Origin of the sequence: Tenacibaculum sp. SZ-18 (assembly GCF_002813915.1) — a bacterium.
In the GTDB taxonomy this organism is placed as follows: Bacteria; Bacteroidota; Bacteroidia; order Flavobacteriales; family Flavobacteriaceae; genus Polaribacter.
The window spans coordinates 3814663-3930005 of record NZ_CP019335.1 but is presented as its reverse complement, the minus strand read 5'-3'; the positions used below and the strand labels follow the sequence as shown (position 1 = coordinate 3930005).

At 30.9% G+C, this 115343-nt stretch carries 113 protein-coding genes and 1 tRNA gene (2 of these 114 only partly in view); 66 read left to right on the top strand and 48 right to left on the bottom strand.

The window, feature by feature from the left end; genetic code table 11:
* The 7 genes from BTO06_RS17925 to BTO06_RS17895 all read left to right on the top strand — a co-directional run.
* Positions 1–1242, top strand: partial view of a prolyl oligopeptidase family serine peptidase gene (locus BTO06_RS17925; protein ID WP_198517109.1) — the 3' portion only. 861 nt of this gene lie to the left of the window's left edge; 1242 of the gene's 2103 nt are visible here — the last part of the coding sequence; the start codon falls outside the window, past its left edge; its stop codon occupies positions 1240–1242.
* Between the two features lie 101 nt (positions 1243–1343).
* A complete protein-coding gene (locus BTO06_RS17920; protein ID WP_100926609.1) occupies positions 1344–2243 on the top strand; it encodes a DMT family transporter in 900 nt (299 codons plus the stop codon).
* A 30-nt stretch (positions 2244–2273) separates the two neighbouring features.
* A complete protein-coding gene (locus BTO06_RS17915; RefSeq protein WP_232731492.1) occupies positions 2274–3140 on the top strand; it encodes a YicC/YloC family endoribonuclease in 867 nt (288 codons plus the stop codon).
* The gene (gene gmk / locus BTO06_RS17910) at positions 3140–3727 is read left to right on the top strand and encodes a guanylate kinase (protein ID WP_100926607.1); all 588 of its coding nucleotides are present in this window, start codon (positions 3140–3142) and stop codon (positions 3725–3727) included. The genes BTO06_RS17915 and gmk overlap by 1 nt, the downstream gene beginning before the upstream one ends.
* Before the next feature lie 61 nt (positions 3728–3788).
* Entirely contained in the window at positions 3789–4373 is a 585-nt protein-coding gene (gene nadD, locus BTO06_RS17905; RefSeq protein WP_100926606.1) for a nicotinate (nicotinamide) nucleotide adenylyltransferase, read from the top strand.
* 47 nt (positions 4374–4420) lie between these two features.
* Positions 4421–5287: a M23 family metallopeptidase gene (locus BTO06_RS17900; RefSeq protein WP_100926605.1), complete on the top strand. Its 867-nt coding sequence runs from the start codon at positions 4421–4423 to the stop codon at positions 5285–5287.
* A 65-nt stretch (positions 5288–5352) separates the two neighbouring features.
* Positions 5353–6849: a GH3 auxin-responsive promoter family protein gene (locus BTO06_RS17895; RefSeq protein WP_100926604.1), complete on the top strand. Its 1497-nt coding sequence runs from the start codon at positions 5353–5355 to the stop codon at positions 6847–6849.
* Between the two features lie 258 nt (positions 6850–7107).
* Here the strand turns inward: BTO06_RS17895 and BTO06_RS17885 are convergent, their stop codons facing one another.
* Genes BTO06_RS17885 through BTO06_RS17870 form a run of 4 tightly spaced genes read right to left on the bottom strand, consistent with a single transcriptional unit; the run spans position 7108 to position 10222 of the window.
* Positions 7108–8706, bottom strand: a complete 1599-nt coding sequence (locus BTO06_RS17885; RefSeq protein ID WP_100926602.1) for a S41 family peptidase — start codon at positions 8704–8706, stop codon at positions 7108–7110.
* Positions 8693–9127, bottom strand: a complete 435-nt coding sequence (locus BTO06_RS17880; protein ID WP_100926601.1) for a deoxycytidylate deaminase — start codon at positions 9125–9127, stop codon at positions 8693–8695. Before BTO06_RS17880 ends, BTO06_RS17885 begins: the two co-directional genes overlap by 14 nt.
* A gap of 43 nt (positions 9128–9170) precedes the next feature.
* Entirely contained in the window at positions 9171–9752 is a 582-nt protein-coding gene (locus tag BTO06_RS17875; protein WP_100926600.1) for a HupE/UreJ family protein, read from the bottom strand.
* 8 nt (positions 9753–9760) lie between these two features.
* Positions 9761–10222 (bottom strand): Lrp/AsnC ligand binding domain-containing protein, encoded by a 462-nt coding sequence (locus BTO06_RS17870; RefSeq protein WP_198517108.1) that lies wholly within the window; start codon positions 10220–10222, stop codon positions 9761–9763.
* 139 nt (positions 10223–10361) lie between these two features.
* Here BTO06_RS17870 and BTO06_RS17865 point away from each other — a divergent pair, with 139 nt between their 5' ends.
* Genes BTO06_RS17865 through bioA form a run of 5 tightly spaced genes read left to right on the top strand, consistent with a single transcriptional unit; the run spans position 10362 to position 14182 of the window.
* Positions 10362–10790, top strand: coding sequence for a LexA family protein (locus BTO06_RS17865; RefSeq protein ID WP_100926599.1), 429 nt, complete (start codon positions 10362–10364; stop codon positions 10788–10790).
* A gap of 2 nt (positions 10791–10792) precedes the next feature.
* Positions 10793–11920: an aminotransferase class I/II-fold pyridoxal phosphate-dependent enzyme gene (locus tag BTO06_RS17860; RefSeq protein ID WP_100926598.1), complete on the top strand. Its 1128-nt coding sequence runs from the start codon at positions 10793–10795 to the stop codon at positions 11918–11920.
* An 8-nt stretch (positions 11921–11928) separates the two neighbouring features.
* Positions 11929–12309 carry a putative signal transducing protein gene (locus tag BTO06_RS17855; protein WP_100926597.1) on the top strand — a complete coding sequence of 127 codons (381 nt, stop codon included), beginning with the start codon at positions 11929–11931 and terminating at the stop codon, positions 12307–12309.
* Positions 12306–12914, top strand: coding sequence for a dethiobiotin synthase (gene bioD, locus BTO06_RS17850; RefSeq protein ID WP_100926596.1), 609 nt, complete (start codon positions 12306–12308; stop codon positions 12912–12914). The genes BTO06_RS17855 and bioD overlap by 4 nt, the downstream gene beginning before the upstream one ends.
* A 2-nt stretch (positions 12915–12916) precedes the next feature.
* Entirely contained in the window at positions 12917–14182 is a 1266-nt protein-coding gene (gene bioA, locus BTO06_RS17845) for an adenosylmethionine--8-amino-7-oxononanoate transaminase (RefSeq protein ID WP_100926595.1), read from the top strand.
* Here the strand turns inward: bioA and BTO06_RS17840 are convergent.
* Positions 14168–14623 carry a cytochrome c oxidase assembly factor Coa1 family protein gene (locus BTO06_RS17840; RefSeq protein WP_100926594.1) on the bottom strand — a complete coding sequence of 152 codons (456 nt, stop codon included), beginning with the start codon at positions 14621–14623 and terminating at the stop codon, positions 14168–14170. The genes bioA and BTO06_RS17840 overlap by 15 nt on opposite strands.
* Positions 14624–14824: 201 nt before the next feature.
* Between BTO06_RS17840 and BTO06_RS17835 the strand changes: the two genes are divergently transcribed.
* From BTO06_RS17835 to BTO06_RS17825, 3 genes are all read left to right on the top strand, one after another.
* Entirely contained in the window at positions 14825–15922 is a 1098-nt protein-coding gene (locus tag BTO06_RS17835; RefSeq protein WP_232731553.1) for a beta-ketoacyl synthase N-terminal-like domain-containing protein, read from the top strand.
* A 54-nt stretch (positions 15923–15976) separates the two neighbouring features.
* On the top strand, positions 15977–17137 hold the full coding sequence (gene bioB, locus BTO06_RS17830) for a biotin synthase BioB (protein ID WP_232731491.1): 1161 nt from the start codon (positions 15977–15979) through the stop codon (positions 17135–17137).
* Positions 17138–17822: 685 nt separating this feature from the next.
* A complete protein-coding gene (locus tag BTO06_RS17825) occupies positions 17823–18692 on the top strand; it encodes a cupin-like domain-containing protein (RefSeq protein WP_100926592.1) in 870 nt (289 codons plus the stop codon).
* Positions 18693–19006: 314 nt separating this feature from the next.
* Here BTO06_RS17825 and rseP read toward each other — a convergent pair whose 3' ends face one another.
* The gene (gene rseP, locus BTO06_RS17820; RefSeq protein WP_100926591.1) at positions 19007–20353 is read right to left on the bottom strand and encodes an RIP metalloprotease RseP; all 1347 of its coding nucleotides are present in this window, start codon (positions 20351–20353) and stop codon (positions 19007–19009) included.
* 149 nt (positions 20354–20502) lie between these two features.
* On the opposite strand from rseP, the gene BTO06_RS17815 reads away from it, so the two are divergent.
* Entirely contained in the window at positions 20503–21177 is a 675-nt protein-coding gene (locus BTO06_RS17815) for an SCO family protein (protein WP_100926590.1), read from the top strand.
* 3 nt (positions 21178–21180) lie between these two features.
* On the opposite strand, the gene BTO06_RS17810 is transcribed toward BTO06_RS17815, so the two are convergent.
* The 7 genes from BTO06_RS17810 to BTO06_RS17780 form a co-directional block, all read right to left on the bottom strand.
* Positions 21181–21528, bottom strand: a complete 348-nt coding sequence (locus BTO06_RS17810) for an SdpI family protein (RefSeq protein ID WP_198517107.1) — start codon at positions 21526–21528, stop codon at positions 21181–21183.
* A gap of 2 nt (positions 21529–21530) precedes the next feature.
* A complete protein-coding gene (locus BTO06_RS17805; protein WP_100926589.1) occupies positions 21531–22400 on the bottom strand; it encodes an acyl-CoA thioesterase in 870 nt (289 codons plus the stop codon).
* A gap of 32 nt (positions 22401–22432) precedes the next feature.
* A complete protein-coding gene (locus BTO06_RS17800; RefSeq protein WP_100926588.1) occupies positions 22433–23632 on the bottom strand; it encodes a peptidogalycan biosysnthesis protein in 1200 nt (399 codons plus the stop codon).
* A gap of 45 nt (positions 23633–23677) precedes the next feature.
* On the bottom strand, positions 23678–24415 hold the full coding sequence (locus tag BTO06_RS17795) for a hypothetical protein (protein ID WP_100926587.1): 738 nt from the start codon (positions 24413–24415) through the stop codon (positions 23678–23680).
* 256 nt (positions 24416–24671) lie between these two features.
* Positions 24672–27485 (bottom strand): leucine--tRNA ligase, encoded by a 2814-nt coding sequence (leuS, locus tag BTO06_RS17790; protein WP_100926586.1) that lies wholly within the window; start codon positions 27483–27485, stop codon positions 24672–24674.
* Between the two features lie 358 nt (positions 27486–27843).
* Complete coding sequence (locus BTO06_RS17785; RefSeq protein ID WP_100926585.1) at positions 27844–28266, bottom strand: hypothetical protein; 423 nt, start codon at positions 28264–28266, stop codon at positions 27844–27846.
* A gap of 346 nt (positions 28267–28612) precedes the next feature.
* Entirely contained in the window at positions 28613–29791 is a 1179-nt protein-coding gene (locus tag BTO06_RS17780; protein ID WP_100926584.1) for a LytR/AlgR family response regulator transcription factor, read from the bottom strand.
* A gap of 128 nt (positions 29792–29919) precedes the next feature.
* Between BTO06_RS17780 and BTO06_RS17775 the strand changes: the two genes are divergently transcribed.
* Genes BTO06_RS17775 through BTO06_RS17765 form a run of 3 tightly spaced genes read left to right on the top strand, consistent with a single transcriptional unit; the run spans position 29920 to position 31772 of the window.
* Positions 29920–30351 (top strand): OB-fold protein, encoded by a 432-nt coding sequence (locus BTO06_RS17775; RefSeq protein ID WP_100926583.1) that lies wholly within the window; start codon positions 29920–29922, stop codon positions 30349–30351.
* Positions 30344–30889, top strand: a complete 546-nt coding sequence (locus BTO06_RS17770) for a YceI family protein (RefSeq protein WP_100926582.1) — start codon at positions 30344–30346, stop codon at positions 30887–30889. Before BTO06_RS17775 ends, BTO06_RS17770 begins: the two co-directional genes overlap by 8 nt.
* Entirely contained in the window at positions 30876–31772 is an 897-nt protein-coding gene (locus BTO06_RS17765) for a DUF5777 family beta-barrel protein (RefSeq protein ID WP_100926581.1), read from the top strand. The genes BTO06_RS17770 and BTO06_RS17765 overlap by 14 nt, the downstream gene beginning before the upstream one ends.
* Before the next feature lie 65 nt (positions 31773–31837).
* Here BTO06_RS17765 and BTO06_RS17760 read toward each other — a convergent pair whose 3' ends face one another.
* The 5 genes from BTO06_RS17760 to tyrS all read right to left on the bottom strand — a co-directional run bounded on the left by BTO06_RS17760 (position 31838) and on the right by tyrS (position 37171).
* Positions 31838–32380 (bottom strand): DUF2911 domain-containing protein, encoded by a 543-nt coding sequence (locus tag BTO06_RS17760; RefSeq protein WP_100926580.1) that lies wholly within the window; start codon positions 32378–32380, stop codon positions 31838–31840.
* An 866-nt stretch (positions 32381–33246) separates the two neighbouring features.
* On the bottom strand, positions 33247–34278 hold the full coding sequence (locus BTO06_RS17755) for a transporter (protein WP_100926579.1): 1032 nt from the start codon (positions 34276–34278) through the stop codon (positions 33247–33249).
* 181 nt (positions 34279–34459) lie between these two features.
* Positions 34460–34828 (bottom strand): hypothetical protein, encoded by a 369-nt coding sequence (locus BTO06_RS17750; RefSeq protein WP_100926578.1) that lies wholly within the window; start codon positions 34826–34828, stop codon positions 34460–34462.
* A gap of 188 nt (positions 34829–35016) precedes the next feature.
* A complete protein-coding gene (locus BTO06_RS17745; RefSeq protein ID WP_100926577.1) occupies positions 35017–35559 on the bottom strand; it encodes a hypothetical protein in 543 nt (180 codons plus the stop codon).
* Between the two features lie 307 nt (positions 35560–35866).
* Entirely contained in the window at positions 35867–37171 is a 1305-nt protein-coding gene (tyrS, locus tag BTO06_RS17735; protein WP_100926575.1) for a tyrosine--tRNA ligase, read from the bottom strand.
* Between the two features lie 156 nt (positions 37172–37327).
* Between tyrS and BTO06_RS17730 the strand changes: the two genes are divergently transcribed.
* Positions 37328–38332 (top strand): SDR family oxidoreductase, encoded by a 1005-nt coding sequence (locus BTO06_RS17730; RefSeq protein ID WP_100926574.1) that lies wholly within the window; start codon positions 37328–37330, stop codon positions 38330–38332.
* 1 nt (position 38333) lies between these two features.
* On the opposite strand, the gene BTO06_RS17725 is transcribed toward BTO06_RS17730, so the two are convergent.
* The 4 genes from BTO06_RS17725 to BTO06_RS17710 are packed head-to-tail and all read right to left on the bottom strand — an operon-like array spanning position 38334 to position 41328.
* Positions 38334–38792, bottom strand: a complete 459-nt coding sequence (locus BTO06_RS17725) for a DUF4296 domain-containing protein (protein ID WP_100926573.1) — start codon at positions 38790–38792, stop codon at positions 38334–38336.
* Positions 38792–40135, bottom strand: a complete 1344-nt coding sequence (locus tag BTO06_RS17720; protein ID WP_100926572.1) for a dihydroorotase — start codon at positions 40133–40135, stop codon at positions 38792–38794. Before BTO06_RS17720 ends, BTO06_RS17725 begins: the two co-directional genes overlap by 1 nt.
* An 8-nt stretch (positions 40136–40143) precedes the next feature.
* Positions 40144–40605 (bottom strand): GNAT family N-acetyltransferase, encoded by a 462-nt coding sequence (locus BTO06_RS17715; protein ID WP_100926571.1) that lies wholly within the window; start codon positions 40603–40605, stop codon positions 40144–40146.
* A 3-nt stretch (positions 40606–40608) separates the two neighbouring features.
* Positions 40609–41328 carry a polyprenol monophosphomannose synthase gene (locus tag BTO06_RS17710; protein WP_100926570.1) on the bottom strand — a complete coding sequence of 240 codons (720 nt, stop codon included), beginning with the start codon at positions 41326–41328 and terminating at the stop codon, positions 40609–40611.
* Positions 41329–41420: 92 nt separating this feature from the next.
* Between BTO06_RS17710 and BTO06_RS19030 the strand changes: the two genes are divergently transcribed.
* From BTO06_RS19030 to BTO06_RS17690, 4 genes are all read left to right on the top strand, one after another.
* Entirely contained in the window at positions 41421–42056 is a 636-nt protein-coding gene (locus tag BTO06_RS19030) for a DUF4271 domain-containing protein (RefSeq protein ID WP_100926569.1), read from the top strand.
* Between the two features lie 12 nt (positions 42057–42068).
* The gene (locus BTO06_RS17700; RefSeq protein WP_100926568.1) at positions 42069–42815 is read left to right on the top strand and encodes a uroporphyrinogen-III synthase; all 747 of its coding nucleotides are present in this window, start codon (positions 42069–42071) and stop codon (positions 42813–42815) included.
* Between the two features lie 94 nt (positions 42816–42909).
* The gene (locus BTO06_RS17695; RefSeq protein WP_100926567.1) at positions 42910–44283 is read left to right on the top strand and encodes a DUF1800 domain-containing protein; all 1374 of its coding nucleotides are present in this window, start codon (positions 42910–42912) and stop codon (positions 44281–44283) included.
* 10 nt (positions 44284–44293) lie between these two features.
* Positions 44294–45490, top strand: a complete 1197-nt coding sequence (locus BTO06_RS17690) for a DUF1501 domain-containing protein (protein ID WP_100926566.1) — start codon at positions 44294–44296, stop codon at positions 45488–45490.
* Between the two features lie 309 nt (positions 45491–45799).
* On the opposite strand, the gene radA is transcribed toward BTO06_RS17690, so the two are convergent.
* The 5 genes from radA to panC are packed head-to-tail and all read right to left on the bottom strand — an operon-like array spanning position 45800 to position 50484.
* Complete coding sequence (gene radA / locus BTO06_RS17685; RefSeq protein WP_100926565.1) at positions 45800–47161, bottom strand: DNA repair protein RadA; 1362 nt, start codon at positions 47159–47161, stop codon at positions 45800–45802.
* An 8-nt stretch (positions 47162–47169) separates the two neighbouring features.
* Entirely contained in the window at positions 47170–48258 is a 1089-nt protein-coding gene (locus BTO06_RS17680; protein ID WP_100926564.1) for a DUF4369 domain-containing protein, read from the bottom strand.
* A gap of 22 nt (positions 48259–48280) precedes the next feature.
* Positions 48281–49225 (bottom strand): lysylphosphatidylglycerol synthase transmembrane domain-containing protein, encoded by a 945-nt coding sequence (locus BTO06_RS17675; RefSeq protein ID WP_100926563.1) that lies wholly within the window; start codon positions 49223–49225, stop codon positions 48281–48283.
* A gap of 12 nt (positions 49226–49237) precedes the next feature.
* A complete protein-coding gene (panD, locus tag BTO06_RS17670; RefSeq protein WP_100926562.1) occupies positions 49238–49588 on the bottom strand; it encodes an aspartate 1-decarboxylase in 351 nt (116 codons plus the stop codon).
* Positions 49589–49632: 44 nt separating this feature from the next.
* Entirely contained in the window at positions 49633–50484 is an 852-nt protein-coding gene (gene panC, locus BTO06_RS17665) for a pantoate--beta-alanine ligase (protein ID WP_100926561.1), read from the bottom strand.
* Between the two features lie 93 nt (positions 50485–50577).
* Between panC and BTO06_RS17660 the strand changes: the two genes are divergently transcribed.
* From BTO06_RS17660 to glmS, 3 genes are read left to right on the top strand one after another with little or no spacing between them, the layout of a single operon-like run.
* Positions 50578–51399, top strand: coding sequence for a glycogen/starch synthase (locus BTO06_RS17660; protein ID WP_100926560.1), 822 nt, complete (start codon positions 50578–50580; stop codon positions 51397–51399).
* Positions 51400–51413: 14 nt separating this feature from the next.
* Positions 51414–52955 carry a DUF4270 family protein gene (locus tag BTO06_RS17655; RefSeq protein ID WP_100926559.1) on the top strand — a complete coding sequence of 514 codons (1542 nt, stop codon included), beginning with the start codon at positions 51414–51416 and terminating at the stop codon, positions 52953–52955.
* 27 nt (positions 52956–52982) lie between these two features.
* Entirely contained in the window at positions 52983–54839 is a 1857-nt protein-coding gene (gene glmS, locus BTO06_RS17650) for a glutamine--fructose-6-phosphate transaminase (isomerizing) (protein WP_100926558.1), read from the top strand.
* Between the two features lie 56 nt (positions 54840–54895).
* On the opposite strand, the gene BTO06_RS17645 is transcribed toward glmS, so the two are convergent.
* Both BTO06_RS17645 and prfA read right to left on the bottom strand, forming a co-directional pair.
* Positions 54896–55846, bottom strand: coding sequence for an endonuclease/exonuclease/phosphatase family protein (locus BTO06_RS17645; protein ID WP_100926557.1), 951 nt, complete (start codon positions 55844–55846; stop codon positions 54896–54898).
* A gap of 51 nt (positions 55847–55897) precedes the next feature.
* Positions 55898–56974, bottom strand: coding sequence for a peptide chain release factor 1 (prfA, locus tag BTO06_RS17640; RefSeq protein WP_100926556.1), 1077 nt, complete (start codon positions 56972–56974; stop codon positions 55898–55900).
* A gap of 86 nt (positions 56975–57060) precedes the next feature.
* On the opposite strand from prfA, the gene BTO06_RS17635 reads away from it, so the two are divergent.
* Positions 57061–57486: a hypothetical protein gene (locus BTO06_RS17635; protein ID WP_100926555.1), complete on the top strand. Its 426-nt coding sequence runs from the start codon at positions 57061–57063 to the stop codon at positions 57484–57486.
* Positions 57487–57492: 6 nt separating this feature from the next.
* On the opposite strand, the gene BTO06_RS17630 is transcribed toward BTO06_RS17635, so the two are convergent.
* A complete protein-coding gene (locus BTO06_RS17630; RefSeq protein WP_335755676.1) occupies positions 57493–58248 on the bottom strand; it encodes a sulfite exporter TauE/SafE family protein in 756 nt (251 codons plus the stop codon).
* Between the two features lie 98 nt (positions 58249–58346).
* On the opposite strand from BTO06_RS17630, the gene BTO06_RS17625 reads away from it, so the two are divergent.
* From BTO06_RS17625 to BTO06_RS17610, 4 genes are all read left to right on the top strand, one after another.
* Complete coding sequence (locus BTO06_RS17625) at positions 58347–58766, top strand: Lrp/AsnC family transcriptional regulator (RefSeq protein WP_100926553.1); 420 nt, start codon at positions 58347–58349, stop codon at positions 58764–58766.
* 56 nt (positions 58767–58822) lie between these two features.
* Positions 58823–59386, top strand: a complete 564-nt coding sequence (locus BTO06_RS17620; protein WP_100926552.1) for a DUF4082 domain-containing protein — start codon at positions 58823–58825, stop codon at positions 59384–59386.
* Between the two features lie 104 nt (positions 59387–59490).
* Complete coding sequence (locus BTO06_RS17615) at positions 59491–60054, top strand: YceI family protein (protein WP_100926551.1); 564 nt, start codon at positions 59491–59493, stop codon at positions 60052–60054.
* 5 nt (positions 60055–60059) lie between these two features.
* Positions 60060–61133: a hypothetical protein gene (locus BTO06_RS17610; RefSeq protein ID WP_100926550.1), complete on the top strand. Its 1074-nt coding sequence runs from the start codon at positions 60060–60062 to the stop codon at positions 61131–61133.
* Between the two features lie 47 nt (positions 61134–61180).
* Here the strand turns inward: BTO06_RS17610 and BTO06_RS17605 are convergent, their stop codons facing one another.
* The 3 genes from BTO06_RS17605 to BTO06_RS17595 all read right to left on the bottom strand — a co-directional run bounded on the left by BTO06_RS17605 (position 61181) and on the right by BTO06_RS17595 (position 65090).
* A complete protein-coding gene (locus BTO06_RS17605) occupies positions 61181–62359 on the bottom strand; it encodes an AIR synthase related protein (RefSeq protein ID WP_100926549.1) in 1179 nt (392 codons plus the stop codon).
* 76 nt (positions 62360–62435) lie between these two features.
* Entirely contained in the window at positions 62436–62900 is a 465-nt protein-coding gene (locus tag BTO06_RS17600) for a GNAT family N-acetyltransferase (protein ID WP_100926548.1), read from the bottom strand.
* A 6-nt stretch (positions 62901–62906) separates the two neighbouring features.
* A complete protein-coding gene (locus BTO06_RS17595) occupies positions 62907–65090 on the bottom strand; it encodes a glutamine synthetase III family protein (protein WP_100926547.1) in 2184 nt (727 codons plus the stop codon).
* A gap of 156 nt (positions 65091–65246) precedes the next feature.
* On the opposite strand from BTO06_RS17595, the gene BTO06_RS17590 reads away from it, so the two are divergent.
* Positions 65247–66257, top strand: coding sequence for a glutamine synthetase beta-grasp domain-containing protein (locus BTO06_RS17590; protein WP_100926546.1), 1011 nt, complete (start codon positions 65247–65249; stop codon positions 66255–66257).
* A gap of 57 nt (positions 66258–66314) precedes the next feature.
* Here the strand turns inward: BTO06_RS17590 and BTO06_RS17585 are convergent, their stop codons facing one another.
* The gene (locus BTO06_RS17585) at positions 66315–67256 is read right to left on the bottom strand and encodes a calcium/sodium antiporter (protein ID WP_100926545.1); all 942 of its coding nucleotides are present in this window, start codon (positions 67254–67256) and stop codon (positions 66315–66317) included.
* Positions 67257–67939: 683 nt separating this feature from the next.
* Between BTO06_RS17585 and BTO06_RS18635 the strand changes: the two genes are divergently transcribed.
* The 4 genes from BTO06_RS18635 (at position 67940) to BTO06_RS17570 (ending at position 68673) form a co-directional block, all read left to right on the top strand.
* Positions 67940–68089 (top strand): hypothetical protein, encoded by a 150-nt coding sequence (locus BTO06_RS18635; RefSeq protein ID WP_157811915.1) that lies wholly within the window; start codon positions 67940–67942, stop codon positions 68087–68089.
* Positions 68090–68159: 70 nt separating this feature from the next.
* Positions 68160–68312 (top strand): SsrA-binding protein, encoded by a 153-nt coding sequence (locus tag BTO06_RS17580; protein WP_100926544.1) that lies wholly within the window; start codon positions 68160–68162, stop codon positions 68310–68312.
* 15 nt (positions 68313–68327) lie between these two features.
* Complete coding sequence (locus BTO06_RS17575) at positions 68328–68555, top strand: putative signal transducing protein (protein ID WP_232731490.1); 228 nt, start codon at positions 68328–68330, stop codon at positions 68553–68555.
* A 44-nt stretch (positions 68556–68599) separates the two neighbouring features.
* Positions 68600–68673: transfer RNA gene (locus BTO06_RS17570), tRNA-Arg, on the top strand.
* 86 nt (positions 68674–68759) lie between these two features.
* Here the strand turns inward: BTO06_RS17570 and BTO06_RS17565 are convergent.
* Positions 68760–69329 carry a hypothetical protein gene (locus BTO06_RS17565; RefSeq protein ID WP_100926542.1) on the bottom strand — a complete coding sequence of 190 codons (570 nt, stop codon included), beginning with the start codon at positions 69327–69329 and terminating at the stop codon, positions 68760–68762.
* A 69-nt stretch (positions 69330–69398) separates the two neighbouring features.
* Between BTO06_RS17565 and BTO06_RS17560 the strand changes: the two genes are divergently transcribed.
* Positions 69399–69632 (top strand): hypothetical protein, encoded by a 234-nt coding sequence (locus BTO06_RS17560; RefSeq protein ID WP_100926541.1) that lies wholly within the window; start codon positions 69399–69401, stop codon positions 69630–69632.
* A 19-nt stretch (positions 69633–69651) separates the two neighbouring features.
* Here the strand turns inward: BTO06_RS17560 and BTO06_RS17555 are convergent, their stop codons facing one another.
* From BTO06_RS17555 to BTO06_RS17520, 8 genes are all read right to left on the bottom strand, one after another.
* Positions 69652–70545 carry a hypothetical protein gene (locus BTO06_RS17555; RefSeq protein WP_100926540.1) on the bottom strand — a complete coding sequence of 298 codons (894 nt, stop codon included), beginning with the start codon at positions 70543–70545 and terminating at the stop codon, positions 69652–69654.
* 2 nt (positions 70546–70547) lie between these two features.
* The gene (locus tag BTO06_RS17550; protein WP_100926539.1) at positions 70548–70835 is read right to left on the bottom strand and encodes a hypothetical protein; all 288 of its coding nucleotides are present in this window, start codon (positions 70833–70835) and stop codon (positions 70548–70550) included.
* Positions 70825–71187, bottom strand: coding sequence for a helix-turn-helix domain-containing protein (locus tag BTO06_RS17545; protein WP_100926538.1), 363 nt, complete (start codon positions 71185–71187; stop codon positions 70825–70827). Before BTO06_RS17545 ends, BTO06_RS17550 begins: the two co-directional genes overlap by 11 nt.
* Positions 71188–71268: 81 nt before the next feature.
* Entirely contained in the window at positions 71269–72207 is a 939-nt protein-coding gene (locus BTO06_RS17540; protein WP_100926537.1) for a hypothetical protein, read from the bottom strand.
* 37 nt (positions 72208–72244) lie between these two features.
* A complete protein-coding gene (locus tag BTO06_RS17535; RefSeq protein WP_100926536.1) occupies positions 72245–73498 on the bottom strand; it encodes a tyrosine-type recombinase/integrase in 1254 nt (417 codons plus the stop codon).
* 256 nt (positions 73499–73754) lie between these two features.
* A complete protein-coding gene (locus BTO06_RS17530; protein WP_198517106.1) occupies positions 73755–76280 on the bottom strand; it encodes a TonB-dependent receptor in 2526 nt (841 codons plus the stop codon).
* Between the two features lie 60 nt (positions 76281–76340).
* Complete coding sequence (locus BTO06_RS17525; protein WP_100926534.1) at positions 76341–77249, bottom strand: FecR family protein; 909 nt, start codon at positions 77247–77249, stop codon at positions 76341–76343.
* Between the two features lie 55 nt (positions 77250–77304).
* A complete protein-coding gene (locus BTO06_RS17520; protein ID WP_100926533.1) occupies positions 77305–77814 on the bottom strand; it encodes an RNA polymerase sigma factor in 510 nt (169 codons plus the stop codon).
* A gap of 236 nt (positions 77815–78050) precedes the next feature.
* On the opposite strand from BTO06_RS17520, the gene BTO06_RS17515 reads away from it, so the two are divergent.
* The 4 genes from BTO06_RS17515 (at position 78051) to BTO06_RS17500 (ending at position 84058) form a co-directional block, all read left to right on the top strand.
* Positions 78051–80546 (top strand): T9SS type A sorting domain-containing protein, encoded by a 2496-nt coding sequence (locus BTO06_RS17515; RefSeq protein ID WP_100926532.1) that lies wholly within the window; start codon positions 78051–78053, stop codon positions 80544–80546.
* 664 nt (positions 80547–81210) lie between these two features.
* Positions 81211–82116, top strand: coding sequence for a hypothetical protein (locus tag BTO06_RS17510; protein ID WP_100926531.1), 906 nt, complete (start codon positions 81211–81213; stop codon positions 82114–82116).
* A 102-nt stretch (positions 82117–82218) separates the two neighbouring features.
* Positions 82219–83760 carry a glycine--tRNA ligase gene (locus BTO06_RS17505; protein WP_100926530.1) on the top strand — a complete coding sequence of 514 codons (1542 nt, stop codon included), beginning with the start codon at positions 82219–82221 and terminating at the stop codon, positions 83758–83760.
* Between the two features lie 79 nt (positions 83761–83839).
* Positions 83840–84058: a hypothetical protein gene (locus tag BTO06_RS17500; RefSeq protein WP_100926529.1), complete on the top strand. Its 219-nt coding sequence runs from the start codon at positions 83840–83842 to the stop codon at positions 84056–84058.
* Positions 84059–84097: 39 nt separating this feature from the next.
* Here BTO06_RS17500 and BTO06_RS17495 read toward each other — a convergent pair whose 3' ends face one another.
* Positions 84098–85669: a G-D-S-L family lipolytic protein gene (locus tag BTO06_RS17495; protein WP_100926528.1), complete on the bottom strand. Its 1572-nt coding sequence runs from the start codon at positions 85667–85669 to the stop codon at positions 84098–84100.
* A gap of 3 nt (positions 85670–85672) precedes the next feature.
* On the bottom strand, positions 85673–88522 hold the full coding sequence (locus tag BTO06_RS17490) for a TonB-dependent receptor (RefSeq protein WP_100926527.1): 2850 nt from the start codon (positions 88520–88522) through the stop codon (positions 85673–85675).
* Between the two features lie 182 nt (positions 88523–88704).
* Here BTO06_RS17490 and BTO06_RS17485 point away from each other — a divergent pair, with 182 nt between their 5' ends.
* Both BTO06_RS17485 and serS read left to right on the top strand, forming a co-directional pair.
* On the top strand, positions 88705–89637 hold the full coding sequence (locus tag BTO06_RS17485) for a bifunctional riboflavin kinase/FAD synthetase (RefSeq protein WP_100926526.1): 933 nt from the start codon (positions 88705–88707) through the stop codon (positions 89635–89637).
* 60 nt (positions 89638–89697) lie between these two features.
* On the top strand, positions 89698–90972 hold the full coding sequence (gene serS / locus BTO06_RS17480) for a serine--tRNA ligase (protein ID WP_100926525.1): 1275 nt from the start codon (positions 89698–89700) through the stop codon (positions 90970–90972).
* A 66-nt stretch (positions 90973–91038) separates the two neighbouring features.
* On the opposite strand, the gene BTO06_RS18740 is transcribed toward serS, so the two are convergent.
* On the bottom strand, positions 91039–91182 hold the full coding sequence (locus BTO06_RS18740) for a hypothetical protein (RefSeq protein ID WP_198517105.1): 144 nt from the start codon (positions 91180–91182) through the stop codon (positions 91039–91041).
* Positions 91183–91302: 120 nt separating this feature from the next.
* Here BTO06_RS18740 and BTO06_RS17475 point away from each other — a divergent pair, with 120 nt between their 5' ends.
* The 20 genes from BTO06_RS17475 (at position 91303) to BTO06_RS17370 (ending at position 111388) form a co-directional block, all read left to right on the top strand.
* The gene (locus tag BTO06_RS17475) at positions 91303–93078 is read left to right on the top strand and encodes a tetratricopeptide repeat protein (RefSeq protein ID WP_100926524.1); all 1776 of its coding nucleotides are present in this window, start codon (positions 91303–91305) and stop codon (positions 93076–93078) included.
* Between the two features lie 19 nt (positions 93079–93097).
* On the top strand, positions 93098–93427 hold the full coding sequence (locus tag BTO06_RS17470) for a DUF4286 family protein (protein ID WP_100926836.1): 330 nt from the start codon (positions 93098–93100) through the stop codon (positions 93425–93427).
* A gap of 25 nt (positions 93428–93452) precedes the next feature.
* Entirely contained in the window at positions 93453–94028 is a 576-nt protein-coding gene (locus tag BTO06_RS17465; protein ID WP_100926523.1) for an FEKKY domain-containing protein, read from the top strand.
* A 3-nt stretch (positions 94029–94031) separates the two neighbouring features.
* Positions 94032–94769: a subclass B1 metallo-beta-lactamase gene (gene bla / locus BTO06_RS17460; protein ID WP_100926522.1), complete on the top strand. Its 738-nt coding sequence runs from the start codon at positions 94032–94034 to the stop codon at positions 94767–94769.
* 17 nt (positions 94770–94786) lie between these two features.
* Positions 94787–95611: a 16S rRNA (adenine(1518)-N(6)/adenine(1519)-N(6))-dimethyltransferase RsmA gene (rsmA, locus tag BTO06_RS17455; protein WP_100926521.1), complete on the top strand. Its 825-nt coding sequence runs from the start codon at positions 94787–94789 to the stop codon at positions 95609–95611.
* Positions 95580–96929 carry a magnesium transporter gene (gene mgtE / locus BTO06_RS17450; RefSeq protein WP_100926520.1) on the top strand — a complete coding sequence of 450 codons (1350 nt, stop codon included), beginning with the start codon at positions 95580–95582 and terminating at the stop codon, positions 96927–96929. Before rsmA ends, mgtE begins: the two co-directional genes overlap by 32 nt.
* Positions 96930–97048: 119 nt before the next feature.
* Entirely contained in the window at positions 97049–97774 is a 726-nt protein-coding gene (locus BTO06_RS17445) for a hypothetical protein (RefSeq protein WP_100926519.1), read from the top strand.
* A 56-nt stretch (positions 97775–97830) separates the two neighbouring features.
* The gene (locus BTO06_RS17440; protein WP_100926518.1) at positions 97831–98895 is read left to right on the top strand and encodes a tetratricopeptide repeat protein; all 1065 of its coding nucleotides are present in this window, start codon (positions 97831–97833) and stop codon (positions 98893–98895) included.
* Positions 98896–98907: 12 nt separating this feature from the next.
* Positions 98908–99456 carry a hypothetical protein gene (locus BTO06_RS17435; RefSeq protein WP_100926517.1) on the top strand — a complete coding sequence of 183 codons (549 nt, stop codon included), beginning with the start codon at positions 98908–98910 and terminating at the stop codon, positions 99454–99456.
* A gap of 81 nt (positions 99457–99537) precedes the next feature.
* A complete protein-coding gene (locus tag BTO06_RS17430) occupies positions 99538–100494 on the top strand; it encodes a hypothetical protein (RefSeq protein ID WP_100926516.1) in 957 nt (318 codons plus the stop codon).
* Between the two features lie 74 nt (positions 100495–100568).
* Positions 100569–100997: a hypothetical protein gene (locus tag BTO06_RS17425; protein ID WP_100926515.1), complete on the top strand. Its 429-nt coding sequence runs from the start codon at positions 100569–100571 to the stop codon at positions 100995–100997.
* Positions 100998–101102: 105 nt separating this feature from the next.
* Positions 101103–101993 carry a hypothetical protein gene (locus BTO06_RS17420; RefSeq protein ID WP_100926514.1) on the top strand — a complete coding sequence of 297 codons (891 nt, stop codon included), beginning with the start codon at positions 101103–101105 and terminating at the stop codon, positions 101991–101993.
* 51 nt (positions 101994–102044) lie between these two features.
* Positions 102045–102584 (top strand): hypothetical protein, encoded by a 540-nt coding sequence (locus BTO06_RS17415; RefSeq protein WP_100926513.1) that lies wholly within the window; start codon positions 102045–102047, stop codon positions 102582–102584.
* Between the two features lie 750 nt (positions 102585–103334).
* Positions 103335–103871, top strand: a complete 537-nt coding sequence (locus BTO06_RS17410) for a Crp/Fnr family transcriptional regulator (RefSeq protein ID WP_100926512.1) — start codon at positions 103335–103337, stop codon at positions 103869–103871.
* 56 nt (positions 103872–103927) lie between these two features.
* Complete coding sequence (locus BTO06_RS17405; protein WP_100926511.1) at positions 103928–104476, top strand: DinB family protein; 549 nt, start codon at positions 103928–103930, stop codon at positions 104474–104476.
* A gap of 373 nt (positions 104477–104849) precedes the next feature.
* A complete protein-coding gene (locus tag BTO06_RS17400) occupies positions 104850–105065 on the top strand; it encodes a hypothetical protein (protein WP_100926510.1) in 216 nt (71 codons plus the stop codon).
* A 67-nt stretch (positions 105066–105132) separates the two neighbouring features.
* Positions 105133–105945 (top strand): GLPGLI family protein, encoded by an 813-nt coding sequence (locus BTO06_RS17395; RefSeq protein WP_100926509.1) that lies wholly within the window; start codon positions 105133–105135, stop codon positions 105943–105945.
* On the top strand, positions 105927–108560 hold the full coding sequence (locus BTO06_RS17390) for a carboxypeptidase-like regulatory domain-containing protein (RefSeq protein WP_100926508.1): 2634 nt from the start codon (positions 105927–105929) through the stop codon (positions 108558–108560). The genes BTO06_RS17395 and BTO06_RS17390 overlap by 19 nt, the downstream gene beginning before the upstream one ends.
* A gap of 101 nt (positions 108561–108661) precedes the next feature.
* Complete coding sequence (locus BTO06_RS17385; RefSeq protein WP_100926835.1) at positions 108662–109564, top strand: tetratricopeptide repeat protein; 903 nt, start codon at positions 108662–108664, stop codon at positions 109562–109564.
* 1110 nt (positions 109565–110674) lie between these two features.
* Positions 110675–111388 (top strand): hypothetical protein, encoded by a 714-nt coding sequence (locus tag BTO06_RS17370; RefSeq protein ID WP_100926505.1) that lies wholly within the window; start codon positions 110675–110677, stop codon positions 111386–111388.
* Positions 111389–112964: 1576 nt separating this feature from the next.
* Here the strand turns inward: BTO06_RS17370 and BTO06_RS17365 are convergent.
* Together BTO06_RS17365 and BTO06_RS17360 are read right to left on the bottom strand one after the other, a co-directional pair.
* Positions 112965–113648 carry a LysE family translocator gene (locus BTO06_RS17365; protein ID WP_100926504.1) on the bottom strand — a complete coding sequence of 228 codons (684 nt, stop codon included), beginning with the start codon at positions 113646–113648 and terminating at the stop codon, positions 112965–112967.
* A gap of 13 nt (positions 113649–113661) precedes the next feature.
* Complete coding sequence (locus tag BTO06_RS17360; RefSeq protein ID WP_100926503.1) at positions 113662–114708, bottom strand: ferredoxin--NADP reductase; 1047 nt, start codon at positions 114706–114708, stop codon at positions 113662–113664.
* A gap of 145 nt (positions 114709–114853) precedes the next feature.
* On the opposite strand from BTO06_RS17360, the gene BTO06_RS17355 reads away from it, so the two are divergent.
* Complete coding sequence (locus tag BTO06_RS17355; protein ID WP_100926502.1) at positions 114854–115192, top strand: PadR family transcriptional regulator; 339 nt, start codon at positions 114854–114856, stop codon at positions 115190–115192.
* Positions 115193–115197: 5 nt separating this feature from the next.
* A protein-coding gene (locus tag BTO06_RS17350) for a hypothetical protein (RefSeq protein ID WP_100926501.1) crosses the window boundary here: on the top strand, positions 115198–115343 show its 5' portion. Its footprint extends 520 nt past the window's final position; the window shows 146 of its 666 coding nt (coding positions 1–146); the start codon lies at positions 115198–115200; its stop codon lies off the right edge, out of view.

Genomic DNA, 115343 nt, shown 5'->3' with positions numbered 1-115343 from the left:
AAAGTAAAAGATTTTTACCTACAGAGCGATTCAATCTACTTATTATCTGCACACAAAGCTTCAAATTTTAAAATCTTAAAAGATAAAGTTTCCACGATTAAAATTGAAAAATCTAAAACATTTGTTCCAGAAAATACTTCTGAAGTTATAACAAGCATGGCCATAACTAAAGACGGTTTGTTTTATGTAACCAATAAAAATGGTATTAATGCTAGCATTCATAAAAAAGGCTTTGAAGACACTTCATCTCAAAAACTTAATATTCCACAATCAGGACATATAAATTTAAATTCATTAGGCATAACAAATGATGATTTATGGATCGTAACTAAAGGATGGATAAGTGATAATGTAAGATATAAACTTGATACAAAGTCAAACACTTTCGTCCAAGAAAGCATTGTCCATTCAACTAAAAAAGAACCAGTTGATTTAGTCGTTGAAGAAGTTGAAGTAAAATCTCATGATGGAGTTTTGGTTCCTTTATCTATAATTCATAAAAAAGGTATCAAACTCAACTCCGAAAACAGAGTCATGATAACAGGATATGGAGCTTATGGATTTTCAGACACACCTTTAATGGATAATTATATTAAAGGTTGGACAGAAAACGATGGTATTTATGCAGTTGCTCATGTTAGAGGAGGAGGTGAAAAAGGTGACACCTGGCATTTAGGAGGTATGAAGAAAACCAAACCTAATACATGGAAAGATTTTATAGCTTGTACCGAGTATTTAATTGAGAAAAAATATACATCATCTGAGAAAACTTTTGCCTGGAGTGCTAGTGCTGGTGGCGTTTTAATTGGAAGAGCCATTACCGAGAGACCCGATTTATATAAAGCCATATCGGTTAGAGCCGGAATGTTAAATGCTACTAGAGTAGAATTTGGCCCTGCCGGTCCAAATAATGTTACAGAATTCGGCACGATAAAAGATAGTCTGGAATTTGATTATCTTCTTGAAATGGATGCATATCAACATATTAAAAAAGATATTAAGTATCCTTCTATTCTTCTAACTGCTGGTTTAAACGATGGTCGAGTTGGTGCTTTTGAATCTGGTAAATTTACAGCTAAACTTTTAGCATTCAATGATAATCCTAATCTAACTTTATTAAAGATTGATAAAGAAGGTGGACATGGTTTAGACCAAACTAATACTAAAAGAATCGAAGACTTAACAGATATTCTCTCTTTTGCTTTATGGCAGACTGGACATCCAGACTTTCAGCCAGAATAACCAAATACTCTTTTATATTGAATTATTATTTTCCTATTAAAACATCTTAATAGAATTATTATAGCGAACTTTGCCGCAAATTTCTAGAAATTCATCAAACAATGAATACCAGAGTACTTGCGTTAGCAGCAGTTTCTATCGTTACTATAATTTATGGAGTTACATTTACAGTTGCCAAAGAGGTAATGCCTCACTATGTAAAACCTTTTGGATTCATTTTTATACGAGTAAGTTCGGCAATGTTGATATTTTGGCTAGCCAGTTTATTTATTAAAAATGATAAAGTTGAAAAAGGTGATTATAAATTAATAGCGTTAGCAGCTTTCTTCGGAATAGCCTTTAACATGCTTACCTTTTTCAAGGGATTAAATTACACAACTCCCATTAACGCATCTGTTATGATGGTTACCTCTCCTATTTTAGTGCTCATTTTTTCGAGTATTATCATGAAAGAGAGACCAACTATTATAAAAATTCTTGGAGTTATAATCGGTCTTGTTGGTGCTGTTATTTTAATTCTTTATAGTGGAAGCTCAAGTGGAAATGCTACAAATATGATGCTCGGTAATTTCTTAGTATTCGTAAATGCAGCATCTTATGGAATGTATTTGGTTGTAGCTAAAAAAATTGTTGGGAAATATAAACCAATAACCTTCATTCGTTGGTTGTATTTATTTGGTTTTATTTTTATGTTTCCCTTCGGAATATCTGAGTTTACAGAAATTCAATGGGATATAATTCCTACTTCAGGATATTTAAGAATAGGATTTGTAGTAATCTTTGCATCTTGTATTACTTATCTATTCAATTTATGGGCGTTATCAAAACTGAAACCAACTACCGTCAGTGTGTTTATTTATTTACAACCAGTAGTGGCAAGTATTTATGCTTTAATTGTTGGAAGTGATTATTTAGATACCATTAAAATTTCCGCTACCATACTAATTTTCATTGGTGTATACTTAGTTTCAAAACAGGCGTCTACAAGTAAAAGCAAATAATGTATCTTTACGTTTCATTAAAATCAAGGTATGATTCAATCTATGACAGGATACGGGAAATCCGTATTACAATTACCCACTAAAAAAGTTACTATTGAAGTTAAATCTTTAAACAGTAAAAATTTAGATATTAATACAAGAATTCCTTCTTTTTATAAAGAGAAGGAACTAACAATTCGCAAGAAATTGGCGAGTACTTTAGTAAGAGGTAAAGTAGATTTTTCTATTTATGTTGAAATGACTGCTGATGAAACTTCAACCTCTGTTAATAAAGGAGTGGTTTCTGAATATATTAATCAACTAAGAGAAATTGTTGTTGTAAGTTCTGATAATGATGTTGAGTTATTGAAAATGGCTGTTAGAATGCCTGATGCATTAAAAACTGAACGGGAAGAATTAGACGAAAATGAATGGTTTGAGATAGAAAAACATATCGAAGTTGCTTTAAAAGAAATTGTTCAATATAGAACTGATGAAGCGGCTTCTTTAGAAGCTGATTTTAAAAAACGTATTGCCAATATCAAAACTTGTTTAGAACAAGTTAGAGAAATGGATGGTGAAAGAATTGTAAATGTAAAACAAAGATTAGCTAAAGCTCTAGACGAATTAAAAGTAGAAGTTGATGAAAATCGATTTGAGCAAGAATTAATTTATTATCTAGAAAAGTTAGATATTAATGAAGAAAAGGTTCGTTTAGCAAATCACCTTGATTACTTTTTAGAAGCCCTAAACACGAGTGATTCTAATGGTAAAAAACTAGGTTTTATTATTCAAGAAATAGGAAGAGAAATTAACACTACTGGATCAAAAGCAAATTTTGCTCCAATGCAAAAAGTGGTAATTCAAATGAAAGACGAATTGGAAAAAATTAAAGAACAAATATTAAACGTATTGTAATGGCGAAAGAATTTAAAGGTAAATTATTTGTGTTTTCAGCACCTTCTGGTTCTGGAAAAACTACAATTGTCCGTCATTTACTTACTCAAGAAAAATTTGGATTAGCATTCTCTATTTCCGCAACTTCTCGTGCGCCACGTGGAGAGGAAATTAATGGTTTAGATTACTACTTTATTTCTAGAGAAGAATTTATCAAGAAAATTAAAAATGATGAGTTTTTAGAGTGGGAAGAAGTTTATAGAGATAATTTCTACGGAACTTTAAAATCAGAAGTAGAACGTATTTGGTCTCAAGGAAAGCATGTGATTTTTGATATTGATGTTGCAGGAGGACTTCGTATTAAAAAGAAATTTCCAAAAGAAACATTAGCTGTTTTTGTGAAACCACCGAGTGTTGATGAGTTAAAAATTCGTTTGAAGAAAAGAAAAACTGAAAGCGAAGACAAAATTAATATGAGAATTGCCAAAGCTTCAGTAGAATTAGCAACTGCTCCACAGTTTGATAAAATTATCAAAAACTACGAATTAGATATTGCACTTAAAGAAGCAGAAGAATTAGTAGGAAATTTTATTGATTTAGAAAAATAAACAAAATATTCAATATTCTCTTCGGTATTAAACAAACTCTATTTAACACAAAACATTGAATATGAAAAACATAGGGTTATATTTCGGTACTTTTAATCCCATTCATATTGGTCATTTAATCATAGCTAACCATATGGTGGAAAACTCTGATTTAGATGAAATATGGATGGTTGTAACTCCACATAATCCTTTTAAGAAAAAAAGTTCTTTATTAGAAAATCATCATCGATTCGAAATGGTGTATCGAGCTACGGAAGATTATGATAAAATTTCTCCTTCCGACATTGAGTTTAAATTACCTCAGCCAAATTACACCGTTCATACATTAGCTCATATTTCAGAAAAATACTCTTCCAATAATTTTAGCTTAATTATGGGTGAAGACAATTTAAAAAGTCTGCATAAATGGAAAAATTACGAGACTATTTTAGAGCATCATAATGTTTATGTATACCCAAGAATTTCGCAGGGAAAAGTAGAAACCCAATTTGATAATCATCCTAAAATCCATAGAGTGAAGGCTCCAATTGTAGAAATTTCTTCAACTATGGTTCGAAATGCCATTAAAAACAGAAAAAACATTAAACCGCTTTTATGTGCAACAGTTTGGAAATATATTGATGAAATGAACTTTTATAAAAAATAGTCTTCCTATTTTTTCGTTGTATATTTGGTACTCCAAACAAAGTATTCGTGGCTAAAAACAAGAAAAAACCAAGTAAGTTAAAACAAAAACTGACCGATAAATATCGCTTGGTTGTTTTAAATGAAGATACATTTCAAGAACGCTTTTCTTTGAAACTTTCTCGTTTAAATGTCTTTGTTGTTGGTGGAGTTTTTTCAATCGCAATTATTACACTTACTGTTTTTTTAATTGCATTTACTTCCTTAAAAGAGTACATTCCTGGATATTCATCAACTCAACTAAAGAAAAAAGCTACACAATTAACGTACGAAGCTGATTCTTTAAAAATTAAAATCGCCGTTTTAGAAAAATTTACACAGGCTTTAAGACCTGTCTTAACAGGTGAAATTGAACCCGATGCAATTGATTCAATTAGAAATGAATCTAAAAAAGCTGCTATAGATTACACAAAATTATCAGCTACTGAACAAGATTTAGAATTCAGGGAGCAAATTGAAAATAAGGATCGTTATGCTCTAACAGCTGGTGGTGCGGATAGAGCAAAAATTATATTTTTTGCTCCAATTACAGGTACTGTTTCCCAGTCGTTTAATGCCGCCAATAAGCATTTCGCTATTGATATAGTGGCAAAAACAGGTACACCAGTTAAAGCTGTTGCAGACGGAACTGTAATTTTATCTGGTTGGACGGCAGAAACTGGCTACACCATTACCATACAACATAGTAATAATTTTGTTTCTGTATACAAGCATAACGGAGATTTACTAAAACAACAGGGTGACTTTGTAAAATCTGGTGAAGTAATTGGAAGTGTAGGGTCTACAGGAGAACTAACGACTGGTCCTCATTTACATTTTGAGCTATGGAACAACGGTTATCCTACAAACCCAACAAATTATATTGACTTTCAATAAATGTTACAAGTCAGAAGTCGAAAACAACTATTTAAACTTCTATCTTCAAACAAAAAATAAACTATATGTCTCTTAAATCTTTTTTAGCAATTCCTTTCGCAAAACGTGCTGTAAAAAGCGTTAGAAAATGGGCTAATAAACCTTTAGAAACTCAAGAAAAAGTATTTCAAAATTTAGTTTCGGAAGGATGCAAAACTGCATTTGGAAAAGACCATGACTTTATTTCGATTAATTCTTATGAAGATTTTAAAAAACGTGTCCCTGTAAACGATTATGAAGGTTTAAGACCATACGTTGATAGAATTATAAAAGGTGAAGAAAATGTATTATGGAAGGGAAAACCGATTTACTTCGCTAAAACCTCAGGAACAACTTCTGGAGCTAAATACATACCAATTACCAAAGAATCGATGCCTACACATATTAAATCGGCTCGAAATGCTTTGTTATTTTATATCAATGAAACTAAAGACGCTTCTTTTGTGAACGGAAAAATGATTTTCCTTCAAGGAAGTCCTGTTTTAGAAAATAAAAATGGTATTAAACTAGGTCGTTTAAGTGGAATTGTTGCGCATTACGTTCCGAATTATTTATTAAAAAATAGACTACCAAGTTGGGAAACTAATTGTATCGAAGATTGGGATACAAAAGTAGATAAAGTAGTTGAGGAAACATTACCTGAAAACATGACGGTAATAAGTGGAATTCCGTCATGGGTTCAAATGTATTTTGAGAAATTAATTGAAAAAACTGGTAAGTCTATTTCTGAATTATTTCCGAATTTCAACTTCTTCATCTATGGTGGAGTCAATTTTGAGCCTTACAAGAATAAGTTCGAAGCCTTAATTGGTAAAAAGATAGATTATATTGAGTTATATCCTGCATCAGAAGGTTTCATCGCATTTCAAGATTCGCAACAGGACAAAGGAATGTTATTACAACTTGACTCTGGAATTTTCTACGAATTTATTCCTGCTACCGAATTCTTCGATAAAAACCCAACTCGTATTGCTTTAAAAGATGTACAATTAGGAGTTAACTATGTAATAATTCTAAATACTACAGCTGGACTTTGGGGATACAATATTGGTGATACTGTTGAATTTACTTCCCTCAAACCTTTCCGAATAAAAGTAACAGGAAGAATTAAACATTTTATTTCTGCTTTTGGTGAACACGTAATAGGTAAAGAAGTAGAAAAAGCATTGAATGACGCTATAAAAGGAACAGGTGTAAATGTAAGTGAGTTTACAGTAGCTCCACAGGTAAACCCTGAGACTGGATTACCATTTCATGAATGGTTTATTGAATTTGAAAACGAGCCTGATCACTTGGAAGAGCTAGCATCAAAAATAGATACTTCTATGCAAGAACAGAATATATATTATCAAGATTTAATTGAAGGTAAAGTACTACGTTCATTAATTATCAGAAAGGTGAAAAAAGGTGGATTCCATGAATACATGAAATCTGTAGGTAAATTTGGAGGACAAAATAAAATACCTCAACTTTCAGATAACAGGAAAATTGCCAATATATTAGAAAGGTTTTTAAAGGAATAAACTATGTTTAAAATTGTTACTAAAAACGGTATAAATGTTGGAGTTTTAATTGGAACAATCTTGGCCATGATAATATCTTGGGATAGAAATAAATCTGTACTCTTCGCTCTCATTCACGGAGGAGTGGGATGGCTTTATATTATTTACTATTATTTTTTCCTAAAGAAAATAAAAATACAGTAAAATAAAAAAAGAAGCGTTATTTTTAAAAATAACGCTTCTTTTTTTATTTAATTCAACTTATATCTGAACCAACTTCTATTCATTATTTTTTTCTAGCTCTAACACTTTTAGAATCATATTATCATCAAGATGATTCATTCTATACAACCCTTGATCATTAAATAATTCTCGAGCAATGGTTGTTTTCAATAACTTTTTTAATTTTTCTCTGGTCAAAGATGATAGTCTTAAATCTTTAATATTACTAAAAAATTGAGATGAAATTTTTTGATTAGCATCAAAAGTTTCAATGAAATCCTCAATTTTAAGTGACGATAAATCTTTCCTATTATTATCTACATATTTAAAAGCAAAATCGTTTAAATAAGCATAATAATAAGGAGAAATATAAGATGATGTGTCGATTGGCACAAATACATCCGGAATAATACCTCCACCACCATATACAGTTTTACCTTTTGGAGTTGTGTACTTTAGGCTGTCAACAATTTTTATACTGTCTCTATTGAATAATTCTCCATTTCTGTATCTGTTTTCAACTTCATCACCATAACTTAACGGCGAACCACTTGCATCTTCAGGCAACTCGTTATCAGTATAATTAGGCTTTTTATACGGCTTTTGAATTGAACGCCCCGTAGGTGTGTAGTAACGTGCTGTAGTTAAACGAACTGCAGAACCATCACCTAAATCCATTTCTTCCTGCACTAATCCTTTCCCGAAGGATCTTCTCCCAACAATAATTCCTTTGTCATTATCCTGTAAAGCACCTGCAACTATTTCAGATGCGGAAGCCGAATTTTCATCCATTAAAACATATAAGCCACCGTTTTCAAAATCACCATAAGAGGTTGCGAAAGATTCACTAATTTCTCCTCCATTATTCTTTGTGAATACAATAAGTTTGTCATCTTCTAAAAACTCATCAACAATACTATTTGCGATGTCTATAAATCCACCACCGTTACCTCTTAAATCTAAAATCAAATCAGTCATGCCTAGATCTTTCAAAATAGTAAGTGACTCTTTAAACTCTTTATAAGTGTTACGTGCAAATCGATCTAATTTAATGTAACCAATACTATCATTTAACATGTAGGCGATATCAACACTTTTAATATTGACTTTTCCTCGTTCTACCGTTACATCAAATAAACTATCGTTTGATTTTCTGTAAACCGTTAGGTTTACTTCTGTATTTGGTGCTCCTTTTAATTTTTTAAGCACTTGATTGTTACGAATTCCTTTTCCAAACAAAGTATCAGAATCGGCAATTAAAATTCTATCTCCAGCCTTAATTCCTTTTCTAATACTAGGTCCTCCTTTCATCGGATGAACTACCGTAATACTGTCATCCATAATTCTAAATTGCACTCCAATTCCTACAAAATTACCTTGCATATTTTCGGTAACGGCTTGTAAATTTTCTTTGGGTATGTAAACCGAATGCGGATCAAGTTTAGTTAGTATTTGTGCAATTGCTCCATCCAACAACTCATCTGTATTTACCTCATCAACATAATCCTGTTCAATGAAGTTTATTAAGCGCTTAATTTTTTGTTCGTTTAAAGAACTTTTACTTAAAGTAGCAGATTGTCCAGTAAAGAAAGTACCAATTAAAACACCGAAAGCCATAGCTATGGCAAAAAATATAGGTAGATTATTTTTGTTCATTAGGTAAATAAATCAATTCAACTCCTGCCTTTTCTAGAAATTCTAATCCGCTTTTATCTTTATACTCGTTAGAATAAATAACTCTTGTAATTCCTGATTGATGTATCAATTTACAACAATCTTTACATGGTGATAATGTAATATATAAAGTAGCTCCTTTGCATGATTGTGTAGATCCTGCAACTTTCAATATTGCATTGGCTTCTGCATGTAACACGTACCATTTCGTCCATCCTTCTTCGTCTTCACATGCATTTTCAAAACCAGTTGGTGTTCCATTGTATCCATCAGAAATGATCATCCTATCTTTTACAATTAATGCTCCAACCTGCTTTCTCTTACAATGAGATAACTTACCCCATTCAGTTGCCATTTTAAGGTAAGTTCGTGCATATCTTAATTCTTTCGTTGTTAAAGTCATATGAGCTAAAATAAGGAGAAATTGCAGTTTAAGAAGTTAATATTTACCAAAAAACACGATTTATCATCATTTGAATAGCAAATCCGATTACGATTGAAGAAGCTACTAAAATCCAATCTCTTCTATTTACACCGAATACTGATTGAACTAAACTACCCACCAATAAAATCAACCCAACAATAATAATTTGCGCAGCTTCCACACCAAGTGCAAATTCAACCAATGGTAAAAACTTATCTGATGCTCTACCTATCATTGCCTTAAAATAATTCGAAAAACCTAAACCATGAATTAATCCGAAGAATAACGCAAAAAATAAATTTTGATTTTCTTTACCAACAGATGCCTTTCTTGCTGTTAATACATTCATTAAACCAGTTATAAAAATTGTAAGCGGAATTAAAAACTCTACCAAATCTTCTCTTACTCTTATAACATTGTAAGCAGATAATGCTAGAGTAATGGAATGTCCTACCGTAAATAACGTAATTAACCAAATTACTTTCTTCCATTGTTTGAATTGATAAACAACTGCTAATACAATTAAGAACAAAATATGGTCATAGGCCTTCAAATCTAAAACATGAAACAAGCCCATTTTGAAATACAATATAAAATCGTTCATAAAAAGGTTTAAATTTTTATTTGTCTGTCTATTTGTTGATCCAAAGATATGAATGTTTCCGTTCTTGAAACTCCTTTTATACTTTGGATATCTTTATTTAACAAATGCATTAAATCTTCATTATTCTTACACATTATTTTAATAAAAATAGCATAGTTTCCGGTAGTGTAATGACTTTCAACAACTTCAGGAATGTCCTTTAATCTTTTAATAGCTGATGAATATAAACTAGCTGAATCTAAAAACACACCAACAAAAGCGGTTGTAGTATATCCTAAAGCTTTGGGGTTTAAGACCATCTTATAGCCTTCTATTAAACTCGACTCGTCTAATTTTCGCAATCTTTGGTGTATAGCCGCACCTGAAATCCCAACTTCTCTAGCGATACTTAAAATAGGGGTTCTTGCATCTTTCACCAATCTTTTGATGATAATTTTATCAATACCATCAATTTTCAACTTTTTTGACATAGGGATAAAGTAAGTATTGGATTGTCTCGTTAAGTGTAGCACAATATAGTTAAAAAATAAAAGAGAATGGTTAACTTTACACAGATGTTCTTATTCAGTATTTGAAAGAACAAACATTGATTTTATTCTTATTTGAAGCATGAGTTTAACATTAACATTTTTTAGTCCGAAAGATATAGTAAGCGATGGTGCTTTATTTATTGATACTGGCATTTCTGCTGGTTTTCCTTCTCCTACAGAAGATTTTAGTGAATCTAAATTATCGTTAGATGAGGAGTTAATAAGGAATAAAGACGCAACTTTTTTCGCTCGTGTTAGTGGTCAATCAATGATTGGAGCTGGTTTGGATGATAAGGACTTATTGGTTATAGACCGAAGTATTCCCCCGGTGAACAATAAAATTGCAGTTTGTTTTTTAGATGGAGAATTTACGGTGAAAAGGTTACGTGTTGATGGAAGTGAAGTATGGTTACAGCCAGAAAACCCTGATTATCCTATTATTAAAATCACAGAGGAAAATAATTTTGTAATCTGGGGAATTGTAACAAACGTTATCAAACGTGTATAAATATGAATTTTCCGAATAAATTAATTCATAAACTCAATCAAAGAATTGAGTCAAATTCATTACGTAGCTTAGACTCCTCTACTGATTTAATCGATTTTTATTCTAATGATTATCTTGGATTTGCTCAATCTGAAGAAATATTCAACCTTACACACGATTTGCTTCTCAAAGAAAACATAAAATTAAATGGAGCGACTGGTTCTCGTTTAATTTCAGGCAATCATTTTTTGTATCAAATAACAGAGGAACATATTGCTCAGTTCCATAAAACTGAAAAAGCGCTATTATTCAACTCAGGTTATGATGCCAACGTTGGTTTTTTTTCTGCCATTCCTCAACGAGGAGATGTTATTTTTTATGATGAATTAATTCATGCTTCTATTCGAGACGGAATTCAACTTTCAAAGGCAAAAGCATATAAATTTAAACATAATGATATTGCACATTTACAAGAACTTCTGAATCGCTTTGATTATGATAATGCCTACATCATAACAGAATCTGTTTTCTCGATGGATGGTGACTCTGCAAATCTGATTGATTTTATTGAAATATCAAGTAAGGACAATACCTTTTTAATTGTTGACGAAGCGCATGCATTAGGTGTTTTTGGTAAAAATGGTGCTGGACTTGTTCAAGAATTAGGAATAGAAGATAAAGTTTTTGCCCGAATCACGACTTACGGAAAAGCTTTAGGTTGTCATGGAGCCGCCATATTAGGAAGTAAAAACCTTTATGATTTTTTAGTTAATTTTTCTAGAAGTTTTATTTACACTACAGGATTATCTCCTCATTCAGTTGCAACAATTAGAGTTGCTTATGAGCAATTAATTCCTAATAAAATAAATGTACTTAAAGATAAAATTACTCACTTCAAATCAGAATTAAAGCGATTGGAATTAGAACATAAATTCATTTCAAGTTCATCGGCGATACAATGTTGTATAGTTTCAAGTCCTGAAAAAACGAAAGATCTTGCTAAAAATCTTCAACAAAAAGGATTTAATGTAAAACCTATTCTTTCACCTACAGTTCCTGAAGGTCAAGAGCGCTTGCGTATTTGTCTGCACAGCTTTAATTCTGACGAAGAAATTACTAGAATCTTATCGCTTCTTGCTACCTTTGTTTAAAATTTAAAATGAGGGAAGATTATACAATTTTAACAGTATTTGAATATTCTACAGAAGCACAAGTCATAAAATCAAAATTAGACTCTGAAGGAATTAGTACTATGTTAATGGATGAAAAAACCATTGATTCTGATCCACTGTTAAGTCAAGCTATTGGAGGAGTAAAACTTTTAATTGCTAATAAAGATTTAGAGAAAGCTTCCAAAATTTACGCCAATATTAGAACCTATGAAAAGGATGAAAACGGTGATGAAATTCATTGTCCAAATTGTAATTCTAGTAGAATTTTAGTAGCAGAAGCTCAACGTAAAAGTTTCTTTTACATGCTCTTCCCATTTTTTGAATCAAGAAAATTAATTTGTAACGATTGCCAAACAATATTTAAATGAAAAAATATTTTATAACTGGAATCTCTACTGAAGTGGGAAAAACAGTAGCTTCAGCTATTATTACTGAAGCTTTAGAAGCTGATTACTGGAAGCCAGTGCAATCTGGTGATTTAGAATATTCTGACACACATAAAGTAAAAAACTTAATTAGTAATAACTCTACTGTATTCCACGAAAATAGTTATGCTCTCAATACACCAATGAGTCCGCATGCCTCTGCGGAAATTGATGGAATTACCATTGACATCGATAAAATTAAAGAACCTGCAACGCAAAATAATCTTGTAATTGAAGGTGCTGGAGGATTATTAGTTCCTTTGAATAATGAGCGCACCATTTTCGATTTAATTAAACCAGATTATAAAGTTATTGTTGTTTCTAGACATTACTTAGGTAGTATAAATCATACTTTACTTACATTAAATTTATTAAAGTCGAAAGGATTTGATACTTCTTTAATTTACAGTGGTAATGAACACAAAACTACAGAGATAATTATTGAGAAAATGAGCGGTGTAAACGTACTTGGAAGAATTGAGGAAGAACCTTACTTTGACCAAAACGTTATTAAAGAATATGCCGAAAAATTTAGAGATAAGTTATAATCATGACTTTACAAGAACGAGACAAAAAACACATCTGGCATCCGTTAAAGCAACATCAAACGCATCCAAATAGTTTAGGAATTATTAAGGCGAAAGGTTGTATTCTTACCGATGAAAATGGAAACGAATATATCGACGCAATTTCATCTTGGTACACTTGCATGTTTGGTCATTGTAATGATTATATAAATAATCGAGTTTATGAGCAAATGCAGCAGCTCGATCAAATAATGTTTAGCGACTTTACGCATCCAGCCGCTGTAGAATTATCTGAAAAATTAATCTCAATTTTACCTGAAAATCAGGCTAAAATATTTTTCAATGATAATGGTTCAACCGCTGTTGAATCTGCTATAAAAATGGCACTTCAATATTATTATAACTTAGAAGATCAACGCACCACTTTTATCGCATTCGAAAATGGATTTCATGGAGATACCTTTGGAGCAATGTCTACCTCAGGCTTATCTGTTTACAACGGTCCATTCGAAGATTTCTTGATTAACATTCACCGCATTCCTGTGCCAGATGGAACTAACCAAGAAGAAATCTCACAGAAATTAAACGAAATAACTAGCCGGCATAAAGTAGCTGCTTTTGTTTACGAACCTATTGTCCAAGGGGCAGCTGGAATGAAAATTCATGATATTGATGGGTTAAATGAAATTATAGGGTTTTGTAAATCTAAAAATGTTCTGACAATCGCTGACGAAGTAATGACTGGTTTTGGAAAAACTGGTAAAAATTTTGCTTCTGAGCACATGACAAATAAACCCGATATTATTTGCTTGAGTAAGGCATTAACTGGAGGATTAGTACCAATGGCAATTACGTCTTGTACTCAAGAAATTTATGATGCCTTTTTAAGTAACGATATTTCAAAAGGATATTTTCACTGTCATACCTATTCTGCAAACCCAATTGGTTGTGCGGCCGCTATTGCGAGTATTGACTTGTTAACTTCAACAGAAATTCAGAATAATATTCAAAGAATATCTCAACAACATAAAACCTTTGGTGCTACTATAACGAATCATCCTAAAGTGAAGTCTACACGAAGTATTGGAGTAATTTTTGCTTTAGATTTAGATACAAATATGGAAAGGTATGGTACTTTAAGAGATTTGCTTTTATCGTCTTTTATGAAAGAAGGTGTCTTTTTAAGACCACTTGGAAACACCATTTACATTCAAACTCCGTTCGTTATTTCAGATGAACATTTGGAGAAAATATATAATACAATCGTTAAAGTCTTAGATACTCTCTAAGACTTTTTCATTGTCCAATAAATTAATACGTTCATTTGTTTCTTTTATAAGTACGTATAAATCCTCATAGATCCATTTTTTGTCTTTACGAATTCCTTTTACAATTAAGGTACCTTCTCCTCTATTTCCTTTAATCGGAACTCTAAAATCAACTTCGCCATCATTATTAGAAACTGAAATTTCCCCATTTGGAAAACCATCTGTATCAATTTCATAACCAACAAATTCCACTACTCTTTCATTCTCTTCGGCTCTTTCTAACGCTTCTTCAAGAGGTGATAATTCAACTAAGTTGTTTACAACTCCAAAAATTGTTGCTCCAACACCAAAAACAAAAAGTAATATTAAAACCAAACAACCTGAACAACAACCAACTGGTAATGCCCATGGCCAATTTCTTGCGATCCAACTCTTTTGATTTTCGTTATATCTATTATCCATAACAACAAAACTATTACGTATTTTACTCTTATAAGACGTAAGAACTAAATACTTGTTTCAAGACTCCTAAAAAAATATAACCCTTAGTCTTCTAGATGTTGATTCTGTTTAAAGATTTAACCTTAATTTTGCTGAAATTTTTTAGACTTGAAACCGATATCAATATCATCTATTGCTTCAATTTCTCCATTAGGTAATACCATGGATGAGGTTTGGGAAAGTTATTTAGATAATGAACATAGAATAAATAAAGAAAACTTTAAACATTTCTCTGAATGGGTTGCAAGAATTTCTCAACATAATATGAAGAATATTGATGAAATTAGAAATTCCGACAACAAATATAAAAACCTTGACAACACTGTTTTATTGGCTATTTATGCTTCTAGAAAAGCAATGAAAGATGCAAATTGGAAAGAAGGTGATGATTTCGGTATTAATATCGGCTCTTCTCGAGGAGCTACAGCTCTTTTTGAAAAATATCATCAAGAATTTCTAGTTAAAGGTATATCCTCTACTCTTAGTTCACCAACAACAACTTTAGGGAATATTTCTTCATGGATTGCGCATGATTTGAAAAGCTCTGGTCCAGAAATTTCACATTCGATAACTTGTTCTACTGCATTACATTCTTTATTAAATGGAGTTGCTTGGATTCAGTCTGGAATGTGCGATAAATTTTTAGTAGGAGGAAGTGAATCCCCACTTACTGATTTTACAATCGCTCAAATGAAAGCTTTAAAAGTTTACTCGAAAGAAACCGAAGGTAATCCGTGTAAAGCTTTTGATCTCAATAAAACTAAAAACACAATGGTTTTAGGAGAAGGTGCTGCCGTAGTTTGCTTAGAAAATGAAATCAATGAAAAAACCATTGCTAAAATTGAAGGTGTTGGTTATGCTACTGAAGTTTTAAAACACAACACATCGGTAACAGCAAACGCAGAATGCTTTCAGAAATCAATGAAAATGGCATGTAAGAATATTGATTTAAACGAAATCGATGTCATTGTGATGCATGCTCCTGGTACCATAAAAGGTGATTCTTCAGAAGTTAGTGCTATTGAAAAAGTTTTCGGAAATCATCGTCCATTTTTAACAACTAATAAGTGGAAAATAGGACATACTTTTGGCGCTTCAGGATTACTAAATTTAGAACTTGGACTTTTAATGTTACAACATCAAAAAGCTATTGAAGTTCCATTTGCAGAGAAACAAAGACAACCAAAACAATTCAATAAAATACTCGTAAATGCCGTAGGGTTTGGGGGTAACGCTGTATCAGTTTTAATTTCAAAATAATATAATAATACAATTACTTTTCCTACTTTTGATAATGCAAACAATGACGACTATATGAGTGAGACTAGACACAATTGGACTAAAGAAGAAATTTTAAAGATTTACAATAAGCCGATGATGGAGCTATTGTATGATGCAGCTACAATTCATCGTAAACACCACGATCCAAACACGGTTCAAGTATCAACGCTTTTATCAATAAAAACAGGAGGATGTCCTGAAGATTGTGGATATTGTCCGCAAGCAGCAAGATATCATACCGAAGTTGAAGGAAATGATTTAATGAGTGTTAATCAAGTTAAAGCACAGGCATTGCGTGCTAAAGCCTCTGGAAGCTCAAGAGTTTGTATGGGAGCAGCTTGGAGAAACGTAAAAGACGGACCAGAATTCGATCAAGTATTAGAAATGGTTCGTACAATTAATAAACTTGATATGGAGGTTTGCTGCACACTAGGAATGATTACTGAAAATCAGGCGCACCGTTTGGCTGAAGCAGGTTTGTATGCATATAATCATAATTTAGACTCTTCTGAAGAATATTATAAAGAAGTAATTTCAACAAGAGGTTTTGAAGACCGTTTAGAAACTATCGATAATGTTCGTAAAACTAATGTAACAGTTTGTTCAGGAGGAATTATTGGTATGGGAGAAGCTATAGAAGATCGAGCTGGAATGTTAGTTGCTTTATCAACTTTAAATCCACAACCAGAATCTGTGCCAATTAACGCTTTAGTTGCTGTTGACGGAACTCCTTTAGAAGATCAAAAACCGGTTTCTATTTGGGAAATGGTCAGAATGGTAGCAACAACAAGAATCGTAATGCCTGAAACTCAAGTGCGTTTGTCTGCGGGTAGAACAACAATGAGTCAAGAAGGACAAACGATGTGTTTCTTTGCTGGTGCGAATTCTATTTTTGCTGGAGATAAGTTATTAACAACTCCAAATCCCGATGTAAATGAGGATATGAAGTTATTTGAATTATTAGGTTTAAATCCTCAAAAGCCATTTATTAAAAAGATGCAACCCCAAACGGTTGAAGCCGAAGACTCTCAGTTCCAAACATTAGGAGAGAAGCCTAAATGGACTAGACCTAAACATAAAATTGATAGAAACGAACAGAAAAAAGCAGAAGCAAAAGAAATTAAAAAACGTGAACTACAAGTAAAACGTTGGCTAAAAGAAGAGCCGGAGCCAAGTAAAGAAACGAACAGTTAAATAATAAATTTAAAATAGGTTATTTGATGTTGAAAATACTTAAATGACCTATTTTTTATTTAATAAATACTTCCATTACGGTCACTTACAGGATGAGTCTTCCATGAATTCTATGTCAAAACACATATGAAAACCCGCTATATTTCCCTAATTGCTTATTTCAAAAGGCGAATTATTATCACAAAATTTTGCAATAAAAGGAAGATCTACAAGCTTATACATTTATTTAACTTAAGACTTTCTCTCAATTAAATTAGTTGCACCAAAGAAAGTTTACTATGTATTTACATCAGAACTACAATTTGCTTAAAAAAAACTTTAAGTCATAAATGACTTTCGTAGAAAGAAGGAGAACTTTACTTTAAATCTTTAATAGGTTCGTTTGAAATATTAGCAACATGAATATTCATGCTCAAGGGAATTTACAGCTCTTGTATTAATTTTTCAAATCTCACTCCTTTAACTGATCAAAATAAATATTGAATGGTGAAAATGGTTTTTTACTAAAGTCCTCCTTCCAATTTAAATATTTTTATACCAGAAGTAATCTGATAAATCAATCATTAAAAATGCTAAAAGTATTGCTAAATTTAATAAATTTACAGCTCGCAATTTAATTTAATGAGAACCAATCTAAATAGAATCGTAACGTTTTCTTAACTTTGCGAACATCAAATATCAATTCATGGGGTTACAATTGGAACAAATCGATAGAGTCGAAACGATTACCAAAGAAGACTTTATCAAAAATTACTTTAAGCTTCAAAAACCAGTGGTTATTGAGCGTTTTATTGAAGATTGGCCTGCTTATAACAAGTGGTCGCTAGAATATATGAAAGAAGTAGCTGGAGACAAAACCGTACCTCTTTATGACGATAGACCTGTAGATTATAAAGATGGTTTTAATGAACCACATGCCACCATGAAAATGAGTGAGTATGTTGATTTATTAAAAAGAGAACCTACAAAATTCAGAATCTTCCTATGGAATGTTTTAAAAGAAGTTCCAGTCCTTCAAAAGGATTTTAAATTTCCTGATTTTGGTTTGCGACTGATGAAAGGATTACCAATGTTATTCTTTGGAGGAAGAGATTCTTACACTTTTATGCATTACGATATTGATTTAGCCAATATTTTCCACTTTCACTTTGAAGGAAAAAAGAAGTGTATTTTGTTTGATCAGAAACAAAATAAATACCTCTATAAAATACCTCATTCTCTAATTACAAGGGAAGACATTAACTTTAACGATCCTGATTTTGAAAAATGGCCAGCGCTTAAAAATGCTAAAGGTCATGTGACAGAGTTAGAGCATGGAAACGTTTTATATATGCCTGAAGGATACTGGCATTATATGCGTTATATAACACCTGGTTTTTCAATGAGTCTTCGTGCAATAGCAAGAAACCCTAAAAACCTTGGAAAAGCGATTTATAATGTCTTTATTATGCGCTCTATCGACAATTTTATGCGTCGAATAAAGGGACAAAAATGGATTGACTGGAAAAACGACCAAGCCATTACCAGAACGAACAAAGAAAACGGCATTTATTAACAATAAAATAAGGGAAAAAACCCATTAATTTCTAGGTAATAACATTAAATATACTTTCTTATCTTTCATTAAGTTTGTTTAACTAAAAAAGAAAGATGAAAGTATGTCCACACTGCGGCTCTTCGAATAGAGTTCGTAGAAAAAGAATGGGATTTGTAAAGTACCTCAGCTTTATTAAATTTTACAATTGCCTAGATTGCAGAAAAAATTATTACTGGATTGATTCATGCAATTTAGCGCTAAAAGCAAAAGGTCGTTCTTGTAAGAAATAACTCATTTATTTTTACCAAGTGACAATTTTGTAAATATTACTTCTACTTAAATAGTTTCACAATATCATTACCATTTGCAAAGATTAATAAAGCAAGTAATAATACAAATCCAACTACTTGGGCATATTCTAAAAACTTGTCACTCGGCTTTTTACCCGTAATCATTTCCCATAGTGTAAAAACTACATGACCTCCATCTAAAGCAGGGATTGGTAATAAATTCATAAAACCTAACATAATAGATAGAAAAGCTGTAATACTCCAAAAACTGTAAGCACTCCATTCTGAAGGGAAAATACTTCCTATTGAAATGAATCCTCCCAAACCTTTGTATGCGCCTGTACTTGGGTTAAATATTTTCTTTAATTGTTTCACGTAACTGGTCAATGTAGTCCAAGATTTATTTAGTCCTGCTGGGATTGATTGCATAAAAGTGTACTTTTTATCAGCAAGTTTGTAATATCCCAATTTTTCTAGATCTAGAAGGCCTAATGACCCAGAAAACACCATTAATTTCCCTTCTTCACTTACTTTTACAGGTACTTCTTTAGTTTCTTCTCCTCTTTTAACGACTAGTGTTGTATTTTGATTTTTTAATGTTTTTAACATAGCAGCAACCTCATCAAAATATCTCACTTCTTTCTCTCCAACACGCACAACTATATCTTTTGGCTGTAAACCAGAGGATACATTTATAGAATTTTCTGGAACATTTGCGATGACAAATGGTGTACGGTAATTTATGAAACTTCCAGCATCTTTATCTCGATCCACTAATTTTGAAATAAAATCAATAGGAATTTCTTTCTCAATTTCTTGTCCATTTCTTTCTATGATAAATTTATTTCCATTTATGAACTCAACTGGAATCTCGCTGAATTTTCTGATTGCATTTCCGTCTACAGAAAGAATTTTATCACCTGTTTCTAAACCTAAAGTTTGAGCTAATTCATCTTGAGCCCAAATACCGTCTTTTACATTTTCATTTGGTAAATATTTTTCACCATAAACCCACATTAAAGCGATATATATTAAAATCCCTAAAACAAAGTTTACAATAACACCTCCTAACATAATAATTAATCTTTGCCATGCTGGCTTAGAACGGAATTCCCAAGGTTTTGGTTCTTCTTTCATTTGCTCGGTATCCATACTCTCGTCAATCATTCCGGCAATCTTCACATAACCTCCTAAAGGAATCCAACCAATTCCATAAACAGTTTCTCCAATTTTCTTCTTGAATAAAGAAAATTTGTAATCGAAAAAAAGGTAGAATTTTTCAACTTTTGTTTTAAACAATTTAGCTGGGATAAAATGCCCTAATTCGTGTAAAACAATTAGTAATGATAAACTTAAAATGAATTGTGATGCCTTTATTAAAATTTCCATAAATGGTATTATTGTCTCTTTAGAATTCAGCAAATGTACACTTTTAAAAAGAGTTGTAAAAATGCTCTGTTTACACTTGTTTCTGTTTTAACAAAGATTTTAGGAAACTGGCTTTATTAGCCTTATTTTTGTAGAAGAATTTAAGTGCAATGGACATACGTTTTTTTAAAAAATCGAAGTATACTTTTCTGTTTTTAATCTTCTTTACAATAATCGCTTTACCAACCTATTATTTCTTAGTTCGAGTTGAAGAAAAACTACCTATCTATAATCCAGCAGATATTAATCCTAAGTTAGTAGATAATTCCTTACGGATGTTCACTAAGAATCATACCATTTCTGATTTTGAACTTATTAATCAAAACGGTGAAAAAGTTACTCAAAAAGATTACGAAGGGAAAATATATGTCGCTGATTTCTTCTTTGTTACCTGTAAAGGAATTTGTATTCCAATGTCTAACAATATGCTTACACTTCAAGAAGAATTTAAAGATGATAACGACATCATGTTTTTATCACATAGCGTGACACCAGAACTAGATAGTGTCCCAGTTTTGAAAGCTTACACCGCACGCAAAGGAATTAATGATAAAAAATGGAATGTTACCACTGGTGATAAAAAGCATATATACGAACTAGCTAGAAAAAGTTATTTCGCTGTTCTGGATGAAGGAGACGGTGGTGTACAAGATTTTATACACACTGAGAATTTCATCTTGATTGATAAAGACAAACGAATTCGAGGTATGTATGATGGTACAAAATATGAGAATATGCAAAAGATTATTGATGACATCAATTTGCTAAAAGAAGAGTATAAGTAAACTTTACTTTTTTAGCTTATTCCCTTCTTTATCGTAATACTTGTTTAATTCTTGTTCTGTTTTTAGAACACAAACACCTAATGTAATTACCATGATGGCAATTGGTTGCCATGAAGTTTCTTTTGCTATAAAAGATAATCCTAAAGCAGCCGCAAATGAAATTCCAGCATATTGCAATAACTGTTTATTGAAAAATCCATTAGCAAAATCCCAAATATCTTGGTTTGCCATCGTTCTCGGTGTTCTATAACCATACAATCCGTTTATCTTCTTGGGAGGATTGTAATAAAAAACAATACTTAATAAAAATAATAGTCCGTTAACAGATAATACGTAATATACTGGATTCATAATTATTTCTTTTTTTGAGGTCTCATTAAACCTTCTTGTGCTACTGATGCTATTAATTTTCCTTCTCTTGTATAAATGTTTCCACAAGCAAATCCTCTTGCTCCAAAAGTATTTGGGCTTTCAATTGAAAATAACATCCAATCTGAGAAATCGAAATCGCGATAAAACCACATTGAATGATCTAAACTTGCCATTTGCGTATTACCAAAATTTGCCACACTCGCATTAGGATACAAACAAGCTGTTAAAATATTGTAATCAGAAATATAGGTTAGTATTTGTTGCTTTATTGTTAAACTTAAATTTGAACTATCTCCTTTAAGCTTAAACCAAACATCTACAACTGGCGGCAAATCTTTCTGCTCAAAAGGATTAACAACTTGTACAGGCTTAAAATAAATAGGACGTTCAATACTTAAAAACGCTTTCATTTTTTTTGGGAGAAAATCACCGAATTTTTCTCTCATATCCTCCCAACTCATTAAATCCTCCGGCTGCCCAATATCTTTTTTTATTGGCATTTGATGTTCATAACCATCTTCTTTTTTATGGAAAGAACATGCCAAGATAAAAATAGTTTTATCATTTTGATGTGCTGTAACTCTTCGTGTTGAAAAACTTCCTCCATCACGTATTGTTTGAACGTTATAAATGATGGGTAAATCTAAATTTCCCGCCTCCAAAAAGTAGGAATGTAACGAGTGTAAAATTCTTTCAGAACTCACCGTTCTGTAGGCAGCGTTTAAAGATTGTGCTAATACTTGTCCTCCGAAAACATTTGGACTTCCAATATCTTTACTTACTCCACTAAAATTAGTGTCTCCCTCATCTGTAAGTGTAAGAATATCGAGTAGATCTTTCGTATCTTTCATTGATTACTATTTACAAATTAAAAGTACTCTTTTTAATTATGAGCAACAAGATTTTTAACCTTAAAAGGGAACTTTTGATTAAACGGAGTTGGTTGAATTTTATTGACAAAAAAGCTAAAAATCTTATTTGGAATATGATTCTTATGTCTAAAGTAAATTGTTAGATTCTGAGGTTCAGCACCAACAGAACTTTTTATTTCACTAGCAGTTCTTCCAAAATTAATTTGACTCAGTTTCTTATCAATGGCCAACTGAATATAATCGTATAACATTCTTTGGTAAATGGCAAACTCACGATTGTAAGTGTAATCGATACCAACATAATGCGCATCTAAGTCTTTCTGATTAATCATCGCTGACAAGTATCCAACTACTTTATCTTTTAGTAAATAAATTCTAATCACATAATCTTCACCTAGTTTCTCTTTTAATGAATTATATGTTTCTAAATTAAACGAACCTAAATTAAAACCAGCCTTTGAAGAAACATTTTTATAAAGCGTTTCCATTTCAGGAGCATAATCATGAAAATTGTGTTGCGTAATGTCAATCACTTCTAATGGAAAACTTTTTTCCATTGCTTTTTTTGCTTTAACACGAAACTTAGTTTTCATTGCTGCCAAATAATCCGTGAAGTCATTCCAATCAGAATCAATTTGCATTAACATGTTTGGCTCAACATTGAAAGAATGATAATTGTACCCAAGTAATTCATCTGTAACAAATAAGGATTCATGAATAAAATCCTTGAGCATAAATCCACTGATTTTATAATTAAATTGCTTCTCGTCATTCACTAATTCAACGACGGATTTTGCTAGCTCTTTAATTACTTTTTGTTTATTCTGATTATTCTTAATGAAAATTCCGTGTTCTCCACTAACAAAGGTATTTCCACAGGTAAGAATTTTGAAAGGTTTTTTTTTAGCAACAATTCCAAATTTTCTTCCAATCTTTTTAATTTGATTAACAAATCCTTTTAACTCATTTTGAACACTATCAAGCAAAAAATCAACTACTTGTATGGTTGCGAATGCAATTGGACTGTTTTCATCATCATGTAAAACCACATACAAAAAATCAATTCCAGAATGGTTATTAGCAATGGCTGATAAATATTTCGGACTAAAATATAGGTTATTCGTACAACCTAAGTCGTTCCAGGTTTCTTCTGGAACATCCTCTATGTGCACATAATAATCTGTATTATGTACTTTTCTACAAAAATTCAAACAAGGGCCTAATTTATTTTAAACTAAAATTAATAAAAAAGATTATTAATTTTTAGTTATCCTTTTCTTAATCTTTCTAATTGATGGAGAACTTAAATAAAATAAGTAAAATCCTGATAAAATAGTTGCTAAACCTAAAACTGAAAATATACGTAATGTCCAATTTGTAATACGATCACGAGTTTCAAAATCCATTACATGCAACATCCATAAAAAGTCAAATCGTCGCCAATTATCATTTCTTACTGATGTAATTTTTGCAAGATTAGGATGCACATAAACTTTTGTATTTGTAGAATGATCTAAGGTAACAGCATAAACAGGGAGCGGTTTTTCACGATACTCATGAGACTTTGAAATATTTTCTTCTGTTAGAAAAACTGTTTCTTTTATGGCTATTTTTTCCTTTAACCTACTTTTTACAAAAGATTCAACTTCTTCTTTGGTAAGCAATTCATTTAGTGCATATTGATTCTTATTCAACTTTAATAAATAGTGTTTTGATTCAGATTGTACACGAAGTAAGCTATCTTTATTTACTAATATTGCTTCAACACTTTTAATCGGCTCTTTAATTGCGGTAAATAACTTAAGTACTGGTTCATTATATTCAAATGAAAAGGTTTTCTCTGATTTATCAACCAAAGTCTTGCCGTGGACATCTTTCATGTTATTCCAACTAAAGTACAATCCACCAAGTGTCCAAAATAAAAACTGTATTCCAATAAAAACACCTAAATAACGATGAACCTTACGTGTTCGTAAACTTAACTTTCTTGACATTTTACTTATACTTTAATTTCATTATTATCAATACTAAAACTGACACCTTTGTGATTGCATTCGCTAAGATAAATGGTATGTTTTTTTTTATTTAGTTAGATGTATTAAAGACAAGCCAACAAAATTTTATTGTAAATTAACAAATTACTGGAAAATTGGAACTAAAATCTAGGTAAAAAATATCTGTAGATTTTACAAAAACCCTTAATCAGAATAACTGATTAAGGGTTTTATTTTATGAAAATGTACTATCTATTTATCCTACAATATTGATAATTTTACCAGGTACAATAATTACTTTTTTTGGTTCTCTTCCTTGTAATTGTTGTTGTGTTCTTTCATGAGCCATCACTACCTCTTCAATTTCTTCTTTACTCATGTCTAATGGTAAGTTTAGCTTGAAACGCATTTTCCCATTAAATGAAACTGGATATTCTTTCTCTGATTCTACTAAATACTTCTCCTCAAACTTAGGGAACGGTGCCGTAGAAATAGATTCTGAATTTCCTAATGTACTCCACAATTCTTCTGTAATGTGCGGAGCATATGGAGAAATTAAAATTAATAACTGCTCTAAAATTGCTTTGTTATTACACTTTTGAGCTGTTAATTCATTCACTGCAATCATAAATGTAGAAACTGACGTATTAAACGAGAAGTTCTCGATATCCTCTTCTACTTTCTTAATTGTTTTGTGTAATGTTTTTAAATTATCCTTAGTTGGCTCTCCTTCTGTAACTTCAAAAGTTTCTCCGTTATAGAATAACTTCCATAATTTCTTTAAGAAAGAAGATACGCCAGAAATACCCGAAGTTTTCCAAGGTTTAAATTGCTCTAACGGGCCTAAGAACATTTCGAATAAACGTAAACTATCTGCTCCGTACTCTTCACAAATATCATCAGGATTAACAACATTAAACCAGCGTTTAGACATTTTTTCTACCTCACGTCCAACGATATACTTACCATCTTCTAGTTCGAATTCAGCATTTTCAAACTGAGGTTGCCAACTCTTTAATCCGTGACAATCTAACTCGTCAGAAGAATTAATTAACTTGACATCCACTCTTAATTCTTCAGTCTCGTATTGATCTTTTAATCCTTTAGAGACATATTTATTAGTTCCAGAAACTCTATAAATAATTGCAGAAGTTCCTAAAATCATTCCTTGGTTGATTAACTTCTTCGCAAATTCATCCACTGGTAAAAACCCTCTATCGAATAAGAATTTTTGCCAAAAACGTGCATATAATAAGTGTCCTGTTGCATGCTCAGAACCACCAATATATAAATCAACTTCTTTCCAATACTCAACCGCTTCTTTACTCACAAACTCTCCATTGTTTGAAGCGTCCATATAACGATTAAAATACCAAGAACTTCCTGCCCAACCTGGCATTGTGTTTAGTTCTAATGGGAAAATAGTTTCATTATCAATTTTATCGTTTTCAAATACAGTATTTGTCGTTATATCCCAAGCCCAAACGTCAGCATTACCTAAAGGTGGTTTTCCATCTTCTGTTGGTAAATACTTTTCCACTTCTGGTAACACAATTGGTAAATGTTCTGAAGAAATCATTTGTGGCATTCCGTCTTTGTAATATACTGGGAATGGCTCTCCCCAATAACGTTGACGACTAAATACAGCATCACGTAAACGATAGTTTATCTTTCCGTAACCAAAACCACGTTGTTCCATTTCATAAATAACAGTTTTCATGGCTTTTTTGTACGATAAACCGTTTAAGAAATCAGAGTTTGCAATTACGGTTTTTTCTTTATCAGCAAAAGCTTCTTCAGAAATATCAACACCTTCAAAAATATTTGGAATTTCTAATCCAAAATGATTTGCGAAATCATAATCACGTTGATCTCCACAAGGAACCGCCATCACAGCTCCAGTTCCATAACTCGCTAACACATAATCACCAATCCAAATTGGAACTTGTTTTCCAGAAAATGGATGTATTGCATATGCTCCAGTAAACACACCAGAAATTGTTTTTACATCGGCCATTCTATCACGTTCTGAACGTTTTGCTGTTGCTTTAACATAAGCTTCAACCGCCTCTTTTTGATCAGCAGTTGTGATTTTTGCTACTAACTCATGCTCTGGAGCTAATGTCATAAAACTTACTCCATAAATGGTATCAGGACGTGTTGTAAATACATCAATCATCGCATCATATCCATCAACATTAAAAGAAACCATTGCTCCCTGAGATCTTCCAATCCAGTTTGTTTGAATATCTTTTAAAGGCTGTGGCCAATCAATTCCATTTAATCCATCCAATAATCGCTGTGCGTATGCAGAAATTCGCATAGACCATTGTGTCATTTTTTTACGAACAACAGGATGACCTCCACGTTCTGAAACTCCATTTACCATTTCATCATTCGCTAAAACTGTTCCTAAAGCTGGACACCAGTTTACTTCTGTATCTGACAAAAACGTTAAACGATATTGTAATAAAATTTCTTGTCGTTTCGTAGTTGAAAAACCTTTCCAATCTTCAGCAGTAAAAGAAATTACATCTTCATCACAAACTGCATTTATATTTGCATTTCCTTCTGCTTCAAATTTTTCAACTAAAATACTAACATCTTCAGCTTTATCCGTGTCTTTATTATACCATGAGTTGAACAATTGAATAAAAATCCACTGTGTCCATTTATAATACTCAGGGCTTGAAGTACGAACTTCACGAGACCAATCAAATGAAAAACCAATTTGATCTAATTGTCTACGATATGTTGTAATATTTGTTTCTGTAGTAATCGCAGGGTGTTGACCAGTTTGAATTGCATATTGTTCTGCTGGTAATCCAAAACTATCATAACCTTGAGGGTGCAATACATTAAATCCTTTATGACGTTTGTAACGAGCGTAAATATCACTAGCAATATAACCTAATGGATGACCAACGTGTAATCCTGCTCCTGATGGATAAGGAAACATATCTAACACATAATACTTAGGTTTATCTGAATTGTTGCTAGCCTTAAAAGTTTGGTTCTTCGCCCAATACTCTTGCCATTTCTTTTCTATTTCTTGATGATTGTATTGCATCTTTTAAAATTATTCTTGCTATTACGAGTAATAACACACGATTAAAGGCGCAAATTTACAACTCTCGTTGGTAAGTGGAAAGTAATTTTATCTTTTGTAAAAAAGCAGCATCCATTGCAGGGAATTCAAGAAAATGTTACCTCAATAAACTTGTTGATTTTTTTGATTTTTGTAGACTAAACAACATTTTTTTAATGTTATAAAGTTAAACTAGAATAAACGAAAGAAGTTCAAAATATAGGATCGAGATAAGAAATAATTTAATCTTTAAAGAAGTTTTGAATGGAAATAGAAATAAAAAAAGGATGAAACCGAGCAAAAGTATCATCCCTTTAGAGTAAAAAATTGTTTATATGATTCAATTTAAACAATCCTTATAATTAGAATCTTTTCTATAAAGTATTATTTGTCCTTGAGTATCATCATACATTTCTACAATATTATTATTACACCTTACGACAAGATCATATTTTTTAATTATCCCAAAGTTGTAATCGATAACAAACTTTGAATCTATAATAGCATATGCCTTCTTCGAAGGAATAGCTTCTGTAAATTCACCATCAATTCCATAAAATGTAAATTTTTCACCATCAGAAAAAGTATGCATTACTCTGTCTTCAAAACCTTTAACTAACCACTCACCATTTTCTAACAGTGAAACCTTTTCTTGTAATGTTAATTCTCTGTAAACATCATTCTCAGACTTACTACAACCAACTATTAAAATAATTGATAAGATTGCTAAACCTTTAAGAATTTTACCTGTATAGTTCTTCATATGTATAAATTTTAATAACAGTGTAAACATCGATATTACCTAACATATGTTTCTTAATAAATTGGTTGAAATGAGCTAAAAAAAGGTTAAAGCCGAAAAAAATCGCTTGAAAATATAATAGTATTCAAGATACGTGATGTTTGGTAATAGTAACAATTAAACTTAAGAACTAACTTTACTCTGCACTATTTTAAGTTACCTTAACATCTTTCTTCCCATTCTTGTTAACTAAATGTTTAAGTATTAGTGAAAACAGAAATACCTGCATGCGAAAAAGATGCGACATCCTATGTGTTGTACAACCCATAAAGGAACTGTCTAAAAAGAATTAGTCAACTTAAAAAAGTTACATATTCAGCCATTGTTTAAATTCAGCAGCCTTGTTTTTACTTATAATTATTTCTTCACTGACCTTAGAGTTCAATACAATTTTAAGCTGACTTTTACCGTACTTTATAATTTTATCAATTGCAGAAATACTAATGATATATTGGCGATTTGCTCTAAAGAATAATGTTGAATCAAAGTTGGAATACATATCGTCTAAACTTGAATTTGAGGTAGATTTTTTTCCTTCAAAATTTACAACATATGTAATTGTATTCTCTGTATAAACATATGCGATTTCACTTATTAAGACTGGAACCAGTTCATTTCTCATGTAAGTTAGGATTCTCTTTCTGCCAACTTCTGAAGATTCATTTAATTTTTCTTTTGCTTCCTCGGTAATATCAGCAACTGTAACCTCAACTTTCTCCTCTTGTATTTTCTTTATTTTTTCTTCTACTTTTTTTCTTTCTTGAACAATCTCTTTCTCTTTCTTTTCTTTATACTTTACTAAATCTGTATTTAATTTGGACAAGTTAATCACTTCTGACTCTAAAGATGTGTACTTTAATTCCAACTGCTTTTCATATCTGCTTCCAATAATACGAACTGCAACAGAAGAAAGTACAATTACCAGAACACCCATGATTAAGAAAATTAAATAAAAGTTTCTTTCTAGTTGTTGTAATTGTTTATCGATACTGCTAACATTAACATTTGCAGCAACCAGTAAATCTGTGCTTTTTATTGCCGCGGTATGAATAACCTCTGCATAATTTTCATTCGATGATTTATGAGCACCGACAATATCATACAAATCTTCTGAATTATTTTTCTCTTTGAGGGATTCTAATAAATCAGCATTTGAATTTTCAATTTCGCCTAATTTGGTTTTATTGGGATGGCAAATCTTTTTCCCCGACCAATCTAAAACTGAAATAAACCAAGCATTCGTATCAGTTCCAAGAATTGTTTCTTGTAAATTTTTTAAGACTTCTTCTTTCTCCGCATTATTTTCTAAATGAAAATTGATAATACTTGCTATTTCATTAGCTTCTCTCTTACTTGTTTCAACTTGTACTTCTATTAATTGATTCGCACTTGCTTTAATGAAATATTGAGCTCCAAAAACAGAAATCAGCACAAACACAAAAGTGATTGCTAAAACTGTAAATAAGTATAAAGAATCTTTTCTCATACGATAAAACTACGAATAATTAAACCAGTATATTTTCCTTTTCATAGTTTTATATTCCCTTTCAAATAAAATTATCATTCAACTATAAAAATAATTAGTTTACTTTGAATTAAAGTAAATATAACACTATGACTAAAAATACTCCAATTTTTCTTAGGTGGATGTTTGTTTTTACTACAGCTTGTGTGATTTCCTTAATTACGGGATGTTCAGATCAAAATAAAGTTAAAGGAGTTACTCCAAAATTTGTAGTTGCCTCAAACAATCTTATGAAAGAATTCTCCGAAAATGAGCAATTAGCAAATACTACCTATGTAAATGAAGTAATTGAAGTATTTGGAAAAGTAAAAGATATTAGTAAACTCAATAATAGACTTACTATTATTTTAGAAACAGATTCAAGTGCTGGGATTATTTGCGATTTAAACCTTCTTGAGCAAGAGCAACTCAAACAAATAAAGAAAAATCAACTCATACACATAAAAGGTATTTGTAAAGGATATTTAAAAGATGTAATACTCTTAAATTGTTTTATAGATTTAACTAATCAACATGAATAAAATACGACTTTTACTACTATTATTTTTTTTGAATTTAGGAACTATTTTGGCTCAGCAATTTATTGCTAGACAAGGGCAGGTTACTTTTTTCTCATATGCCACCGTAGAAAATATAGAAGCCAAAAACAACCAAGTGCTAAGCATTCTTGACTTCGACAAGAAAGAGATAGCCGCAACGATGTTAATGCGTGCTTTTGTTTTTAAAAAGGACTTAATGCACGAACATTTTAATGAAAGTTATATAGAATCTGATTTGTATCCTAAAGCTACTTTTGAAGGATTTTTACTTGAAGGACTGGAAAACGCTGGACAACAAGTTCAACTTATTAAAGGAAAAATTACTATTCACGGAATTACAAAAGAGATTGAGATAAAAACAAAGATTCAAAAAACCGATAATAGTTATAACATATCAGGAGAGTTTCAATTAACTGTAAAGGATTTTAATATTAAAATCCCCCCGATTCTTACAAATAACATTGCTAAAATTGTAGTCGTAAAATTTAATTTCCAATATAAACCTTATGAAAATAATTAGAATTTTATACTTTTCAGCATTTGTAGCTTTCATACCATTTTCTGGTAAAGCACAAAGATTATTGGATAAACTAAACAAAGAGTATCCTAAAAAGCCAACTTATGAAATGGCTACTTTTAAAACAACCAGACTTGGTTTAGGTCACTCAGTAGAGACACGCAAAAAAGGAGCTCTAGAAATATCTTGGTATAACAGATATTGGAATAGACCAACGGGAGAAACTCAGTTTTTCCTTGCCGATGAAGTAAATATGCGCTTTGGTTTAGATTATGCAATTTCCGATAATTTCGCTATCGGTATTGGTTATAATACGTGGAATGAAAGTACTGACGGTTATTTAAAATATAAATTTTTGAAGCAGACAAAAAAAGGAAATCCATTTAGCATGGTTGCTTTACAAACAATATCTATGACAGACAATATCATGAGTACAGGTCTGTATGATGGTAATTCAACTACAAATAATTATAGCTTTACTTCGAAAGTATTAATTGCTCGAAAATTTAATCCTAAATTATCACTTCAAATAAGTCCATTTTTAATTGCACGAAGTGAGAAACCAATGAATAATAACCCTGGAACACAATATGGAATTGGTTTTGGTGGTCGTTATAAAGTAGGAGGACATGTTTCTATAGTTTCAGAATATTACGCGGTATTCAATCCTGTTAAATCGATTAAAACTTATAATCCTTTTATGGTAGGAGTAAATTGGGAACTAAGTCATTTAATGTTACAGTTTCAGATGACAAATGCTCGAACTTTTACTGAAGATTCATTTATTACACAAACTACAAATAATTTCAACTTCCACGATGGAAATTTCCATTTTGGATTTAACGCAACGTTTGTTTTGCATACCAGTAAAAATAAATTGTGGTAAACTTGACAACAAAAAAAGCCTGAGGAACTACTCAGGCTTTTTTATTTTATATCAGCTTTTATTTTTTAACCTTTTACTGGAACTGAAACTAAAACATCTCCCCATCCCATGTAAAGATCAGCGTCATTTCCTTTTCCATCAAAAGCCATTGAAAATACTTCTAAAGTACTTTTAGCCTTGGAAACTTTGGCCATAACTCTTACAACATCTTCACTTTCGTTATAAAAATAAGCTCCCCAAACATTTCTTGCAGTACTTAAAATAACTGTCCACTCATTATCTCCAGGAATTGTGAATAATGTATACGTCCCTGCTTTTACAGGCTTACCTCCAAATGTAACATCCTTATAAAAAGTAATTTCAACTGCTTCGTTAGCACCAGTTCTCCAAACTTTTCCTTTTGGAGCTAATTTATCTAAAGATCTTCCTTTTAACTGAGGTCGACTATATACTACTTTCGCCAATTTATCTGGGTTTTTCCAATCTGTAGGATACGCTGTTGCATCCATTGGACTTTTATCTATTTTTCTAAAATTTTGAGCAAGTGTATCATTAGAGAATACTAAAGCAATAGCACATACTAAAATTGATAAAATTGATTTTTTCATGATTGATCGTTTTAATTATAATTAAGGAATTTGTCTCTAAAATTAACTATCCTTACTCTCTTTTAATATTAATATTTTGTGAAAATCTTAAGATTTAAAAAAATTAGTTAGATTTCCAATGGTATCTATTACCAAAATAAAGTTCTCAATTTGTTTTGGAACACCAAGGATGTCCTTTGTTTTTCATAGGCAAATAGAAAAGGTAGCTGTACAAATTATTTCAATTAACAATGTTGCTACAATTAATACTAAATACCAATTCTATCCTTCAAAATGCCCATAATGAAACATCTTTAATCAAATCTTTCTTCTCATTAACCATCCTGCATCACTCCAATCATAATATTTAATTAATTCTCCAGCAATAATTAGAAGTTATAGAATTGAAATCTACAACATGTAATGTCATGAAATAATCTCTTAAATTTTGAATTCATAGTCAGATCGCTTCACAATTGAAATTTTTTGTAATGACGTTTATCAATTTATATTTAAGATGATTCATCTAGATTTAAACATAATTGTGTATCCCAAAATAAAATGAACTTGGGTTTCCAATGAATTGAGAAGAAATTGAAAATTTTTTTTATTTCAGCTCCCATGTTTTTAGTATTCCTTAATTATGTTAATGTTTACGGTAACCCAAAAACTTTCATCTAATTTCAATAAAAACATGAATTTTTATTCAACCTATAGTTGAATCTAAACTTTTGAGCGAGATTACCATAACTTATTTAGCGTCCAAAACTTTCTCTTTATTTTGAATCAAATTATTATAATCAAACTGAACATAAACTGTATAATTCAAAATGTCAGCTTCATCATTCAAATTGCAATCGCGAGAATTTAACATATATTTTAATTATTTACAGCGAATACTGTAAACCAAAAGTTAATGTTTCTCTTCTTTCTAATTGAATACCATTTGGTTGTTGATACAATGGCTGTGCATATTCAAATCCGAAACGAATATTTTTAAATGATCCTTTAGGAACGTAAACATTAAACCCAAATCCTCCGTTGACATATTTTCCTCCTGAATTTGGAATGTCAGCAGTTGTAACCATCATTGGATTCAAATTTGGATTCGCACCATTAATTCTTTCTTCTACTAAAACTTCTCCTCTAGCTGAAAAGCTAATCCAATCATTAACTTTATGCGCAAACCAAGAATTCAAACTATATCTGTTTCCTAAAGAATAATCAAATTCGTTTCTATCAAAACGGTAGGTTCCTTTTAACTGTGAACCCCAAGAGTAATTATCTGTTTGACCTAAATAATTTAATCCCAAGTCTAAATCATAAGTTCCGCTTCCTATTTGCATTGGATAAGGCAATTGAATTTTATTTGGAGCAGACATTGGAGTAGCATCCTCTGCTTCTAAGGTTCCAGTAGGAATAGAAAGATTAACGATTGCATGTAATGATTGGCGTTTTACATTTACAAACTTGTATAACATTCCTAATTTTACATCTCCAAAACCTGAAGAAGAAGTTGAAAATTGAGTTGTCATTCCAGACATCATTCGCATTTGTAAATCCATTTCATTTTGAGTGTACATTGCCATGGCAACTAAAGTTATCTTATCAGTTAATCCATACATTATACCCAGCATGTGCATATCCATTGGCATATTTGATGGAGTTACCATATAACCACTATCGTGCCCTTGAGCATTTGTAATTTCAGTAGATCCTCGCAATAAACCTTCCATGTTCATTCTCATATATCTATAAGAAAACATTACATCTTCTTTACCGTGATAATGATCTCCCATTACAGAAATTGGTGCATGTCCATCTGGTCTTCCAGCTGCCCATAATTCTGTGTTCTTTTGTGCGTATGTAGTTTGTACCATTGCAAATAAAGCAACAGCTATTTTTACGATGTTTTTCATCTGTTTGTTTTTTATTTCTGAACGTTTGAAATTCTTTAGAAACGTTCATATACCACAATGGACTTTACTCATTGAAATTTTAAATTCCGAATGAAAAACCTTGTAGTTTTATTATTAATTTTTAAGCATAATTCGACTGAATAACTGAGAAGTTATTCTGAATAGTCACGAAAATTTGAGCTTAAACGGTTGGCGGATGAAAAACGTTATGCTGAAATAGATAGTTATATTCTATATCATAATGAAAATTATTTTTTAAGTTTGAAGTAATTGTAGATTCTTTCTTGATTTTCAAAATTTCAACAAAACCAATGGGATATTCTTCCATATGAATTCGTAATGTATTAAAATCCTCTTCCTCTTGCTGTTTTAGTTTCTTCATCAATTGACATTTACCATTACAACTAAGTTCTGGTTTGTCTTTGTTTATACATAACACTTTTGCAATATAATTGTAATTAATAGCATACTCCACGAAAGGTGCTATTGGACGTAACATTGCAATTCCATACAAGAAAATAAATAGATATGTTGTGATTTTAGTTTTCAAAAAATGAATCTACTTTTGGGCTTGCAAAGATAGATTTCTTATGGCCTTTCTGATTATTTTATATACAATTAATTTATTTAAAAACTACTTAAATAATTTATAATTTCTTAACCCTAAGAAGGGGTTTTTACTAGAAATTTAACATGTTGTATGTTGACTTATTTTTACTAGAAATTCAAGAAAAATTTCTAACTAAAATCTGGACTATAAATCTCAAAGGTAAGATTGAAGTTTTCCTCCAAAAACGAGATAGTTTTATTTGCTAAAATTTCGTCGTCTAACGAAACTAAAAGTTCTTTTCTTGTATGCTTATCATTCAAAAGCGTAACATCATTTTTATGATACGATAAAGCTTGATCTGGATTTGCAATGGAAAACCAAGCCATTTTCTGACGCTTACGTAGCTTTAAAATTGCAACTTTGGGTTTGTCTAGTAAACTTATTTTTTTCTTAATTAAAAGCTTGCCAAATAAATATGTTCCTTGATATAAATAGTTATTCTTTTTTAAAATCCCCTCCTTTAGAAAAAGCAACATTATTAAAATGATTAATGCGATAACCAATGGAATTAATTGAGGAAAACTAAGAGTAATATTTGATAAATCATTTTGTTCAAAATGTTTTACCAATGTCATAATTGTTACAAAAAATACTGGAATTAACATTACAACGGAAATATGAGTTTTCTGATGTGGAGTAAGCTTACTTTCTAAAATAATTTCGTCTTTCATAGTTTAGTTTTGATCATCTATAAGTACATAATTATAAGATTTTGTTACGATTAAAAATTTTATTTTAATTTATTCTAAATAAAAAACTATATTTGCACAGATTTTAATTAAGCATGATTGTATTTTATACACCTAAAAAAGAAACTATTACAAAATTACATACTTTAAATACATGTGATAGCGCTTGTTCCGCTTCTTGTTTAAAACCAAAAAGTAAATGTTGTAATAAGTACAAGAAAAAAGGCATCAACTGTAAGCGATGCCCTTTAACTTTTGATGTAAAAATTGCTTCTTAGGCTATTTCAAACTATTCTACTTTTAATAAAAAGTAATTCTTTTTACCTCTTTGTAATAACACATATTTATCTGCAATTAAATCTGAATTTGTAATAGTATAGTCTTCCTTTACTTTTCCTTTATTAACAGAAATCGAATTCTCTTTTAATGCTCTTCTTGCATCTCCGTTAGACTTTAAAAACTGAGTTTTCGCAGATAACGCAGCAATCATGTCTAAACCAGCTTCAAATTCTGCTTTTTGAACTACAGCCTGAGGAACACCATCAAACACATCTAAGAATGTAGCTTCATCAAGTCCTTTTAAATCTTCAGATGTAGATTTTCCAAACAAAATATTAGATGCAGCAATTGCTTTATCTAATTCTTCTTTAGAATGCACAAATGTAGTAACCTCTTCCGCTAATTTCTTTTGTAAAACTCTAGCCTCAGGAGCTTCTCTATGCTCTTCAATTAAAGCATCAATTGTTTCTTTGTCTAAAAAAGTGAAAATTTTAATATACTTTTCTGCATCTTCATCTGAAGTGTTTAACCAGAATTGATAGAATTTATATACTGATGTTTTCTCTGCATCTAACCAAACATTTCCACCTTCCGATTTTCCAAATTTAGATCCGTCTGCTTTTGTAATTAATGGACAAGTCATTGCGAAAGCTTTTGCTTCTCCGCCAGGATTCATTCTGCGTACTAATTCTGTTCCTGTAGTAATATTTCCCCACTGATCAGAACCTCCCATTTGTAACATACAATTGTGAGATTTATGCAAATGGAAAAAATCGTATCCCTGAATTAATTGATATGTAAACTCAGTAAAAGACATTCCACTTCCAGACTCTCCAGAGATTCTTTTCTTCACAGAATCTTTTGCCATCATGTAGTTTACAGTAATTCTCTTCCCAACATCTCTAGCAAATTCAATGAATGAAAAATCTTTCATCCAATCGTAGTTATTTACTAAAACAGGTGCGTTTTTCTCAGAACTTTCAAAATTTAAAAAACGAGCAAGTGTATTTTTAATTCCGTTTACATTGTTTGCTAATGCTTCTTCATTAAGTAAATTTCTTTCATCAGACTTACCAGAAGGATCTCCGATCATACCAGTTGCGCCACCAACTAAAGCTATCGGTTTATGACCAGATTTTTCTAAGTGAACCAATAAAATAATTGGTACTAAACTTCCAATGTGTAATGAATCTGAAGTTGGATCAAAACCGATATAAGCACTTGTCATTTCTTTTTCTAATTGCTCTTCGGTTCCAGGCATAATATCATGAACCATTCCTCTCCATCTAAGTTCTTCTACTAAATTTTTAGCCATTTTAAATTTACTTAATGTGAAAGGCAAATATACTATTTAGAAAATTTTAAAATTAAGCTTCAATTATAATTTTTTGAATGAATTTTAAATATAGAAGGTTGTTAAAAATCTGGTTTTGAATTGAAGTCACGATTTATTTATATTTATTTTTGCTGCATGATTTTAGTAACAGGTGGAACCGGATTAGTTGGATCGCATTTATTGTATCATTTAACCATTGAAAATGATGATATCATTGCGATATATAGAACCCAAGAGAAAATAGAAAAAGCAAAAAAGGTTTTTTCTTATTACACAGGAGAGTTTCAAGAATTATTCAATAAGATAAAATGGATAAAGGCTGATATTACTGAAACCCCGTCGTTAAAGCCAATATTTGAACATAATATTTCGACTGTATATCATTGTGCCGCTTTAGTTTCTTTTGCTCCAAAAGATTACTTTAAAATGCGACATGTTAATATTGAAGGAACAGCCAATGTTGTAAACTTTGCAATTGAAAAAAAAGTAAATAAGTTTTGCTTTGTAAGTTCAATCGCAGCGATTGGAGATTCTGTCAATGGAGAATTTATTAATGAAGAAAATGAATGGGTTGATAATGGAGATAAACATGGATATGCGATTACCAAATACGGAGCAGAAATGGAGGTTTGGCGGGGTAGTCAAGAAGGAATGGATGTCGTAATTGTGAATCCTGGTGTTATTTTAGGTAGTGGATTTTTCGATGAAGGTTCTGGTAAAATATTTAGCCAAGTTTACAATGGGTTTAAATTTTACACAGAAGGAATTACAGGTTTTGTTTCTGTTAAGGATGTTGTAAAATCTATGATTTCTTTAACAAAATCTAATATTAAAAACGAACGCTTCATATTAGTCTCAGAGAACAAATCTTTCAAGGACATGTTATTTTCTATTGCTGAAGTTTTTAAAGTCAAAAAACCAAGCATTGAAGCTACACCATTAATGACTTCAATTTTTTGGAGAGTTGATTGGCTTTTGACAGTAATTACAGGAAAAGCTCCTTTAATGACTAAAAATTCTGCTCGGTCAACACACAATCAAGAATTTTATAATTCGGACAAAATCCGAAATTTTATAAATTTTGAATTTGAAAAAATAGACAAATCAATTCGCGATGTCTATTCTGACTTTATTAAGTAATTTACTCTTCAAACGTATTTTGATTGACCTTTTTGATTTCTTTTTTAGTAATATTCTTTAGTGAATCTAATTCTTTTTTCAGTTCCTTCTTCTGACTTTTCTTAATAGAGTCTGATGTATTAATTTCTCGTTGAATTACAGTTCCTTTTTCCTGAAGATTTGCTTTAACTTCATTCAACAACTTATCATATTTATCGATAATAGAAGTGTAATATTTATTACTACTTTCAAACCTAACACTATCTATTTTATATTTTTCATATACAAAATGCATATAGCTCACATCTTTGGCGCTAAACTTATTTTTGGTTTGTTTTGCGGCAGATGCTATATGCATATCTGTTAATAATAAAACCATAGAATCTCTTGGAATGAGATTCTCTGGCTTTTTATAAATTGTATTTCCAGTACAAGAAACTATAAATAGAAGTACTGGAATCAAATAGTATATTTTTTTCATTATCTATCAAATAACAAGCGTTTTCCTTTTATTTCTTCGTTGAACATACCATTATCGTACATTAAAACTCCATTGATAAAAGTATGTGTGATTTTAGATGAGAATTTTTCTCCTTCAAAAGGAGACCAACCACATTTATATAAAACATTCTCTTTAGAAACTTCCCAAGAATTATTAGGATCTACTAAAACAACATCAGCGTAATATCCTTCTTTCACATAACCTCTCTTAGAAACTTGGAAAAGTTTTGCAGGATTATGAGCCATTTTTTCAACCACTTTTTCAATAGAAATTACACCTTCTTTCACCTTTTCAAAAAGAGCGATTACTGCATGTTGTACTAAAGGCCCTCCACTTGGAGCTTTTGTGTAAACATTAGATTTCTCTTCTAGAGTATGAGGTGCATGATCAGTAGCAATCACATCAATTCTATCATCTAATAATGCTTCCCATAAAGCAGCTCTATCGTTAGCAGTTTTAACTGCAGGATTCCACTTTATATGCGTTCCTTTTTTATCATAATCAGCATCCGTAAACCATAAATGGTGAATACAAACCTCTGCTGTAATCTGCTTTTCTTCTAATGGAATATCATTTCTGAACAATTCCATTTCTTTTGCTGTTGATAAATGAAAAACATGTAAACGAGCTCCTGTTTTCTTTGCTAATTCAATTGCTTTTGAAGACGATAAATAACATGCCTCTTCACTTCTAATAATTGGGTGATATTTTATGGGAATATCGTCTCCAAATTCTTCTTTAAACTTAGCTGTATTGTCGCGAATGGTTTGCTCATCTTCACAATGAACAGAAATAATCATTTTAGTAGATGAAAATATTTTTTCTAAAACCTCTTCATTATCAACCAACATATTTCCTGTTGAAGAACCAAGGAATAATTTGATTCCAGCAACATTCTCTGGATTCGTTTTCAAAAGTTCCTCCAAATTATCGTTGGTTCCTCCAAACATAAATGAATAATTAGCATAAGAAGTTTTACCTGCAATCTCAAACTTATCTTCCAATAATTCTTGTGTTGTTGCTTGAGGAACTGTATTTGGCATTTCAATGAAAGAAGTAATTCCTCCTGCCACTGCCGCTTTACTCTCTGATGCTATATTTGCTTTATGTGTTAATCCTGGTTCTCTAAAATGAACTTGATCATCAATCATTCCTGGAATTAAATACTTTCCTTCTGCATCTATGACGGTTACACCTTCTGAAACATTAATCTTTGAAGCAATTTTTTCTATAAACTCTCCTGAAATTAAAACATCTCCTTTAAAGGTTTTTCCTTCATTTACAATGTTTGCGTTTTTAATTAGTGTAGTGTGTTGTTTCATTGTCTTTGTTATATATTCATTCTCATGTTAACTAAACTCTTCTTGAAACCAAAACTTTCATAAGATTTTAGAGCAGGAACGTTATTATTGTAAACATCTAATCTAAGTTCTTTTAATTCTTCTTTTGATGCCCACCGTTTAAGTTCTTTTAAAATTTTCGTGCTTATTTTTTTTCCTCTAGAATTTGATTCTACATAAATAAAACCAATGTAACCATGTTTGGGATTTTTATGATAGATTTTATTTTCCTCTATTCTAACATAACCAGAACCAATTAATTTAGCCCCATAAACAGCAACGATTAAATAAGTACTGTCCGACGCAATCATTTCTTCAATATTGTAATACTTTAATTTTCCTTCTCCAAGAAATTCATCTAAAGGTTTCTCAGCCTCAATTAATGCTTGTTCAAAAAGCAGTAATGTCGATAAATCTTCTTTCTTAGCTTCTCTAAGTATTACGTCGGTCATAAATTATTTCGGTAATCCTTTTAATCTCATTTTTATCACACCAAACAATGCCTCGTATACAATTCCACCGCTCATTTTTGATTCTCCTAGCGTTCGATCAGTAAAAATAACAGACACCTCTTTTATTGAAAATCCGTGTTTCCAAGCTTTATACTTCATTTCTATTTGAAATGCATAACCAACAAACTTAATTTTATCAAGTTTTATGGTTTCTAACACTTTTCTATTCCAACATACAAATCCGGCAGTAGTATCATTTACAGGAATTCCTGTTATAAAACGAACATATTTTGATGCAAAATAAGAGAGTAAGACACGATTCATTGGCCAGTTAACTACATTTACACCTACTGAATATCGTGAACCTACTGCAACATCTCCACCATCAACAACACAAGCGTTGTAAAGTCTTACTAAATCATCCGGGTTGTGAGAAAAATCAGCATCCATTTCTATAATATATTCATAATCTCTCGCTAATGCCCATTTGAAACCATGAATGTAAGCTGTACCTAAACCATTTTTACCAGTTCTTTTTTCAATATGTAGTTGATTTGGAAATTCTGCTTGTAAACTTTCGACAATTTTGGCGGTACCATCAGGAGAATTATCATCAACGATTAATACATCAAAAGCTTTTTCTTGATCGAAGGTAGCTCTAATAATTGCCTCGATATTTTCTTTTTCATTATACGTAGGAATGATGACTAGCGTGTCAGACATTAATTTGATTTTCGTTAAAAAATATGAACAAAGATAAACTAATTTATTGCTAATTTTGTGATAATTAAATTATTCTCTGACTACGTCAATTCATGGAAGTTATAACACGTAATCTAGAAACGAACGACTGGACAACACTAGTATTTATGATAGCTTTGGTTCTTCTGGCATTAATGAAATTATATAAGCCGCAGCTATTATTGGGATATACTATAGCACTATTTTCTCAGGGCTTTATTGAAAATAGAGCAGAAAAAAAGCCATCTATTTTCTCTACTTTTCACGTTTTAATTTTCATCTTTTCTTGTTTAATTTTTACCTTAACACTACAATTAATAGCTGAAAATATTTTCAAATTGCAACCTTACAACTATTTTATTTTACTAGCCGGCTTAACAGGTTTTACTCTCGTAAAGTTTGTTCTTATAAGGTTATTGGCTCATATTTTAAACATAGAAGAACAAACGAGATATTTTACATTTACAAAGTCTGGATATTTATATAACATAAGTATTTGGCTATTTCCGATCTTAATATTGTTCAAATACGGGTACTCCAATATTATTTTTTTACTCATTTGTATTTCTTTATTACTGATTTTTAGAGGTTTTTTGATTTTAAGGAATAACAAAAAACTGATTTTTAATAACTTCTTTTATTTTATTTTGTACTTTTGCAGCCTCGAATTAGCTCCTTTGCTAATCATATATAAAACAACAACGACATAAAGAGAAAGTTTTATGAAAGTGAAAACCATTTTAGTGTCTCAGCCAGCACCCAAAACAGAAACTTCACCTTATTTTGACCTTGCTGAAAAGCAAAGAGTTAAAGTTGATTTTAGATCATTTATTCATGTTGAGGGGATTCCGACCAAAGAGGTAAGAGCACAAAAGATTGATCTTAATAATTTTTCAGCAATAATTCTTACGAGTAGAAATGCTGTGGATCATTTTTTTAGAATCGCTCAAGAAATGCGTTTTACTGTACCGGATGACATGAAATATTTCTGTCAATCGGAAGCAGTAGCTTATTATCTTCAGAAATACGTAGTATATCGTAAACGTAAAATTTATGTTGGTACTCGTACATTCCCTGAGCTAACGAAATTAATCAAGAAGCACAAAGATGAGAAGTTCTTACTTCCTAGTTCTGATAAATTAAAATCGTTAATTCCAGATGAATTAAATAAGTTAGGAATTAACTGGACAAGAGCTGATTTATACAGAACAGTTGTAAGTGATTTGTCTGACTTAGAAAATGTATTCTATGATGTTTTAGTGTTTTTTAGCCCATCAGGTATTGAAAGTTTGTTTGAAAACTTCCCTGATTTCAAACAAAATAACACTAGAATTGCTGTGTTTGGAAACTCAACAATCAAAGCGGTTGAAGCCAAAGGTTTACGTGTAGATATTGCTGCACCAACCCCTGAAACTCCTTCGATGACAATGGCATTAGAAAAATATATAAAAGAAGTAAATAAAAAATAACATTACCTTTTTTTGATAAAACTAAAGACCTCGCTATTTGGCGAGGTTTTTTTGTTTAAATTAAACCTTTCTTTTCTGAATAAGTCTCAATAATATGAAAAACAAGCATATTCTTCATTTATACAATAGAATTGGATTCGGAATTCTCCCTAAGGAAGTTGAGAAACTACACTCTCAAACTCGTTCTGAAATTGTCGATACTCTTTTTCAATCTGCAAAAACTATAACTCCATTATATATTGAAACAAGCTTTCTGAATTCGACATCTACAAAAAAAATAAAAAATAAATCAAAGCGAAAAGAATTGATGAAGTTGAATCGGAAAAAGGTTCGTGAGTTAAACTTAATTTGGATGGGCAGACTTATGAATTCTAAGGAAATTCTTCGAGAAAAAATGACATTATTCTGGGCGAATCATTTTGTTTGTGAAGACAAAAATGTACTATATGCTTTACATTACAACAATACGCTAAGAAATCATGCATTAGGAAACTTTGGAGATTTTGTAAAAGCTATTTCTAAAGAGGCAGCAATGCTTAAATATCTCAATAACAAACAAAATAAAAAAAACAGTCCAAATGAAAATTTTGCTCGTGAACTTTTAGAGCTTTTCACACTCGGACAAGGAAACTATTCTGAAAAAGATATACGAGAAAGCGCAAGAGCATTTACAGGTTACAATCATAGATTTGATGGAGATTTTATTCTCAAAAGAAAACAGCATGATAATGGAAAAAAAGAGTTTTTAGATCGAGTAGGGAATTTTGATGGAAATGATATTATAGACATCATCCTTCAACAAAAACAATGTGCACGTTTTATTTGCCATAAAATTTATGCATACTTCGTAAATGATAAAATTAATTCCTCTAGAATTGAAGAAATGACTTCCATTTTCTATAAAGATTACAACATTGAAAAACTTATGAAACATGTATTGAAGTCAGATTGGTTTTACGATGAAGAAAATATTGGGGTAAAAATAAAGTCTCCCATTGAACTTTTAGCAACAATTCATAAAACTGTTCCATATACTTTTCAAAAGTCAAAACAGCAAATACTTATTCAAAAATTACTGGGGCAAGTTTTACTTTATCCTCCAAATGTTGCCGGTTGGAAAACTGGTAAAGGTTGGATCGATAGTAACACTATGGTCACTAGATTAAGACTTGCTTCTGTTCTTTTAAATAATGCCGAGATTAGTTACTCAGAAAAAGATGATTTTAAAGCTATAGTTAACTCGGTTACTAATGAAAAAAGAAGAAAAAAAGCCTTTATAAAAACAGAAACAAACTGGCATATATTCAACAAAAACTATGAGTCAATTTCGAATGAAGAACTATTCGAAAGTTTAATTATCTGTCCAATTACCAGTGGAACAAAAGAAATCATAAATCAATATAAAGATTTACCCAAAAAGGATTTCTGCATTCAATTGATGTCTTTACCTGAATATCAACTTTGTTAATTTGAAGAAAATGAAAAGAAGAAATTTTATAAAAAGAACATCATTAGCTTCTGGAGGATTATTTTTTGTTCCTCAGTTTTTAAAAGCTTTTGAAAATGGTTTACCTGAACGCACTAATTACAAAAAACTAGTTATTATTCAATTAAAAGGAGGAAATGATGGATTGAATACTATTGTTCCTTTTAGAAATGATATTTACTATCAAAATCGTCAAAGAATTGGAATTCAAAAAAGCGAATTATTGAACCTTAACAGTGAACTTGGTTTTCATAAAAGTTTATTACCCCTGAAAAGGTTATTTGATAATGGTTATGTAAGTATTATTAATAATGTTGGTTATCCTAATCCAAATCGTTCACATTTTAGATCCACAGATATTTGGCAGACTGCAAGTGATAGTAATCAATATTTACAATCAGGTTGGGTTGGCCGATTTTTAGATGAAACAAACGCTAAACCATATGGAGCAATTGAAGTAGATGAAAGCTTATCTTTAATGCTTAAAGGAAATAATCAAAATGGATTGGCAATTACAAATCCCAAACTATTTCATCGTATATTAAATCAGCCGTTTTTCGATAATGTATTTAATAAATATTCGAACGATTCGCATTTAAGTGAACACAATCTTGGTTACTTGTACAATACCATGATTGACGCGAAATCATCAGCAGCTTACATCTACGAGAAAACTAAAACGAGTTCATCTACCATAGAATATCCCAAAAACGCCTTTGGAAAGCAATTAAAAACCATTTCTGAATTTATTTCTTCAGGAATAGACACACAAATTTATTATGCTGGATTAACAGGTTTTGACACACATGCCAATCAAACAAACAGGCAATCAAGATTATTAAAAGTTTATGCCGAAAGTATAGAAGTTTTTGTAAAAGATTTAGAGAAAAATAATCAATTCAAAGACACTATAATTCTAACATTTTCGGAATTTGGAAGACGAGTAAAACAGAATGGATCTAACGGAACGGATCATGGAACAGCTAATAATGTATTCGTTATTGGAAAAGATTTAAAGAAAAATGGAATATACAATTCATTACCTAATCTAAATGATTTAGATGATAATGGAGATCTTAAATTTTCTATAGATTTTAGAGAAGTGTATGCAACATTACTTGATAAGTGGCTGGGTATAGAAAATGATAAGATTCTAAATAAAAAATTCTCGCATCTGGGGTTCATCTAAAAAACATATATTTACTTAATAATCATAAAATTATACTTCTATTTGTTTAATAATTTTAAAAAAATTTCTAAATTGAATGCAATTAACCATATAAAATAAGATCATGTTAAAAAACATTTCAAACTTAGGAACTACCCTGAACAAAACAGAACAAAAACAAATTAATGGAGGATGGACATATATTATTTGTCTTGAATGCAAGCCTCTACCTCCTGGATACATTTGCATGAACGAAGTTTTTTGCGGTCCTTTTTAAAGTTATTGTTAAAACATTTTATACCATTTTACTATTGATAGTAAAATGGTTTTTTAAGCAAATAAAGTAGCAAAAGCTTCTTCTATTTTTCCAACTAAAATTAGTTTAATAGAATGGTTTTTCGAGCTAATCTTATTGTATTTAGAGGTTACAAAAGTTTTATATCCCAGTTTTTCGGCTTCTACAATTCGTTGATCAATTTTTGGAACGGGACGAATTTCTCCAGCTAAACCGACTTCAGCTGCAAAACAAACATCAGGATTTATTGCAATATCCTGATTAGAAGATAAAATTGCCGCTACAACTGCTAAATCAATAGCTGGATCATCAATATAAATTCCACCAGTTACATTTAAAAATACATCTTTAGCACCTAATTTAAAACCTGCTCGTTTTTCCAAAACAGCTAAAATCATATGCAAACGCTTTAGATTATAACCGGTAGTAGAACGTTGTGGAGTTCCGTATACAGCAGTACTTACTAATGCTTGTATTTCTATCATTAACGGACGAACTCCTTCTAGCGTTGAGGCAATTGCAGTTCCACTTAAGTCGGTATCTTTTTTCGAAATCAGAATTTCCGATGGATTGGTAACTTCTCGCAAGCCATCCGATAACATTTCATAAATCCCTAATTCTGCCGTTGAGCCAAATCTGTTTTTTTGAGATCTTAAAATTCTGTAGGTATGATTTCTATCTCCTTCAAATTGAAGAACAACATCCACCATATGTTCTAAAATTTTTGGCCCAGCAATGTTTCCTTCTTTATTAATATGTCCAATTAATAAAACGGGAGTATTGGTTTCTTTTGCAAATTTTATAAGTTCTGCGGATGTTTCTTTTATTTGAGAAATACTTCCAGGAGAAGCTTCAATATTATTGGTGTATAACGTCTGAATGGAGTCAATAACCAAAACATCTGGTTCCACCTCTTCTACATTTCTAAAAATTTGTTGCGTATTGGTTTCCGTGAGAACTAAACAATTTGAATTTTGATTTGCCAAACGTTCTGCTCTCATTTTAATTTGCGATTGACTCTCCTCACCTGAAACGTATAATACTTTCTCGGTAATTTGTAATGCAATTTGAAGTAACAGTGTAGACTTACCAATTCCTGGTTCACCTCCTAATAAAACAACCGATCCTTTCACCAATCCACCTCCTAAAACAGTATCAAGCTCATTGTTTTTAGTTTGAATTCTCTCCTCTGTATTCAATTTAATTTCTTGAATCTTTAGAGGTTTACTTACTATTTTTTGAGAATTTAATGATGATTTCCAATTTCGTTTTTCTTCTTTTTGAACTACTTCTTCTACAACTGTATTCCATTCTTTACAATTAGGACATTGCCCAACCCATTTAGCATGTTGTGCTCCACAATTTTGACAGAAATATGTTGTTTTGGTTTTAGCCATTTTTATTATTAATGAGATGAAAGTATAGAATCTATTTGATGAATTGTTGGACTTTTTAAAAGAAGTTTACCTTTACCATCAAATAAAAATTGAGAACCTCCTGAGTTAAAAATATTATACATACTCCATATATTGAACTCATTATTTAACTCATAATATATTTCCCAAGGATAATTATATTTCTCTCTCACAAATTCATACTCTTCCTTTGTTTTAATACCTCCTAGAACAGATAGAATTTGAATTCCTTTCCAGTTTTTCCTTTTGATATTATTCTTTATTAATTGACCTTTTTCTATACAAGGCCTACACCAGGAAGCCCAAAAATCTATTAATAGTAATTTTTTGTTTACAATAAGATCCTTTGCCATAACTCTTTCACCTTCTTTCGTATTCAGATCAAAATTCTTAAAATTAGAAATCCCCTTTTTCCCTTCAAGTGTAACATCAACAAGTTTACTATAATAATGATTTGGATATTTACTTTTATACTTCTTAAACCATTTTTGAAAACTTGATAAAGAATAAGGCAATACTTGATATGCCGACATTAACTCATACAACAAAGCATAGCCATGAATAGAATACTCTTCAATTTCTTTTTTATATAAAGCAAGAGTTTCTTCTTCTAATTTCTTTAACCCTGTAGAATCTTTTTTACGATACAAATCCTCGTACCTGTAAGCTAACTCAAAATACTTTTTCCTGTATAATGATCTCAATTTATTCAAACTGCCACCTCGTACTTTATTCTTATCAAAATCTTTAGGATGAAGATCAAAAAATACCGTGTCATTGTCATTGAAAAAATCTATTGGTATAAATTGTCCATCATTTTCAAAAATCAAAGAATACTGCTGTATTTGATTACTTTCTATTTTATATTTAAAACTCCCGTCTATGACAGGGATTTTTTCATTTATTCTGAAATCTACTCCATGCTTCTCTAAAAAGAGTGTATCATTTAGTCCATTAGTATTTACCTTACCAATCAAAAGAGACACATGTAAATCCTTATTGTTGATTCGTTCTTTATTTCGTTGACCGCACGAAACACAAAAAATTAGTATCAGAAAAAATAAACCAAGCCTTTTCATTTTTTTTAGCTCGAAGATAAAATTATTTATTTTTATTGTAAAGAGGTAACAACAAAAAAGATAATCCACCGAAAACAATAATCATAGCTGTTTGAGCTGTCCACATAATCCACCCAAAAGCATTCGCTGGTTCTTCTGGAATTCCAAATAAAGCAAAAGCACCTGCTACCGCAACAGGATATAATCCAATTCCTCCATTCGTAGCAGCAATACTAAAACCACCTGCTATAAAACCAACTAACACAGCACCAAATGGAATATCAAAAGTTTCAATTGCAGGAACTGTAGCCCAGAACATAGCAACATACATTACCCAAATAAACAAAGTATGAACAATAAAAAGCCATTTATTCTTCATTTTGAAAATACTCAATGAACCTTCTATTAGTCCAAACACAAAGGATTTAATCTTCAACCCAACTCCATCTGTAGCTTTTTTTACAAATCGAACAAAAATGAAAAGTCCAACAACTAAAATTCCTAAAAGCAATAAAATTTTACTTGGAGAAAAATTCTTGGTTACTAATTCAAAAATGAAGTCAAACTGCACAAATAAAGTAATTCCTACAATTAACAACATCATAATAAGATCAGCAATTCTTTCTGCTACAATTGTTCCAAATCCTTTCTCAAATGGAATATCTTCATAGGTTGTCATTACAGTTGCCCTAAAAACTTCCCCTGCTCTCGGGACTGTTAAATTTACCAAATAGGCAACTAAGACCGCCATTGTGCTATTTCCAAAATCTGGCTTATACCCTAAGGGTTCTAATAAAAACTTCCACCGATAAGCTCGAGATAAGTGACTTAAAACACCAAAGAACAAACCTAAAGCGATCCACCAATAATTAGCATTCTTGAAATATTGAACTAAAGTATCTATTGAAACGATTGATAAAGAATACCAAACTAAAAAACCTCCCAAAGCGAGAGGCAATACTGTTTTTATAATTTTTTTTAACGACAAATTGAAGTGGTTTTATTCTAATAAATTTGTTTGCTCGTTTGGAAAAACTAATTGAGGCTTGAATTTTTTAGCTTCTTCTATATCCAAAAATCCGTATACAATTAAAATCAACACATCTCCTTTTTGAACTCTCCTTGCCGCAGCTCCATTTAAGGTAACTTCACCGCTTTTTCTTGGACCAGGAATCGCATAAGTTTCTAGACGTTCACCGTTGTTATTATTTACAATTTGAACTCTTTCTCCTTCAATAATACCAGCTGCATCCATTAAATCTTCATCAATGGTAATGCTTCCTATATAATTTAAATCGGCACCCGTAACCTTTACGCGGTGAATTTTTGATTTTACTACTTGTACTAACATGCTACAAAAATACTGTTTTTAAAGAATCTATCTTTTATAATTAGTTAATTGTTTTTGAAACGGATATTATCAATTAATCGGATTTCTCCTGCGAATACAGCAATAAAAGCTCTATATCGTTTATTACCCTCAAACTCTTCCACAGAAATTAACGTTTTTTCTTCTGCAATTGTAAAATATTCTAGTTCTAACAGAGGGTGCTCTTGAAATTGTTTTTCAACCCATTTCGTTATTTCTTTAACACTTTTTATGCCATTTTTTTTTCTTGCCTTTTTTAATACTTTATAAATGAAAGGGGCTGCTTCTCTGTGCTCTTTACTTAATCTCGTATTTCGAGAACTCATGGCTAATCCATCTGGCTCTCTAAATATTGGCATTCCTTTTACCTTTACTGGGATATTATACTTTTTTACCAATTTTTTGATAATCTGTAATTGCTGAAAATCCTTTTTGCCAAAATATGCGATATCCGGCTCAATAATTTCGAACAAAGCTTTTACAATTGTTCCTACTCCATCAAAATGCCCATCTCTAAATTTTCCTTCCATTTGATTTTCTAAACCATCAAAATCAAAACTTTCTGAAACAATATTTCCGTCATAAATCTCATCTACAGATGGATAAAACAGAATATCACAATTAATACGTTCGAGTAATTCTACATCTTTCTCAAACGTTGTTGGATACTTAGCTAAATCTTCCTTATTATCAAACTGAGTAGGATTCACGAATATACTTACTATAGTAACATCAGTTTTGCTTAAAGCCATCTCTACTAGAGAAAGGTGTCCTTTATGTAATGCACCCATCGTAGGAACAAATCCAATACTATTTCCCTTCTTTTTTTCTTCCGCTAAATAGATTTTTAAATCGGATTTTGACTTGATTATTTTCATTAAATGTATGTTACGATCTGGGCAAAATTAGCAATTTAACAGGATTTTAGCATAAAATTTCGTAGTTTTGCAGCTTTAAAAGAGTTAGATTTAATGAAGGATAAGAGAATATTGTATGTTTCATCGGAAGTTATTCCTTACTTACCGGAAACAGAATTATCATCTACCGCATTCAATGTTGCAAAATTTGCGCATTCTAAAGGAGTTCAAACCAGAATTTTTATGCCACGTTTCGGCGTGATTAATGAAAGAAGACATCAACTACATGAAGTAATTAGATTGTCTGGAATGAACTTAATCATCAACGACATGGATATGCCTCTAATTATTAAGGTTGCATCTATTCCAAAAGAAAGAATGCAAGTATATTTCATCGATAACGATGAATATTTCAAAAGAAAGGCTATATATACAGACGAGGACGACAAACTCTTCAACGATAATGACGAAAGAATGATTTTCTTTGCAAAAGGTGTTGTTGAAACAGTAAAAAAATTAAACTGGGCCCCAGATATTATTCATGTTCATGGGTGGATGGCTTCTTTGCTTCCAATGTATTTGAAAGAATATTATAAAGAAGAACCGTTATTTACTGATAGTAAAATCGTTACATCTTTATACAACAAAGAATTTGAAGGTGAATTAAATAGTGATTTAATCAACAAAGTAAAGTTTGATAAAATTAATAATTCTTCTGTTGCTCATTTAGAAAAACCAACACATGAGAACATATTACGTAACGCAGTTATGAACTCTGATGCAATTATCAAAGGAAGTGATGCATATTCAGAAGAGTTCGAACAATTCATTAACGAAAGTGGCGTTACATTATTAAACTACCAATCTGAAGAGTATTTAACTGAGGCTTACTTAGACTTTTACAAACAAAACGTTCTTGAGCTTCAAGATTCTTAATTTTTCAAACAAATATGATTAAAAAAATTGTGTATTTAAGTGTAGCTTTAGTTTCACTTTTATTTGTGATTTCGTGCGAAAAAGATTTTCGTGAAATTGGAGTTAATGTAATTAGTAACAATCAATTTGATACTAAACAAATTACGCTTGAAGTGATTGTTAAAGATAGTATTTTAGAAGCTGTAAGGGCGGATAACCTTGCGATTGGTAGCTTAAGTGAATATTTATTAGGGGTATACAACAATCCTGATTACAAAAGAATTGAAGCATCAATTATAGGTCAATTAGGTGTTGTAGTTAATCCTCAAACTGTCCAAAACACTACAGAAGCAGAAAGTGGAGACGAAGAAGATTTAGATTCTATTTATGTATTTAACGAAGCGGTTCTTGAAATTCCTTATACATCAACAAGATTGGAAAATGAATCTGATGGAAAGCCTAAATTTAGACTAGATTCTTTACTAGGTAATTCTTCAATTCCAATGTCTTTAGAAGTATTCCGAAACGGGACATTCTTAAACAACTTAAACCCAGGAGACCCAACACAGCAAAATTCATATATGTCTGACGCAACATATGTAGAATCTGAATTATTGAATGATGATCCAGGGTTTACATACACACCAGATCCAACAGATACACTTTATGTTGTCGAAAGAGAATTAAGTACAGGTGAAACGTTTGAAGAGACTATAAAATTAACTAATAGCATCCCTTTTTTAACAGTTCCTTTAAACAAAACTCGTATGAAAGAATTATTTTGGGATAAATTCTCTGATACTGAATTTGCATCTCAAAGTGATCTGAACAATTATTTCAGAGGAATTATTTTAAAAACTAAAGGTACAGATGGTTCAATGGTTCCATTATCATTGGGGACAAATGCACCTCGATTGAAATTTTACTACACAATTACAAGATTGGATGAAGGTGTGGTTAAAGACACCATCGTTGGTAACTACACATTTAACTTTTCAGGAATAGTAAACAGTCAATATAAAATGACAGCCCCTCAAAATGCTGCACCATCAAATAGTTTTGCTATTCAAGGTACTGCGGGAAGTATGGCGACCATAAACATTTTAAATGGAACCGAACTTCAAGATTTAAGATCTCAAAATATTTTAATTAATGATGCTTCTCTCGTGTTCAGCATCGATACTTCTAGAGACACCACCAAAGTCCCTTCAAGATTATTAATATTTAAAAATACGGGAGTTGGAGATGGTGAACAAATTGAAGATAGTTATACAGAACAATTATTTTTTGGTGGATTTTTAGGAGATGATGATGACGGTAAACCAAAGGATTATACAATAAGAATAACTGATTATATTTCAAACTTGGTAAGCGGAGACTCTAATGAAAATTACCCTTTAATACTTAAAGTATATAATTCACGAACAGACGCTGCTGTAGTTAACAATTTTGTTCAAACTCAAATAAACTCTTACAACTGGAATCCCAGAGGAGTTACATTATTAAATCATTCTTCTGTAAATGGCGAAAAAAGAGCTAAACTTATTATCTCCTATTCAGAGGAAAAAGCAAATTAAAAACTAAGAAAACTAGAAAAAATTATTATGTGTGGTATAACAGGTTATATAGGAGATAGAGATGCATATCCAATAGTTATTAATGGTTTAAAAAGATTAGAATATCGCGGATATGATAGTGCGGGTATAATGATGTATGACGGTAATAGCATTAACTTATCTAAAACAAAAGGAAAAGTTTCAGATTTAGAAGTAATCACTAACAAAGAAGAAATTAGAAAAATAGGAAAAATAGGTATTGGACATACTAGATGGGCTACACATGGTGAACCTAACGACGTTAATTCCCATCCGCATTTTTCCGAATCGGGAGACTTAGTAATCGTGCACAATGGTATAATTGAAAACTACGATACCATCAAAAAAGAGTTACTTTCTCGTGGTTATAAGTTTAAAAGTGATACTGATACTGAAGTTTTAGTTAATTTAATCGAGGAGGTAAAAAAAACAGAGGAATGCAAACTTGGTAAAGCAGTTCAGCTAGCTCTAACAAATGTAATTGGAGCATATGCAATTGCCGTTTTTGATAAAACTAAACCTAATGAACTTGTGATAGCAAGATTGGGAAGTCCTATCGCAATTGGAATCGGTAAAGACAACGAAGAGTTCTTTGTTGCGTCTGATGCATCTCCTTTTATTGAATTCACCAAAGATGCTTTATATCTTGAAGATGGGGAATTAGCAATTATTAAGAAAGGTAGAAAAATAAAAGTAAGAAAAATTGATAATGATAAACCCGTCGATCCAGATATTCAAGAGCTTAAATTAAGTTTAGATCAAATTGAAAAAGGTGGCTATGATCATTTCATGTTAAAGGAAATATATGAACAACCAAAAGCTATTATAGATACTTACCGTGGTAGAATGTTACCTAATGAAGGAATTATTAAAATGGCAGGGATTGATGATAATATTAGTAAATTCTTAAATGCAGATAGAATTATCATAATCGCTTGTGGTACTTCTTGGCATGCTGGTTTAGTTGGAGAATATTTAATTGAAGACATGGCAAGAATTCCTGTTGAAGTTGAATATGCTTCAGAATTCCGTTATAGAAATCCAATTATCACACCTAATGATGTTGTAATTGCTATTTCTCAATCAGGAGAAACAGCTGATACTTTAGCTGCTATTAAATTAGCAAAATCTAAAGGAGCGTTTGTATTTGGTGTTTGCAACGTTGTTGGTTCTTCAATCGCAAGAGAGACTCATGCAGGTGCTTACACACATGCTGGTCCAGAAATTGGTGTGGCGTCTACAAAAGCATTCACTACACAGATTACTGTTTTAACGTTAATATCTTTAAAACTTGCTCAAGCTAAAGGAACTCTTTCTAAAACAGCAGTAAATAACTATTTACAAACAATGCAACAAATTCCTACGCAAGTAGAACAATTATTAAAAATTGATCCAATTGTTAAGGATATTGCTCATCATTACATGGAGGCCACTAACTGCCTATATTTGGGACGTGGATTCAACTTTCCTGTGGCTTTAGAAGGAGCTTTAAAACTTAAAGAAATATCTTATATTCATGCAGAAGGATATCCTGCCGCAGAAATGAAGCATGGACCTATTGCATTAATCGACGAAAACATGCCTGTATTCGTTATTGCCACAAGAAAAGGCCATTACGAGAAAGTTGTAAGTAATATTCAAGAAATCAAATCAAGAAGAGGTAAAATTATTGCCATTGTTACAGAAGGTGATGAAACCGTAAAAGAAATCGCAGATCACGTAATTGAAATTCCAGAAACGGAAGAAGCGCTAACGCCTTTATTGACAACAATTCCTTTACAGCTATTATCTTATCATATTGCTGTTATGTTAGGTAAAAATGTAGATCAGCCAAGAAACTTAGCTAAATCTGTAACTGTTGAATAACTAAGGAATAGAAAAATATTTAATCTAAAAAACCCAGCTTATATAGGCTGGGTTTTTTAATTCTTTTTAAGGGTTACAAACACTGGAAAATGATCTGAGAAACCTCCTCTATACCAAGGTCCAATATATGTTCTAAAAGGAGCTCCCTTATGCTTACCTTTCCTTGTCGTAAGCCAAGATTTATTAAATATTTCAGCACTTATGAATTGATGACTTCTGTTATCTGAATTAAAATTATTTGATAATATAATTTGATCAAACAAATGCCATTCTTTTCTAAATGTTAACGTTCCTAAACCACTTTCATAAATAGATAACATAGGATTAAAGAAATCTTTTGTCACCAAATGATTACTAATACTCTCAGATGTTGGATTATCATTAAAATCTCCCATAATTATGATTTTCGCATCTGGATCTTTACTCCTAATTCTGTCCACTGCTTCCATTACAACATCAGCTGCCTTTATTCGTTTTGACCTAGATACTAATTCCCCTTCTCTTCTTGATGGCCAATGATTCACCAATATATGAACCAAATCGTCATTCATAAAACCGGAAACTAATAAAACATCTCTTGTATAATCAAAGTTTCCATTTTCATCTAAAAAATTGAATTGCATTGTATCTGTAGAAACCGGATCAAAAAAACGATCGCGATATAATAAAGCGGTATCAATACCTCTTTCATCATTAGAATCGAAATGGACATAACGATACCCAAATTTTTGCAAATCTTTTTGATTCACTAAATCATTTAAAACTCTAGCATTTTCTACTTCTGCTAAACCAACTAAAACTGGAGGTTCTGAAGACCTCTTTTTACCTATTTGGGAAATAACATAGCCAATTTTCTTTAGTTTACTATAGTATCGTTTATAATTCCAATTTCTCTCTCCTTTAAGGGTATATACATCGTCATTGGTATTTGGATCATTTATAGTATCAAATAAATTTTCAACATTATAGAACGCCACCGTCAATATTTCGTCTCTACTATAACTCATAAGATGACAAATATAACTACTAAGAACGCAACCATCTGGTTGCGTTCTTCTTTATATCGTTTCTCCCAATTCTTTTAGTTTGGATGTATTTTCAGCTAGCATCAATTCATCAATGATTTTCTGGATATCACCATTTACAATATTCTGTAAATCGTAAAGTGTTAATCCTATTCTATGATCCGTAACACGACCTTGAGGATAATTATATGTTCTGATTTTTGCCGAACGATCTCCGGAAGTCACCATAGAACCGCGTTTCGCAGCATCTTCAGCTTGCTTTTTAGCTAATTCTAAATCATATAATCTAGAACGTAAAACTTTAAATGCCTTCTCCTTATTTTTATGCTGAGACTTTTGATCTTGACACTGTGCAACCAATCCTGTTGGAATATGTGTTAAACGTACCGCAGAATATGTTGTGTTCACAGACTGACCTCCTGGACCTGAAGAACAAAAGAAGTCAATACGCACATCTTTAGGGTTAATTTCTACATCAAACTCTTCAGCCTCTGGAAACACCATGCACGTAGCTGCTGATGTGTGCACTCTACCTTGAGTTTCCGTCTGTGGAACACGTTGAACACGGTGAACACCAGCTTCAAATTTTAACGTACCATAAACATCTTCTCCAGAAACTTCAAATTGAATCTCTTTAAATCCGCCATTAGTCCCTTCGCTGTAATCAACAATAGAAACTTTCCATCCTTTTCCTTCACAATACTTAGAATACATTCTAAATAAATCACCAGCAAAAATACTTGCTTCATCACCACCTGTTCCCGCTCGTAGTTCGACAACAGCATTTTTTCCATCTTCTGGATCTCTCGGAATTAATAAGAACTTAATTTCTTCTTCTAATACAGGAATTCTTTCTTTTGCTTCATCCATTTCCATCTTAGCCATTTCAACCATTTCTGCATCACTACCATCGGCTATAATTTCCTTAGCTTCTTCGATATTGTTTAAAAGCGTTTCATACTCATTTGCTTTTTTCACAACCTTACCTAAGTCTTTGTATTCCTTATTGAGCTGTACATAACGCTTTTGATCAGAAATAATATCTGGTTGGATAATTAAATCTGATACCTCATCGTAGCGTTGCTTTACTATCTGTAATTTATCTAGCATTATTCTTTTCGTTGGAGTGCGAATTTACGACTTTTCTTTAAATTTGTAGAACTGAAAATCAGTGATTGATTTAAAATCTGACTTCTATGCGTTACCTAATTTTACTTTTTACAATTTCTATTTGTTTCTCTTGTAAAAGTGAACCTAAATATCCCCATTTTTTAATTGGTAAATGGAAACGAATTGATGAAGATTCTACGAAAACAACATTTGAAGTTTGGAACGATGATTTGTCTGGAATGGGTTATTCTTTAAAAGATAAGGATACAATTTTCAAGGAGACTCTTAATATAACTCTAATTAAAGGTTCTCCTTATTTTCAAGTAACTGGGGTCAATCAAGAACCTACACTTTTCGACATAACTTCACTTACAGAAAAATCCATGGTTTGTAAAAATGAACAAAACGATTTCCCGAAAGAGATTTCATATAGGATGGAAGAAGGAAAACTAAAAGCTAAGGTTGCTAATGAGGACTTCGCAATTGATTTTGTTTTTGAAAAGATTCACTAACATAACTTAATTTTTAATAAGCATAACTAAACCTGATATCAGTAATAAACCGAGTACCATATTCTTTAGCACAATCTCATTTAGCTTATTATATAAGGATTTTCCCAAGAATGTTGCTAATAGAAATGAGGGTATTATATACAATGAATTGTAAAAATGATTGTATGTTAGAATATTTTGTGCATACAAAATTGGTACGCGAGTAATTGTTATCAAACCTAAAACACCAATCATAGTCGCTCTGAAAGTTCTCATATCAACCACTGTATTTTTCACAACCATTACATATAAAGGCCCACCCGTTGAAAAAAGTCCTGAAAAAAAACCACCAGCCAATCCAAAAACAAAGCTAAATCGATTTTTCTTTCCACTTGTTTTTTTAACCACAAACATGTTAAAAATAACGTATAGTAAAATAAATAACCCCAACATTTTTTTGAGAACCAATGGTTTTCCGTATTGTAATATCCAAATTCCAAGAGCTACTCCAATAATTGTTGCAACGGTAAGTTTTAGCAGTACTAGTTTATCAATATTTTTCCACTCTTTAACAACTAAAATGGAACTAGAGTATAGGTAGAACAATGCTAAATACGCAATTGCATCTTGTAAATTCATAACTATTAATAACATAGGTAATGCAACCAATGCTCCAGCAAAACCAACAACAGTTTGAATAAAAAAGCCGAGAAATATAGCGAGTACTAACACAAAAAAAACACTTAAAGCCATTATATTTAAATGAATAAATTCTTGACTCAAAATTAAAATCCTATTACTTTAGTAGGAAACTAATTCAACGGTTATAAATGCTAATTTGAGTTGAATTGGTCTTTTTTAAATCTAAAACCAAAAAATCAATGGTAGACCAAATAGATCAGTTAATTTTAAATACTTTGAACTACAATTCTAGAATATCTTTTGCCGATATTGGCAGGAAAATTAACCTTTCACCTTCTGCAGTTCGTGAGAGAATACAGAAACTAGAAGATCATGACATTATAAAAAATTATACTACAGAAATAGATTATTCTAAAGTAGGCTATGGTATCGAAGCATTCATAATGCTGAAATTACATACGGGAAAACTTAAACACTTTTTAACCGAATCAACCCATTTCTCGGAAATAAAAAAAGCATATCGTATCACAGGTTCTCAAAATATTCATATGAAAGTTGTACTTAAAAATCAATTACATCTTCAGGAATTTATAGACCAACTTATTGATTATGGCGACACTACAACTCACTTAATTTTATCGGAGATAAAAAGTAACTAATGCAATATAATTGATATTTTTATTATATTACAATATTAAATATCAACTATTTAACAATGAAAAACTTACATTTAGTTTTTATATTTCTACTGTTATTTACAATTTTAGGATGCAGTGGTGATAAAGAAACAATAACTATACAACCCTCACAGTTTCCAATGAAAACTTTAATCGAAAATGGTATACTTGATTATCAATCTGGTGTTAATAGTCCAAACACATTTGAAGTTGGTTATCAATTTAAAACTTTTAAAAATGGAGATATTGTATCTGTAAGTATCCGAGTACCCGCTAACGGAGCATACAGAGTTTCACTTTGGAATTTTGAAACCCAACAACTTTTGCATACTGAACAGGTTCAATCCAGCAATGGTTTAATCTCTACAAAAGAAATTTCTCCTATTCCAATTGAATCAAGTGTGGATTACTTCGTATCTCTAAATACAAGTAATTATTATATTTTCAATAAAGCTGGAGATCCAATATTTCCTTCAGATATTGGAGATGTACTTGTAAAAGGATATGGAACATATTTGGGAACAAATCAAGATTTACCAACGAGCTTTTCTACAACCTCTTATCTTGGTATGGTAGATATTGAATTTGTACCAGATAATTGATTATTCTAAATTTTAAAAGGGATTTTCACATTTCTTTTACATTAATTTGACACTTTTGACGAAGCGCTAAAATAGTTTTACTCAGAATTAAAAAATTAAATCAGATGAGGAAAATTATTATACTATTCGTTTATTTGTTTTGTGTATCCACTCAAATTCCAGCTCAAGAAAAACTCAATATCAATATCGAAAAAAGTACTATTAAATGGATTGGTGAATATACATTTCATTTTGGTGGTCATGAGGGGTTTATAAACTTTAAAGATGGCTTTTTTATAAAAACAAACGATGTTATCACTGGTGGAGAATTTATAATTGACATGAATTCAATAACGAACACCGATATTAAAAACACTGAAGGAAATAAAGGGTTAGTCAATCATTTAAAAGATCCCGATTTTTTTGACGTTCCTAAATATCCTATTGCAAAATTGGAAATTACCTCTGTTGAGTATTTCGAAAACAACAAAGGGAGGATTCACGCGAATATGACTATTAAAGGAATTACTAAACCTATCAAATTTAACACAGAATTCAATTACGAAAAACAGGAAATGTTTGCTCGTTTTAAAATAGATCGTCGAGATTGGAATGTTAGCTATAAAAGTAAGTTCAAAGATGGCGCTATTTCAGACGCAATAGGTTTTGAAGTCACTTTAAAACTGTAATTGTCATGAAAAGATTAGTCTTAATTTTACCATTCCTTATTCAAACTTTAACTGCATACCCACAAAAGGAATCTTCTTTAAAAATTTTTGAAAACACGAAAAAATGGAATAGAGAAGTGATTCAATTTCCTATAGAATGGGCTCCGAAATTTAAATTGACTGGATTTGAAGAACTACTCTTTACACCTAACTGGAATAAACCTAAAGACCAAGACTATTGGTCTTTACTAATTGGCTGGAAGATTAATACAGAACAATTAATTTCATTAGATGAAATAGAATCAAATTTTCAAGGTTATTTTGATGGTTTAATGAAACCTAAACATTGGTCTAAAGAATTTCCAGATCCCAAAGTTAATTTTCATAAAGACAAAAGTAACTTCATAGGAACCATGACTTTCTTCGACGGATTTCATACTGGAAAAGTGATCAAAGTTAATATTCGAGGAAATCAAAAATTTGACAAAACCAAGAAAAAATCCATAATCAAATTTCGAATATCGCCTCAAGAGTTTGATCATCACATATGGAATAAACTAAACGAAATTAAAGTAACAGAAACATCTAGGTCTATTTTTAATCTTGATTCTTCATGGGGCAAAGAAAGGTTTCCTTTTCCCATAAATTTTGCTCCAGAAATTAATTATAACGGAATTGCTGAAGTAAGATTTCCTCCAAAAGGATGGAGAGATCCTCATCACGAAAATTTTTGGTCTTACACCTATGCTTGGAAAATAAATCTAGACAAACCAATTACTGCCGCGGAGTTAGCTACTAATTTAGAACTGTATTTTGATGGTTTAAATAATCTAAAACACAATAAGGATTTAAGCAAGTATAAAGCAGTTGCGAATATCATTAAAATTAAATCTTTACAAAACAACAACTTATTTATTGGTAGGATCAAAACTTATGATCGTTTTGCAACTAACAATGAATTGGATTTAAACGTATTAATTGAAGCTTTCAATTATCCAACAGAAAAACAAAGTATACTTTACTTTAAATTTTCACCAAAACATTTTAGTCATAAAACGTGGGAAATGCTATCAAAAATTCAACTTAACAAAAACCAATAACACAAAAAAGCCTCGGATTTATCGAGGCTTTCTATTTTTATTCTAAACTAGTATTCGAAAGTACCGTATTCACTTTTTATTGTAAGCTTTTTACTTTCTGAAGCCTCTACTCGACCAATAATTTTAGCATCAACATTGAATGATTTGGAAATTGAAATAATTTCTTCAGCAGCTTCTTGAGAGACATATAATTCCATTCTATGTCCACAATTAAATACTTGATACATTTCTTTCCAATCTGTTTTAGATTGTTCTTGTATCAATTTAAATAATGGTGGAATTTCAAACATATTATCCTTAACAACATGCAAATTATCTACAAAATGTAAAATCTTAGTTTGGGCACCTCCTGAACAGTGTACCATTCCGTGTACTTTATCCGCATTAAATTTCGATAAAATTGCCTTAATTATTGGTGCGTATGTTCTTGTTGGAGATAATACTAATTTACCAGCGTCTATTGGAGAGTTTTCAACCTCATCAGTTAACTTCACATTTCCTGAATATACCAATTCAGATGGCACAGCCGCATCAAAACTTTCAGGATATTTATCAGCTAAATATTTATTAAATACATCATGGCGAGCAGAAGTTAAACCATTACTTCCCATTCCTCCATTGTATTCTTTTTCGTACGTTGCTTGACCAAAAGATTCTAATCCTACGATTACATCTCCAGCTTTGATATTGGCATTGTCAATTACATCAGTACGCTTCATTCTAGCCGTTACCGTCGAATCAACAATAACTGTTCTTACTAAATCTCCCACATCAGCAGTTTCTCCTCCTGTAGAATGAATGGTAACTCCAAAACCTTTTAGCTCTTCAATTAATTCTTCAGTACCGTTAATAATTCCAGAAATTACTTCACCAGGAATTAAGTTTTTATTTCTTCCGATAGTTGAAGAAAGCATAATATTGTCTGTTGCTCCTACACATAATAAATCATCAATATTCATAATTAACGCGTCCTGTGCGATTCCTTTCCAAACAGAAATATCTCCAGTTTCTTTCCAATACATGTAGGCTAATGATGATTTCGTTCCTGCACCATCAGCATGCATAATTAAACAATGCTCGTCATCATTTGTTAAGTAATCAGGAACAATTTTACAGAAGGCTTTTGGAAATAAACCTTTATCAATATTTTTAATTGCATTATGCACATCTTCTTTTGATGCTGAAACACCTCTTTGTGCATATCGTTTAGAAACTTCTTGACTCATTTTGTTGTGTTGTTGTTGGCCACAAAATTACTTTAAAAGGTAAGACTACCAAAGTAATTTACTGTTATTTACTTCTTCATTCATATATTACTGTATCTCTCCAAACTCCATTGAGCTGAGCAATTCTTTCTCTGTAGCCCACTTTTCTAAATCCAAACTTCTCATGAAGTCGAACACTTCCATTATTCTCAGAAAACATACTAGAATATAATGTCCAAATTCCATTCTCTTCAGAAGATTCTATTAACTTCTCCATAAGAGAAGCACCAATTCCTTTTCCTAAAGAATTTAGCTTTATATAAACACTCACCTCTGCAACTCCTCGATATTCGAATCGTTTAGAAACTGGAGCCAATGTACACCACCCTAAAACTTCTTCTTCCTGAACCATTATAAATCTACTATGCTTATGACAATTAGAATCCCATGTTTTCCAGTCTGGAACTTGTGTTCTAAAGGTCGCATTACCAGTTAAAATTCCTTCTTTGTAAATCTCAGCAAATTGGGGCCAATGTTCCTTTTTAAGTGGTAGTATTGTCAAAACATTCTATTTTGTAAATAACAGCTCTCTGTACTTTGTTAATGGCCATAAATTATCATCCACTAACAATTCAAGTTTATCCACATGATATCGTATATCCTCTAAGTAAGGTTTTACTTTATCACAATATGCATCTGCGTTCTTTTGCCCACTGAATTTATTTGCCTTTTTTCGCTCATCCGTCATTTGCTCAATCTTTGAATTGATTTCTGCAATATGATTTGAAATACGCTTAATTAAATCGATTTGCTCAGAAGCATATTGTTGAAATTCTTTACCAAAAATCTCTTTTAAACCTTTTACATTTTCGATAAGCGTATTTTGATATTGTATTACCGTTGGAATAACATGATTTCTAGAAATATCACCTAAAACTCTACTTTCAATCTGAATACGTTTTGCATATTCTTCCAACTCTATTTCATGTCGAGCTTCTACTTCAATTCTATTCATTACTCCCATTTCCTCAAAAAGCTCAACATTCTTTTCTGAAATTTTTGCTTTTAAAGCCTCAGGGGTTGTTTTATGATTACTTAAACCTCTTCTCTTAGCTTCTTTTTCCCACGGTTCGCCATAACCATCTCCTTCAAATCGAATTTTTTTTGATGCTTTTATGTATTCTCTTAACACATTAAATACAGCTTCATCTTTTTTCAATCCTTTCGAATCAATTAAGGCATCTACCTCTTTCTTAAAATCTTTCAACTGTTTTGCAACAATAGTGTTCAGTACGGTCATTGGACCTGCACAATTTGACCATGAACCCACAGCTCTTAACTCAAACTTATTTCCCGTGAATGCAAATGGTGAAGTTCTGTTTCGATCCGTATTATCTAATAAAATTTCCGGAATTTTTCCTACGATATTTAATTTTAAGTCTGTTTTTTCCTGAGGAGATAACTTTCCTTTCGTAACATTTTCTAACTCATCAAGAACTTCAGACAATTGAGAACCGATAAATACTGAAATAATTGCCGGTGGAGCTTCGTTTGCTCCTAATCTATGATCATTACTGGCACTTGAAATAGAAGCTCTAATCAATTCCTCATAATCATGAACTGCCTTAATTGTATTCACAAAAAAAGTTAGAAACTGAAGATTTTTCATTGGTGTTTTTCCTGGACTTAGAAGATTCACACCTGTATTTGTACTTAAACTCCAATTGTTGTGTTTTCCAGAACCATTAATTCCTTTGAAAGGTTTCTCATGAAACAAAACTTTAAAGTTATGTCGTTGTGAAACCTTTTCCATTAAATCCATTAATAAAGAATTATGATCTACAGCCAAATTCGCTTCCTCGAAAATTGGAGCAACTTCAAACTGATTTGGAGCAACTTCATTATGCCTTGTCTTTACAGGAATACCTAGTAACATACATTCTTGCTCTAAATCGCGCATAAAATTCATGATACGTGTTGGAATTGACCCAAAATAATGATCTTCTAATTGTTGACCTTTCGCTGAAGAATGACCTAATAAAGTTCTTCCTGTCATCATTATATCAGGTCGAGATGCCGCTAACGCTTTATCAATTAAAAAATACTCTTGTTCCCATCCTAGAGTCGCTGTAACTTTTGTGACATTCTTATCAAAATATTTACAAACTGCTGTAGCAGATTCATCAATTGCCTGCAATGCTCTTAGAAGCGGAGCTTTATTATCTAATGCTTCGCCAGTATAAGCAACAAAAATTGTTGGAATACATAAAGTAGTACCATATATAAATGCAGTTGAAGTTGGGTCCCAAGCGGTATATCCTCTTGCTTCAAAAGTGTTTCTAATTCCACCATTAGGAAAAGAAGAAGCATCTGGCTCTTGTTGAACTAATTTTCCACCATCAAACAACTCCATAGCATCACCTTCACCAATTATTTCAAAAAATGCATCATGCTTTTCAGCAGTTGCACCTGTAAGCGGTTGAAACCAATGAGTATAATGTGTTGCTCCTTTTGACAATGCCCAGTTTTTCATACTAACTGCAATTTGGTCTGCTATACCTCTATCAATCTTATGTCCAAACTCTACTGCTTCCTTAACACTTTTGTAAGCATCCTTTGTCATGTATTGAAGCATCGCTTTATCATTAAAAACATACTCAGAAAACAAATCAGAACGCTTCTTACTTTCATCAATTTGTATTGATTTCCTGTTTAAAGTTTCTTGAAGAGCATTAAATCTAATTGTCGCCATGATTATTAATTTTTAGCAAAAATAAATTTTTACCCCAAAAAAGTAAGGGGTTAAGTCATATTTTTAAATTAATTTATTCTTTTAACCCTGAAAATTTGGGGGTGATTAAAAAATTACACATTTTTGCACCATAAACTAATTAACGATAAAAATATCATGGCTAAGTCAAAATTAGAGTACATTTGGTTGGATGGATATTATCCAACTCAAAACATGCGTAGCAAAACTAAAGTTGTAGAAGATTTTAGTGGGAAATTAGAGGACTGTCCAGTTTGGTCTTTTGACGGTTCTTCAACAAAACAAGCTGAAGGTGGAGACTCAGATTGTTTATTAAAGCCAGTCGCTATTTACCCTGATCCTGCCCGTAATAATGGATTTTTAGTAATGACAGAAGTATTAAACTCCGATGGAACTGCTCATGAGTCTAACGCGAGAGCCACTATTGATGATGATGATAATGATTTCTGGTTTGGATTTGAACAAGAATATTTCATTATGGATACTCACACTCAATTACCTTTAGGATTCCCTATTGGTGGTTACCCAGGGCCTCAAGGAATGTACTACTGTTCTGTTGGTGGAAAAAACACTCATGGTCGTGATTTCGTTGAGGAGCATGCAGATTTATGTATCGCAGCTGGTTTAAACTTTGAAGGAATTAACCAAGAGGTCGCTTCTGGACAATGGGAATTTCAATTATTTGCTAAAGGTGCGAAGAAAGCTGGAGATGAAATTTGGGTAGCTCGTTATTTATTAGATAGATTAACTGAAAAGTATGGTTACTATATTGAATATCATCCTAAACCAGTGAAAGGAGATTGGAATGGATCAGGTATGCATGCTAACTTTTCAAATACATTGTTAAGAACTTGCGGAAGTCAAGAAACTTATGAAAAAGTTTGCGAAGCATTTAGACCTGTAACTTCAGAACACATTGAGGTATACGGAGAATATAATGATCAACGTTTAACTGGATTACACGAAACTGCTTCAATAAATGACTTCAGTTATGGAATTTCAGACAGAGGAGCTTCTATTAGAATTCCAATTATTACTGTAGAGAAAGGGTGGAAAGGATGGTTAGAAGATCGTCGTCCAGCATCGAATGCAGACCCATACAAAGTTGCAGGCAGAATTGTTGAAACAGTAAAAAAGGCAAAAATTTAAATCTCAGTATTTATTTAACCATATCACTTATTGAGCTCACCACAAGGTGGGCTTTTTTTATTTAAAGGCAACTAAATAAATAAAAGCGACGTAGGATAGAAAAAGAACCAAACCCTTAATTCTATCAAGTCTAAATTGTTTTGGCATAAAAACTATAGGTAAAATCATAAAAGCAAAACCAAGCATCCAGAATATATCTCTCTCCAAAATTTGAGGCTCAGTTACTGGAATATCTTTAACCAAAGAAGTTAATCCCAAAACTGAGGCAATATTAAAAATATTAGATCCAATTAAATTTCCAAGTGATATAGCTTTTTCACCTTTTACCGCAGCAATCACGGAAGCTGCTAATTCTGGAACACTTGTTCCTATTGCAATCATAGTGATAGAAATTACACCTTCACTAACACCAGCACTTTTAGCAAGTGTTTTCGCTCCATCAACTAGAAATTCCGAACCAAAATACAAAGCCAATCCGCCAATGGCAAGCCAAAACAAGATTTTACTATAACCAACTGTAGCTAACTTATCATCTACTTCATCATTCTCCTCCTCTTCTTGAGTTGACTTAACCAATATAACAAGAAATAATATTAAACCTAAGAATAAGCTTAAACCTTCAATTCTTGTTAAAAATCCATCATTCTTAAGAAAATAGAACAAAAAAAGAGAGAAAACCATCATCACAGGCCAATTAAGTTTATAAAAATCTTTACTCACTATAATAGGAACAATAATTGCTGTAATTCCTAAAACCAGACCAATATTAGCAATATTGGAGCCAATAACATTATTTAAAGCGATGGCAGGAGATCCATCCATAGCAGCCTGTAAACTCACCAAAAGTTCTGGTGCTGAGGTAGCAAATGAAACAACCGTCATCCCAATCACCATTTTAGAAAGATTCAACTTAAAGGAGAGACCTACCGACGATCTCACTAAAAACTCCCCACCAACTACCAATAAGAACAATCCTAAAATAATGTAAACAATACTCATGTATAAATTTTTTACGAATATAGGAATATTTACTACTGTCACAAATGACGAATCTTAGCGATAAATTGGTCATAAATAACTCAAAATATGACAGCCAGTTTTTTGAATCTAAAATCCCAACAAATAATCAAAACACCAAAATCAAGCGAACTCGAAATAAAATTTCCTTTACTTTTCCAAAACTAGCAAAAACCACTCTTTATTTCATTACAGTATTCGATTAAAAACAACGAATACAACTACAAATATAAATCTAATTCAAGGAGAAATAGTTACAGATTAAAATATATTTAACTCTTTTGACTTCATATATAAATTTAATTTAATTAAATCATTCTAAAAAGTTTGGAACTCGATTTTCTTTCCTCATATATTTAGAAAACAATTTCGAAATTGAACTAATTACTAATATCAAAACAAACTAAAAAATGATCGTATTTATAATAAAATTAACCGTTGCTTTAACTGAGTTTTTATGCAGTTTAGTTCAATTAATATTTTAATAGTAACAACTATAAAAACAATACAATAAGACTAATTGAAAATCCAAAACATATCATTTAACAATACTATGAATTGAAAAGGAAAACTAAATTAAATAAAGAGAAAGTCCTGTAAAAGAGTAGAGTATTTTAAAAATTGCTAGAAAAAGAAACGCTATGAAAACAAAAGAAACATCTTAAGTGGGAATTGCTAGAAAAAGAACAACTCTATTAACATCTTATAATAGAGCTTACACGACAAAGGGAGAATTTGCGATAAATCATTTTAAATCATTATCGAATGGAAAAATGACTGTAAGAAGAATAGAAAGAGAAACAAAGAAAAAGTAATACAAAGTGGTGAGACGCTAACTCGCCACTTTAATTCATTTTTCATTATATTTGATTATATCAGTCAATAATGAAAAAACCTATTTTTAAGGCATTAGCCAGGATCAACAAAACTGTTTTACCATCGTTTACGAAAAAACAGTTAGACATTTCTAAAGCATCCAAATTTCAATTGGCCATAATTGGATGGAGAGCTTTTGTAACAATGAATTCTTTAGATTAATTTAAACCTTGTATTATGAGTGGTTATATCAAGTTATTTTCAGGTACATCTATTTTAGTAAATAGATTGGCTTATATTTTAGATGAAATAGGGATTGCATCTATTGTTAAGGACAATAAGGAATCTGGCAGATTAGCGGGTTTTGGAACCTTAGGCCAATCTGTTGATTTATTAATTAATGAAGGAGATTATGATAAAGCGAAAGATTCTTTTGAAAATTTTAAGAAAGAAATTTCCAAATAGTTTTAGTATTTAAAAAAATAATTTATATTTGCATCCGCAAAAATGGCCTCGTAGCATAACTGAATAGTGCACTTGATTACGGCTCAAGAGGTTGCAGGTTTGAATCCTGCCGAGGTCACAAGCAATAATAAGGGTTTCAAGAAATTGAGACCCTTTTTTATTTTCTTATTTGCACAAGATTTGCATTTTTTTAAAGATTTAAAATCATAATCTCAAAAATTGATTTAATCTCTCAATACTAATAGATTCGCCGTTTTCGATATAATTTCTAAGCTTTTTATACCTTTTTGTTTCTTTACCATTGTAACATGGTTTAAAATATTTTCGATACACTTCTGCATAATATTTTTCTAGTTTAAAATGATTTTCAAATTCTTTTTTAAAAAACCTTAATTTTTTACTTTGAATCTGACTTTCATACATAACACCCGAAAAAGCTTCACGATGCAAAAACTTACCGTTAATCAAATATAGTTTTCTGCATCTTTTATTCGTTTCAGGACAAACAAAGTAACAAACCTCTCCTTTTCCTAGATTTGATGGTAAAAAAGCTAAAAACACCTTTAAATTAACTTTGTTGCCCTTGTAATTGTAACTAAGTGAAATAAATTGATTTGAAATTGACAAAACTTTTATAGACGCTATTACCACCCCTCTTTTAGACCAAGAAACTATACCTTTTCTTGGAAAATCCTTTTGTAAATAACCCCACTTTTTTAAATCACAAATATTAAGTTTTAAAACCTCATCGTATAAAACAGCACTCTCTTTCATAACAACAACCTAAATAATTAAGGAATAATAAAATTAATTATTAATTTAAGCATTTAATACTTAAATCCTATGTCTAAAGAAACCAACTTAACACCAAAAAGAAAAGCATTTAACGAAAAGTATCAAAACTACACGGAAGCTGAAATACAAAAGGAAATTCTATACGCTCAGAAGATACTTATTGAAAAAACAGAAAAAGTAAGAAAAAACACATCGAACCTAGTAACATTTTTAGTAGCTATTCCACTAATATTTGGATTACTTTATTTAGTGTTTACTTTTGGCAGAAATGGAAGTATTTAAAACACTAAGAAATCACAATCTAATTGAAGTGTGAAATCTTAGTGCTTTGTATTTTTTGAGAAATTTGCTCTTTTATATTATCTGAATAGTTATCTACAATTTTATGATATGCTTTTCTTGGCTTGTCCTTATTATTTGCAGATAAATTTTGCCAGTATTTAATGTGCTGAAATTTGTTGTTTAAGGCGTTCTTTTCCCTTACGGTTAACTTAGTTTCATTTATAGTGAAATCGTATAATAAAACTTTATTCCAATGTTTTAAAAGAATGTTTATCGCTTCACTTAATCGATCGTATGTTAAATCTCCCAACGTTTTTATTTTAGCCCTTTCAAAAACCCTCATTTTACGAGTTTTTAATTCTACTCGAAGTTTAGATTCCTCTAAATTGTATTGACTGCTTTTATCATAGACCTTTAAAAAGTAATCACTCTTTTCACATATCGCAAAATGACTATTATACTTAAATTCAAATGCTGTTCCACCTATTTCAAGTAAATTTCTAACAACAAATAATGGATTGAAAAAAACTTGAATATTCAAACCTATTTCAATTTTCTTTATAACAAAATTAAACCTACTTATTCCAAAGAGTGTTTCAAGATAGATTATAACAAATAATACATTTTCAACAGTAAACTCATTACCATTGAAGCCTTTATAAACTGAATTAGAATTATAGTTAGGCGGTTTAATTCCGATAATAGAATTATACATCTTATGCAAACTACCTTTAAAAAAAACCGTTCCATTATCATAAACAAGAATTTTACAAAAATGATGTTCTGCAATTCTCTTATTATCTAAAACAACCCCGTTCTCGTTATAATTAAGACTAAAATCGAGTTTAGGGTTGTTTAAAATTCTATCACAGTTATACGACCTCAAATACAAGGTTGTATAATCAACTGGCATAACTAATCGAATAAACCTAATTGATTATTGTCTTCAACTAAATCAGGGTTTGAAGTGTACTCATTAACTAATTCTTTTGTAATAGTACATCTACGTTTTCTTAAAAAATATAATCTCCCTGATTCTTTTAATTCTTTACAATACCTACATATTGACTCCCTTATAACCCCAGTGACAACAAACACCTCTTTCATTGTGCGTGGCTTCTCGAAAAAAGCATCATAAACTGCTTTTAAATCAGTATATTTGCCATGTCTTTTATTCGGGTTGTTCTTTTGGTTATTTTCCATAGCGCAACCCTTTTTTATTATTAGACAACAACTCATCAACCTCATCAGAAACAGAATCTTGATGATTTACTTTACCCTCTTTTAAGTAATCTAACAACTCCTGTTTTGAAAAGTACAAACGACCGTTTCTTTTCATAAATGGCAACTCTTTTCTTGATACTTTTGAGTAAATTGTTGCAGAGGTTAACCCTAAAAAATTAGCTGTTTGCCGAACGTTGAAAAATTGTTCAGACGACTCATGTTTCGGTATGTTTTCTTTTTCCTGACTTAACAAACCTTTTAATTCACTTACTTCGTTAAGTAAGATTGCTACGGCATGTGGTAGCATTTCAAATGTTATACTCTCTAGCATAATTCTTTTTTTAAAATTACACTGCATTCTAAAAAAGAGTATAGGTTTTGTAAGGGGGTTACACCTTTGTATTAGTACTATTTAATCTAGTTCCTCTTTGCAATAATTTATTTCTTTCTTAGCGTCATTAAACGGCTTAGAGTTCACAGGAAGAATTTTTAAAATATTTTGAAGATTTATTAAAATTTGCTCAGGTTTTGTTGAGGTTTCAAATCTCAGTTCTTTTTTTACTTTATAAAATGTGTTTTTAAAATTAAGTGGAGATGCCTTTTCTCCATTCTGAGTTTTTACGTCAAAACATTCTAAAAAGTGTTCTATTTTATCTTTTATAGTTTTTTTCTCTGAATACTTTTCCCAATAGTAGAATGCGTAACACCAGACTTTGACTGAAAAAACTTCTTTATTAGAATTTTCAGAATTACTATTTTGATTAATATTACTAATTTTTTCAGAACCTAGCGCCTTCAATTCTTCAAAGTTAATAGAACTTTCTAATTGTTTTTGATAACTCAAAACCTTTCTTTTCAAAGGAGATTCTTTTAGTTTAATTCCTAAATAACTACTAAAATGATTTACTAAATTTTTGAAGTTATTATCTAAAAACCTTTTCACTTCAACTGCTTCTTTAATCCTATTCTCGTCTACCAAACGAGCAATAAATAGACTATGATAATCTAAATCGATAAATCTCTGCTCAACATCAAATTCATACCTGTTTATACGGTTAATTATATTTCTATTGCGTGTGTTTTTATAATCACAAACAGCATCGTAAAGCTTAAAAACATCAGAAAAAAACATACAGATTAACTTATTCTCTTGTTTAAGTCTTTTATGAATATCACTTTCTAAACTATTTTTTTGATAAATTTCAGCTTCTTGTTTCCTTTCATAATTCGCTAATAAATCGTGAATATAATTCTCATTCCTATCTCCGTTTTCATTTTTAAAACGACTTGCAATTTCAATATGACTCGGATAACAAGCACTATAATATTTATTGATTCTTTTTTCTTTCATCGTCTTTTATTCTTTAGCAATAAAGATATTGATAGTATTAAAAATCAAGTATATTTTTTGCAAACTCCTTTTTGGCTTCATCTTCAAACCCTGCAAAGTAATTTTTTGTAACACTTAAATTACTATGATTTAAAGCCTCACTAATAAACTCCATAGTTGCACCCTTACGAATTGAGTTCGACGCAAAAGAGTGCCTTGCCCAATATGTAGAAATATCATTTGGTAAATCGTACCTTTTAGCTATTCTTTTTATGTAGTCATTTACTAATCTAGTAAAGTTTTTAACTTTTTTATACTGCTCTGTACTATCTTCTTTTAACTGAATAATAGTAAACACATAACCATTTTTATTTGTACTACCATACTTTTCAATCACACTCTTAGAAAAGTCGTTTAAATAAACAGTTATTGGTGTTTTTTCAACAGATTTGCCAAAGGTTTTGGCTCTGAAATAAGTGAAACTATTGTTCTTTATATCTGAATACTTTAGCAACGCAATGTCTTTAAAGTTAATACCATTACAAGCGTAACTAAAAAACCAAAAATCTTTTGCAAGTTGTTCTTGTTCACTCATAACCTCAGCATCGAACAAAGTTTTTAATTGCTTTGAGTTTAAAGCCTTTTTTACCTTTTTGGTTTTTGATATTTGATATTTACCCTCTTTTCTTGTTCCGAACGGATAAATATCTTTACTAATATCACTTTCTCGGATTGCATTATTAAAAACTACTCGTAAGGTTCTAGTGTAAATTGATATAGTAGTAATCGACTTATTTTTATTTAACATAAATCTTTCATACTCATTTAGCCAGTCAACGGTTATAGTATCAAAGGTAAGTTTATCTAAAGCACATTTTTTCTCGTTTAAACTAAACTCTCCGAGCGATTTAAGAGTGTATTTGTAGCTTTCTGCTGTACCAACTTTGCTCTCCTTTAGATATTGGGTTATAGCCTTTTGAAAATGATACTTAACACTATTTTTATCAGATGATTTACGAAAAAGTTTAGTTTCAAATTTAGCAAAATCAAAAACAGTCATTTGTTCAGCTTCCTTGTTCGCTCTTGTTTCAATTGCTTGAAGTTTTAAACGTAACTCCTTGTTTTTGCCTCTCAAATTTTTATTAGATGTATTTAACCAAACAGTTTGATATTCTTTTTCCGTTAAATCAATGTTTAAAGAGTAAAGTTTAACCTTTTTGTTGAACTTGTTATAAACACGGAGTTTTAAAGGGTAAGAACTATTGTCTTTACTTCTCCTAGTATCTAAAAAAAGGGAGATATTGCAATTCATTATCTTTTATTTGAAAACAAAAATAAGGATTTGCACACGATTTGCACAAAATTTGCACAAACAACCACAAAATAAACTCATAACAGAATTATATTAAAATGATTAAATTAGCAATAAAAACAAGGGTTCACAAAGAAAAAACACAACTAACAACAAACTAACAAATAGTTGAATTCTTGATTACGGCTCAAGAGGTTGCAGGTTTGAATCCTGCCGAGGTCACAAAGTCTTTATCACTAGATGGTAAAGACTTTTTTTAGTTATAAATAATCCTAAACATTACATTAGGAGTAAAGCCAAGAGAAACCGTATCTGTTGTTCCTAAAACAGTATTAAAATTCTCATCACTCGTTAAAAAGAAACTTCGCTGCAACTTATTACTTCTGTCCAACATATTTAAGAAAGAAACACCTAGTTTTCCTTTCCACTTTCTATTTTTGGAAATATTAAATTGATAAGTTGACGAGAAATCTAATCTTTGGTAGTTAGCTAATCTTCTCCCATTAATATCTCCAAAGAAAAACTCTTGCGTTCCATTATTATTTCGCTCTAAAACCTCAGTAAAAGGAATACCTGTTCTATACACCCAACCCAAGGAAAAATCAAAATTCCCAACCTTGTAATTATGAGACCATCTTAAACGATGTGTAATATCGTTATTTCCGGAGAATGGATTTCCTTCATTTGTTTGTGGAAAAGTAAACTTAGTATCTCCATAGCTATAACTGATCCAGGAAGTATAATCATTAAAGCGTTTTTTCAATAAGAAATTAATTCCTTTAGAAGTACTGGAACCGTTCGCAATAATATTAGCATTTGTAGCCACACTTTGCCCCAGTGATGTCAGTCCATTAATCTTTTTATGATAGACATTAACATCTATCATCCAATCATTTTTCCTAAATACTAATCCACTTGAAAACTGATCAGACTTTAAAATTGGTATTTCATTTTTATTAGATAAACTCCAAACATAATTTTCTAAGCCGAAATCGTTTGTAGAAAACTCTATGATTTGACTTATGTTTTGTTGCTTTTTCTCATAAGAAAAATTAGTCCAGAAATTTGGAAAAACTTTAAACTGAGTATACAATCTAGGAGTAACAAAAAACACATTTTCCAATGAAAAATAGGTGTTTCTTAAACCGATTCGAATATTAATTTTATCCTCCTTTTCATAGACATAATTACCATACAAAGCATAGATTGTACTTGAACTGACTTCTTCTATATTATAATTACTTTCTGGAGAAAAAGAATAAGTTCTACCCAAATTATAGGAAACATCATTATTTATCAATTCAAAACCGTAACTAATTTGATGATTTTTTCGAAATTTATTTTCCAGTTCAGTTTTGAAACTAAACTCCTTAATTGAATTCTTTTTAATCGAACCTTGAGTAAGCACAGGATCTACATTTTGCTCTCCATTAAACTTATAATCTAAGTTATAGTCGGAAAAGTAGAAGGTAGTCTTTTGAGACAATTTCTTATTCCATTTTCTCAACCAATTTGCCCCAAAACCAAAATTCTTAACATTCAGTCGATCATTCTGCAAAAAAGAACCATCAGTTAATCCAAAAGAATAATTTAACTTATTACTTACGAAAAGTTGATGCACCATTAATTGGTCCTTTTCTCCGATGTCAAAAATCAATTTTGTGTTAAAATCTTGAAAATAGAAGTTATTATCCTTTTCAAAAACTTGGTCTACATCACTCTTTTCATTCTGATCAATAATAGTATTTTGAAAGACTTTCCTCGCTAAACTTCGAAAAGTTGAGGTTTCCAAGATATCAGACAAAGAACGTCTTCCAGAGATAAGTATCGAAGCTTTATCCCATAATGGCATTTGCAAATAAGCATCAGCGTGAGTAAGGTTTGTTCCAAGGGTGGCCTTTGTTTCTTTTGCAACTTGCGAATTTGTTCTGATATCAATCACTCCAGACACATGATTTCCGTATTGTGCTCCTACACCATCACTAAGAACATTAACCTCATCAATAATGTAAGGATTAAATGCTGAAATCATTCCAAAAAAATGCGCTGGATTATAAACACGAATTCCATCAAAAAGTACTAGGTTCTGGTCTGGCGTTCCACCACGAATATGCAATCCAGAAGAAGTTTCGTTTGGACTAACTATTCCTGGTAACAACTGAATACTTTGCAAAATATCAGGTTCAGTTAATCCCGGGAGAATATCGCGTAGTTGAGGACGAATCCCAATAGAGCCGTTTTTGTTCTTTGTAATTCCATTTACTAGATAACTTGTTATTAAAACCTCATCTAACTCCGCTGAATACTCTTCTATTTCATAGGTATTACACTTCCTAATATTGAATGAAATAACTTTCTTTTTAATTGTTTTATAGCCCGTGTATGCAATAAAAAAACTGTCACCCTCTTTCATTCCTCTTAATTCAAAATACCCTTTTAAGTCTGAAATTGACCCAACCGTTTTCTCTGAATTATAAATACTTACTCCTTCAATAGGCTTTTTCGTATATCTATCTTTAATATAACCGCATAGAGAATAATTATTTATCGGATTTTTCTCTAGAATTAAAAAGTAACGACTTGTAGATTTTTTAAAAATGAGTTTAGATTGTTTTTCTAGGTTTTGTAGAATAAGATCTAAAGAAACTTTGTAGTCTTTTATAAAAACATTTTTATTCCGCACTACGTCATCCGAATAAGAAAATTTTATATCATAAACCTCTTCGAGTTTGGCCAAGGCTATTTTCAAAGGAATTTTATCTTCTTTTACTTGGGAATACATACTGTTTATTAACAGGAAAAAGAAGAAGAAAAAATTTACACAATGCTGTTTTAAACTCATTTATTTTTTAACGAGTATAATTCTGCTTTTATCTACAATTTTAGCTTCAATTTTTAATGGTTGAAATACAGTCTCTAAAGCAATGTTTAAGCTTTCGTGCGTAAATGCACCAGTAAATTTATTTTCTGAATTTATTTTAGATGCATCAATTTGAACACTATACTGATTTTCAATGGCATCAATAACGTATTTCAAGGGAATGCTAACAAAAGAACTTTCTCCATTCTTCCAAGAAGGTTCTATTCCATTAAATTTCCATTTTTCCGAAATTCCGTTTATACTTCTATACGCTTTCCCTTTAGTCAAAAATATCACTTTTTTTTCAGAATCTACTTTAACCTCTCCTTCATAACAACTAACTTCTATTAAATCATCCTTAGAAATTATGCTAAATTGCGTGCCTAAAACAGTAACAGACCCCATATCGGTATTTACAACAAAGTTACTCCCTTTTTGTACTTTGAAAAATGCCTCACCTTTAAGTTCTATCATTCTATTTGTTGTCCAAGTTGTCTCATTGTAGGAAATTTCTGACTTAGAATTTAATAAAACCTCTGAGCCATCAGGCAAATTCAAAGCCATTTGTTCCCCAAAACTTGTAGTGTGTGTAGTTCCGGAGTTATATAATTGAAAGACGGTAAATAAAATTGCGATTGAAGCCACTACTCCGATGGATAATTTAGTATATAGGTTTTTAACTTTACCCTTTTTAGATTCGGAAATTTCTCTCTGAACTCTTGAGTAAAGTTTTTCTTTGTTATATGTTGGAACACTTAATTCTTCTGACTTCATTGCTATTTTTTGATACAATGCATAATATGGATGATGTTTAAATTCATCCAACTCAGAATCATTTAGTTCGTTGTTTAACCAACGTGATAAAAAAGTACCATCGAACTCTTCCTTCATGATTAAGGTTTCTACTTTTATTAAAAAAACAGTTTACTAACAAATTACCCTACTTTTATAGTAATTCAATTTTCTCTCTCAAGCTCTTTAAGGCCAAAGACATTCTTTTTTCCACAGCTTTAACAGAAACACCAACAATCTCAGCAATCTCAGTGTAAGTTTTTTTGTCAATTCTGTTCAACAAAAATACTTCTCTTTGTTTTTCAGATAAATCTGCAATTGCATCTTGCAATTTCTTCATAAATTCTTTCTCTTCTAAAATAAATTCTGGTGTTTCACTCGTATATTGTTTTAATGTTTGCTTTTGATGATTTAATACAACTTTTTTATGAGCAACAACATTTAAAAACAAGTTTCTTCCAACAGTAAATAAAAAGGATTTAGCTTTTAACACAGAAACTTTAGCACAACTTTTCCAAAGCTTTACAAAACTTTCTTGTACCAAGTCTTCCGCCATATCCAAATCGCCTGACTTATAGTACAAGTAATTTCTTAACCCTTCAGAATGAGCGTCAAAAACATTTTTGAACACCTTTGGTTCACATATTGACTCTTCGTGCCTCATAAAAACAAACTTAATTTTTTTTTCTTAAAAAGTAGGGTATTTTTCAAGAAGTCTGTTTCATAGCCATGTAAAGTGTGAATAAACCCTCTATGCACGAATATTTAAATCTTCAACAATTCAATTAGATAGTTACATGAAAACAATCGCTCTGATATGAACAATCTAAACCTGAGGAGCTGCTCCATTAATAGTTGAATTAATCCAGTTTCTAAGGTTTACCAAAAACAATTTTTAAAATGAAAAAAAATATAATTTTATTTGCCTCTCTTTTTTTACATCAACTCACTACTTCATCACAGGAAAATAATTGGAGAACAGCTCCTTTAACAGAGAGTAGTAATTTTTACTCAATTGTAAAGTCGCATAAAGAATCACTTAAAAATATTCGTCAGCGTACAGATAGAAAAAGCAAAAAAGAAATAACGCAATTTGAAAGATGGGTTAACTTTTGGCAAGATAGAATTTTACCAGATGGTACTTTCGTTTCTGCTTTTCACAATTATAATGAGTGGAGTAAAGAAAATGAACGTCATTCGTTTTTAGAAAAAAGTTCGACTACATGGAACTTAGTTGGACCTGTTAAACTTCCAACTTCGTCTATTTCTTTTTACCCAGGAATGGGACGTATAAATACAGTTGCCTTTAATGATTCTGATGTTACAACCATGTATGTTGGAACTCCTGGAGGAGGTGTTTGGAAGACAACTAATAGAGGAAAAAATTGGACAGCTAAAGGAGATAACTTCTCAAATATGGGAGTTTCTGATATTATTATAGATCCGACAAACACTGATATTTTATACCTAGCAACTGGAGATTGGGATGGTGTTCAAAATCGATCATTAGGTGTTTTAAAATCAAATGATGCTGGAGAAACTTGGAACTTCACAGGCTTGACTTTTACATTAGGGCAGAATAACCGAATTAGCAAATTACTTATAGATCCGAATAATACTAATACTATTTTCGCAACAACAGTTAATAGTATAAAAAAATCAGACGATGGCGGGGCTACTTGGAACGATGTTTTCACACAAACTGGTGCTACATTTAACGACATTCAGTACAAGGTAGGAAGTCGCAGAACAATGTATGCTACTTCTAATTTTGGAAGTTTTTACATCTCAAAAGATAACGGTAAAACATGGGAAGTAGCATCGAATGTTACAGCAGGCAGGCTTGATTTCGCGCTAACAGCCAAAAATCCAAACTTAATTATAACTGTTGACAGAAACGGTGTAATCAGACGCTCAACTGACGACGGTTCAAATTGGACAACAGTTTCAACTATTAATCAATTCGAATCGCAAGGTGGTTATAATATCGCAATAGCAATTTCTCCGATAGACGAAAATTTAATTCTAGTTGGAGGAATCGAAGGATGGAGATCTAAAAATGGAGGTGCTACCTGGGAACAATATCTTGACGGTTACTGGGTAAATGGCAAACCATATTTTTATGTTCATTCAGATCATCATGACATTAAGTTTGTTCCTGGAACTAACATTGCATTCTCAACAAATGATGGTGGTATTTTTAGAGGAGATGCTTCAAAAGATATTCCTTGGTCAGACCTATCGGAAGGAATTGCTATTACTCAATATTATAACGTTTCTGGAACTCCTCAAAATGCAAGGAAGTTAATAATGGGAGCTAAAGATAACGATATAGCTGTTTATGATGGAGCTACTTTTAAAGGTGAAAACCCAGGTAGTGACGGTGTTGAAGGATTATGGGACTATTCCAACTCAAACATCGCTTGGACTTGTAGTCAAGCAGGAATATTAAGAAGAACCTTAAACGGTTTTACAACTACAACTCAAAGGTTATCTACTCCATCAGGAGCTCCATTTGTATGGGAGCTTGAAATTCACCCAACTGATCCTAAAACTATTTTCGGAGGATTTGGAGATATTTACAAATCAACAGATAGAGGAAACAATTGGACAAACTTAAATTCTGGTGTTGGATCTATAGAATTTATGTCCATTGCTCCTTCGAATCCTAACGTAATTTATGTTTCTGGTAGTTTAGGAGTAAAAAGAACTACTGATGGAGGATCAACTTGGACTTCCATTACTATTCCAACATTTGGAAGAGTTAAAAGTATTGAAGTTCATCCAACAAATCCTCAAGAAGTATATCTAGCCTATTCTGGTTATGGAAGTGGAAAAGTTTATAAATCAACAAATTCAGGAAGTTCATGGACGAACATCACTGCATCATTACCGAACATCCCCACTCATAAAATCGTTTATAAAACTGGGACCACAGATGGCGAATTATTCTTAGCTACAGATCTTGGTGTTTATTATTGGACAAACACCAAAAATGATTGGGTAAGATTAGGAATAGGCTTACCAAACGTAATTGTTCATGACATTGAAATACATTATGGAACAGAGAAAATTAGAGCGGCGACATATGGTAGAGGAGTTTGGGAAGCGTCAATAGAAGCTTCTGCTTTAGGAACATCTGATCCATTATTACCAGATAACTCAGTGACTGTTTACCCGAATCCAACATCGAGTAAAACCTTTACAATAAGTATGAATGAATTAAATGGAGAAAAGCAGATAAAAATCTACAACATTATTGGTAGTGTTGTTCAAGATATGAGTACAACGAAGACGTCGGAGAAATTCAATCTTTCAAAATTTTCCAACGGAATGTACATTATCAAGATCACAAACGAAGGAAAGAATTTGACTAAAAAAATAATTTTAAAATAAATGAAAAAGTTGTTTTTCATTTTTATCAGCACGCTATCACTTCTTGGTTGTCAAAGCAATCTTGAAGTGATTAGTGCCTCAAAAAAATTAATACACCCCGGAATTGAAATTCAAAAACCTCATATGAAATTCAATTTATCACTAAAAGCTCCTAAAAAATTTTGAATTGATAGTGTGATTTTTGTTGACAATGAAAAATGCTACAGGATAAATAGGATTTATTACTTACAAGATACCTCTCCCGTAAATAATATGTTTTCCATTGAACTACTATTCAAGGAAAACGAAAAAATAGTTTTCAATTGCAACTCCTCAAAAAATGGAACTCTAAAATTATTTTACACTCATTTAAACATTTCAAAAGAATTGGAAATTCAATCATTTACAACGGAAAAGATAACAAGACGATAAATTCTACTATTTAGTTTTACTAAATAAATTAATAATGAAACACTATATTTTTTAATTATAGTTATTTATTAGGTGAATATTGTAGACACTAGGTTTTATGTATTTTTTTAAGTTTTTATAAACTCTCATAATATTATACTATATTTAGATATCATTTTTTTGATTTAGTTCAAGAAATTGTAAATTAGCCTACTATATACTACTCTTTAGGATTAGTAAGTGTTTATAAATAAAACCCAATATTAATAATATAATGAGCTCTAAAATTACCATTAAACCTAGCGGTTTTAAATATTTGATTGCAGCATTGGTCATATTGTTAATTGTATATTCATTCAAATTAAACAGTGATTATCAAAAACTTGAAGATGCCTTTTCAGAGCAAAAATTAGAGCTTCAGGCTGAACTTGATGAAATCATTGAGGATTACAAAAATGTAAATGTTAAAAATAAAGACTTATCCCAAAGATTAGTTAAAGAGATTAATAAAATTATTTTACTTCGTGATTCTATAAAGAATTTAGAAAAATCCAATTATAACTTAATAGTAAAGTATTCTAGAAAAATCGTAAAACTTGAAAGAGAAAATAGAAGATTATTTATCCAAGTAGATTCTCTAAATAAACAAAATTACGAATTGCTTCAGGAAAACATTGTCGTTAAGCAACAGCTTGATGAAAACGAGGAGTCTCAAAAAAACTTAATTAGAAAAAACATCTCATTACAACAAAGACAAGCTCAATTAAAAGCTAAAGTTGATATTGCAGGTGTAATTAAAGTGAGTAATATTATAGCTGAAGCAATGAAAGAACGTAGTAGTGGAAAATTAACAAACACTTCAAGATCAAGAAGAACAGATGCTTTTAGAGTTAAATTTGATTTACTTGCCAATCCAGTAACAACCGCTGGTAAAAAAGAAATCTTAATTCAAATTCTAGACGAAGAGGAGAAAGTCATAGCTTCAAAAGGAAGTAAAGCAATAAAGGACGGAACAAATGTTTTCTTTAGTGATAATATGTTCGCCAACTATGACAATAATAGACTTGGAGTAGTTTCTTTAATTTTAGTGAATAGAGATGACATTAAAAAAGGAACTTATACAATTAACGCATATGTGGATGGCACTTTCTCAGCAAAAACACAAGTAAAACTGAGATAAAATTCACAAAAAATATATTTAAAAAAGTGAAGATTGTAATTTCTTCACTTTTTTGTTTTTAGACTACAATTTATTCAAACCATATTATATTTTTGCAGTATTATGGCAAAACAAGAAGATCAATTTAAAAAGGTTATATCACACGCTAAAGAATATGGTTATATATTTCAATCATCCGAAATTTATGATGGTCTTAGCGCTGTTTATGATTATGCACAAAACGGAGTCGAGTTAAAAAAGAATATTAGAGATTATTGGTGGAAAGCAATGGTACAAATGAACGAAAATATCGTTGGTATTGATGCTTCCATTTTGATGCACCCAACAACCTGGAAAGCCTCAGGACACGTTGATGCTTTTAACGATCCATTAATTGACAATAAAGACTCTAAAAAAAGATATAGAGCTGATGTTTTAGTTGAAGATTACTGCGCTAAAATTGAAACAAAAATTGAGAAGGAAGTTAACAAAGCTGCTAAAAGGTTTGGAGACTCTTTTGATAAAGATCAGTTTTTAGCTACAAACCCAAGAGTATTGGGTTATCAAGAAAAAATCAATACTATTCTATCTCGATTAGCGAAATCATTAGAAAATGAGGACTTAGCTGATGTAAAAGTTTTAATAGAAGAATTAGGAATAGCAGATCCTTTAACGGGATCTAAAAATTGGACAGATGTAAAGCAATTTAACTTAATGTTTGGAACACAATTGGGAGCTTCGGCTGATAGTTCAATGAAAGTATACTTACGTCCAGAAACAGCACAAGGTATTTTCGTAAACTTCTTAAATGTTCAAAAGACAGGAAGAATGAAAATTCCTTTTGGAATTGCACAAACAGGAAAGGCTTTTAGAAATGAAATTGTAGCAAGACAGTTTATTTTCAGAATGCGTGAGTTTGAGCAAATGGAAATGCAATTCTTTATCAAACCAGGAACGCAACAAGAATGGTATAAGCATTGGAAAGAAAGCCGTATGAAATGGCACTTATCTTTAGGTTTAGGAAAAGATAACTACCGTTTCCACGATCATGAAAAATTAGCTCACTATGCTGATGCTGCTGCCGATATCGAATTCAAATTCCCTTTTGGTTTTAAAGAATTAGAAGGAATTCACTCTCGTACTGATTTTGATTTAAAAGCGCACGAAGAATTCTCAGGAAAGAAATTACAGTATTTCGATCATGAAGAAAATAAGAGTTACGTACCCTATGTATTAGAAACTTCAATCGGATTAGATCGAATGTTCCTAGCTGTGTTCTCTAATTCTTTACAAGAAGAAGATCTTGGCGAAGGAAAAACTAGAACGGTCCTAAAATTACCTACTGTTTTAGCTCCAACCAAAGTTGCAGTATTTCCTCTAGTTAATAATTCTGGTTTACCTGAATTAGCTCGTAAAATAGTAGATGATTTAAAATGGGATTTTACTGTTATGTATGAAGATAAAGATTCTGTGGGTAAAAGATATCGTAGACAAGATGCTGCCGGAACACCTTTCTGTATCACTGTTGATCATGATACTTTGGAAAATAATACTGTTACCATTCGTCATAGAGACACAATGGAACAAAAACGTGTTAAAATAGACGATTTAAGAGATATTATTAAAGAAGAGGTTGATATGCGTTCATGGTTAATGAAAATGTAAATTTCTCTTTTAAATAAACTTATAAATCCTGTTATTAATATATTAACAGGATTTTTATTTTTGTACGAAACACAAACAAATGAAAACACTAATTAAAATACTGTTCGTTATTTTCTTAGTTTGGATGGCAACAGGTGTGTATTTATTAAATACGCAACACGAACAAGCTAAAATAGTTATGGGATTAGGTGTGCTATATATGTCGTTCATACTAATGCCAATCTTTATATATCACAGATATCGAAATGGCAAGTATAAAAAGTATATTATAAAACCTGATGAAAATAAAAAAGGTTGAGAAAATCTCAACCTTTTAAAACTTTATGATATCTATAAATTATCTTAAATTTGGCGAAAAATTTGTAGGTAATTCACTAGCATCCGATAATCCATTCGTAGCCTCACCAAAATTACTTCCATATGCTCTATCAGTGGCTAAAAGGAATTCATTAGCCATTAATCCATAACCTCTTGCTGTTAAATGAACACCATCCAAACTCACCAAACCACCGAATACTAAGTCAGTAGTCATTGTGTAGTCTCCAAAAGTCAAACCTGAAGAAGCAGCCTGCGCTAAAATAGCGTTGAAATCTACAAAACCTAGACCATTAGCGTCAGCAACCGACTTAATTGTTACATTATACGCATCAGTCGCAACTTTAATATTATTTTGCTCCTCAGGAGTCAAAACATACTTATCTTCTAAAGGAACGGCAACTCCATTTACACTAGTTGGGTCTGACGGGTTAGCTAAAGTTCCAATAAACGAAGAACTCGTAAGAACTAATAAATCTTCGTCGGTAGTCTGTCTCATACTAACCAAATTAGGGTCAATAAATGTTAAATCTGTTAGATCCTCATCAAGTATTACAACTGCATTACTTGATCCTGCCTCAAAACTTATTTGGCGTCTATCTACCTCATCTTGATCAAATCCTGCAGCGTCAAGTATTGCAATTACCGCAGCCGGTAATAAACCAGCATTCTTAGCATCCAAAACACCTTGTAATCCTTGATTATAAGGTGTGTAAGCCTGATTTACAACGCCAGCTGTAGCTGCATCTAAAGGAACAGGATTATAAGGAACAGTAGTGAAATAAGATAATGAAGTGATATATGGTATATTACCTAATACACCTTTAGCTCCATTAGAAGTTAATGCATCTACCATTTGTGTTAAAATACCAGTAAAAGCAGTTGGGTCTGTTATATCCGTTGATCCATAGGTAGTTACATCAGGATTACCTGTCTGATCAACACCTGAACCACCACTAATTGCGTAACCTAAAACATCATTTCCTCCTATTTCAGATATAGTAAAAAAAGTAGGAGAGTTTGAAATGACATCTTGTAAAGCTGTTGCTGTTTCACTAGAAGAGAAACGAGCATAATAAGGATTTGATAATCCAAGGGGAACACCATTTACACTACCATAACCTGGTGCAAGAAAATGATAACTTTTTGCACCTGGAATACCATAATTATTCATGTTACTTGGTAATTTTGATGTAACCTCTGTCGTTGGAACAGCATCCAATGTAGCTGGCCCTGCACCATTAAAAAATAACCTAGGAGCGCTTATTACAGTACCTTGAAGTAATAAACCACCAATATTATCATTCATCAATGGCTGAACAAAATCTCCTCCACCCGCTAAAGCAAACTTTTCACTAATTATGTTTGGGAAAGAAAACTTTTGAGCCTCAATAAAAAGTGCATTATCTGTAAAACCTGCACTAAAAGAAGCACCAATTGCTATGTAATTAGACAAATCTAATCCATTTGCATCTGCCGCAATTTCTGGCGTTTCAACATCAGGAATCGGCTCTAAATCATTGTTAATATCACAAGCAGTTAGACCAAATAAAACAATTGGTAACCAACTATATTTTAGTTTAATTTTTTTCATATTCTAGTTATTAATTGTCCAAGAGATATAGTATTGAGAACCTATTGCACCAACTCCCGGTGCACTGAAGTACTCTTGTCCCGTCAAATTAGCTCCTCCAACTTTAATGATTGATTTAAGCGAAGGTATCTTATAATTCATTTGTGCATCAATTACTGTTCGTGCGTCAATATTAGCATCATGGAAAGTAGACTCCCAATAATACTCATCCTGCCATCTTACATTTAAGTTAAACCCAAAATTGTCAAAAATATTCGTGTGTCCAAATTGGAACTTAACTTTATGCTCTGGTGTATTAAAACCAGCTTCAAAATCAGGATCAGATGACTGATCAAAGTCAAACTTAGACCAAGTATAATTTAACCCAACGTTAAAACCATTGAAAACTTTGGTAGTTAAACCAATAGTTGTTCCATATGAGCTAATGTCCGCGCTAGAATTTGTATACGCATTAAATGTTGTAAAATCACCATTTCCTAGCGCTGCAAGTGCAACAGGAACAGCAGTTCCACCAGGACCAATAGGAGCTGTATCAGATAAATCAGCTTGTCCGTATAATGGAGCAATTACAACCTCATTTGCTATAAAATCCTCATATTGATTATAATAAACACTTAAGTCGACGCTCAACTTATTTTCTCCAGTAGGAATTGCACTCCTATACCCGACTTCAAACGCAGTAACTTTTTCTGGTTTAACCAAACCTACATCAGCCTTAACTGGTGCAGCAGCATTACCATTAACAAAATCTTGTACCGAACTTGATGAGAATGAGTTTTCGTATGCACTTCTTCCTGATAAAGAGATTGCAGGTACACCTGCAATAGCAGCACCATTACCACTTAGGGTAATCGAAGGTGTATTGTATCTATCTAAATTATCAGCTGCCGAACCTACTAAAAACGCCCTACCAATATCTAGACCGATATATTGATCTTGTGTTGTTGGATTTCTAAAACCTGTCTGAAAAGATGCTCTGAAGTTATGATTCTTTTCTTCTCCAGCAGCATAAGCTAAAGAAACACGAGGAGAAAAATTACCATCAAAATTTTGAGCCTTATCGTATCTAACAGAACCAGTGAACTTTAATCTATCATCCATGAATTTCTTTTGCATTTGGGTATATAGTCCATATTCGTCGTAGTTAATTGGACCATCAAAATCAGTATAAATTGTACCTCTTGATCTTAATGAGTATTCTCTGTAAGAACCTCCAACCTGAAATTCTGCAAAGTTAATGTAAGGGCTTAAGTTCAAATTAGCATCAACGTGTCGTATCTGAGACTGGTCTTGAAATTTTGATCCTCTAGCTAGGTCAGGATTAGATATAACTTGCTCCAATGTATTTTGAAAGGCTGCCGTTCCTGGAACTAGAGCTCCTTGTTGTGCTGTAGTTCGTCCAACCTGGTGAGCCACATCATCCGTTGCACCATTCAAAATTGCACCTAAATAACCACCAACATACTCGCCAAACCAAGTGTTATCATCTTTCCATGCTCTGTTTATATTAATCCCAGTAAATCTTGAATCATATGAGTTTCCAGCATCTTCAGCTGTTAAATATCCTCTCACAAAGAAATATTTACCTCTGAACTCTAACTTGTGCTGCTCCATGAAGAAATCTTTAATATAGTAACGGTTCGCTCCTTGATAAATAGTATTACCCCTTCCGAACTTAGAGTTCCAAATAATTTCAAGACGATCATTTCCCCATGGTCGATAATGTAATGAAGCACCAAATTTCATACTTCTTGCATCATAATCCATTAAATCTCTTTCTTGGTAACCGTTTCTACTTACATTTACACTTGGAATTAAAGCTGATGCACCTGCTGGAACAACTCCCAAACTTTCTAATACCTGTGCAACACCTCTAATATTTGTTGATACTTCGTCACCATAGATGTTCAATCCATCATAATTTATATCTGAATCTCTATCACCAGCTACGTATTCTCCATTAAAAGTATTTCTATCATCAGTAGCATACCATTCAGTACCTTTTAAATATGATAATGTTGCTTTTGCAGCAAAATAATCGTCAAATGTATGTGCTAAGCGAATACTTGTATCATAAAACTCATTGCTCCCAGCAGCTTCTTGCTGAGTTAAACCTGTTTTGAAAACAAAACTAACTCCTTGATCATCAAAAGGACTCTTACTTCTCATGAACATAATACCGTTAAAAGCATTTGCTCCGTATAAAGCAGACGATGCTCCCGGTAATAATTCAACGCTTTTCACATCTAATTCAGACAAACCTAATAAGTTTCCTAAAGCGAAATTTAAAGCTGGCGATGAATTATCCATACCATCAACTAACTGCATAAAACGCGTGTTAGCAAAAGTAGCGAAACCTCTTGTGTTTACTGACTTAAACGTTAAACTGTTAGTGTTGATATCTACTCCTTTCAAATTTTCCAATCCATCATAGAAAGATGGTGCAGATGTATTTTTGATTGCTCTAGAATCAAACCTTTCAATTGTTACTGGAGATTCCATAACACGTTCAGGAGTTCTAGAAGCCGAAATTACTACTTCATCTAACGCTGTTGCATTCTCTTTCAGCGATACTTCAACAACCTGATTGTTCTTCGTAATCTCAACAGTTACAGTTTGATACCCTAAAGAAGAAATTTCTAACATAAATGGAGGAGTATCTGTAACAGTTAATGTGAATTTTCCGTCAAAGTCTGTGTTAGTTCCTACAGCTTTTCTAGAAACTTTAATGTCGGCTCCAGGCAAAGGGCCGCCAAGTGTCGCATCGTTTACTGTTCCGGTAACAGTAGTTTGTCCCATCATATAGGAGCTACAAAACACTGTAAACGCAGCCAATAATAACTTTTTTATCATAATGTAAATAATTTGTTAACTATATCGCAAAATACAATTTTTTTTTATTCATAAAATATTTTGTTTGTTTTTATTACTATTCACACATTAAACCGACAGTTTTTTTGTGATTATGACATTTTCTTAATGAAAATTAAATTTTGATTTTAGAACTTGTAAATTTGTCTAAAATTTAATTTAATTTGGAGACAGTCCATTCAATTTTTGATTTTATACCAACTCAGGAAACTTATGTTACAATCGGCACATTTGATGGTGTACATATCGGTCACCAGAAAATCGTAAAGGATCTGGTAAAACAAGCCGCTGAAAACAGTAAAAAATCCGCTTTATTAACTTTTTTTCCTCATCCTAGAATGGTTTTACAAAAGGATGTTTCCATCGAACTTATTAATACAATTAATGAAAGAATCGATCTTCTAGAAAAAACAGGATTAGACTATTTGATTATTCATCCGTTCAGTAAAGAGTTCTCTCGTCTTTCAGCAATGGAATTTGTAAGAGATATTTTAGTTAATCAATTAAGAGTATCAAAATTAATAATTGGCTATGATCATCACTTCGGGAAAAATCGTGAAGGAAACATTGAGCAACTAACAGAATATTCTCATATGTTTAATTTTGAAGTTCAAGAAATTCCTGCTCAAGATATAGACTCCGTTTCAGTAAGTTCAACAAAAATTCGAAAAGCTTTAAAAGAAGGGTCTCTTAAAACTGCAAACAACTATTTGGGGTATAATTTTACAATTAAAGGAACCGTGGTCGACGGAAAAAAAATTGGAAAAAAAATTGGGTTTCCTACGGCAAACATACAAGTAAAGGAGAACTATAAATTGATACCAAAATCAGGAGTATATATCATACAATCAATTATTCATAACAAAAGAGTTTTTGGAATGATGAATATCGGTAATCGTCCAACGGTGGATGGCAATAATCAAACTATAGAGGTAAATTACTTTAATTTTAATGAAAATATATACGGTAAATCAATTGAAATAGAGTTGCTTTATTTCTTAAGAGAAGAAGAAAAGTTTGAGTCTCTAGAAAAACTTACATCTCAATTAAAGCAAGATAAAATAGCATCTTTACAATACATTCAGAATAATATGTAATGACTCGTTGTTTAAATGTAGCGCTTCTTTTATCTTTGTCGCTTAAATTTTTTAAACATCATGTTACAAGTTCAATTTATTCGAGAAAACAAACAAACTGTTTTGGACGGATTGGCAAAAAGAAATTTTGCGAACGCCGAGGCAATTCTTGACCAAGTATTAGAAGCCGATGAAACGCGAAGAGCTACTCAAGTTTCATTAGATGAAACACTTGCTGAATCGAATAAATTGTCCAAGGAAATTGGAGGTTTATTTAAGTCTGGCGAGGTTCAAAAAGCAAATATCTTAAAAGAAAAAACAGGACAGTTAAAGGATAAATCAAAAGCTTTGACTGAAAAATTAAATACTTTTTCTGAAAAATTAAAAGAACTATTATACCAGATTCCAAATGTTCCTCATAGTTCTGTTCCTAAAGGTATAAGCGAGGAAGATAATGAGGTTGTTTTTAGCGAAGGAGTAATTCCTAATTTAGGAGACAAAGCTTTACCTCATTGGGAATTAGTGAAAAAATATGATATAATTGACTTTGATTTAGGCGCAAAAATTAGTGGTGCTGGCTTTCCTGTTTACAAAGGAAAGGGAGCACGTTTACAACGCGCATTAATCAATTATTTCTTGGATAAAAACACCGCTGCCGGTTATAAAGAAGTTCAAGTACCTCATTTAGTAAATGAAGCGTCTGGCTTTGGAACTGGACAACTTCCTGATAAAGAAGGTCAAATGTACCATGTTACAGGTGATAATTTATATTTAATTCCTACAGCCGAAGTTCCTGTTACCAATATGTTTCGTGGTGAATTATTAAAAGCTAACGAACTTCCTATAGCTTTAACGGGATATACTCCATGTTTTAGGAGAGAAGCAGGAAGTTATGGAGCACATGTTCGCGGTTTAAATCGTTTACACCAATTCGATAAAGTTGAAATTGTTCGTGTTGAACATCCTGATAATTCTTACGAAGCATTAAATGGTATGGTGGAACATATTAAGGTAATTCTAAGAGAATTAAAGTTACCATATCGTATTTTACGTTTATGTGGAGGAGACACAGGATTTACTTCAGCCTTAACTTTTGACTTTGAATTGTATTCAACAGCACAAGAAAGATGGTTAGAAATTAGTTCTGCATCAAATTTTGAAACGTTTCAAGCAAATCGCTTAAAATTACGTTTTAAAAATAGTGAAGGAAAAAATCAATTAGCACACACTTTAAATGGAAGCTCATTAGCTTTACCTCGTGTACTAGCAGGAATTATAGAAAATTATCAAACAGAAGAAGGAATTAGAATACCAGAAGTATTAGTTCCTTACTGTGGATTTGATATTATTAATTAAAGTTATTTAGAAGTCAGTAATCAGTGCGCGCCGCTGGTTACTGGATTTCTTCAAACAATGTATTTATTAATTGGCAGCAATCGCCATCATTAATCTTTTATATTTATTCATTTCAAGCAAAGCTTCAAAATATTGAGTTATTTGTCCGTTCTTCATAAATTCCTTTGCTTTTCTATTCGACTGTTCGTATTGTTTTGTTACGTTTTTCATAATAAATTTGTATTAGTTTCTATCCATAAGACAAATTCCGTGCCAAAACATTACACTTACTTTAAAAAAAACCATCACTTTTAGTTAAAATTTAACATTTTTCTTCCTTATTTTTGATTGATGAGATATCGCATACTATTCCTAACTTTACTGGTTTTTAGCGTTTTTGTACAAGCACAATCGGGAAATTTCGCGTTAGCCGAAAATTATTTTCGAAATGGTGAATACGAAAAAGCAACACAATACTATAAAGACTTAGTAAAAAGGAGTCCGTACAATACAACTTACCTAAAAAGGCTTATAAGTTGTTATCAAGAAACAAATAAATTGGAAGTTTCTAAGAAGCTACTCGAAGAAAAAATTAAAAGAAGGCCAAATCTTACTTTTTTGAATGTATTACTCGGGTATAACTATGAAAAAGATCAAAATACAAAAGAAGCAGAGAAACTTTATTCCAAAGCAGTAAAATCAATTTCTAAAGAACCAAGCTATGGAGGTGCAATTGCTCGACTTTTCAAAGATTATAATAAGTTAGAATATGCCATTAAAGCCTATAAAGAAACAGCAATTCATAACCCGAATGCGAATTACGAGTTTGAAGTTGCTCAAATTTATGGTGAAAAGGGGGATTTCGAGTTTATGTTCAGCTCCTACATGGATTATTTAGATAAAAACGATAACTACATTAATGTTGTAAAGAGAAATTGTGCTCGTTATATAACAGACGATAATCAAGATCCAAATAATATACTTTTCAAAAAAGTATTGCTTCGAAAATCAGTTAGTAATCCTAAAGACGTTTGGAACGACTTACTTCGATGGTTATTCATAAAACAAAAAGACTATGGAAAAGCTTTAATTCAAAACAAAGCACTATATGCTAGAAATAATGATCGATTAGCAAGTATTTTTCAGCTAGGAGAAATTGCTTTCGATAATAAAGATTACGATACAGCAAAAAAATGTTTCGATTTTACTATAGAGAAAACAAACTATCAAAGAGATAAATTCAATGCAATTCAGATGAATTTGCAGATAGCTGTAAAGCAGAATGATCCCGAGGTTGAACAAAAATTTGATTCCGTATTTAAAGAATTTGGAATTAACAACAATACTTTTCCAATCCAGGTTGCCTATGCAGACTATTTAACTTTTTCCAAAAACAAACCAGAAGAAGCTAAAAAAGTTTTAGAAAAGGCACTCCCATTCTCCCGCAGTAAATTTCAGAAAGCAAGAGTTAAACTAAAGTTAGCGGATGTTCACGTATATCAAAGCTTATTTAATAAAGCTTTAATTTATTACTCTCAAGTTCAAACACAATTAAAAAATCATGAATTAGGTCAATTAGCTCGATATAAAGTAGCTCAAACATCCTATTTTAAAAATGATTTTAAATGGTCAAAGGCGCAGTTAAAAGTTTTAAAAGGATCTGCGAATCAACTAATTGCTAATGATGCTGCTGATTTATTTTTAGTTATTTCAGATAACCAACCAAAGGACAGTATTCCTTCAGGACTCCAAGAGTACGCCAAAGCAGATTTACTAGCCTTTCAAAATAAGAATAACGAGTCACTTTCAATTCTTAAAACTATATTAGTGACCTACAAAGGTCAACCAATAGAAGATGAAGCTTTATTCAAACAGGCTGAATTATTCACAAAAACCAATCAAATTACACAAGCAATTGAAAATTACAACACAATTATTGCCATAGATAAAGAAGGGATTTTGGCAGATGATGCTTATTACTTAATGGCAGAATTGTATGCTAATAATTTAAACAATTCGGAAAAAGCAAAAGAATACTATCAAAAAATAATTTTTGATTACCCTTCGAGCATTTATCTCGTGGATGCAAGAAAGAAGTTTAGGAAATTGCGAGGCGATTCTATTTAATAAAGAACAAAACGAAAAAATGTATATATATAACGTAACAATTAATATTGATGAGACTGTAGAGAAAGAATGGTTAACTTGGATGCAATCTCATATTCCAGAAGTCTTAGCAACAGGCAGATTTATAAGTGCTAAAATGTCTCAAGTTTTGGTGGAAGAAGAAATGGGTGGTGTAACTTACTCCATTCAATATACAGCGAAGACAAGAGAAGATTTAGACAATTATTACAAGCACGATGCTGAAAAACTTCGTTCTGATGGTATGCAACGTTTCGCAGATAAAATGCTGGCCTTTAGAACTGAGTTAAGAGTTGTTGAAGAATTTTATCCTATAGAAACTAGAAATTAAAGCGATAAAACGGTTCGTATACATATTGCTTTTTTGTCATAGTTTCATTGTAATTTCTCAAGAAGAAAAAAACTATTCAATTTCTGGCTATGCTTATATCAAAATTGGTAATGATTTATTTCCAAGTAATAACTTAGCCCTTAAATTAAATCCTGGTAACATATATACTGAAACTGATAGTTTAGGATTTTTTAAATTCAATAATTTAAGAAACAATACCTATCAACTAAAATATGTTTACGATGGAAGTAAAAACAATGAATTCGGTGTTATTATCAAAGATAAATCTATCGACAATTTTAAAATAGTTCATGATTCGAATTGTCAGTTCTCTAAACAAAGAGCACTGGAAGATATTGAAAACAACAACATCAAATTATTGGTCATTGGTGGCTATGCACCTGTTAAATATGTAACGGATAAATTTCAGGAAAAAAAATTCAACTTTAAATATTACATGTTTGGTTGTCTTATTGAAAACCCTCAATGTATTATTCAATACAATAAAACAATTTTTCAATTCTTTGATAAAAAGTATGGTAAACAATGGAGACAAGAAGTTCGAGAAGATATTACATTTTTAAACGGATCTAATTTTTAAATAATGAGTAAAAATATTTTCACAGTTTTGATATCGGTATTTTTCTTGTCGAGTTGTACTATTCCAACTCAAAACTTTTCTTCTGATTTCATTAAAATTACAAAGATTTCTAACCATGTATGGCAACACACCTCAACCCTAAAAACTAAGTCTTTTGGAGATGTTCCTTGCAATGGAGCCATTATGATGAACAAAGGAAAAGCTATTATTTTTGATACTCCTGTCGGGAAAAAAGCAACCATTCAATTAATTAATTGGGTCCAAAATGAATTAGAAGCCGAAATTATAGCTATTGTTCCTACCCATTTTCATATTGACTGCTTAGATACTTTAGACGAATTTCACAGGTTGAATATAAATTCATTTGCTTCAAACAAAACAATTGAATTAGCAAAAAAAAATAAGTCTAGCATTCCCAAATTGGGGTTTAATGCTAATAAAAAGTTTCAATTAGGAAACAAAAAAGTCCTGATTTCATTTTTGGGTGAAGGTCACACCAAGGACAATGTTATTGCTTATTTCCCATATGATAAAACTTTATTCGGTGGATGTTTAGTTACTAGTATAAATGCTCCGAAAGGAAACTTATCCGATGCAAATCCAAATGAATGGCCAACAACTATTCAAAAAATAAAAGAAACATTCCCTGACATAGAGTTTGTAATTCCAGGTCATGGAAAATCTGGAAATTCAGAGTTACTTGATTATACACAAAAACTATTTCAAAAAAGCTCTATATAACTTATTATCTTTGCAGCATGAGTGTACGTGCAAAGAAACATTTAGGTCAACATTTTTTAACGGATGAGAATATTGCTAAGAAGATAGCAGATACCTTAACAGAATCGGGTTATAACAACATCTTGGAAATTGGCCCAGGAATGGGAGTTTTAACCAAATATTTATTAGAAAAGAAACCTAAAGTATCTGTCTTAGAACTTGACTCAGAATCTGTAACTTATTTGAAAGAAACTTTTCCTGTTGAGCATTTTAAGCTCAATACTTCTGCTGATAAATTTCAAATTATTGAAGGTGACTTTTTAAAACAAAATTTACAACAATTATTCAACGATGAGTCCTTTGCTATCATCGGAAACTTCCCATACAACATATCAAGTCAAATAGTATTCAAGGCTATAGAAAATAGAGATGTTGTTCCTGAGTTTTCTGGTATGTTTCAGAAAGAAGTTGCTCAAAGAATTGCAGAGAAAAAAGGAAGTAAAGCTTATGGAATTTTATCAGTAATTGCTCAAGCTTTCTATGATGTTGAGTATCTTTTTACAGTACCTCCTTCGGTATTTAATCCACCGCCAAAAGTAGATTCTGGAGTCATGCGTATGATTCGTAAAGAAAACTACACATTACCTGTTGATGAAAAATTATTCATCAGAGTTGTAAAAACTGCCTTTAATCAAAGAAGAAAAATGCTTCGAAGCAGTCTAAAATTTATGAATCTTTCGGATAACTTAAAACAAGACCCTATCTTTGCGATGCGTCCCGAGCAATTATCGGTACAAGAATTTATAGAACTTACAGATAAAATTGCAAGTCATGGCGATAGAAATAACGAAAGAACTTCTTGATAATGTTTCCAGCTTAATCGCAAATCAAAAAGATACTGCTCTTTCTGATCTTTTTACTGATGTTCATCATGCTGATATCGCTGAAGTTTTAGATGAACTTTCTTTTGACGAGGCTGTTTATATTATCCGTTTACTAGATAGTGAAACAACTTCAGAAGTTTTAATGGATGTTGATGACGATGTACGTGAAAAAATTCTTGAACAATTATCAGCTAAAGAAATTGCCGAAGAAATTGAAGAACTAGATACTGATGATGCTGCGGATGTAATTGCTGAACTTCCTGAAGAACGAAAGGAAGCAGTAATGCAGCAAATTGAAGATGAAGAACACGCCAAAGAAATTGTAGAGTTACTTCGATTTGATGAAGATTCTGCCGGAGGATTAATGGCAAAAGAGCTTGTAAAAGTAAATGAAAATTGGTCTGTTTTAGGTTGTGTTACCAAAATGAGAGAACAAGCCGCTGAAGTTACCAGAGTTCATTCTATTTATGTGGTAGATGATAGCGGAAAACTTAAAGGACGCCTTTCTCTTAAAGACTTATTAATGGCTTCAACAAAATCTAAAATTGCGGATATTTATATTCCTAGAGTTGATTTTGTTAATGTTCATGACACTGCCGAAGATGTAGCTAATAAAATGCGTAAATACGATTTAGAAGCTATCCCTGTAGTTGATGAATTGGGAATTTTAGTAGGTCGAATTACAATTGATGATATCGTTGATGTAATTAAAGAAGAAGCGGACAAAGATTATCAATTAGCCGCGGGTATTACACAAGATGTTGAAGCCGATGACACTATTTTAGAATTAACACGAGCTCGCTTACCTTGGTTATTCTTAGGTTTGATTGGAGGAATTGGTGCTTTCTTAATTATGGGAGGTTTCGAAGATTCTTTTAAAGAAAATGCTGTTTTATTCTTTTTTACACCATTAATTGCAGCCATGGCTGGAAACGTTGGAGTACAATCTTCAGCAATTATTGTGCAGGGTTTAGCCAATGATGATGTAAAAGGAAGTATCAATAAACGCTTAATTAAAGAAATGTTATTAGCTGCCTTAAATGGTTTAGCCCTTGCAATTTTCTTATTTCTATTTATTTGGCTATATAACAAAGATATCCAGACTTCATTTGCAGTTTCAGTTTCATTAATTGTGGTAATTATTGTAGCTGGATTAATTGGTACTTTTATACCCTTATTTCTAGATAAAAGAGGAATCGATCCTGCAATTGCAACTGGACCTTTTATCACCACAAGTAATGATATTTTCGGAATCTTAATTTACTTCACTATTGCGAAGTTGATTTTAGGTGTTTAGCGTTTTATTTCCTTTTATTTTTTTTGTATCAATTGTGAACTTATTGGAATTATTTATTCCTTTGTATTCATAACATTGTTCGTTTATTTCCGTTTCAAAAAAAATATACTACTCACGCTATGAAGAATTTAATCATTTTATTATTATTTTTTCACACATCAATTTTAACTTCTCAAAATGCTGTTTTTGAAGCCGATAAACAATTACTTTCAAGATACGCTAAAAACAAAAAATTATATCATAAAATATTGCAATGGGAATGGATAATTAATAGGAAACATTTAAAATACGGAAGCGGAAAAGTATTCATTCAACCAAATAGTTCAAAATTAGACACCATCCTATTTCGTAAAAACAAAAAATCAACGTATGATACTATAATCACAAATATTGCTACTGCAAATTCATATCAATTTGAATATAATTTTTGTTGCGGAAACTTTAATGTTAAAAATAAACATAGGAATAAAACTACCCGAGTAAACAGTTTAGTTCAATTCAAAATCTCTGGATTAAATAAAGATTATAATTACTTAGGAATTATAGGAGAAGCTGGTATTCCAATATTAGAAGGAAATAAAGAATTTAATCTTTACTACAAGTGTAAAAGTACAATGAGTTCAAATGTTTCTAAAGTCTCTTTAAATATTGTTGATGACTGTGAAAACATCAAAGATTGTATAAGTCTTAATTGTATGTTTGAAAATAATAAAGTACAAATTCCAATGGCTAAATTAGAATACCGTATTCTAACCAAGTTGGTCGAAATTTCCTTTTTACCTTTGGATGATATTCCGCTTCATATAAATTACGATGCTATTAAAAACAACATCAAAATTTATTAATTTCGGACTTCAAAAAATTCATTTCTGTACAAGAAAATTAAACAACTCAAATTGCAATGGAAACGATTAAAATCTTCTTCCTATTATATTTTTTAGTTTATACCTCATTCTCTCAAACTAAAAGTAAAGTAGCCTTAAATAAAGCCAAACAAGCCATTGATCTTATGGACGAAGGCAGAATAGACGAAAGTATATCCATATTAGAAGAAAGTCAAAAACTTGACCCAAAGAACTATCTTTATCCTTATGAAATTGCATATGCCTATGTCTTGAAAAAAGACTACAATAATGCGATAAAGGTTATAAAGAAAGTTAAAAAATTAGACTCTATAAATAGTCAAGTTTATCAATTATCTGGTAATTGCTACAGCTATCTTGGTAAAAAGGATAAAGCTATTAAAGAATATGAAGAAGGAATCGAAAGATTTCCAAATGCAGGTAATTTATATTTGGAGAAAGCAAATGTTTTAATAGATCAAGAGCAATATGAAAAAGCGATTGAGAATTATGAAAAAGGAATTGAAGTTGATCCAAATTATCCTTCAAACTATTACAGATTAGCTCTAATTTACCTTAACTCTTCTGATAAACTTACGGGCTTAATTTATGGAGAAATTTTCATGAACTTAGAAAGAACAACTGAAAGAACCCGGGAAATGAGTAAAGCCCTTTACGATACATATGAATCATCAATTATTTTAGGAGAAGAAGAATCAAGGATTGATTTTTGTGAACTTATAATTGACGCATCAAAATTAAGTTCCGAGAACGAAATTCAACTTCCTTTTTGTGCAATCTTTGGTAAAAATTTCGTGCTTTCTATTATTGAAATAAAGTATTTCAATTTAGAATCTCTTGCTCTGATGAGAAAGAGATTTATTGCCAACTTCTATACACAAGATCATAAAAAGTATCCCAACGTTTTATTTGACTATCACAAAAAAATGCTCGATAAAGGATACTTTGAAACGTATAACCGATACTTATTTCAAATAGGAGCTCAAGACGAGTTTGATGAATGGTTATTAAATCACAAGGAAGATTTCGACCAATTTGTTAAATGGTATACCAATCCTGAGAACATTATCAATGTCACTTCAACTAACAGATTAAAAAAATAAACTTGCCTATTAATGAAACAAGAGCATATTAACGAAATTAAAAAACAAAGGAATATTTTAAAAGCTATTGGAGTTTTAGAAATAATTGGTGGTACTGCAGGAGTCGGTATTATTATGTGGTTTCTTTTACAAGGTTACCAAATGAACTCTTATACTTTTTTGATTTACTTAGTTGCAATCGTCTTTTACGGATATTCAATTTATGCTGGAGTCAATTTATTTAAGAAAAACGAAGATGCCATATCTCATTCGTGGATCATACAATTCATTCAAATTGTAAGCTTTTCACTTAATGGCGTAACGTTTCTTTTGACATCTGGTGGAAATTTATTAATAGGTTATAACTTTACCGAAAAAACCATTAATATTTCATTTGGAATCATAGCCAGTGAATTCAATATTATTGCTAATTCTATAGAAAATGATTTTATAAAAATTAACATTCTAGCTATTTTAATTATATATTTTCTAGACAAATCCTTCAAATCGATAAAAGAGAAACAACAAATTTTGAATAATTACATTGAAAAAATTGGTTCGCATAAATATAACAAGGAATAACGCTCTGTGACGGTAATCTTCAACATCAATTGTAACCCAAGATTCCTCTTTTTAAATTACTTTTGCCAAAAAAATAAGCATATGAAGAAAGCCTTTTTACTAGTCTTACTTTTAATAAGTTCAACAAACCTCTTCAGTCAAATTGATTCAACTAAAGTTGCTTTTGTTTCGTACTGGTCAACAGGAGATAGTTACGACTTTAAAATATCCAACATAAAACAACAATGGAAAAAAGGACAGTTAGTAAAGGACGAAAAAAGAGAATACGTAGCAAACTTTACTGTTTTAGACTCTACTGACACCTCTTATACTGTGAAATGGAGTTATCAAAATGACTTATCTAATGATTATGATATTCCAAAAGTTTTTCTCGACAAATTCACTAAATATAAAACCTCAGAGATCATTTATAAAACTTCAGAATTAGGAGAGTTTCTAGAGCTCATAAATTGGGAGGAGATAGGTGAAAAAATGAATAATCTTTTTAATGATATTATTAATATTGTGGGAGATGCAGATACTGAAGAAAAAGAATTCCTGAAAAAAGCGATGATGCCCATAATTAGAGCGTACAGTTCTAAAGAAGGTATTGAACAACTTCTGTTAAAAGAAATACGATATTTCCATTTTCCGATGGGTGTAGAGTTTGATATTAGAACAGCTCTAAACTATGATGAAGAAATAGCAAATATTCTTGGAGAAGATCCAATTAAAGCGAAAACTACCTTATCATTTGAACATGTAAATTTTGAAGATGAATTTTGTGTTCTAAAACAAAAAACAAGATTAGATCCTGATGATTCCATGAGAATGATCAAAGAATTTTTCTCAAGAATAAAAATTGATTCTGAAGAAATGGAAAAAGCATTTGAAAATGCAGTTTTTGAAATCAATGACAATAACACTTATGAATTTCATTATAACCCTGGAGTTCCGCACAAAATTGAAGCAATTAGAGAATCAATTATTGATTTTAATAAAGAAAAGGGAAGAAAAATTGACAAAACTATTATAGAGTTAATTTATGAAGAACAATAGATTTGAGAGTATTTTCAAAATTTTCTGCGCAACCTTTTTAGATTTTTTTCATCTTAAAAGAAAAACATATCACAATGAAAAAAGTCACACAATACTACACAATTATCTTGTTAGCTACAATTCTAATATTTTGTTCTTGTACAGATAAAAATTTTCCAAACGCTCAATGTGAAGATGCAGTTTGTACAAAAGATTTTAGAACTATTTTAATAACAATCAAAGATGAAAATCTAAATCCCATAGCAATTGACTCTTTCAAAGTAATTGACCTATCAAATGCTGCGGACATCACTATACCACTTTCAACTTCTGGATTTCAAACGGCTCAACAAAACGGTGAATATCCTTTAGTGAATGATATGAGTTTTAGTGAAAACTCACAAAAGCAAATTCAGTTCTATGCATATAAAAATAATATAGAAATCGTCAATGAGAGATATACTGTTAGCACTGATTGCTGTCACATTAATTTAAACACAGGAGTTTTAGAAATCATTTTGTAGGCTGCGTTAGATATATCTCTTTAACTTCTGACAGATACAACTCACGACAATGTAGGAGACTACATAAATTTATCGTATATTTCTTACAACAAGACAATTACACACATGAATATTAATGCAGTCTTTGATAAAATTCTATCCTTCAAGGTAAAAACACAAAGCGAAAAAGTTATTCTTATAATCGCAATTTCTAGCTACCTTATACATTTGCTGTTAATACTTTTAACTAATTTTGATATACTTCAACTGAATTCAAAATTATTAAAAAACCCCATTGTTGCTATTTACACTCCATTCTCTTTTATTTTAGTTTATGAAGTTTATCTGCTAATTTTTTTTCTTCCTAAATCTATATCCTTCTACATTGGTAAACAATATGAGATCATAACGCTTATTGTTATTAGAAGAATATTTAAAGATATTGGAAATTTAGAACTTACTTCTCGCTGGTTTCAATCTAAAAGTGATTTACAATTTACTTACGATGCATTATCTTCATTAATTCTCTTTACCATTATCTATTATTTTTATAAGCACATTAAAAAAAGACCTACAATACAAGATAAAGATCAGCAAAAGGAAATTCAAAAATTTATCAATTTAAAAAAAACAATTGCCGTCTTGTTAGTGCCAACCCTTTTAATAGTTGCTATATATACTTTTACCAACTGGGCTAGTGGAACTCTGTTAAATGATACAGGTAAAATCGCAACTTTTAAAAATATAAATAATGTTTTCTTTGATGAATTCTTCACTATCTTGATAGTTGTCGATGTTTTATTATTGTTGGCCTCTTTTTTTTATTCTGATAAATTTCATAAAATCATAAGAAATTCAGGGTTTGTTATCTCAACCATATTGATAAAAATTTCTTTTTCCACAGAAGGAATTATAAATAATGCTTTGATAATTGGTGCAATGCTCTTCGGTTTTTTTATTCTATTAATTCATAATAAATATGAAGATGATATTTCGAGTATAAGTGATTATAAATAAAATATTATATTTAAAAAAAATAAGGTTTAATCTACTCAAAAGGTTCATAAGATGTTGCAAAAACAAAACTTACCAACTACCGTAATCTTTTGTAAAGAACAAATAAAATCGGATGCTAATGTAGTTTGGAACACTATAGCTACCCCAGGAATACTCGAATTTTGTCATCCTTTTTGCAAGGAAAATAAGGTAACAAAATGGGGGGAAGTTGGTTCTAAAGATTCTATAGTTTACTATAATAATCTAAAATTATATCGATTTTTTACTGAATGGAAGGAAAAAAAGGGCTACACTTTACTTATTGGAAGAGGAAATGTTGCTGTTGCCGAAGTATTTTGGAATGTAGAAGCAATTAATGATAAAATCACGAGTTTATCTATTTCTATTCATATATTCACAGATATTGCACTAAAAAGCTACCCAAAATTTTTACGACCTTTACTTAAATACATTTATCTTATTCCAAAAATGTCTCATTATATTAAGAGTGTTGTTAAAGGATTTAAATATTATATTGAAACAGGAAAAACCGTAGAAAAAAACATGTTTGGTCTAAATAAAATGTTTTCAACTAAAACGCTAGCATCTTAATATATACAACTACTATAAATTGTATGACATAAAAATACTTTCCTCATAGTAGAATTGTAACAGAGTTTAGAAAAACTCATCGTTATTTATTTTCAACAAATACTAGTTTTATTTATTACAATTAACATCAAAACATCTCAAAATAAAGTCTTAAAAGGAACTTAAAAACAAATAGGAAATTAAACAATGTTGATGTTTTTTTGCTCTTACAAATAGCTACATGTAATAATAATTTGCCTTCTTCAGCTCAAAAAATAGCGAAATAAATATTTTTAAAGCAGTTGGTTATGCTCCTAAAATGATATATTGAATTATCATCCAATTAAATATTTACAAATTTATGACATGTATTCTTTTCAAATATTTAAATGTTTTAAACGGTATAATTACTATGTGTTTTATAGAGTTAGAAATCTCATGTAGCTCGTAAAAACATACTATTATACTGAAACCTGTAACCATTCCTTCTAAAATCTCAAGGAAGTATAGAAGCCGGTTATAAACATTGGAATTCGTCAGCGAAAAAAGCATTAAAAACTGCCTTAAACAAATTCAATCCCGCTACGAAATTACACATTCAAATCAACAAAGTAGAAGGAAAAACGACTTCAGATGAAATGAAAAAAATGCATTAGTTTGTAAAAGATGATTGACAAAATGAACCTGCTGAAATTCCTAATTTTAATAATATCTTTGAATAATTCATGATTAAGTACATCATAAAATTTACTTTTTCGGTTATTTCAAAATATGAATCCAATCAATTTTTTAATTGAGAAATTAAATCAAGAAGACCTTTGGTGTGATGAAGTTCATTTAGAAAGAAATGAATTTTTGAAAGTTAAAGGAAGTATTGACACGAATATTTATTTAGTTGTTACTGGTAGTTTACGAATATTTGTTGTTGATGTAGATGAGGAACATACGATAAGGTTTGGTTATAAGAATAATTTAATCACAGCTCTTGATTCATTTTTAACAGAAAAACCTTCTGATTTTTATATTCAAGCTTTAAAAAGCACATGTTTAAAAGTTATTGATAGTAAAACATTTAAATCGTTTATTTCATCATCAGAAAAACTTCAAACATTTTGGGTTCAAATACTCGAAGGTCTTGTCTTACAACAAATGGAGAGAGAAAGAGACTTGCTTACCTCTTCCCCTACTATTAGATACCAAAGAGTATTAAAAAGAAGTCCACAAGTATTTCAAGAAATACCAAATAAATACATCGCTTCCTATTTGCGAATGACACCAGAAACTCTGTCAAGAATAAAAAAATCTTAATTTCAATCAATTTTTTTGTCCATTTTACTTCTGACATTTGCAAAAAACAAATACCTATGTCATTAAAATCTGAAACTTTACTAAATGAACTGATTGAATTAACACAAAAAAACATTGACGCTGCTGAATTATTTAAAAATTATACTACTGAACAACTTAATTGGAAAGAAAACACTGAAAGCTGGAGTATTTTAGAATGTGTAGAACATTTAAACAGATATAGTGACTTTTATCTTCCAGAGATCTCCCAAAAAATTCGAAATTCAAAAAGTATTCCTTCTGAAATATTTAAGAGCAATTGGTTCGGAAGGTATTTCAGTAAATCGGTTTCATACAAAGAAAAACTCAATAAAATGAAAACTTTTGCATCTATGAATCCTATAAATTCCGAATTAAGTATTTCTACAATTGATAAGTTCATTATACAGCAACATGAAGTATTAGAACTTCTTGACAAAGCTAAAAACGTTAACCTTGATAAAACAAAAACAGCAATATCAATTTCTAAACTTATTAAGCTAAAATTAGGAGATACTTTACGCGTTTTAATTTACCACAATGAAAGACATATAAAACAAGCTGAAAATGTTTTAGAATTAGTATAATAAATTCTCAAAAATAAACCCCTACTAACTAGACATTTATCCAAAACTTAGAACATTAATGGAAAAAATATTTATTTTGAAGTAATAAATAGTTGAAAAAACAGCTACTTTAGCTAAAAGAAAAAAGTTGCTGTTCTATTCTGTTAGATTTCCATAATGAAACTCTTTCATTATCCTATAGTGACTTTTAAACACAAAAAACTAGTACCCACGAGAGCTATGGATGTAGAGTAAATTTATGGTCTTCCGACTTACGGAATAATTGCAAAGGAAAAGAAGTTCTTCTCACACTTAATAGTTAAAGTGGAAACTAAAAAAAGTCGAAAAAATAACAGCCCAAGACTACAATGGGGTATTTAATTTTTTTTTAATTATGAAAAACAAAATTTTAACATTAGCATTTGCTTCGGCGGTTGCGTTCAGTTTCGCTTTTAACAACTCAAAGAAAGAAAATAAGGAAGTGAAAATCGATCTTATCGAGTGTGAAAGAGCTACACTTTCTTGTGGAAAATCAGGTGTTGCATGTGCTGACACTAAAGAAGAAGTTAAGGAAATTATTAAAAAAGCAGAAGCTCATTTCTGTGATTAATCTAAAAATAACCTATCCTTTTTATAAGGGTAGGTTATCAATAAATAATATTAAATTCTCTCATTCAATGTTTAAAAATTTATTCTACTTATCCCTTATTTTACTTACAATAAAGATAAATTCACAAAATCAGCACATTTTCACATATAAGTTTGTTTACAACTTGACATATCAACCAAATAATAAAGATGTTGATACTAAACTAAGTGAACAGATGATTCTTTTTAGAAATGGAGAACGATCATTATTTATCAGTAGAAATAACTTTCTTAATGACTCTTTAGTTATAGAAGAAAGAAAAGGAAATATCTCTTTAGACCCATTAGAATATCCTAAAACTAAATTTTATTATAAAATTTTAAAAGATTTTTCAAAAGATAGTATTACCGTATACAATGAAATTTTTTTAGATAATTTTAAGTATACGGAATCTAAAAAGGCGATTAAGTGGAAAATTACATCACATACAACAAAAATAAATGGCTTAAAATGTCAGAAAGCCGTTACATATTTTTCTGGGAGATACTATGACGCCTGGTTTACCAATGAAATTCCGATTTCGGATGGACCGTATAAATTTAGTGGACTTCCTGGGTTAATTGTCAAAATTTCAGATTCAAAAAAACATTATATTTTTGAACTAGTTTCTCAGTCTAAAGTAAATCAACCATACCCAAATCTTATACCTAATAAACGATTATATATCACTAATAAGAAAACATTCTTTAAAAAACAAAAAGAATTTAAAGACAACATAGTTACGAAAATTTCACAGTCTGGATTTACCTTAGACAAAAAGCATGTAAAGAAAGTAAAGGAAAGAAATAAAAAAAGAAACAATCCCATTGAATTAGGTGATGCATGGTATTTAGATCATTAGTTTTAATATATTTCATTTCTTTAACTGTTCTTTCACAGACGAGTATTAACGGAATAGTAACCGATCTAAAACTAATTCCTCTTCAAGGTGCAACAGTAGTTATTACTAAGGAAAATGAAGAAACTATCTTAGCATATGCAATAACTGACAATAGCGGTAAATATTCAATAAACTTATCTACTACTTCAGGTAAATTGTTTATTAAGGCATCATTTATTGGTTATTCAAAACAGTCGAAAATTATTTCCGACAACAAGCAAATTATTGATTTTGCATTGAGTGAATCTTCAGAAAAACTAAAAGAAATTGTTATTAAGAATAAACCAATAATCCAAAAAGGAGATACTTTAAGTTATTCTGTAAGTTTATTTAAAGATCAAAAAGATCAGGTTATTGCGGATGTTTTAAAAAGAATGCCAGGCATAGAGGTTTTAAATGATGGTAAAATATTGTATCAAGGAAAACCTATTCAAAAATATTACATTGAAGGATTAGATTTATTAGAAGGTAAATACAACTTAGCAAACGAAAATTTGCCTGCAAATGTAGTATCAAAAGTTCAAATATTAGAAAATCATCAACCTATTAAACTTCTAGATAGTTTGGTCTATTCTGATAAAACATCACTTAATATAAAATTAAAGAATAATATTACCTTAACCGGAACTTCAAGAATTGGTTTTGGTACTTCTCCCTTTCTATGGGATGTTAATATTACCCCTATGCTTTTCACTAAAAAGCAGCAAATGATAAGTTCTTACCAAACTAATAATACTGGAAATGATATTTCAACACAAATTAAAAACTTAACACTTGAGGAATTATTCGAAAAACTCGAGTTTGACAGTGATAAAAAAAATTGGGCTACTATTAATGAACTTTCTGAACCAAGATTCTCTAAAGAAAGGTGGTTAAATAACAATGTACATTTACTTTCAAACAATTATTTGATTAGATTAAAAAAAGATGTCGATCTTAAAATAAATTTATCGTATTTAAATGATTACCAACAACAAATTGGTGCGACTCAAACAACTTTTTTTACTCCAACTGAAACGGTAAATTTAACTGAAAAAACAACAAATAAACTATACTTTAATTCTTTAGATAGTAAATTTGTTCTCACAAAAAATACTGCAAAAAATTACTTTAAAAACACCTTGGATTTTAAAAAATATTGGGATTTCCAAATAGGTTCAACAAACCTAAACTCTCAAAGTTTCACTCAAAAAGCTGAAATTCCCTACACTTCTTTTAACAATAAACTAAAAGTAATTGCACCTTTTGGAAAACAAATCTTTACTTTTAACTCAACTGTCAATTATTCAACTTCAAACCAAACCTTTTCATTCAATCAAAGTCAATTTGAAAATTTACTAAATGCAGACGAACCATATGATGAGCTTAATCAAGTTGTAAAACATTCCAATTTTTACACAAACAACTCTTTAAGTTTCACAAAAGGTTTTAAAAACTTGACGTTAATAACAAAAGGTGGATTTACCATTCATAATCAAGAACTAGATAGCCGAATTTTAATTACAGACGACACACCAAATGTTTTAAACACAAATGAATTAACTTTTGATAAATCTGTGATCTTTACTGAGCTTAAAACCCAATATAAAATTAATGATTGGAGAATTGATTTAGATATTCCATTAAGCTTTCAAAGCTTTAATAGACTAGATAATCTTTTAAAAAGTAAAGAAAACTTAAGAAGACTAACATTCGAACCCAAACTATCAGTTAGAAAAGATATCAACAATTACTGGAGAGCAACGGCTTCAACAAAAGTAAAAAACTCGTTTGGGGAAATAAACCAATTATACTATGGATATATATTAAATAGCTACAGAAATATCAGACGATTTGAAAACCCGATTCAACAAAATAATACTGTTAAATCCCTTTTTGGTCTTTCATATCGTAACCCTCTAAAGTCATTATTTTTTAATGGATTTTATTCTTACACTAATATCTACCAGAATTTAATCTTATTTAATGAAATCGACACAAATGGAGCTAACAACTTTAGCCTATTAGAACAAAATAACACAAAACATAAACACAGCATTAATGTTAGAGGAAATAAATATTTCAATAAAATAAAAACTACAATTGGTCTAGGTGCTTCCTCATCAATAATCAATGAAAATCAAATATTAAATAGTTCATTAACGGATGTTAAATCTAAGAGTTTGGAGCTTAATTCTAAATTAGAAACCGAACTATTTGATTGGTTTAGTATTGAAAATAAAAATCGAATTGCTATAACAAATATTCAATTCAACAATCAACAATCATTTGATCATATAATTAATCAGGAACATTTCGTAAACTTGAATTTCTATCCTACTTCAAGTCAGTTCATGGTTGTTGATTTAGAATACTATAAAAACATTTTCATTGGTCATACTAAGGAAAATTACTTTTTAAATTTAACATATGGAACTTCATTTAAAAAAGGAAAAATAGAGCTCGAATCCAGTTTAAATAATCTTTTAAACACGAAAAGATTCATATCTTTATTTAATAATAATTTTTCGTACACTACAAGTTCTTATGAATTACGACCTCGTCAAATTCTTATAAAATTAAAATTCAATTTTTAAATAATATATCCTTTTTTAATATATCTTTAGTTTACTTATTTTTGGAGTATAATAATCAAAAAACAAGCACCTGTTTGTTATTAAAAATTGCTCATAAAAAAATGAAAAAAGTATTTTTCCTACTGGTTATAACTCTGATCTCAATTTTCGGAAATAGTCAAAATCATCAACTTGAATTCGATGAATATTTCAAAGTACAAGACACCGTTAATCAATTAAAGACCTTGAAATCTTGGGAAAAACAAAACCCAAAAGATGCTGAATTGTATACGAGTTATTTTAATTATTATTTTTCTAAATCTAGAGAACAGGTTCTGGCTTTAACTAACGATCAACCAAATGGAGAAAGCTTGGTCATTCAAGATAGTTCAAATCAAAATGTTGGGTTTATTGGTGACCGAATAATTTATAATCAGGAAATACTTCAAAAAGGAATCGAGAAAATTAATCAAGGAATTAAATTATTTCCAAACAGATTAGACATGCGATTTGGTAAAATTTATGCTTTTGGACAAGTTGAAGATTGGGACAATTTTACCGATGAAATTATTGAAACAATTGAGCAATCATCTAAAAACAATAACCATTGGACCTGGACAAACAATGAAAAGTATGGTAGCGATGTCAAAGGATTTCTTCTGGATATTCAAAATTATCAACTTCAATTATACAATACAGGAAAAGATGAACTACTTCTAAAAATGAGAGCAATTGCGAACAAAGTCTTAAGTTATCATCCAAACCACATTGAAAGTCTTTCTAATTTATCAATTACCTATTTATTAAAAGATGAGTATGATAAGGCACTGGAACCTCTATTTAAAGCAGAAAAAATAAACCCAAAAGATTATATTGTTCTAGGCAACATAGCTCAAGCATATAAACTTAAAGGAGATAAAGAAAAAGCGATTTTATACTACGAGAAAACAGCTGAATTCGGTGATGCTTACGCTAAAGAATATGCAAAGCAAGAAATTGATCTCTTAAAAAACGATAGAAAATAAAAAAGTAAAACTTTAATGATGAATTGGATGAAATCATGAAATAAAACTATTCTACTGAAAACGAAGCAAACATCAATTTGATTAAAAAAATAAACGTACCACTTATCATAATTCAAATCCTCGCTTTGACTCTGGTACGATTAGGTGTGACAAGAATTTATTATTCATACTATTTTAAAAATATTGAAGCTGCCTTGAGTAGTGAACCTGAAAAGTATGAAATAGAAAATGAAATTGGAATTGAAATCATTTTATTCTACGAGGCGTGGGTGTCACTTCTAGTACTTTTTTTATTGTTAATTTCATTTTATATTTTAAATCATAAAAAGAATATTCACTGGATAAACTTTATGATACTTTTCTTCTTAACAATCGGCTTGCGTATTTCAAGTTCTTACTACTCTACTGTTACAAAGACTTTTTTTAATACTTGCTTTACTGTATTTAAAAAAGGATTTAGAGCCTCAAATTTAATCGAAGGTTTAATCCTCTTTATAGTTGGAATTTTCATCATTTTGAATCAATATAAAAACTTGAAAAATTCGAAGTATTCTTGAATTAACTTTTCTGTTTTAGAAAATGATTTCTTGTGGTAATAAAAACTAGATGTTTTTTAAAAATGGAACTTATATTCTTTTGATAATCCAAAAAATTAAGAATATAAAAAAAAGGAGCAATTCGAAAATTGAAAAATTTGTTCATGGCCCTGCTGGAGATTTTAATGCAAACACCTCTAGCAACCCCACAAAATATATTGTCTCGGGTAAAAGTTTTGTAATGTGTACTTATTTGAATCTGCAAGAATGCAATTCAAAAAATCAAAATAATGTAACCTTTGGACTATTTGAGCGATCTAAAAGAAACTTAGATGATTTATATCCGATAATTATTTACAATAAATATGTAATCAATAAGTAACCTACAATTGTATGATAATCGTTAGTTCTATTCATAGTAACTCTACTTTTAAAAAGTTCATAATGACATATTTTATAACTATTTAAGCAGATTCTGTGTATTAAAAATTAACGCAACTTTGTAGCGTTAAAAAATAAACTTAACTTTATAAGACAAAACAAAAATTACATCATAAAAAAAATCAATCGAATTATGTTACAAAGAAAATTTGACGAAGTAGTAAAACAAGAATTTCCAAATGCAAAAGACGCGAAGGATACATCCATTCATTATTTAGGAAAAATGCAAATTGAACATCAACTGGATATTTCAAAAGTATTAATGGCAACTTCGGTTTGCTCCGACGATATAAATGTTCCTTCGACAACCTTTTTTAATGTTTTATTCGGTCCTTTCGTAATGGGAGGTCTTGGCGGTATTCCATTTGTTGGTCAAACAGGAATGACCGCTTTTGCTCATCATATTCCTGACAACGGAAGTGCTTTTATTTTTTACGGACCTCATATTGGAATTACTTTAGAGGGCGATCTCGGTAAAATGTATAGACCTCGAATGGAGAATACGGGTAATTCCTGCGGTGCACTGATGCTTGCTTTAAGCCGACTGGAAAATAAAAATTATGCACCTGTTCTTAGCGATGACGATTATCAACAAATGAAGTTGGAGGAAAGTCTCTTACCATTTAGAGAGGAAATTTTAGCAAGTGACAATCCTTCTAAAGCAATTACAGAAGCCACTTATGAAATTATAGATAAAAAGATTCATGAATACCTTAAAACATGTAAAAATGAATTCAACGTTGATAAAGTTACACTACTTGGCGGTATTATCATCAATACAGACCATGGTGTAGATGACTACTTTGATGCTCGTAATTTTGAAGTAATTGAACTAAATAGCTTATAATAAATTATTTCATAGTATATCCAAATAGCCGTTAACATTTTCTTGTATGAAGATAAAAAGGCTATTTGGATTTTGACAACAATAAACATCATAAGTGTCAATTTGTAAACTTAGTTTCCTGTAAAATAATTTGAAACTACCCTTTTAAAATAGACTCATTTTAGAAATAATAACTAAATATTTGTGGAAAGGTAATTTATAAGTAAGCTTCGTAAATCAATCCCGATTAAAAATTCTAAGTTTCAAAATTCTTATATCTGGCAAAAAGAACAGCTATATGAATTACTCACAATGATGGGTGCTTTTGTTTTGTAATACATCATTCTTTCCGTGACTTATCCTTATCCTGCAACCATGGCGGATTCATGAAATGATATATTATCTGCTAGGACAATAACCATCAATGCCTATCGCACCATTGGTTATTATTGATTTATATACTTTATTCACTTCTTTACCACAAAATTAGTGCAACATTTACTGGATATTACATCTCCAATACTTTTGTAACCATAGTATTTCTATTCACCGTTAAGTGTCTTTTCAAATGACAACAACTCACATTTTATCTACTTTCTACTTTACTTATACTTTCGGCAAGTATTGTATTTTATACTAATTATAGTATATATTATATTTTAACTCACTCACACTACTAAATATTACAAGTAGTTTCTGTATACTAAAACAACCTAACTTTAGAAATATTAAAATTCATTTAATTGTTTTATATATTATCATAAATGTAAGATATGCAGCGCTATTTTAACCCATTTTATATGTTGAAATATTTCTATATCACATCAAAAGAAATAATTTTTAGCTTTTTTTATTCCTCTCAATTGTAATTGCTCTTTTTATTTATATCGACAAGAAATCAAGTGTAAGAAAAAATTATCATGTTAATGAATTCTCTCCATTTAGTGGTTGAGGAATAGCAAATAATGCTGTTGCTGTAATTCCGCATATCTATTTAACAACAGATAAAATAGAAGATAACCTTGAAAAATTAATACATCAAGTTGTTAACTCCTATCCTGATTCTATTTGTGAATTCAAATATATTCTTGAAACAAGCTTCATGTGGAGTAAAGAGTTTCCAGATAAATAAATTTTATTCTATACCGTAAAACAGAAGCGGCATAAATATTCAAAGACATGGGAATTCACCGGACAGAAATTGAAAAAATTTTGATCGCTTTTGTATTGATTTTAATTCTATGCCATGCAGATTTTAGTGTAATATCACATCCAATTAATAATTGGAGGTACTGAATCCATATTTATAGTCCTCAATTACTAATTATCTCAATTGTTTTGAAAGAGAGAAGTAATCTCTTTTTAAAAATCTGTAAAATGAAGACATCCTAAGAGCCATGAAAAAATATTTAAAATACGCACAGAAAAGATTGAAACAATATTTCTTTTCATCTAAATAATGTTAGCAACAAACTATTCTTAAATTCAGAAGTTTCTTGTTCGCGATTCAGTTACAATACTAAAATAAAAAAGAAGAAATAGTAATATTTCTCCTTTTTTTAAACTGTCTTATGTATACTATTTTGACGATTAATAATTACTTACTTCTTGTAATTTCCACTTTATCCATTATTTCATCAAACTTCTCTTTAGGAACAAAACCTTTTAGCATCATTAAAGCTCCGAATGCAATTAATAACACTCCCATACCTCTTTTAACTCTATAAATTACTAATGGGGTTAACTTAGATCGTAATTGTTTTGCTAGTAATATCTTAACTACGTCTGTCATAAAATAACCAATAATCACCAATGTAAAATACCAAAAAATAGAGGTTGGATTCATATTTAAACTAGGACCTACAACTACCATAATTCCCAACCAGCCTGCTAAAACACCGATATTAATAAAGTTTAGAAAGAAGCCGTTTAAGAATAATTTGAAATAGTTGTTACCTTTCGCAACTTCAATACTAGACTGATCCAACTCTTTTTTATTGCTCTTATCTAAATATGTAATTAATCCGTAAACAATGAGAATTAAACCACCGATAAAAAACAATCTCGGATCGTCTTTAATTTTTTCTAGTAAGTTTCTACTTCCATAATAAGCAATACTAATAAACACAATATCTCCTAGAATTACGCCGATATCAAAAGCAATAGCAGCTCTAAAACCTTTAAGAACACTTGTTTTTAGCAACATAAAAAAAACAGGACCAATCATAAAAGACATAAAAAGTCCGACTAAAAAAGCATCCTTATAGTCCAATAAACTCATAATTTATAGCAATTTATACATCATCAAAATCAACAGTAATTTTTGGTGTTGTTGGGTGCGCTTGGCAAGTTAATATATATCCTTCTTCTAATTCAGCATCGGTTAAAATTTGATTTTTTACCATTACTGCTTTTCCTTCCGTAACAATGGCAATACAACTACTACAAACTCCACCTTGACAAGAATAAGGGGCGTCTACATCATTACGTAAACTTTCTGATAAAATATCTTTGTCTTGAGGCATGGTAAAAGAAACCGTTTCTCCATCTAGTAAAACATCAACTTGAGTTTGTCCGTCTTTTACTTGATTAGCCGCTTCCTCATCAATTGAAGAAGTAAACAACTCAAATAAAATAGAATCTTTATCAAATCCATTTACTGATAAAGTTTCCGACGCTACATTTATCATTTCTTCAGGTCCACATAAATATGCGCTGTCAAACTTTATGTCTTTGTAAATATTCTTTATGAAGTAATTTACATGAGCTTTATCAATCCTTCCAAAAACTGTATTCTCGACATTTTCTCTACTGAAAACATAACTTAAATTGAACCTTGAATCATACTTCGATTTTAATTCATTCAATTCAGCATAAAAAATAGTATCTGCAATGGTTTTATTACCATAAACTAATGTAAAAGTTGCAGAATCGTTACTTTCTAAAACAGACTTTACCATTGATAAAACAGGAGTAATTCCGCTTCCTGCTGTAAACCCTAAATAGTTTTTTGCTGATTCTGGTTGTAAAATAAACTTTCCTTCTGGAGAGGAAACTTCTAACTCGTCTCCTGCTTGTAACTTTTCATTTGCATAAACGGAGAAAGTTCCATTTTCTACAGCTTTTACAGCTACCTTAACTGTGTTGCTCTTCGGAGCAGAACATAAAGAATATGCTCTTCGAACTTCTTCTCCTTTTATAATAGCCTTTAAGGTAATGTATTGTCCAGCAACAAAAGAAAACTCTGATGCTAATTTTGCTGGTATATCAAAAACTAAGGAAACAGCCGCTTTAGTTTCTCTGATTACTTCTTTAATCTTCAGTTTGTGAAATTGACTCATTCTAAAAAATTTAAACACAAAAATACGGAAAGAAAAGAAGATTTAAAGTTAAACTCATATGATAATAACATACATAAGATTTTTATGTATAAGAAAATTATGTATATTTGCATACCTAAAAAACTTAGGTATTAAAAAGTAGGGCATGGGAAATCAAAAATTATACAAAGGTTCTTTACAAACGATCATTTTAAAACTATTAGCAGAAAATGATAAAATGTATGGTTATGAAATTACTCAAAAAGTAAAGGAATTGACTAAGGGAGAATTGCACATTACAGAAGGAGCCTTATATCCTGCATTACACAAATTAGAAGCAGAAGGACTGTTAGATGTTGAAGTTGCAAAGGTGGGGAATCGCTTAAGAAAATATTATAAACTAACTGAAACAGGAACTAAAGAAACCGTTAATCGGTTAGCACAAATGCAAGAGTTTTTAAACACAATGCAACATTTAGTAAATCCTAAATTTAGTATAGAATAACAACTATGGAACTGAATAAAGAACAGATTAAAAAAATAGATTCATTTCTTGAAGCTATTGGTGTTGAGTACATTGATATTCGTTTTGAAATGGTGGATCATATTGCTTCAGAAATAGAAGATAATGTGAAAGATATTAATGCGTTTTTTAA

Coding starts and splice junctions, on each gene's coding strand:
- rseP (WP_100926591.1), bottom strand. CDS start 20,353: ATGGAAATTTTAATAAAGGCATCACAATTCATTTTAAGTTTATCATTA.
- BTO06_RS17425 (WP_100926515.1), top strand. CDS start 100,569: ATGAAAAAAGTCACACAATACTACACAATTATCTTGTTAGCTACAATT.
- BTO06_RS17400 (WP_100926510.1), top strand. CDS start 104,850: ATGAAAAACAAAATTTTAACATTAGCATTTGCTTCGGCGGTTGCGTTC.
- BTO06_RS17360 (WP_100926503.1), bottom strand. CDS start 114,708: ATGAGTCAATTTCACAAACTGAAGATTAAAGAAGTAATCAGAGAAACT.
- BTO06_RS17585 (WP_100926545.1), bottom strand. CDS start 67,256: ATGAGTATTGTTTACATTATTTTAGGATTGTTCTTATTGGTAGTTGGT.
- BTO06_RS17540 (WP_100926537.1), bottom strand. CDS start 72,207: ATGAAAGAAAAAAGAATCAATAAATATTATAGTGCTTGTTATCCGAGT.
- BTO06_RS17510 (WP_100926531.1), top strand. CDS start 81,211: ATGAGCTCTAAAATTACCATTAAACCTAGCGGTTTTAAATATTTGATT.
- BTO06_RS17355 (WP_100926502.1), top strand. CDS start 114,854: ATGGGAAATCAAAAATTATACAAAGGTTCTTTACAAACGATCATTTTA.
- BTO06_RS17545 (WP_100926538.1), bottom strand. CDS start 71,187: ATGCTAGAGAGTATAACATTTGAAATGCTACCACATGCCGTAGCAATC.
- BTO06_RS17495 (WP_100926528.1), bottom strand. CDS start 85,669: ATGAAAAAAATTAAACTAAAATATAGTTGGTTACCAATTGTTTTATTT.
- leuS (WP_100926586.1), bottom strand. CDS start 27,485: ATGCAATACAATCATCAAGAAATAGAAAAGAAATGGCAAGAGTATTGG.
- BTO06_RS17865 (WP_100926599.1), top strand. CDS start 10,362: ATGAGTTTAACATTAACATTTTTTAGTCCGAAAGATATAGTAAGCGAT.
- BTO06_RS17880 (WP_100926601.1), bottom strand. CDS start 9,127: ATGACTTTAACAACGAAAGAATTAAGATATGCACGAACTTACCTTAAA.
- BTO06_RS17860 (WP_100926598.1), top strand. CDS start 10,793: ATGAATTTTCCGAATAAATTAATTCATAAACTCAATCAAAGAATTGAG.
- BTO06_RS17625 (WP_100926553.1), top strand. CDS start 58,347: ATGGTAGACCAAATAGATCAGTTAATTTTAAATACTTTGAACTACAAT.
- rsmA (WP_100926521.1), top strand. CDS start 94,787: ATGAGTGTACGTGCAAAGAAACATTTAGGTCAACATTTTTTAACGGAT.
- bla (WP_100926522.1), top strand. CDS start 94,032: ATGAGTAAAAATATTTTCACAGTTTTGATATCGGTATTTTTCTTGTCG.
- BTO06_RS17825 (WP_100926592.1), top strand. CDS start 17,823: ATGGGGTTACAATTGGAACAAATCGATAGAGTCGAAACGATTACCAAA.
- BTO06_RS17775 (WP_100926583.1), top strand. CDS start 29,920: ATGACTAAAAATACTCCAATTTTTCTTAGGTGGATGTTTGTTTTTACT.
- BTO06_RS17555 (WP_100926540.1), bottom strand. CDS start 70,545: ATGCCAGTTGATTATACAACCTTGTATTTGAGGTCGTATAACTGTGAT.
- BTO06_RS17760 (WP_100926580.1), bottom strand. CDS start 32,380: ATGAAAAAATCAATTTTATCAATTTTAGTATGTGCTATTGCTTTAGTA.
- BTO06_RS17505 (WP_100926530.1), top strand. CDS start 82,219: ATGGCAAAACAAGAAGATCAATTTAAAAAGGTTATATCACACGCTAAA.
- panC (WP_100926561.1), bottom strand. CDS start 50,484: ATGAAAATAATCAAGTCAAAATCCGATTTAAAAATCTATTTAGCGGAA.
- mgtE (WP_100926520.1), top strand. CDS start 95,580: ATGGCGATAGAAATAACGAAAGAACTTCTTGATAATGTTTCCAGCTTA.
- BTO06_RS17730 (WP_100926574.1), top strand. CDS start 37,328: ATGATTTTAGTAACAGGTGGAACCGGATTAGTTGGATCGCATTTATTG.
- bioD (WP_100926596.1), top strand. CDS start 12,306: ATGAAAAAATATTTTATAACTGGAATCTCTACTGAAGTGGGAAAAACA.
- BTO06_RS17835 (WP_232731553.1), top strand. CDS start 14,825: ATGGATGAGGTTTGGGAAAGTTATTTAGATAATGAACATAGAATAAAT.
- BTO06_RS17885 (WP_100926602.1), bottom strand. CDS start 8,706: ATGAACAAAAATAATCTACCTATATTTTTTGCCATAGCTATGGCTTTC.
- BTO06_RS17700 (WP_100926568.1), top strand. CDS start 42,069: ATGAAAGTGAAAACCATTTTAGTGTCTCAGCCAGCACCCAAAACAGAA.
- BTO06_RS17530 (WP_198517106.1), bottom strand. CDS start 76,280: ATGTATTCCCAAGTAAAAGAAGATAAAATTCCTTTGAAAATAGCCTTG.
- BTO06_RS17785 (WP_100926585.1), bottom strand. CDS start 28,266: ATGAAGAACTATACAGGTAAAATTCTTAAAGGTTTAGCAATCTTATCA.
- BTO06_RS17535 (WP_100926536.1), bottom strand. CDS start 73,498: ATGAATTGCAATATCTCCCTTTTTTTAGATACTAGGAGAAGTAAAGAC.
- BTO06_RS17590 (WP_100926546.1), top strand. CDS start 65,247: ATGGCTAAGTCAAAATTAGAGTACATTTGGTTGGATGGATATTATCCA.
- BTO06_RS17715 (WP_100926571.1), bottom strand. CDS start 40,605: ATGACCGACGTAATACTTAGAGAAGCTAAGAAAGAAGATTTATCGACA.
- prfA (WP_100926556.1), bottom strand. CDS start 56,974: ATGCTAGATAAATTACAGATAGTAAAGCAACGCTACGATGAGGTATCA.
- BTO06_RS17915 (WP_232731492.1), top strand. CDS start 2,274: ATGATTCAATCTATGACAGGATACGGGAAATCCGTATTACAATTACCC.
- BTO06_RS17635 (WP_100926555.1), top strand. CDS start 57,061: ATGCGTTACCTAATTTTACTTTTTACAATTTCTATTTGTTTCTCTTGT.
- BTO06_RS17475 (WP_100926524.1), top strand. CDS start 91,303: ATGAGATATCGCATACTATTCCTAACTTTACTGGTTTTTAGCGTTTTT.
- bioB (WP_232731491.1), top strand. CDS start 15,977: ATGAGTGAGACTAGACACAATTGGACTAAAGAAGAAATTTTAAAGATT.
- BTO06_RS17680 (WP_100926564.1), bottom strand. CDS start 48,258: ATGAAAAGGCTTGGTTTATTTTTTCTGATACTAATTTTTTGTGTTTCG.
- BTO06_RS17920 (WP_100926609.1), top strand. CDS start 1,344: ATGAATACCAGAGTACTTGCGTTAGCAGCAGTTTCTATCGTTACTATA.
- BTO06_RS17525 (WP_100926534.1), bottom strand. CDS start 77,249: ATGAAGGAAGAGTTCGATGGTACTTTTTTATCACGTTGGTTAAACAAC.
- glmS (WP_100926558.1), top strand. CDS start 52,983: ATGTGTGGTATAACAGGTTATATAGGAGATAGAGATGCATATCCAATA.
- BTO06_RS17875 (WP_100926600.1), bottom strand. CDS start 9,752: ATGAACGATTTTATATTGTATTTCAAAATGGGCTTGTTTCATGTTTTA.
- BTO06_RS17580 (WP_100926544.1), top strand. CDS start 68,160: ATGAAAAAACCTATTTTTAAGGCATTAGCCAGGATCAACAAAACTGTT.
- radA (WP_100926565.1), bottom strand. CDS start 47,161: ATGGCTAAAACCAAAACAACATATTTCTGTCAAAATTGTGGAGCACAA.
- BTO06_RS17365 (WP_100926504.1), bottom strand. CDS start 113,648: ATGAGTTTATTGGACTATAAGGATGCTTTTTTAGTCGGACTTTTTATG.
- bioA (WP_100926595.1), top strand. CDS start 12,917: ATGACTTTACAAGAACGAGACAAAAAACACATCTGGCATCCGTTAAAG.
- BTO06_RS17870 (WP_198517108.1), bottom strand. CDS start 10,222: ATGTCAAAAAAGTTGAAAATTGATGGTATTGATAAAATTATCATCAAA.
- serS (WP_100926525.1), top strand. CDS start 89,698: ATGTTACAAGTTCAATTTATTCGAGAAAACAAACAAACTGTTTTGGAC.
- BTO06_RS17720 (WP_100926572.1), bottom strand. CDS start 40,135: ATGAAACAACACACTACACTAATTAAAAACGCAAACATTGTAAATGAA.
- BTO06_RS17445 (WP_100926519.1), top strand. CDS start 97,049: ATGAAGAATTTAATCATTTTATTATTATTTTTTCACACATCAATTTTA.
- BTO06_RS17710 (WP_100926570.1), bottom strand. CDS start 41,328: ATGTCTGACACGCTAGTCATCATTCCTACGTATAATGAAAAAGAAAAT.
- BTO06_RS17550 (WP_100926539.1), bottom strand. CDS start 70,835: ATGGAAAATAACCAAAAGAACAACCCGAATAAAAGACATGGCAAATAT.
- BTO06_RS17805 (WP_100926589.1), bottom strand. CDS start 22,400: ATGAAAGATACGAAAGATCTACTCGATATTCTTACACTTACAGATGAG.
- BTO06_RS17645 (WP_100926557.1), bottom strand. CDS start 55,846: ATGAGTTATAGTAGAGACGAAATATTGACGGTGGCGTTCTATAATGTT.
- BTO06_RS17855 (WP_100926597.1), top strand. CDS start 11,929: ATGAGGGAAGATTATACAATTTTAACAGTATTTGAATATTCTACAGAA.
- BTO06_RS17415 (WP_100926513.1), top strand. CDS start 102,045: ATGTTGCAAAAACAAAACTTACCAACTACCGTAATCTTTTGTAAAGAA.
- BTO06_RS17660 (WP_100926560.1), top strand. CDS start 50,578: ATGAAGGATAAGAGAATATTGTATGTTTCATCGGAAGTTATTCCTTAC.
- BTO06_RS17430 (WP_100926516.1), top strand. CDS start 99,538: ATGAAGAAAGCCTTTTTACTAGTCTTACTTTTAATAAGTTCAACAAAC.
- BTO06_RS17395 (WP_100926509.1), top strand. CDS start 105,133: ATGTTTAAAAATTTATTCTACTTATCCCTTATTTTACTTACAATAAAG.
- BTO06_RS17595 (WP_100926547.1), bottom strand. CDS start 65,090: ATGGCGACAATTAGATTTAATGCTCTTCAAGAAACTTTAAACAGGAAA.
- BTO06_RS17605 (WP_100926549.1), bottom strand. CDS start 62,359: ATGAGTCAAGAAGTTTCTAAACGATATGCACAAAGAGGTGTTTCAGCA.
- BTO06_RS17575 (WP_232731490.1), top strand. CDS start 68,328: ATGAGTGGTTATATCAAGTTATTTTCAGGTACATCTATTTTAGTAAAT.
- BTO06_RS17470 (WP_100926836.1), top strand. CDS start 93,098: ATGTATATATATAACGTAACAATTAATATTGATGAGACTGTAGAGAAA.
- BTO06_RS17520 (WP_100926533.1), bottom strand. CDS start 77,814: ATGAGGCACGAAGAGTCAATATGTGAACCAAAGGTGTTCAAAAATGTT.
- BTO06_RS17655 (WP_100926559.1), top strand. CDS start 51,414: ATGATTAAAAAAATTGTGTATTTAAGTGTAGCTTTAGTTTCACTTTTA.
- BTO06_RS17500 (WP_100926529.1), top strand. CDS start 83,840: ATGAAAACACTAATTAAAATACTGTTCGTTATTTTCTTAGTTTGGATG.
- BTO06_RS17840 (WP_100926594.1), bottom strand. CDS start 14,623: ATGGATAATAGATATAACGAAAATCAAAAGAGTTGGATCGCAAGAAAT.
- BTO06_RS17815 (WP_100926590.1), top strand. CDS start 20,503: ATGGACATACGTTTTTTTAAAAAATCGAAGTATACTTTTCTGTTTTTA.
- BTO06_RS17410 (WP_100926512.1), top strand. CDS start 103,335: ATGAATCCAATCAATTTTTTAATTGAGAAATTAAATCAAGAAGACCTT.
- BTO06_RS17895 (WP_100926604.1), top strand. CDS start 5,353: ATGTCTCTTAAATCTTTTTTAGCAATTCCTTTCGCAAAACGTGCTGTA.
- BTO06_RS17690 (WP_100926566.1), top strand. CDS start 44,294: ATGAAAAGAAGAAATTTTATAAAAAGAACATCATTAGCTTCTGGAGGA.
- BTO06_RS17795 (WP_100926587.1), bottom strand. CDS start 24,415: ATGTCAAGAAAGTTAAGTTTACGAACACGTAAGGTTCATCGTTATTTA.
- BTO06_RS17420 (WP_100926514.1), top strand. CDS start 101,103: ATGAATATTAATGCAGTCTTTGATAAAATTCTATCCTTCAAGGTAAAA.
- BTO06_RS17610 (WP_100926550.1), top strand. CDS start 60,060: ATGAAAAGATTAGTCTTAATTTTACCATTCCTTATTCAAACTTTAACT.
- BTO06_RS17755 (WP_100926579.1), bottom strand. CDS start 34,278: ATGAAAAACATCGTAAAAATAGCTGTTGCTTTATTTGCAATGGTACAA.
- BTO06_RS17565 (WP_100926542.1), bottom strand. CDS start 69,329: ATGAAAGAGAGTGCTGTTTTATACGATGAGGTTTTAAAACTTAATATT.
- tyrS (WP_100926575.1), bottom strand. CDS start 37,171: ATGGCTAAAAATTTAGTAGAAGAACTTAGATGGAGAGGAATGGTTCAT.
- BTO06_RS17770 (WP_100926582.1), top strand. CDS start 30,344: ATGAATAAAATACGACTTTTACTACTATTATTTTTTTTGAATTTAGGA.
- BTO06_RS17725 (WP_100926573.1), bottom strand. CDS start 38,792: ATGAAAAAAATATACTATTTGATTCCAGTACTTCTATTTATAGTTTCT.
- BTO06_RS17515 (WP_100926532.1), top strand. CDS start 78,051: ATGAAAAAAAATATAATTTTATTTGCCTCTCTTTTTTTACATCAACTC.
- BTO06_RS17440 (WP_100926518.1), top strand. CDS start 97,831: ATGGAAACGATTAAAATCTTCTTCCTATTATATTTTTTAGTTTATACC.
- BTO06_RS17370 (WP_100926505.1), top strand. CDS start 110,675: ATGTTACAAAGAAAATTTGACGAAGTAGTAAAACAAGAATTTCCAAAT.
- gmk (WP_100926607.1), top strand. CDS start 3,140: ATGGCGAAAGAATTTAAAGGTAAATTATTTGTGTTTTCAGCACCTTCT.
- BTO06_RS18740 (WP_198517105.1), bottom strand. CDS start 91,182: ATGAAAAACGTAACAAAACAATACGAACAGTCGAATAGAAAAGCAAAG.
- BTO06_RS17810 (WP_198517107.1), bottom strand. CDS start 21,528: ATGAATCCAGTATATTACGTATTATCTGTTAACGGACTATTATTTTTA.
- BTO06_RS17390 (WP_100926508.1), top strand. CDS start 105,927: ATGGTATTTAGATCATTAGTTTTAATATATTTCATTTCTTTAACTGTT.
- BTO06_RS17615 (WP_100926551.1), top strand. CDS start 59,491: ATGAGGAAAATTATTATACTATTCGTTTATTTGTTTTGTGTATCCACT.
- BTO06_RS17745 (WP_100926577.1), bottom strand. CDS start 35,559: ATGAAAGACGAAATTATTTTAGAAAGTAAGCTTACTCCACATCAGAAA.
- BTO06_RS17560 (WP_100926541.1), top strand. CDS start 69,399: ATGTCTAAAGAAACCAACTTAACACCAAAAAGAAAAGCATTTAACGAA.
- nadD (WP_100926606.1), top strand. CDS start 3,789: ATGAAAAACATAGGGTTATATTTCGGTACTTTTAATCCCATTCATATT.
- BTO06_RS17620 (WP_100926552.1), top strand. CDS start 58,823: ATGAAAAACTTACATTTAGTTTTTATATTTCTACTGTTATTTACAATT.
- BTO06_RS19030 (WP_100926569.1), top strand. CDS start 41,421: ATGGAAGTTATAACACGTAATCTAGAAACGAACGACTGGACAACACTA.
- BTO06_RS17385 (WP_100926835.1), top strand. CDS start 108,662: ATGAAAAAAGTATTTTTCCTACTGGTTATAACTCTGATCTCAATTTTC.
- BTO06_RS17780 (WP_100926584.1), bottom strand. CDS start 29,791: ATGAGAAAAGATTCTTTATACTTATTTACAGTTTTAGCAATCACTTTT.
- BTO06_RS17765 (WP_100926581.1), top strand. CDS start 30,876: ATGAAAATAATTAGAATTTTATACTTTTCAGCATTTGTAGCTTTCATA.
- BTO06_RS17490 (WP_100926527.1), bottom strand. CDS start 88,522: ATGATAAAAAAGTTATTATTGGCTGCGTTTACAGTGTTTTGTAGCTCC.
- BTO06_RS17435 (WP_100926517.1), top strand. CDS start 98,908: ATGAAACAAGAGCATATTAACGAAATTAAAAAACAAAGGAATATTTTA.
- BTO06_RS17405 (WP_100926511.1), top strand. CDS start 103,928: ATGTCATTAAAATCTGAAACTTTACTAAATGAACTGATTGAATTAACA.
- panD (WP_100926562.1), bottom strand. CDS start 49,588: ATGTTAGTACAAGTAGTAAAATCAAAAATTCACCGCGTAAAGGTTACG.
- BTO06_RS17695 (WP_100926567.1), top strand. CDS start 42,910: ATGAAAAACAAGCATATTCTTCATTTATACAATAGAATTGGATTCGGA.